The sequence below is a fragment of the Pseudomonas sp. NFPP07 genome (assembly GCF_900115645.1).
GTDB classification, from domain to species: domain Bacteria; phylum Pseudomonadota; class Gammaproteobacteria; order Pseudomonadales; family Pseudomonadaceae; genus Aquipseudomonas; species Aquipseudomonas chlororaphis.
In genome coordinates, this window is record NZ_FOXG01000006.1 from 56242 (window position 1) to 171584 (window position 115343).

A 115343-nucleotide genomic window follows, 5' to 3' on the forward strand; every position below is an offset into this window, starting at 1 on the left:
GGTACTTGTTATTTTTTTGACGGTTCCATCTGCTACAGAAAAAGAGTTCATCTTCTATGTTCCTGGATGCTTTTCTCCCGGTAGGAAACCTGTTCCATGCCCGGGTTGATAGTTATCTGGCTTCGCCTTTGAGATTAATCCCTGCCTTTTGGCTTGACCCCAGCTTAAGCCGGACGGCTTAAGCTCAATATGGTAATGCTCTCCATGGTGTCTAGCATTAAAGGGGCCTGGGTCTCCAGGGTGACTTTCGTATCTGATTCGTGTGTCAGCATTCGGCTCCCATACCATCCTCTGAGTCCCGTGCTGTGTTTGGGATACTTTTGGTTGTACTCCAAGGGCCTTAGTTAGTTCGTTGGGGTCATCTGGAAAATGAGTAAAAGGACTCGGCGGTTTTGGCGCTCCCTCATTTGTGGATGAACCCTTTGTGGTCGCGGGTGATTGCCCCGGTTGAGATCCTGTGGCTCCAGGGCAGTTATTCAACCCCAACGGATCCACCCACCCCGTAGGGTTAGGCACGTACTGGTAGTTGTTCAGCCCTCCGGCCAGCTTGATCGGATCCGGCGTCAAAAACCGTCCAGAGCTTGGATTGTAGTAGCGATGGCGGTTGTAGTGCAGCCCGGTTTCCGTATCGAAGTACTGCCCCTGGAAACGCAGCGGGTTGTCGATTTCGGAAACGTCCAGCGCCGCCAGATTGCCATACGCCCGGTACTTGGCCGACCACATGATTTCGCCGCTGTAGGCGGTTAACTCTTGCGGTGTCCCAAGGTGGTCGAGCTGGTAGTAGAACGGTGTGGCCTGGGCCGGGCCTTCGCCATCGAGCATGGCTAAGGGGCGGAAGGTGCCGGGTTCGTAGATGTAGCTGCGATAGCGGTTTTCACCGCTTTCGGCGATCAGCCGTTCGCCTTGCCATAGGAACTCGGTGGTGCGGCCGTCGACGGTTTTAGCGATACGGCGGCCGAAGGCATCGTACTTGTAAGTGGCGGTGCTGCCACCCGGCAGGCTGACGCCAATTAGCCGGTGCTGGCAGTCGTACTGGTATTCGGTGACCAGCTTCTGGCCCGCGCCGCGGCGTTCGCGGCTGAGGTTGCCGAAGGCGTCGTAGTCGTAGTGGCGGTCGCCCTGCATCAGCAGGCGGTTGCCTTTGACGTTGGCCAGGTTGGCGGCGGGTTGGTCGCCTTGGCCGAGCAGGTTACCGGCGGGGTCATGGGCGAAGCTTTCCGGGGTGGCGCCACGTACGTTGATCAGGCGATCCAGCGGGTCGTAGTGATAACGCAGGTTGCCCTTGCGGCTGTCGTCGATGCCGGCAAGGTTGCCGTTGGCGTCGTAGGCATAGGCACGGCGGTAGAGGTTGTGGTGCTGGCCGTGTTGTTGCTGGCTGACGCTGTGGGCCAGCAGGCGGCCTTGCTCGTCGTACTGATACTGGCTGAGCAGCAGGCCCTGTTGGCGTTGCTGTTCGCGGCCGGCGTTGAACTGGTGGCTGGTCAGGCGCGAACCGTTGAGGTCGATGCTGCTGAGCTGGCCGCCGGGTGCGTGGCGGTAGTCGAGCTTGCTGCCGTCGGGCAGGCGGCAATGGCTGAGCTGGCCGAGCTTGTCGTACTCGTAGCGCAGCGTGCCCCAGCCCTGGTGTTCGGTGATGAGACGGTCTTGCAGGTCGTATTCGTAGGCCAGCGGCCAGTGGCCGTCGTCGACATTCACCAGGCGCCCGAGGGCGTCGTAGCGGTAGTGGATCGCTTCGCCATCGGCCAGGGTTTTCACCAGCAGGCGGCCAGCGGCATCGCGCTGATATTCGGTGACCAGCTCGCTGCCGTTGTCGCCGAATTCGGTTTTCTTCAGCAGGTTGCCGTTGAGGTCATAGGCGTAGGCGGTGCTGCGCCCGTCAAAGCCGGTTTCCTGCTGGATCAGGCCGTTGGGGTAGTAGTCCAGGTGATACTGCTCGCCGCGCTCGTTCTCGATATCGGTGAGCAGCAGGCGCGCGTTGTCGTAGCGATAGCGCAGCTGGCTGCCGTCCGGGTTGATGCGGCGGCTGACCAAGTGCAGGTTGTCGGCGTATTCGTAGCGGGTGACGCGGCCCAGTTCGTCGCGCTCGGCGGTGACTTTGCCGTAGGCGTTGTAGCTGAAGGCGCGGGTCGCGCCGCCGGGCAGGGTGATCTGCACCAGGCGGTTGGCGGCGTCCCATTGGTACTGGGTGATGGCGCCGCTTTCGTCCTGGCGGGTGATTTGCCGGCCCAGGGCGTCGTAGCGGTACTTGCGCTGGCCGCCGTCGGGCAGGCGTTCTTCCAGCAATTGGCCGAGGCCGTTCCAGCCCAGTTGATGGCGGCTGCCGTCGGGATGGGTGATTTCCAGCAGGCGGCCCTGGCGGTCGTAGCGGTAGTGGGTTTCGTTGCCGTCGGGATCGGTCTGGCAGGTGATGTCGCCCTGACGGTTGCGCTGGTATCTCCAGCTGGCTTTGCCCCGGTGAACATCGCTGACAAAACCGCGGAAATATTCGTAGGACGTAGGCTCGTCTTCTGGCGGAATAACCGCGGTCAGCGATCCGGCTTCGTTGTAGCGATATTCGGTGACTGCGCCGAGCGGGTCTTTCTCTGCGATCAGGCGGCCTTTTTCGTCGTAGGCTTTTTGTGTTTCGGCGCCATCCGGGTCGGTCTGGCTGACCAGGCGTGCATTCTCGTCGTGCACGTATATTTGCTCGCTACCGTCGGCGTTGATGACGGTAACGGTGCCTTTGTCGTCCCACACATAACGCGCATCCATCTGCGAGAAATTCGCCCAGTGATGGATACAGCGAGACGATTTACCCGTGTTCTCCCACTCCCAGAAAAAGCTAGCGCCACCGGCCAGTTGGCGCTCCAGGATCACGTGCTGTTCGTTGTAGCGATAGCGTTCGCTTTCGCCCGCGGCATTGATGGCGCTGGTGAGTTGGCCCCGCTGGTTGTACTGATAGGTCACCAGGGTCTGTACGGTGACCCACGGCTCTTGACGCTCACCGCGCTCGTCGTATTCGGCGCGGCGTTGCTGATAGTCCACGGCGACGATAAGGCTGTCTTCATAGCGCAGGAATAAGGAGCGCCCGGCGCCGTTGTCGATGCGCTGGACGCGGTCGACCAGGTCGTAGCTGATATGCAACTGGTTGTCGTAGGCATCGCTGATGGTGGTCAGGCGGCCGCCGCGGAAGTGGAAAAAACGCGTCTGTTGACCGGCCTGGGTCAAGATCAGCTCACCCGGCGCATCGCCCAGATAGATGGCGGCCTTGGCCAGGCTATTGGTAATGGCCGGACGTTGCTCGGTGGGCATCGGGAAGCGGGTCTGACGGTTTTCACTGTCGGTCCACAGCACCTCGTCATCGTCCAGTTGCAAACGATGGGACAGCGAGTGGCTCCAGCCATAACCCAGGCGGCTGTCGACTTCCACTGCGCTGGTGCGATAGAGACGGGTCCATTCAAAGGGCAGCAGGCCATCGAGTTGGCCATCGGTCAGGGTCAACAGTTCTTCGCCGGTCACCATCGAGACGGGGCAGCCATTGGTGCAGGTTCCACCTGCACTGTCGGCGCTCTTACCGTCGTGGTTCCTAGACTGATGGGCCGCGTCGTCATGATGCCCGCTGCTTCCTACCGTGCTGTTCTTCTTGCCATCAAAACGCAGCTGCGCCACGCCTTTTTCCACCCGCGAGGCCACGCCGCGAGCGGCTACGGCGACGTACTTGCCCACATAACCCATGAAGCTCTTGATGATGTTGAACACGGCCTTCACGAAACCGGTGACCGCCTTGACGATGATCTGGCCGTATTTGGCCAGGCGCGCGGCAAGATAAAACAGCCCTGCGCCCTCGGCAGCCACAGTCAATACGATCGCGATAACGATATCGATCAGGATCCCGACAACAGCCGCCGAGGTCATTCTTGCTGCTTGGCCCGCGGCCTGGGTGGGGGGCAATCCCGCTACCCAGATGGAGGCGCAACGCACCATCAGAAAAAGGGCGGCCTCGTCGCTGGCGAGCAACATGGCCTTTTTCATGACGTCCGGCGCTTCCTTGGCCAGCTTGATCAGTTCTTCGGCGCCGGCTCCCAGGTCCTCTGCAAACTTCTTGGGGTTCTGCAGGATATCCAGCGCTTTGGTGATGCCGTCCCAGACGCCTTTGATAGCTTCCCAGCCGCCTTCCAGAATGCCGCTACCAATTGCCATGGCCTGGGCCGATGCGCTCTGATTGGACCATTGGGGTTTGAAGCCTGCCCATTCCTTGCGCAGGAAACCTTCAAGGTCAGCGCTCAGGCCGTCGTAGGACTTGAACAGGGCATCGATTTGATCTTTGGTTACCTGGTCATGCACATGGATTTTATAGAGCTTGCCCTCTTTTCCCTGAAAGCTGCCTTTACCTTGTTCATTCAGGGTTATCGTGGATTTGGTACCGTCCTCGACAGCAATGATGTCGACCTTGATACCGCCGATGGGAATGTCATACACCGACTCGAATTTGCTCTCGATCAGCAGCGGGCCACCCGCCGGGCAACGGGCGACGAATGAGAAGTCATCGTCGTCCATGCTGACCGCTTTGCTGGAATTACCCGCCTTGATAATCCGCTCCATGCCCAGCAAGGAGGGCTTATCAGTCGCTCTGCTAGCCGCATCGAGGGGGGCCAGGTACCACTGTCCGATCTGCTCGCGGTACAGCGTCAGACTGCTCTTGAACGAGTTCAGTTGTTTTTCGATATCGGCAACGCGACCCATCATCCTTGCTCCAGAGTCAGGTGGTTAAGCAGTGCTTCGTTAAGGGCTTTCGGGGTGTCTGGCTGACGAATGAAATGCGCGACCTTGTGGCGCAGCACAGCCTCCGGGAAAGCGTCGTACAGGTCTGGGCGTTCCTCGCTCAGCCATTGCATCAGGTTGTCGATCAGGGTGGTCGGGTCTTTCTTGACCAGTTGATCGAGCAGGGGCTGCGGTACTTCCCACCACGGCCACTCTTTGACCTTCGGCACCGGGCGTATGCCGGTTTCCAGGGTTTGGCCGTTGATCCAGTAACGGTTGAAGACCGGCAGCACTTCACCAGCGTCTTCGCCCAACCCCTCCAAAATCGGATAAATATGCCGCCCATCCCAAAACCTAAAAAACACCTCGGCACCGCCCGGCATCTTCACCTGGGTCAGGCTGCGCAGGTGTTCGAACACCACTGCCGGTTCGCAGTTGGAGACGGCGAGCCAGCCCCAGTCGTCGGCGTCGGTTTCGGCGATCCAGTCGAGGAAGGGGGAGGTCGGTTTGAGTTCCGCGAGGTAGGGCATCACCGGCTGCCAGTCGGCGTAGGGCGTGCCGCTCCAGAGGGCGGTCAGGCCGCTGGCGCCCTGGGTCTGGTAGAAGTCCTTGAGCGGGTTGGCGTCGCTGGCGTTGCTGATCACCAGGTACAGACGCTCGTCGGCTTGCAGGGGCTGGCTAGCGAGCCAGGCCTGGGGTGTCAGGCGATCAGATGGCACAGGCACCGTCCTTGCACTTTTCGCACTCTTCGCAGAAAGGCGCGTTGCGCTTGAGGGTGTTGATTTGCGCCGGGGTCAGCAGGGCGCCGGCCTTGTCGGCGTCGGCTTGCTTCAGCACGCCGGGCATCAGTGGCGCGGCGCCGGAGCCGCTGCCCGGGCCGCCGCCGGAGTTGACCTTGACCTGCGGGCCGCTGATGGTCACGCCGCCGGCGTCGAGCTTGATAAAGCTGCCGCCGCCCTTGAGGGTCAGCTCGCTGCCGGCTTCCATCACGACCTTCACCCCGGCATTGAGGTGGATCTCCTGGCCGGCTTCGATGAACTGCCCGGTGCCGATCTTGATGTGCTGGTTCACGCCCACGGTGAGGTGGTCGCTGGCGCGCGCTTCGACCTTGCGGTCGGCGTGTACGGTGTGGTGTTCCTCTGCCTTGAACTCGCTGTAGCTGTTGGCCTCGACTGTGTCGTGGCGTTCGTTGCCGACGCGGATCTTCTGGTCGTGCTCGACGTTCTCGTCCCAGTCGCGCTGGGCGTGCAGGAAGATCTGTTCCTGGCCCTTCTTGTCTTCGATGCGCAGCTCGTTGTAGCCGCCGCCACCGGGGGAACTGAGGGTCTTGAAGGTGCTGCGGGTCTTGTTCGCCGGCAGGTCGTAAGGGACGACGTTTTCCTTGTGGTACAGGCAGCCGCTGATCAGCGGCTGGTCGGGGTCGCCCTCGAGGAAGGTCACCAGCACTTCCATGCCGATCCGCGGGATGGCGATGCCGCCGTACTGGGCGCCGGCCCAGGCCGAGGACACGCGCAGCCAGCAACTGGTCTTGTCGTCCGACTGGCCTTCGCGGTCCCAGTGGAACTGCACCTTGACCCGGCCGTATTGGTCGCAGTGGATCTCTTCGCCCTTGGGCCCGGTGACCACCGCGCTCTGGCTGCCGAGGATGCGCGGCTTGGGGTGCAGCAGCGGCGGTCGGTTGGGCACGTCCCAGGGTGTGGCCTGGAAGCGGTTGCGGTAACCCTGGTGGAAGTCGTCCTTCAGGGCCGTGGTATCGCTGGTCACCGACTCTTCCAGGACCTGCGGCTGCTTGCCTTCGTGGACGATCTCGGTGAGCAGCCAGAGGTCGTTCCATTGCGCTTTCGGGTGTTCGCTCAGGGCCAGGAAGTGGCCGCTGACCAGCAGCGGCTGATCGCTCTTGCCCTCGGCCAGGCGGTAGTCGCTGCGGTGGCGTTCCAGGGCACGCTTGGCCAGGTGCTTGCCGCGTTCGCGATCGACGAAGCGACCGGGGTAGTCGTAATCCTCGAGGTCCGGCTTGAGCTCGCTCTTGGCGTCGCTCTCCAGGGTCAGGCGCGGTTTCTCGAAGTCGTAGTCGCGGCGCGTGGTGCGGCTGGTGCGGGCCTCCAGGCGCAGGTCGAAACGCTTGATCACCGGGTCGTTGGCGACCATGCCGGAGTCTTGCTGGTAGGCCACTGGCGCCAGTTTCGGGAACACCGTCTGGTCATCGCCGAAGACGATGGTGTGGCTGTCGGCGCTGTGCTGGAAGTGGTAGTGGATACCTTCTTCCTCGCACAGGCGCTGGATGAAATGCAGGTCCGATTCGTCGTACTGCACGCAGTAGTTGCGCTCGGGATAGATCGAACCCAGCTGGAACTGGTAGGCATTGCTTTGGATGCCGTGTTCTTCGAGGACCTGGCCGATGATTTTCGGCACCGTGAGGTTCTGGAAGATGCGTTGGTTGATGCGGTGCGCGAGGTAGGCCAGGTGCGGGCGGAGGGTCACCGAGTAGCGGGTCAGGCGCTTGCCGGAATCGCCCTGGGCGACGCGGTAGATCTGCCCGTGGATGCCGGTGCCATTCTGCGCCAACTGCAGGAAGGCCGGTTTGTGCAGCAGGCTTTCCAGGTCCAGGGCGGCCTGGGCGCTGACCAGCTCGACCTCGAAGGCGAAGGGCTGGCTGATGGCTTCCCGTCCGGTGAAGGACAATACCTGGAGGTCGTTCTCCAGACCTTCGACGGTCAGGCTGAAGTGGGTCTGATTGGCCGGCGCGAACATCCCTTGTTCCTCGTGCAGTACTGCCGCGTGGGTCGACCCCGGGGCCGGGCGCCGACGAACGCAAGAAATCCCTTATGGCGTAAACAACATCGACCAGCAGAGCTGGCCGATGTTGGTGTAACGGTCGGCCGGACTTAGCCCGCGACCGGGGAACGCCAGTCGTCGGAACCGGAAGTACCGGAGACTTCGTGGGTCCAGGTGATTTTGCGGTAGGTGAAGTGCACGTCTTCCAGGTGGGTGAAGTGCGAGTTCGCCGGGTCCTGGCAGTTGTGCATGTAGTCTTTGATGTCGACGATGATCGCGTCTTCCAGGGTGGTGGTGTAGTAGTGCTCCTGGGTGCCGGCAGCGGAGGTGCGGTACCACTGGATTTCGATCTTGGTCAGACGCTCACCGGAGGTCAGGGCAGCCAGCAGCAGTGGCGAAGCCTTGTCGAAAACCTTGGTGATGACTACTGGTTTGTGCACGCGCTGGCCGGTTGGCTGGCCGGACTGCGGGTCACGCGGGATGATCACTTCGTGCTGGAAGCCCTGAACCATGACCTGGTCTTCGTGGCCTTCCTGATAGGTGTTGCCAACGGAGTCAGCGGTGAAGGCACCGGCGGTGATCAGGCCTTGTTTGGTGCCGGTGATGGACATATACGCTGGTGTAGCCATGGATGCTCTCCTTGCTAAAAAATAAAGGTGCCCGGTGGGACGGATCGCCCGGTTGGGTGCCAAGTTGATATCAAGGAGCATGCCAGGAGTTGAAAGTACCTTATGGAACAAGGGCTTCCGGCGTTTTCTGGCATCGCTGACGGTATTTCCAGCTCGAAAGCGCTTGAAAGTGCGCAACTTCTTGCGCAGTGCTGTGCAAGAAGTTGCGCACTTGGCTGCAGGTCCCGGTTTATCGAGCCCTTGGATAACTGTTCACAGAGTTATCCACAGAGGGGTGCGCAAGAAGTTGCGCATAGTGGCCATGGGCCTTGATCTTTAAGGCGTCGCAGATGCCAGCTGCGCTGCCGTGGTCGCCATCTGTGGCTCCCGGTAGCTGGAGGGGCTGAATACCCGGGTCAGCACCAGCATGGCCAGCACGCTCAGGATCAGTACCCACCAGGCGCTGATAAAGCTGCCGGTGAGCTGCCGCAGCCAGCCGGTCATCCACGGCGACACGGCGTTGATCAGGAACCCCACCCCTTGCACGAAGGCCGCCAGCTGCCCGGCTTCCCGGGGATCGCGACGGTGGTCGAGGGTGAGGATCAGGCTCAGGGCGAAACAGGCGCCAAGGCCGAAGCCGATCAGCGCCACCCACAGCTGCGGGGCCTGCAGCGGCCACAACACCAGGCCGCTGAAGCCCAGGGCCTGGGCGCTCAGGCTGATGGCGAGCAATGGCCGGCGGTCGTTCTGGCGCTGCGCCAGGGCGGGCATCAACAGCGCGGCGGTGACCTGGAAGAGGGTCATGAACGCCAGCAGCGAACCGCTCTGGGTCGCGCTCCAGCCCAATTGCAGGTAATAGGCCGGCAGCCAGGCGACCATGCTCATGTAGCCGCAATTGACCAGGCCGAAGTACAGCGCCAGCAACCAGGCCCGACGGTTGCGCCACAGGCCGATGGAGGGGGCGTCGAGGCGCTGCCCCGGCCCGGCGAAAGGCAGCAGCCACCACAGCAGCAGCGCCGCCAGCGCCGGTAACAGCCACACTCCGAGCCCGGCCTGCCAATGGGCGAAATGCGTGGCGACCTGCGGGCTGAGCAGCGCCGCGAGGCCGCCGCCGCCCATCAACGAAGCCGAATAAATGCCCATGGCCAAGGCCACCCGTTGCTGGAACTGGCGCTTGATCAGCGCTGGCACCAGTGCCTGGATCAAGGCCACGCCGGCACCGCCGAGCAGGGCCGTGGCGAGCAGGGCCGTGGCGAGCAGGGCGCCGGCCTGGTCGCAGAGCAACCGCGCCAGGCAGGCGCAGAGGATCATCAACAGGCCGAGGGCGACGCCGCGCCGTTCTCCCAGGCGGGCTTCCAGGCGCACCCCGAGCAAGGCCACCAGGCCCATGCAGACCACCGGCAGGCTGGTGAGCCAGGCGCTGCTCTGGAAGCTCATGCCGGTGGCGCCACGAATCTCCATCAGCAGCGGGCTGATGGAGCTGATGATCGGCCGCAGGTTGAGCCCCAGGGCGATCAGCAGGGCCCAGCCGCCGAGGCGGCGCAGACGCGACTCAGCGAGCGGCATGGCGGGCCTGCCAGTCGCGGTAGATCTCGTGCATCGCCGCCTGCGGCAGGTGCTGCACCGGCAAGCGCCGGGCCGCCAGAGGCTGGGCCAGTTGTTCGTAGATCGCCGCCGTGGACAGGCCGAAGGGCGCGGCGCTGGCGTTGTCCGCGGCGAATACCGCGCGCGCCACACCGCACAGGTACATGGCGCTCAAACACATGGGGCAGGGCTGGCCGCTGGCATAGATCACGCAGCCGTCCAGGCGCGGCCCGAGCCGCTGGCTGGCAACCCGGATGGCCAACAGCTCGGCGTGGGCGGTGGGGTCCTGGGTCAGGTGGATCTGGTTGACCGTCTCGGCCAGCACCTGGCCGTCGCGCACCAGTACCGCGCCGAACGGCCGGCCGCCGGCCGCGACGTTTTGCCGGGCCAGTTCGACGGCGCGTTGCAGGTACTCCTGATCGTCTTTCATGGGGGCTCCGTATCGGGCGCGCGGCGTCGCGCCAGTGTTGGGCTGTGCCGCGCTGATCGAGCGCCGAGTATGCTCAGGCCCTGATGTATTCTGAAATTAAATATAACCATGCCAATCAGTGGCATTCAGAATGGTGCTGCCATGTTCGATCCTGTGCTGCTGCGCAGTTTTGTCGCCGTCGTCGACTGCGCCAACTTCACCCGCGCCGCCGAGCGCCTGCACCTCACCCAGTCCACCGTCAGCCAGCAGGTGCGGCGGCTGGAGGAGAGCCTGGACTGCCAGTTGCTCGACCGCGACCAGCGCCGGGTGGTGGCCACCGCCGAGGGCGAGCGTCTGCTGGGCTACGCGCGACGGATCCTGGCCCTCAACGAAGAAGCCAGCGATGTCTTGCTGCATCAACAGAGCGAGGGCGTGTTGCGCCTCGGGGTGCCGGAAGACTTCGCCGCCGAGCGGCTGATGCCGTTGTTGTCGCGCTTCGGCCAGGACCATCCCGGCGTGCGCCTGGAAGTCACCAGCGGGTTGGGCCCGGAATTGACCCGGCTCTATCGACGCGGCGAGTTCGACCTGTTGCTGGTCAAGCAGATGGGCGCCAGCGACGACTGCCTGGCGTCGTGGCCGGAACCCCTGTGCTGGGTCGACAGCCGCGCCACCCCGGCCTTTGGCCGCGATCCGTTGCCGTTGGTGGCGTTCCCGGTGGGCGGTTTGTATCGCCATGAAATGTTGCACCACCTCGAGGTTGGCGGCTGGCGTTGGCGCATCGGTTATTCCAGCGCCAGCCTGGCCAGCGTCTGCTCGGCGGTGGCGGCGGGCCTGGGCATCAGCCTGCTGCCGGTGCGAGTGGTGGGCGCTAGGCATTGCGTGCTCGATGCCGCCAGCGGCTTGCCGGACATCCAGGGCGTGCGCCTGGCGTTATACGGCAGCAGCGGCTTGAGCCGAGCCGGCAAGGCCCTGGAAAGCCAGCTGCTGGCGCTGTGCGAGAGCCAGGTACTGAACGTCTGAACACCCTGTTCAGGGGCGCTTGGGGTCCGCTTTATCGGGTGCGCCCTGATTCCTTTGATCGACGTTCGGTCGGTCTCTTTTACTTCGCCACGGCTGTCGCTTCGCTGCGGTTTTGCCGCGGCGATGCGATGCCTTTGGCGAATATTTTCAATGCTCGCAAAGCATGGCTTTTTGACTCCTTCCCTGCAGCCCTTGATCCGCGCGGCCTGGCGCGAGATGACGGGTTTAAATATGCGTTTTTGATCTATCCATAACTTTAAAGATTACTTTCGGAGATAAGTGTCTGGCGCCAATCATTCAGCCCTCGACGCTGCTCCGGGGGAGTTCGCAGGTGTGGGTCGGGTTATTCGCAAAAGACTGTAGGGAGTTAATCAATGGGCAATGTCCAGACCGCCGCCAGTGCACATGAGGTGCTGTGGCGTCAGGCACCGAGCGGCGATCTGGTCGATCTCGGCCGGCCGCATCGTTTGCCGTTGGGCCAATTGCGTTTGCAGAAGGCTCCCAAGGCCGGGCTGCGGCGGCGCGAGGCGATTGCGCTCGGGGTGATCGCCCTGCTGTTGCACGGTGCGGTGATCTACTGGATCAACCAGCAGCCGACGCCGGTATTGCCGATCGTGCCGCCGGAAATTCCGCCGATGACCATCGAGTTTTCCCGGCCCGCGCCGCCGGTGGTCGAACCGCCGCCACCGCAGCCGGTACAGCCGATGGTGGAGCCGCCACCGCCGGTGGAGGACGAACTGGCGGTCAAGCCGCCACCGCCCAAACCGGTGCCTAAACCCAAACTGCAGCCCAAACCAAAACCGGTGCCCAAGCCCGCGCCGAAACCGGTCCAGCAACAGCCCGCGCCGCCACAACCGGCCGCGCCTGTCGCCGCTCCGGCACCGCCTGCGCCTCCGGCCCCGGCGCCCGTGACCCCGGCTTCGGCGAATGCCGCGTACTTGAAGAACCCGGCGCCGGAATATCCGTCGCTGGCCCAGCGTCGCGGTTGGGAAGGCACGGTGCTGTTGCGGGTGCATGTACTGGCCAGCGGCAAGCCCGGCGAGATCCAGATTCAGAAAAGCAGCGGTCGCCAGCAGCTCGACGACGCGGCGTTATCGGCCGTCAAACGCTGGAGCTTCGTGCCGGCCAAGCAGGGTGATGTCGCCCAGGACGGCTGGGTCAGCGTACCCATCGATTTCAAGATTCATTGAGCCTGCGCCAGGTGCTGTGCCTGGTCGGTCGCTATCGCGAGCAAGCTCGCTCCTACAAGGTTATACAGAGGGAAAAGAACATGACGTTATTGGCATCTCCACTCGAATCCATCGAAAGCGCGGTGATCTGGCTGCTGGTGGTCTTTTCCGTGGCCACCTGGGGCCTGGCCCTGCTCAAGGGCGCGCAGTTCGCCCGCCTCAAGGCCCAGGATCGCAAGTTTCACAAACAGTTCTGGGCCGCCTCCAGCCTCGACTCGGCGGCCGAGCTCAGCGAAACCCAGCCCGGCGCCGCCGCTCGTGTGGCCCAGGCCGGCTACGCGGCGATCCAGGTCGGCGACACAGCGCACGCGGCGGACCTGAGCCAGGCCATCAATCATCAGGACCGCCTGGAGCGCGCCCTGCGCCAGCAGATCGTCCGTGAGCGGCGTTCCCTGGAAACCGGCCTGGCGGTGGTCGCCAGTATCGGCAGCACCTCGCCCTTCATCGGTCTGTTTGGCACCGTGTGGGGGATCATGGAAGCCCTGAAAGGCATCAGCGCGGCGGGCTCGGCGAGCCTGGAAACCGTGGCCGGGCCGATCGGCGCGGCGCTGGTCGCCACCGGCGTGGGGATCGCCGTCGCGGTGCCGGCGGTGCTGGTTTACAACTATTTCCTGCGGCGCCTGAAGCTGACCGCCGCCGACCTCGACGACTTCGCCCATGACTTCTACAGCCTGGCGCAGAAGAGTTCGTTCCGCGTGCTGATCCACCCGACCGCGCACAAGGCCGCGGCCCAGGGCAGCGCGCAGAAAGTGAAGGAGGCGTCCTGACATGGCCTTCTCGACCCAGGACAGCGATGAGGTACTGAGCGAGATCAACGTCACGCCGCTGGTGGACGTGATGTTGGTACTGCTGGTGGTGTTCATCGTCACCGCGCCACTGTTGACCAATGCGATTCCGATCAACCTGCCCAAGACCGAGGCCGTGGCCCCGGTGGAGCAGAAGGACCCGCTGGTGGTGAGCATCGACGGCGCCGGCAAACTCTTTATCAACAAGGACGAGATCCAGCCGGACCTTTTGGAAACCAATCTTCAGGCGGCCAAGGCCAAGGACCCGGAAGTGCGCGTGCAGCTGCAGGCGGACGACGGCGTCAATTACGGCGAAGTGGCCCGTGCCATGGCCTCCATCGAGCGTGCCGGTATCACCAAGCTTTCGGTGATCACCGCCCGCTGACCCAGTGTTGTAAGCCACGACTTTTCAGGCCGTCTCCTTGGCAGGGTGCGGCCTTTTTTTTGCCTGCGATATGGCTCGGGGCGCTGGCCTGGACCGACGCCATCGCGAGCAAGCTCGCTCCTACAAAGCCGGCGGGCGCCACGAACCTGTAGGAGCGAGCTTGCTCGCGATGCAGACACTGCGGTTTGCCGGCCTGAACGCCAGCGTTCGTACAGGATAGGTACAGGTGGTGTTTGATATTCTTTATGGATCTTAATAAATAGCTTCTTATTCCTTAACGAATATAACTCTCGTCCCTATACTCGATCGGGAACAGACACGCAGGAGAGCTCCCCATGCGCAACGAATCAATTCGCTACCTGATTGTGCCGGGCTGGCAAGGATCGCCAGAAGATCATTGGCAAAGCCACTGGCAGAACAGCCTGCCGAACAGTGCGCGGGTGGAGCAGGCCGACTGGCTGACGCCGCGGCGCGAAGACTGGGTCGCGGCGCTGGCCGAGGCGATTGCCGCCGACAGCACCCCGGTGATCCTGATCGCCCACAGCCTGGGTTGCATCACCGTCGCGCACTGGGCCGCCCATGCGCCGGTCAGCGCCTTGCGCCAGGTGCGTGGTGCGTTGCTGGTGGCGCCGGCGGATGTCGAGCGTCCGGCCTGCGCGCCGGCGCTGCGCAATTTCGCGCCGATCCCCAGCGACCTGTTGCCGTTCCCGAGCCAGATAGTCAGCTCCGACAACGACAGCGCCATCAGTGCGCCGCGCGCCCTGGAGCTGGCCCGCAACTGGGGCGCCGAGGCGGGGATCCTGTCCGGTGCCGGGCATATCAACGTCAAGTCCGGGCACCAGCGCTGGGAGCAGGGTTTCGCGTATCTCTATCGCCTGCAAAACCGCATGGAACAGCATTCCCTGCGCCGCGCCTGATTTTTTCTTTTTGTTAAACGCCCCCGCCTGCCAGCGGATTTGGGCGGGAGTCTGCCATGAGTCTGCATGAGTCTTTCGGCCAGCCGCTGCTGACCTTTCCCGATGCTGAAAAAAGCCCGCTGAGCATCCGCGCCAAGGCGCTGGTGTTCGTCGATCCCCGTTCGCGGCAGTTGCGCCAGGAGCTGGAACAGCTGGCGCCGCGAGCGATCTCGGTGTTGATCCGCGGTGAAACCGGCAGCGGCAAGGAGCTGCTGGCCCGGCATATCCACCGCGCCAGCGACCGCAGCGGCCTGTTCGTGTCGGTCAACTGCGGGGCCATCAGCCCTACCTACGCCGACGCCGAACTGTTCGGCTACGCCGCCGGCACCTTCAGCGGTTCGGCCAGCAGCCGCGCCGGCTGGTTCGGCTCGGCCAACGGCGGCACCCTGTACCTGGACGAGATCGGCGACTTGCCGTTGCCGATCCAGATCAAGCTGCTGTCGGCCCTGGAAAATCATGAGGTGACCCGGGTCGGCGCCCATCAGCCGAGCCCGGTGGACGTGCGCTTGGTGGCGGCCACCAGCATCGACCTGGCCCAGGCGGTGGCGGCGGGCAAGTTCCATGAACGGCTGTATCACTACCTCGGCGAGGGCCATCTGGAACTGCCGGCGCTGCGCGAGCGGGTCGGCGACATCCTGTCGTTGGCCGAATACTTCCTCGGCATCTACAGCCAGCGCCTGGACCTGCCGGTGCCGCTGATCAGCGAAGCCGCCCAGCAGGTGCTGGAGCAGCACAGCTGGCCGGGCAATACCCGCGAGCTGGAGAACGTGATTCACTTTGCCCTGCTGGTCAGCAGTGGCGAGGAGATCCTGCCGGAGCACCTGAACCTGCCGCCGCAGCTGTCGCGGCTGGAGCTGGTGGATCAACAGTTGAAGGGCCTGATCGCGGACGGTTCCGCCGCCGAGTTGCAGGCGCTGAAACACCTGCTCAAGCAACACGGCGTGATCTGAAGCCCCCTCCCATTCCTGATTCGTGCAGCGGGCAGCTTTCTGTAGCCGCTGCCGCAGGCTGCGATCGGCTGCGCAGCGGCCACCCATACGACTGCACAATCCCTTTGAAGGCAGCCTGAAAACCTGGCGAGCGCTGCGCGCTCGATCGCAGCCTGCGGCAGCGGCTACAGGGGCATGCACAGCGCCTCAGATGCGGGCTAGAGCGGTCCGATTGTGTATGAACAAAATGGAATATCAACGTGAATAAAAGATATTGTTAAGGCATAAAAAATCCCGGTATTGTCCGCTCCACGCCAGAGATAGCACTTCGCTGGCACCTTCATTACAAAAGCCGTCGTCACTGACGACTCATAAGGACACTGCATGAAAAAGGTTCTGTTGTTCACCGCACTGGCGGCTGCCCTGACTGCCGGTCTGGCCCAGGCTGGCGAGAAACTGGTGGTGGCGGCCACGCCGGTGCCGCACGCCGAGATCCTCGAGCTGATCAAGCCGACCCTGGCCAAGGAAGGCGTGGACCTGGAAATCAAAGTCTTCACCGACTACGTGCAGCCGAACGTGCAGGTCGATCAGAAGCGTCTGGACGCCAACTACTTCCAGACCCTGCCGTACCTGAAGAGCTTCAACGAAGGCAAAGGCACTAACCTGGTGACCGTGGTTGGCGTGCACGTCGAACCGTTCGGCGGCTACTCGAAGAAAGTCAAAACCCTGGCCGAGCTGAAAGACGGCGCGACCATCGCCATTCCGAATGAAGGCAGCAACAGCGGCCGGGCCCTGATCCTGCTGCAGAAGGCCGGCCTGATCGAACTCAAGGACCCGAAAAATGCCCTGGCGACCCCGAAAGACATCGCCAAGAACCCGCACAACTTCAAGTTCAAGGAACTGGAGTCGGCCCTGCTGCCGCGCGTGCTGGACCAGGTCGACCTGGACATGATCAACACCAACTACGCCCTGGAAGCCGGCCTGAACCCGGCCAAGGACGCGCTGGTGATCGAGGGTGCCGATTCGCCTTACGTGAACTTCCTGGTGTCCCGCCCGGACAACAAGGACAGCGCCGCCATCCAGAAACTGGCCAAGGCCCTGACCAGCCCGCAAGTGAAAGAATTCATCGCGAAGAAATACAGCGGCGCGGTACTGCCTGCCTTCTGATGGACTACGCTTAAGTCGTACAAACCCCTTCAAGGTTTAAACGCCGATGGCTTCTACAGCGTCGGCGTTTTTTATTGCCCGCAAGAACGGCTTCACCTTGCTTCTGTAGGAGCGAAGCTTGCTCGCGATCCAGGCGCCGCGGTGTATCGGCAAGGACGCAACTACGGGCAATCAACGATGAAGCGATTTTGCTCAGGAAGGCTTCATGGCCCGGCACAGGGCCTTCAGCCACTTGACGATGTCCTGCGGGTCGAGAGGTTGCGGGGTATTGAGGTCGGTCATTGTTCTTATCGTCCATGTACATGTCTGGCCCGTTGAAGTCGGGGGCCGCTTGTCCGTTCCTTGGAATCAGAAAGATCCCTTGCGGCGTCAGAAAAGTAGCCGGCTCAGGCGCGCATGGCAAACCCCGCAGGTTAGTTTTTTGAGTGATATCAATATGCTTTAACGGTATTTAAATTATTGTTTTTATAGCTTTAAAGTCGATGCCTGCCGGGTGGTTACCCACCGCCCAATGGACTGCACCACCGCCGCTGTACCCCAGCGGCGTCCAGGATTGCCATGACCCTCGACTACGCTTTTATCCTCAGTACGCTGCCGGCCTTCCTCAAGGCCGTGGGCGTGACCTTGCAGGTCGGCCTGATCGCCATCGCCACCTCCCTGTTGGTGGCCCTGATCAACGCCACCATCCTGGTGTTCCGCACCCCCTACCTGCAGCGCCTGATCGGGTTGTACGTGGAGCTGGCGCGCAACACCCCGCTGCTGATCCAGCTGTTCTTCGTCTACTTCGCCCTGCCGGCGCTGGGGCTGAAGATTTCCGGGTTCGCCGCGGCGATCATCACCATGACCTTTCTCGGCGGCGCCTACCTCACCGAGGTGCTGCGCGCCGGCGTCGAAGCGGTGCCGACGGCCCAGCTGGAGTCGGGGCGCTCCATCGGCCTGTCGCACTGGCAGCTGCTGCGCTACGTGATCCTGCCGCAGGCCGGGATCCTCAGCCTGCCGTCGTTGTTTGCCAACTTCATCTTCCTGCTTAAGGAAACCACCGTGGTCTCGGCGGTGGCGGTGCCGGAGATTCTCTACACCACCAAGAGCTACATCGCCCTCTACTACAAGACCTACGAAATGCTCGCCGTGCTCACGCTGATCTGCGTGCTGCTGTTCTTGCCGCTGTCGCTGTTGCTCAGCCGTCTGGAAAGGAGGCTGCAACATGGCCAGTTCGGGTCTTGAACTGCTCTGGGTGTCTTTGCCGCAACTGGGCAAGGGCGCCGCGCAGACGTTATCGATCTCCCTGCTGAGCATCGCTTTCAGCACCGTCGGCGGCGTGCTCTATGGCGTGCTGCGGACCCTCGAGCGCAAATGGCTGAACGCCGTGCTGCGCATCTACCTGGAGCTGTTCCGGGCGATCCCGGTGCTGGTCTGGCTGTACCTGCTGTTCTTCGGTTTCCCGATCTTCTTCGGCATCAGCATTCCCAGCTTCACCTGCGCGGTGCTGGTGCTGTCGCTGTGGGGCGCCAGCGAAGTCGGCGAGGTGGTGCGCGGCGCCCTGCATTCGCTGCCCCGTGGCCAGCGCGAGGCGGGGCTGTCGATCGGCCTGTCCGACCCGCAGCTGTACGGTTACGTGCTGCTGCCCCAGGCGCTGAAACGCATGACGCCGCCGACCATCAACGTCTACACACGGATCATCAAGACCAGCTCGCTGGCGGTGCTGATCGGCGTGGTGGACGTGATCAAGGTCGGCCAGCAGATCATCGAGCGCACCTACGAATCGGTGCTGATCTACGGCGCCCTGTTCCTGTTTTTCTTCTTTATCTGCTACCCGCTGTCGGCCGCCTCGCGCGTGCTGGAGCGGCGCTGGACGCAAGCATGAGCGCACTGATCGAGTTCCAGGGTTTCAACAAGTTTTTCGGCGAGCAGCAGGTGCTCAAGGACATCGACCTCAAGGTCGCCCAGGGCGAAGTGGTGGTGATTCTCGGCCCCAGCGGCTGCGGTAAGTCCACCTTGCTGCGCTGCCTCAATGGTCTGGAAAAAGCCCACGGCGGCCACCTGAGATTCGCCGGCCAAGAGCTGCTGGACCCGGCCACCGACTGGCGCCAGGTGCGCCAGGACATCGGCATGGTGTTCCAGAGCTACCACCTGTTCCCGCACATGAGCGTGCTCGACAACATCCTGCTCGGCCCGCTCAAGGTGCAGAAACGCGACCGCCGCGAAGCTCGCGCCCAGGCCGAGGCGCTGCTGGAACGGGTGGGCCTCCTGGACAAGCGCGATGCCTTCCCGCGCCAGCTCTCCGGCGGCCAGCAGCAACGCATCGCCATCGTTCGTTCGCTGTGCATGAACCCGCAGGTGATGCTGTTCGACGAGGTCACCGCGGCGCTGGACCCGGAGATGGTCAAGGAGGTGCTGCAAGTGATCCAGGGCCTGGCCCGGGACGGCATGACCCTGTTGATCGTCACCCACGAAATGGCCTTCGCCCGCGCGGTGGCCGACCGCATCGTGTTCATGGATGCCGGGCGCATCCTCGAACAGCACCCTCCCGAGATCTTCTTTACGAACCCGCGGACCGCACGAGCGCAGCAGTTCCTGGAGAAATTCTCCTTCGTTGAAACACTGCCAAAAAAGATCCCTGCAAAGGAACTGGAGCTCTTATGAAAACTGCCAAGTCTTCGCTACTGCTACTCCCGCTGTTCGGCCTCGCCCTGCTGGCCGGCTGCGATAAATCCGCCGAAGCGCCCAAGCCCGCGGCCAGCGCCAGCGCTGCCCCGGCGGCCGGCTACCTGGACAAGATCAAGGCCCGCGACAAGCTGATCGTCGGCGTATTCACCGACAAGCCGCCGTTCGGTTTCGTCGATGAGACCGGCCGCTATGTGGGCTTCGATACCGATATCGGGCGGCAATTCGCCAAGGACCTGCTGGGCGACGAGAATAAGGTGGAGTTCGTCGCGGTGGAGCCGGCCAGCCGCATTCCGTTCCTGCAGAGCGACAAGGTCGACCTGATCCTGGCCAACATGACCGTCACCCCGGAGCGCAAGGAAGCGGTGGAGTTCACCAACCCCAACCTCAAGGTCGCGGTGCAGGCCCTGGTGCCTGATGGCAGCGAAGTGAAGAGCCTGGATGACCTGGCGAGCCGCACCACCATCGTCACCACCGGCACCACCGCCGATATCTGGCTGACCAAGAACCACCCGGACTGGAAGCTGCTGAAGTTCGAGAAGAACTCCGAGTCCCTGCAAGCCCTGGCCAACGGCCGCGGCGATGCCTATGCCCAGGACAACCTGATCCTGTTCAGCTGGTCCAAGCAGAACCCGGGTTACCGCGTACTACCGCAGACCCTAGGGGAGCAGGCGCCAATCGCGCCGGCGGTGAAGAAGGGCAATATCGAACTGCGTGACTGGGTCAACGCCGAACTGGCCAAGCTGGGCGAGGACAAGTACCTGCTCAAGCTTTACGACCAGTACGTGCGCAAGGAACTGAGCGACGACACCAAGCCTGAAAGCGTGATTGTCGAAGGCGGCAAGTGGCAGGGGTGACAGTCTGTGCCTGAGCCCCTGTAGCCGCTGCCGCAGGCTGCGATCGACCCGGGCCGCGTTCGGAGAACGGTCGCAGCGGTTTCAAGGTCGCCGAGGTCCTTCGGACCTATCGCAGCCTGCGGCAGCGGCTACAGGGATTGCATGCGACCATGCCGGCAAGCATTGCACCCCGTAGGAGCAAGGGGGACGCCTGGTTCTTGCCCGCGATATTTTTGAGGCCGCTCAATCCGGCCAATACCACGCCGGTTCATCGAGCATCCCCTGGCCGACGATTTCGGTCTGGCCGAAATTTTTCTCCAGCACGATGCAGTTGCACTCCGGGTGTTGCTGCAACGCCGCGATCAACCGGCTGGCATGGGATACCACCCACACCTGGCACTGCTGCGAGGCGCGAATGATCAGGCGCGCCAAGGCCGGCAGCAGGTCCGGGTGCAGGCTGGTTTCCGGTTCGTTGAGCACCATCAGCGTCGGTGGCCGTGGCGTCAGCAGGGCGGCGACCAGCAGCAGGTAGCGCAGGGTGCCGTCCGACAGCTCCGCCGCCGACAGCGGCCGCAGCAGGCCGTCCTGATAGAACTGCACGCCGAACAACCCGCCCGGCACGGCATCGATCTCCAGCCGCGAACCCGGAAAGGCGTCGCTGATGGTTTCGCGCAGCGCCTGCTGATCGCCCACTTCGATGATGGTCTGCAACGCCGCCGCCAGGTCGCGGCCGTCGTGGTGCAGCACCGGCGTGCGCGTGCCCAGCTGTGGCCGGCGCGCGGGGGCCTGGCTGTCGGTACGGAAGTGATCGTAAAACCGCCAGCCGCGAATCTGCTCGCGCAAATGCAGGACCTCGGGCGATGAACGCAGGTTGCCGACCTGGTCGAACAGGCTGTCGCCGCTGGAGGTGTGCTGCGCCAGGACTTCCCACTGCTGCCCCTGGCGTGCCCGCACCATCGGCCCCTGGCGATCCACCAGCACGCTGGCCGGGCGATACACCGGCCCGCTCCAGATGCTCTCGCGCTTGATCCGCGGGTCGAGGGTGAAGCGCGACGGAATCGGTGTGCTGTGCCCGGGCAGCATGAAATGGCCGCTCGAGTCCGGCAGCCCCAGGCCGATCGAGTAACCGAAGTCCTCGCCGGCAAAGCCCAGTTGCAGGCGCTTGACGGTTTTGCGTGGCCCGCCCTGGATCGCCACCTCGCCACGGCTCATGCGCCGGCTGATCTGTTCCGGCCCGGCCCAGAAGGTCGACTCCAGGCCGCCTTCGCTGGCCAGCGCGTTGACCACCCCGCCCTGGGCGGTTTCCGCCAGCAGGCGCAGGGCCTTGTACAGGTTGGACTTGCCGCTGCCGTTGGGGCCGGTGATCAGGTTCAGCCGCTGCAGCGGAATCACCAGTTTGTTGATCGAGCGGTAATTGGCCACTGCCAGGGTCTTGAGCATGCCGGGGCTCCTTGTGCATGGAGGCGCAGTGTGCCTGATTGGTGCCGATTGTGTAGCCGCCGCGACAGCTCCCCAGGACTTCCTGCGTTCGCTAAAGCAGCGCCCGCGTTGCGCTCGATCGCAGCCTGCGGCAGCGGCTACAGGGTTTGTGATCCCCTTGCGTGCAGCAGTGGAACCCTGTTCTAAGCTCACAGTCGTATCGTCACCTGTACGATGGCGTCGCGCCAAGGAGCCTGCATGGCTGGTCTCGAATCGAAGTGGATAGTGGGTTTGATGCTGGCTGCTCTACTGAGCGGTTGTGGCGCGGAAAAACCGAGCGAAAAGGAGCGGCCGCGGGTGCGCGTGCAGCAGGTGCAGACCCGCGATTTCGCCGCGCAGGTGACCCTGACCGGCGATGTGCAGGCGCGGGTGCAGACCGAGTTGTCGTTCCGCGTCGGCGGCAAGATCATCCAGCGCCTGGTCGACGTCGGCGACCGGGTCACGGCCAGACAGGTCCTGGCCCGGCTCGACCCGAAAGACCTGCAGACCAATGTCGATTCCGCCGCCGCCTCGGTGTTCGCCGAACAGGCACGGGTCAAGCAGACCAGCGCGGCCTTCGTCCGCCAGCAGAAACTCCTGCCCAAGGGCTATACCAGCCAGAGCGAATACGATGCCGCCCAGGCGGCGCTGCGCAGCAGCCAGAGCGCCCTGAGCGCGGCCCAGGCGCAGTTGGCCAACGCCCGCGAGCAACTGAGCTACACCGCGCTGATCGCCGACGCGCCGGGGGTGATCACCGCGCGCCAGGCCGAAGTCGGCCAGGTGGTGCAGGCCACGGTGCCGATCTACAGCCTGGCCCGCGACGGCGAGCGCGACGCCGTGTTCAACGTCTACGAATCGCTGCTGGTGGCCCCGCCGAAGCAAGGCGCGATCACCGTCAGCCTGCTGGACAACCCGAACATCAAGACCACCGGCAAGGTGCGTGAAGTCACCCCGGTGGTGTCGGCGCAGAGCGGCACGGTGCAGGTCAAGGTGGCCCTCGACGGCCTGCCGGCGGGCATGGACCTGGGCTCGGTGGTCAGCGCCAGCGCCCACGCGGCCGGCCAAGCCAGTGTCGAGCTGCCCTGGGCGGCGCTGACCAAGAACCTCAACGAGCCGGCCGTATGGCTGGTGGGCGAGGACGGCAAGGCTACCCTGCACACCGTCACGGTGGGGCGCTACCAGACCGGCAAGGTGATCATCAGCGACGGCCTCAAGGGCGGCGAAAAAGTGGTGATCGCCGGCGGCCAGTTGTTGCACCCGGGGATGCTCGTCGAGATCGTTGCCGAGACCGGCACCCAAGGAGCCCAGCCATGAAGCGCCTGTCCCTGCTGTTGTGCGCCGGCCTGACGCTGGGCGCCTGCTCCAAGGAAGAACCGGCGCCCGAGCCGGTGCGTCCGGTGCTGTCGTTCGAGGTGCGCGCCGAGTCCGAGGAAAGCCTCGGGCGGTTCGCCGGGAGCATCCAGGCCCGCTATGAAACCAACCTCGGTTTCCGGGTGCCGGGGCGCATCGCCAATCGCAACGTCGATGTCGGCGCCGAGGTGGGCAAGGGCGCCTTGCTCGCCACCCTCGACCCCACCGACCAGCAGAACCAGTTGCGTTCGGCCCAGGGCGACCTGGCCCGGATCGAGGCGCAATGGATCAATGCCCAGGCCAACGCCCGGCGCCAGCAGCAATTGTTCGACCGTGGCGTCGGCGCCCAGGCGCAGCTGGATATCGCCCAGACCGACCTGAAGACCACCCGTGCTTCGTTGGACCAGGCCAGGGCCGCGGTCAGCCAGGCCCGCGACCAACTCGCCTACAGCGAGCTGCGCACCGATCACGGCGGCGTGGTCACCGCCTGGAACGCCGAGGCCGGCCAGGTGGTCAGCGCCGGCCAGCAGGTGGTGACCCTGGCCCGTCCGGACATCAAGGAAGCGGTGATCGACCTGCCCGCGACGCTGGTGGACCAGTTGCCGGCCGACGTGGTGTTCAAGGTCGCCTCGCAGCTGGACCCGAGCATCAACACCACCGCCATCGTGCGTGAAATCGAACCCCAGGCGCAGAGCGCCACCCGCACCCGGCGCTCGCGCCTGACCCTCACCGAAACCCCCGAAGCGTTCCGCCTCGGCACGGCCATCAGCGTGACCCTCAGCTCGGCCATCGTCCCGCGCACCGAGGTGCCGCTGTCGGCCTTGCAGGAAGTGGATGGCCAGACCCGGGTCTGGATCGTCGACCCGCAGGCGCAGACCGTGGCGCCGCGCGAGGTCACGGTGCTCAGCCGGGACCATGACTCGGCATTGATCGGCAGCGGGATCAAAATCGGCGAGCGGGTGGTGAGCGCCGGAGTGAACAGCCTCAAACCGGGGCAGAAAGTCAAAATCGACGAGGGCAGCCCACGATGACGCCGGTCACAAAAGGGAGCTTCAATTTATCCGAGTGGGCCATCAGGCATCAGTCGTTCGTCTGGTACCTGATGTTCGTCGCCCTGCTGATGGGCGTGTTCTCCTACATGAATCTGGGGCGCGAGGAAGACCCGTCCTTCACCATCAAGACCATGGTCATCCAGACCCGCTGGCCGGGCGCGACCCAGGAGGAAACCCTCAAGCAGGTCACCGACCGCATCGAGAAAAAACTCGAAGAGCTGGACTCCCTCGACTACGTGAAAAGCTACACCCGCCCCGGCGAGTCGACGGTGTTCGTCTACCTGCGCGACACCACCAGCGGCAAGGACATTCCCGAAATCTGGTACCAGGTGCGCAAGAAGATCAACGACATTCGCGGCGACTTCCCCCAGGGCCTGCAAGGGCCGGGGTTCAACGACGAATTCGGTGACGTGTTCGGCTCGGTCTATGCCTTTACCGCCGACGGCCTGAGCATGCGCCAGCTGCGCGACTACGTGGAGCAGGTGCGCGCCGAGGTCCGCGAGGTGCCGAACCTGGGCAAGGTGGAGATGGTCGGCGAGCAGGACGAAGTCATCTACCTGAACTTCTCCACACGCAAGCTGGCGGCGCTGGGCATCGACCAGCGCCAGGTCCTGCAGAGCCTGCAATCGCAGAATGCGGTGACCCCGGCGGGGGTGATCGAGGCCGGGCCGGAGCGGATTTCCGTGCGCACCTCGGGGCAGTTCGCTTCCGAGAAAGACCTGGCCACGGTCAACCTGCGGCTCAACGAGCGCTTCTATCGCCTGGCGGATATCGCCGAGATCAGCCGCGGCTACGTCGATCCTTCGACGCCGCAGTTCCGTTTCAACGGCCAGCCGGCCATCGGCCTGGCGATCGCCATGAAGAAGGGCGGCAACATCCAGGACTTCGGCAAGGCCCTGCACGCCAAGATGGACCAGCTCACCGCCGAGCTGCCGGTGGGCGTAGGCGTACACACGGTGTCGGACCAGGCCGAGGTGGTGGAAAAAGCCGTCGGCGGCTTTACCAGCGCGCTGTTCGAGGCGGTGGTGATCGTGCTGGTGGTGAGTTTCGTCAGCCTGGGCGTGCGCGCCGGGCTGGTGGTGGCGTGCTCGATCCCGCTGGTGCTGGCGATGGTCTTCGTCTTCATGGAATACAGCGGCATCACCATGCAGCGGATTTCCCTCGGTGCGCTGATCATCGCCCTGGGCCTTCTGGTGGACGACGCGATGATCACCGTGGAGATGATGGTCACGCGCCTGGAGATGGGCGAGAGCAAGGAGCAGGCGGCGACCTTCGCCTACACCTCCACAGCGTTCCCGATGCTCACCGGGACCCTGGTGACGGTCGCCGGCTTCGTGCCCATCGGCCTCAACGCCAGTTCCGCCGGCGAGTACACCTTCACCCTGTTCGCGGTGATCGCCGTGGCCATGCTGGTGTCGTGGATAGTCGCCGTGCTGTTCGCCCCGGTGATCGGCGTGCATATCCTCAGCACCAATGTGAAGCCCCACTCCGAGGAGCCGGGCCGCATCGGCCGCGCCTTCAACGGCGGCCTGCTGTGGGCCATGCGCAACCGCTGGTGGGCCATCGGTATCACCGTCCTGGCGTTCGTGCTGTCGGTGGTCGGCATGCGCTTCGTGCAGAACCAGTTCTTCCCGTCCTCGGACCGGCCGGAGATTCTCGTCGACCTCAACCTGCCGCAGAACGCCTCGATCGCCGAGACCCGCATGGCGGTGGATCGCCTGGAAGCGACCCTCAAGGACGACCCGGACATCGAGCGCTGGAGCACTTACATCGGCGAAGGTGCGATCCGTTTCTACCTGCCGCTGGACCAGCAACTGCAGAACCCCTACTACGCGCAGCTGGTGATCGTCAGCAAGGGCCTGGAGTCGCGCACGGCGTTGACCGAACGCCTGAAAAAACGCCTGCGCGACGACTTCGTCGGCATCGGCAGCTACGTCCAGGCCCTGGAAATGGGCCCGCCGGTGGGGCGGCCGATCCAGTACCGGGTCAGCGGCAAGGACATCGACCAGGTGCGCAAGCACGCCATCGAGCTGGCCACCGAACTGGACAAGAACGCGCACATCGGCGAGATCATCTACGACTGGAACGAGCCGGGCAAAGTGCTGCGCATCGACATCGCCCAGGACAAGGCCCGCCAGTTGGGGCTGTCTTCGGAGGACGTGGCGCAGTTGATGAACAGCATCGTCAGTGGCTCCACCGTGACCCAGGTGCATGACGACATCTACCTGATCAACGTGGTCGGCCGGGCCGACGACAGCGAGCGCGGTTCCCCGGAAACCCTGCAGAACCTGCAGATCGTCAACCCCAACGGCACCTCGATTCCGCTGCTGGCCTTCGCCACCGTGCGTTACGAACTGGAGCAGCCGCTGGTCTGGCGCCGTGACCGCAAGCCGACCATCACCATCAAGGCCTCGGTGCGTGACGAAATCCAGCCGACCGACCTGGTCAGGTTGCTCAAGCCCGACATCGACACGTTCGCCGCCAGCCTGCCGGTCGGTTATTCGGTAGCCACCGGCGGCACGGTGGAGGAGAGCGGCAAGGCCCAGGGGCCGATCGCCAAGGTGGTGCCGTTGATGCTGTTCCTCATGGCGACCTTCCTGATGATCCAGCTGCACAGCGTGCAGAAGCTGTTCCTGGTGGCCAGCGTCGCGCCCCTGGGGCTGATCGGCGTGGTCCTGGCGCTGGTGCCGACGGGCACGCCCATGGGCTTTGTGGCGATCCTCGGGATTCTCGCGCTGATCGGCATCATCATCCGCAACTCGGTGATCCTGGTGACCCAGATCGACGAATTCGAGCGCGCCGGTCATTCATCCTGGGACGCGGTGGTGCAAGCCACCGAGCACCGGCGCCGGCCGATCCTGCTGACCGCCGCGGCGGCCAGCCTGGGCATGATCCCCATCGCCCGGGAAGTGTTCTGGGGGCCGATGGCCTACGCCATGATCGGCGGCATCATCGTCGCCACCCTGCTGACGCTGCTGTTCCTGCCGGCGCTGTACGTGGCCTGGTACAAGATCAAGGAGCCGAAGAAGGAGGCAGCCTGAGGACCGTTATCGCGAGCAATCGAGCGTCGACCGGCTGCTCCTACAGGGGAATGTGTTCAATCTGTAGGAGCGAGCGTGCTCGCGAAAAAGGCTCAATAACGACGCAGGCTCAAACCTTGCGCCACACGCTCGCCAGCCACGGCTGCTGCTCCCGCGGCAGGCCGGCGGGCCGGTAGTAATGCTCCAGCTCGACAAACCCTGCCGCGGTGAGCAATTGCTGCCAGGCCGCCAGGTCGTGGTAGGCGCCATAACGCGCGCCGTTCCAGCCTTCGCGGTTGTCGCCGCGCGGGTTGGAACTGAACAGCACGCCGCCGGGTTTCAGCGTGGCGTGCAGTTGGCGCAGCACCCGCGGCAACTCCTGCGAGGGGATATGAAACAGCACGGCGTTGGCGAAGATGCCGTCGAAGCGCTCGGCGGGCAGGTCGAGCTTGAGAAAGTCCTGCTGCCAGACCTCGCAGCCGCTGTCGTCCCGGGCCATCTGGGCAAAACGCTCGGAGCCGTCGAGGCCGACCGCGATATGACCCAGGCGCGTGAAGGTTTGCAGGTCGCGCCCGGGGCCGCAGCCGAAGTCCAGCAGGGTGAAGGGCGCCGTGCCCTGGATATGTCGAAGCAGCGCGTCGATGTTCTGGCTGACATCGTGGTCGCGGGTGCCTTCGCGGAAATCTTCGGCCACCTGGTTGTAGTGACCCAGGGTGGTGGAGGTGATCTGGTCGAGGTCGTCGGGAGCGAGTTTCATGGCGGGCTGCGTTGGCTGGAGTGATGTGCCGAATATACTCCAAGGGCATTGACCCGGGTTTGGTGTGGGCCTTGAAAGCCAATCGCGAGCAAGCTCGCTCCTACAAGGGGCGACGCGATCAACCTGTAGGAGCGAGCTTGCTCGCGATGACATCCGAATGGATACCGCCGATCTCAACGCTTGTTGAGCACCCGCGCCAGGCGGTCGCCGCCGATCTGGATCGCCGCCACCAGGATCACCAGCAGCACGATCACCGTGAGCATGATCTGGCTGTCGAAACGCTGGTAGCCGTAGCGATAGGCGATGTCCCCCAGGCCACCGGCACCGATGGCCCCGGCCATGGCCGAGGAGTTGATCATGGTCACCAGGGTGATGGTGAAACCGCCAACGATGCCCGGCAGCGCCTCCGGCAACAACACATGCCAGACAATGTGCCAGCGCCGGCAGCCCATGGCCTGGGCGGCTTCGATCAGGCCGTGGTCGACCTCGCGCAGGCTGACCTCGGCGATCCGCGCGAAGAACGGCGTGGCGGCGATGGTCAGTGGCACCACGGCGGCCCAGACGCCGTAGGTGGTGCCGACGATCAGCCGGGTGAAGGGGATCAGCGCCACCATCAGGATCAGGAACGGGATCGAGCGGAACAGGTTGACGAAGGCCCCCAGCACGCTGTTCAGCCTGGGCGCTTCATAGATCCCGCCCTTGCCGCTGGTGACCAGGATCACCGCCAGCGGAATGCCCGCCAGCAGCGCGATCAGCGACGACACACCGACCATCAGGAAGGTATCGATAACGCCCTGGAGCAAGCGATCAAACCACATAACCCAGCACCTCTACCTGTTGTGTCCATTGCTTGTGCAAAAAGTGTTGCGCGCGCAAACGTTGCTCCTCGGCGCCCAGGGACGAGCCGCTGACCGCCAGCAGCAATTGCCCCAGGGCATGCCCCTGGATCCGTTCCACGCCGCCGTGCAGCAGCCGCACGCGCCCGCCCAGGGTGCCGAACAGCGCGGCCAGGTCCGGCTCGTCGCTGCTCCTGCCGGTGAACCGCACGCGCAATACCACCGCCGCGTCGGCAGACTTCGGCTGGGCCTGCAGGCGGTTTTGCAGCTCTTCCGGCAAGCCGTGCTGCAAGGGCGCCAGCAGGGTTTTGCTGACCTCGTGCTGCGGGTTGCCGAACACTTCCCAGACCGGCCCCTGCTCGACGATATGCCCATGCTCCAGCACCACCACCCGGTCGCAGATATCGCGGATCACCGCCATCTCGTGGGTGATCAGGATGATGGTCAGGCCCAGGCGCTGGTTGATCTGTTTGAGCAGGCCGAGGATCGACTGGGTGGTCTCCGGGTCCAGCGCCGAGGTGGCCTCGTCGCACAGCAGGATCGCCGGGTCGTGGACCAGCGCCCGGGCGATGCCCACCCGCTGTTTCTGCCCGCCCGAGAGCTGCGCCGGGTAGGCCTTGTGCTTGTCTTTCAGGCCCACCAGCTCCAGCAGTTCGCGGACCTTGCGCTCGCGCTGTTCCTTGGGCACGCCGGCCACCTTCAGCGGCAGCTCGACGTTCTGCCACACGGTCTTGGCCGACATCAGGTTGAAGTGCTGGAAGATCATGCCGATGCGCCGGCGCAGCTCCACCAGGCGGTCTTCGTCGAAGTCGCCGATGTCCACCTGATCGATCAGCACCCGGCCGCCCGAAGGCTGTTCCAGGCGGTTGATGGTGCGGATCAGCGACGACTTGCCGGCGCCGCTGCGGCCGATGATGCCGAACACCTCGCCGCGCTGGATCGCCAGGTCGATCCCGTGCAGGGCCTGCACCGGGCCTTGCTGACCCTGGTAGGTCTTGGTCAGGCCGATGAAGCGCACGTGGGCCTGGTTCAGTTCTGGATGCAGCTCGGTCTGCTGCGCGTCCTGCCGCTGTTCGGGCGGCTGGTTCGGCGACTTGTGCGCAAGGTAGGCGACGCTCATCTCAACCTTCCCAGCCGGCTTGGTAGAGCTTGCCGTGGGCTTTGTCCAGGGCGGCGCGCACCGCCGGCGAATGCTGGTAGATATCGACGAACTTGATCAGCCGCGGGTCGGTCTTGCTCTTGGGCTGGATCACGAACTGGATCACGTATTCCTTGTGGTCGAGGCCGTCGAACAGCAGTGCCGAACTGGCATCGAAGGTCTTGGCCAGGCGGATATAGGCCGGGTAGCCCTGCACCAGGTCGGCGTCGTCATAGGCGCGTACCAGTTGCACGGCCTCGACCTGGAGGATCTTCAGCTTTTTCGGGTTGGCGACAATGTCGTCCTCGGTGGCCTTGTAGCCGACCCCCGGCTTGAGGCTGATCAGGCCGGCCTTGGCCAGCAGCTGCAAGCCGCGGCCGCTGTTGATCGGGTCGTTGGCGATGGCCACCGTGGCGCCTTCGGGCAGCTCGTCGAAGCTTTTGTATTTTTTCGAGTACAGGCCGACGTTGTTGATGATCCCCGGGGCGAACGGCACCAGGTCGAAACCGGCGGCGGCCTTGGCGTTTTCCAGGAACGGGATGTGCTGGAAGTAGTTCACGTCGATATCGCCGGCGGCCAGGCTGACGTTCGGCGCGATCCAGTCGCTGAACTCCACCAGCTCGACTTTCAGGCCCTGTTTGCCGGCCTCTTCGACGGCGGCCTCCAGGGGGATGGCGAAGGCGGCGGTGGTGCCGACTTTCAGCGGCGCGTCGGCGGCGAATACCGCGCTGGCGAACAATCCGAGGGCGAGGGCCAGTGCTTTGACTGGGTGGCTTAAGAGCTTGGTTGTCATGGTCAGGTTTCCAGTCAGTGCATGGGATGTTCAGGTGACCTGTAGCCGCTGCCGCAGGCTGCGATCGGCCTCGAAGAGGACGTGCTCTTGAGATCGTTGGAAGGCCCTTCGGGCCTTATCGCAGCCTGCGGCAGCGGCTACAGGGTTAGGGTCGATAGGTGGCGCCGCTGTGTTGCTCGGGTAACTGCGCGTCCTGCCGGAACAACTTTTCGCGCAGGGTGCCGTTGTCGTAGGCGGTCTTGTACGAGCCGCGGCGTTGCAGCTCGGGGATCACCAGGTCGATGAAGTCGGCATAACTTTCCGGGGTGACGATGCGGGTCAGGTTGAAGCCGTCCAGGCCAGTTTCGGCGATCCAGGATTCGAGGTCGTCGGCCACCTGCTGCGGCGAGCCGACCACGGTGATGTAGCGCCCGCCCAGGGCGTGCTGGTCGAGCAGCTTGCGTCGGGTCCAGTCGTTGTTCTGCAGGTTCTTGGTGGCCGATTGGATGGCGTTGCTCTTCACGTACTGGATCGGTTCGTCGATCTCGTACTGGGAAAAGTCGATGGCGGTGGACGCCGAGAAATGCGCCACCCCGGCTTCGGCGCTGGCGTAGCTGCGGTATTCGGCGTGCTTCTTCCAGGCCAGCTCCTCGGTTGCGGCGACTATCACGTTGAGCCCCATGAACACCTTGATGTCCTCGGGATTGCGCCCGGCCGCCACGGCGCTGGCGCGGACCTTGTCCACCTGGGCGCGGGTTGTGGGCTTGTTCTGCCCGCTGATGAACACGCATTCGGCGTGGCGCCCGGCGAACAGCAGGCCGCGATCGGAACTGCCGGCCTGGAACAGCACCGGCGTGCGCTGCGGCGAGGGTTCGCACAGGTGATAGCCTTCGACCTGATAGAACTCGCCCTTGTGCTCGACCTTGTGCACCTTCTCCGGCCGGGCGTAGATCCGCTGTTCGCGGTCGTTGATCACCGCGTCGTTTTCCCAGCTGCCTTCCCAGAGCTTGTAGAGCACTTGCAGGTATTCGTCGGCCTGGTCGTAGCGCCGGTCGTGCTCGGCCTGTTCGCTCAGGCCCATGGCCTTGGCGGCGCTGTCGAGGTAGCCGGTGACGATGTTCCAGCCGACCCGGCCACGGCTCAGGTGGTCCAGTGTCGACATGCGTCGGGCGAACAGGTACGGCGGCTCGTAGGTGAGGTTGGCGGTGAGGCCGAAGCCGAGGTTGCGGGTCACCGCGGCCATGGCCGAAACCAGCAGCAGCGGGTCGTTGACCGGCAGCTGGATCGACTCCTTGAGCGTCACGTCCACCGAGTTCTGGTAGACGTCGTAGACCCCGACGATGTCGGCGATGAACAGCCCGTCGAACAGTCCGCGCTCCAGCAGCTGCGCCAGCTCGGTCCAGTATTCGAGGGTCTTGTACTGGGTCGAGGTGTCCCGTGGATGGGTCCACAGGCCGTGGTTGATGTGCCCGATGCAATTCATGTTGAAGGCATTGAGCAGGATCTTTTTTTTGCCTTTCTCCAGAGCGCTCATCAGATCGTCCCCCGCAGTGGCGGGTTCGTCTGGTTGAGGTAGTAGTTGCCCACCGCGTGGTACTTCCAGCGCACCGGGTCGTGCAGGGTGTGCACCCGGGCGTTGCGCCAGTGACGGTCCAGGCCGTGTTCGGCCAGGGTCGCCTGGCTGCCGGCCAGCTCGAACAGGGTGCTGCCGGCGGCCAGGGAGATTTCAGTGCTGATGGCGCGGGCCTCGGCGACCGCGATGGAGGCGGCGGCCACGGTCTCGGCGTTGGGCTCGACCTGGGCGGCGTCGAGGAACTCCCCGGAGCGCTCCAGCAACGCCTCGGTGGCGTGCAGGCGAATGCTCAGGTGGCCGAAGCTCTTGAGGGTCAGTGGGTCTTCGCTGGCCTTGTCGTTGCCGGAATCGATCCACGGCCGGGTCTTGGTGCGCACGAAATGCAGGGCGTCCTCATAGGCGGCGCGGGCGATACCGGTGTCGATGGCGGCGTGGAGAATCTGCGCCAGCGGGCCGACGGTGGTCGGGCGCTCGAAGGCGCTCTGAAAGGGAATCACGTCCTCGGCGGCGACGAACACGTCCTCGAATACCACCGAGCCGCTGCCGGTGGTGCGCTGGCCGAAGCCGCTCCAGTCGTCGATCACGTTCAGGCCCTGGCTGCCCGCCGGAACGAAGGCCAGTTGCTGCACGCCCTGTTCATCCACCACCGAGGTGGGGATGCGCTGGGCATAGAGGGCGCCGGTGGAATAGAACTTGCGGCCGTTGATGCGATAGCCGTCGCGTCCGTCCTGCACGTCCCGGGTCAGGCGAGTGGTGCGGTCGTGGGCGGTCTTGGTGCCCAGCTCGGCCAGGGCATTGCCGAAGCGCTGGCCGGCCAGGACCTCGGCGTACAGGCGTTTTTTCTGCGCCTCGCTGCCGTTCACCCGCAGCACTTCGAGGGCGTAGAAATGGTTCTGCGGGATCTGCCCCAGGGAGCCGTCGGCCTGGGCGATCAGGGCGATGACCTTGGCCAGGGTGACGTTGGACACACCGGCGCCACCGTATTCCCTGGGCACGCTGATGCCCCACAGGCCGGAGCGGGAAAAGGCTTCGAGTTCGGGGTGGGGCAGGCGGCGTTCGCGGTCGCGCAGGGCGCTGTCGCGCTTGAAATCCTCGGCCAGGTCGCTGGCGACGATCAGGGCTTGCTCATCGCTGGTTATGACCGCGACGTGTTGAGAAAGAGTCATGTACTTCTCCAGAGATCTGGTCGCTTAAATCCAGGAATGGCGAGCCGGCAGGGTGCCGTTCAGGTGATAGGTGCCGACGGCGTGGTATTTCCAGCGCACCGGATCGTGCAGGGTGTGGACCCGGGCGTTGCGCCAGTGCCGGTCGAGGTTGAACTCGGCGAGGGTGGCGCGGCTGCCGGCCAACTCGAAGAGTTTCTCGCTGGCCAGCAGGGAGATCTCGGTGGTCAGCACCTTGGCTTCGGCCACGGCGATCGAGGCGCGGGCCGCGGACTCGGCGCTGATCGGCGCGGCGCTGACCTGGTCCAGCACCTGGCCGGCCTTGCGTAGCAGGGCCTCGGCGGCGTGCAGTTCGATTTTCAGCTTGCCGATGTCGGCGATCACATACAGGTCGTCGCTGGCCCGCTCGACGTTGGCGTCGACCCATGGCCGCGAGCGTTCACGCACGAAACTGATGGCGTCGTCGATGGCGGCGCGGGCGATGCCGGCGTCGATGGCCGCTTGGATCAACTGCGAGACCGCGCCCTGGATATTCGGCGACTCGTTGATGCGCCAGTTGTCCACCACCAGGTCGGCATCGACTCGCACGTTGTTGAGCAAAATGGTGCCGCTGGCAGTGGTGCGCTGGCCGAAGCCCGACCAGTCGTCGACGATGCGCAGCCCCGGCGTGCCGCGGCGGACGAAGGCCAATACTTGCTTGCCGTCGTCGTTCAGCGCCTTGACCGCCACCCAGTGGGCGAACAGGGCGCCGGTGGAATAGAACTTCTGGCCATTGAGCAGGTAACCGTCGCCGTCGGCGGTGATTCGTGCCTTGAGTTCCAGGGTGTTTTTGGTCCCGCGCTCCGGGCCGGCGTTTCCGATGCGCCAGCCTTCCAGCACGCTCTGGAACAGCTGCTTCTTCTGCCGTTCGGTGGCGCTGCCGAGGATCAGGTTGAGAATGCCGAACTGGTTCTGCGGGATCTGTCCCAGGGCCGGGTCGGCCGCGGAAATGATCGCGAAGACTTCGGCCAGGGTGACGAAGGAAACCTGCGGGCCGCCGTACTCACGGGGGATGGCAATACTGCCCAGGCCACTGCGGGTGAAATGTTCGATTTCCGCCCACGGCAGCTTGCGCTGCTGGTCGCGCCGGGCCGCCTGCTGGCGGGCGACGGTGGCCAGTTCATGGGCGGCTTGAAGGGCTTCTGCGTCGTTCAGCAGAACCCGTGCGGGCAACAACAGGGGGGCGACATCCAGATCGCTCTGGACATTTGCATCGGCCAGATTGGACATCAGTGCCACTCCTTGGCTGCACGCAATGCCCTGGCGATCTGCACTGGGGTGATTGTGTTCCGGACCATACCTACCTCACATCTTTGGAAGTGCCGCGCCGTGGGCGGCGAAATCGGGTTCAAGAATGTCCGGTGGTCCGGTGCATATACCCTATGCGCGTATAAAAATTAAATAAACTAACTTTTAGGAATATGTATAGAAGGGGTTTACGTATACGGCAGGTAGGAAAAGGCGAAGGGTAATGAGAGATAGATCTGAGGCCTGTAGCCGCTGGCGCAGCCTGCGCGCGGCGGCGTAGCCGTCGTAAACCGGCGTATGCAATGTGTCTGGCGGAATGTGATGGCGGGCTTGCGTTCGCTGCACAGCCCATCCTGGGCTCGGCAGCGAGGGCGCCGCTCAGGCCTGGGGATGGCCCGAGGTGAGGAACTTGCTGAGGAATTGCCGGGTGCGTTCTTCCCTGGGGTTGGCGAACAGCGCCTTGGCTTCGCCCTGTTCGACGATCACCCCCTTGTCGAAGAAGATCACCCGGTTGGCCACGTCGCGGGCGAAGCCCATTTCGTGGGTGACGATGACCATGGTGCGCTTCTCTTCGGCCAGGCCGCGGATGGTCGCCAGCACTTCGCCCACCAGCTCCGGGTCGAGGGCCGAGGTCGGTTCGTCGAACAGGATCACTTCCGGCTCCATCGCCAGCGCCCGGGCAATCGCCACGCGCTGTTGCTGGCCGCCGGAGAGACGCCGCGGATAGGCGTCTTCCTTGCCCGCCAGGCCGACCTTGGCCAGCAGCCCGCGGCCCAGGGCCAGCGCCTGTTCGCGGGGCGTCTTCTTCACCACCAACGGGCCTTCGATGACGTTTTCCAGCGCGGTGCGATGAGGGAACAGGTTGAAGCTCTGGAACACGAAACCCACCTGCTGGCGCAGTTGCCGCACCAGGCCCTGCTGCTGGGTCAGCGGGCGGCTGCCATCGATTTCGATGTTGCCGACCTTGATCCGGCCGCTGGTAGGTTCTTCGAGAAAATTCAGGCAGCGCAAAAAGGTGGTCTTGCCCGAGCCGCTGGGGCCGATGATGGCGACCACCTCGCCTTCCGCCACCGTCAGGTCGATGCCATTGAGGACGGTCTGACCCTTGAACTGCTTCGTCAGTTTTTCAACCACAATCATGGGTTCAGGACTCCTGGTCGTGCCGATTGACCCGCTCTTCCAGTCGGTTCTGCAGGTGCGCCAGCACGCTGGCCAGAACCCAGTAGATCAGCGCGGCGGCAAGATACATGGTGAAGACTTCGAAGGTCCGGGCGGTGATCAGCTGTGCCTGGCGGAACAGTTCCGGGACCTGGATGGTGGCGGCCAGGGCGGTGTCCTTGACCAGCGAGATAAAGCTGTTGCCCAGGGGCGGCAAGGCCGTGCGCATGGCTTGCGGCAGGATCGCCCGGCGCAGGGTCTGGGCCCGGGTCATGCCGATGCTGGCCGCCGCTTCCCACTGCCCGCGCTCGATGGAGCCGATGGCCGCGCGCAGGATCTCGCAGGCGTAGGCCGCCATGTTCAACGAGAAGCCGATCAGCGCCGCCGGCAGTGGGTCAAGCTCGATACCCAGCTGCGGCAGGCCGTAATAGATCACGAACAGTTGCACCAGCAACGGCGTGCCGCGAAAGAACGACACATAGACGCGGGCGATCCAGCTCAGCAGCTTGAAGCGCGACAGGCGCATCAGCGCCAGGGCGAACCCCAGCGCCAATCCGAAGAACATGCCGCCGAGGCTGAGGATGACCGTGAAATACGCGCCCTTGAGCAGGAAGGGCGCGGAGTTCAGCAACAGCTGCGTGGTTTCGGCGATTTGCTGGCTCAACTGCGGGAAAGACAGTTCGAACTGAAAACCTGCTTCCATTATTGAGTGACGTCAGCGTTGAAGTATTTTTCCGAGAGCTTTTTCAGCGTGCCGTCGGCGCGCAGTTCCTCGATTGCCTTGTTCACCGCGGCCAGCAGTTCGGGTTCGCCTTTGCGCAGGGCCACGCCGGCTTCCTGGCGGGAGAAGGGCTCGCCGGAAATAGCCAGGGTGTCGTTGGTTTTCTTGATCAGCTCGAAGGCGGCCAGGCGGTCCACCAGGATCGCGTCGATACGGCCTACGCGCAGGTCCTGGTACTTGGTCGGATCATCGTCGTAGGTCTTGATGATGGCTTGCGGCACGTTGTCCTTGAGCCATTGTTCGTAGTTGGTGCCCAGGCCGACACCGACCTTGTGCCCGGCCAGGTCGGCGGCGGTCTTGAACTTGCCTTCGTTCTTCTTCTGGGTCAGGGCCTGGATGCCGGAAACGGTGTAGGGGGTGGAGAAGTCGTATTTCTTCTTGCGCTCATCGGAGATGGTCACCTGATTGATCACCGCGTCCAGGCGCTTGGACTCCAGGGCGGCGAGGATGCCGTCCCACTTGGTCGGCTGCAGTTTGACCTTCACGCCCAGCTTCTGCGCCAGGGCTTCGGAGAACTCGACTTCGAAGCCGGCCAGCTTGCCGCTTTCGTCGACGTAGCTGAACGGTGGATAAGTGCCTTCCAGGCCAACGTTGATGGTGCCGGCGTCCTTGATCTTCTGCAGTTGCTCACCGGCAACCGCTTGCCCCAGCAACCCGGCACCGAGGGCCAGGCCCAGCGAGCCAACGAGGATATTTCGACGTAGTGCGGAAAAAATCATGACAAGCCCCTGTGTTTTCTTATGCAGATGCGGTTGGGAGATGCAGGTCAATCGGTGAGCGGGAACGAGCGCCTTATCCTGCACTAAATGCAGCGTATGCGTCTCGCGGCAAATTCGCCTGCGGCGCGACTATAAGTGGCTGCTTATAGATGTAAAAATAATATAAATTCACATTGTTATGCTTTTTGTAAATATAAAGATTCTCAATCTTTGTAGCCGCTGCCGCAGGCTGCGATCGTTTTGGGGGCATTCCGACGTAGCAGGCGCAAATCCGGCGAACGTGTCTCTTCCGATACGCCGCATATGCAGGTTTTACGACGGCTGCGCCGCCGAGCGCAGGCTGCGCCAGCGGCTACAGGTCAGTGTTCAGGCAAACGAGCCGGCATAAGCGAACAGCGCCGGCGCGCCGCCGGTGTGCAGGAAGATGATCGGGCCGTCGTCGAAGCGTTGGCGGCCGATGCCGTCGAGCAGGCCGGCCATGGCCTTGCCGGTGTAGACCGGGTCCAGCAGCAGGCCTTCCTGGCTCGCCAGCAGCTTCACCGCGGCCAGGGTTCCGGCATTCGGCTCGCCATAACGCGGGGCGAAATATTCGTCCCACAACTCCACCTTGAAGCTCTCCGGCAGCGCCACCCCGAGCAATTCGGCGGTGCGCTCGGCCAGGCCCTGGACCTTCGGCCGTTGCGCTTCGTCGGTGCGCGACACGGTGACGCCGATCACCGGCAACTGCGGCAACACTTCGCTCAAGGCCAGGGCCAGGCCGCTGTGGGTGCCGGCGCTGCCCGAGGCCAGCACCACGGCGGCGAAGTCGAGCCCGCTGTTGTTGATCTGTTCCGCCAGCTCCAGGCCGGCGCGCACGTAACCCAGCGCGCCGAGGGCGTTGGAGCCGCCAATCGGCACCAGGTACGGCTGCTTGCCGCTGCTGCGCAGGCGCTCGGCCAGGGCCTGCAACTGCTCGTCGGCGTTGTCCAGGTTCTCCACCAGCTCGACCTTGGCGTCGAACAGATCGAGCAGCAGGCGGTTGCCGTTGCCCAGGTAATTGCCGTCGTCGGTGCCGATGGGGTTTTCCAGCAGGGCGACGCAACCCAGGCCGAGCTTGGCGGCCAGGGCCGCGGTCTGGCGCACGTGGTTGGACTGGATGGCGCCCGCGGTGACCAGGGTGTCCGCGCCCTGGGCCAGCGCATCGGCGGCCAGGTATTCGAGTTTGCGCAGCTTGTTGCCGCCCATGGCCAGCGGCGTGGTGTCGTCGCGCTTGACGTAGACATCGCGGCCCAGCCAGGTGGACAGGCGTTCGAGTTTTTCCAGGGCGGTGGCGCCGCCCAGCAGGTCGAGACGGTTAAAACGGTCGAGCTGTCGTTTGATCATGAGGCCGCACAGGTTGTCAGAGGTGTCAGGGACTATAGGCAGCGATATTTACCGGGGCAACCGTCAATCGCTTATGCCAAAAGGTACTTAGGCCAGCACAATTAGTTCTTAATTTGGCCTGGGACGCATACCGTAAAGTGACGTCGTTTACGCGGCCAGACCGTCCGGCCGCCTGAGTGAGGAGTCTTATCGTGAGCGAGCGTTCCAGCCATTGGCAATTGCAGACCATAGTCGGTCAACTGCGTGATGCCCGCGACCAGTGGCGTACCCGCAACGGGCGGGTCAGTGGTGAGCAGGGCGGTCGGGAACTGCCGTCGCGCGCGGCCATGGCCGAGATTCTCGAGGCGCTGTGCGGCGCCTTGTTCCCGATGCGCCTGGGCCCGGTGGACCTGCGCGAGGAAAGCGAGGACTTCTACGTCGGCCACACCCTGGACGCGGCCCTCAATGCACTGCTCGCCCAGACCCGCCTGGAACTGCGTTATGCCGCGCGCCAGAGCGGCGAGGCGGACGAAGACGTCAACGCCAGGGCCATCCGCATCATCCAGGATTTCGCCCTGGCCCTGCCGGGGCTGCGGGTGTTGCTCGATACCGATGTGCTGGCCGCCTACCACGGCGACCCCGCGGCGCGCAGCGTCGACGAAGTGCTGCTGTGCTACCCGGGCATCCTGGCGGTGATCCACCATCGCCTGGCCCACCATCTGTATCGCGCCGGCCTGCCGCTGCTGGCGCGGATCAGCGCGGAAATCGCCCACTCGGCCACCGGCATCGACATTCACCCGGGCGCGCAGATCGGCCGCAGCTTCTTCATCGACCACGGCACCGGTGTAGTGATCGGCGAGACCGCGATCATCGGCGAGCGCGTGCGCATCTACCAGGCGGTGACCCTGGGCGCCAAACGCTTCCCGGCGGACGAGGACGGCCAGTTGCAGAAGGGCCACCCGCGCCACCCGATCGTCGAGGACGACGTGGTGATCTACGCCGGCGCGACCATCCTCGGGCGCATCACCATCGGCAAGGGCTCGACCATCGGCGGCAACGTCTGGCTGACCCGCAGCGTGCCGGCAGGCTGCAACCTGACCCAGGCCAACCTGCAGCATGACGATGGGTCGCAAAAATAAGCCGGGGTGCTTGCATCATGTAGCCGCTGCCACAGGCTGCGATCGCCCCGAGAGGAGCGCCGCACTTGGGGCTTTTGAAGGCCCTGCGGGCCTTGGCGCAGCCTTCGGCAGCGGCTACAGAGATCGCGCTATTTAACGCTGAACGATTCCCTCCGCGACACATCAGACCTTTCTTAAAACCTGCGAAATCAGGCGACCGCCGAGCCCGGCGATTAGTCCTTGCGTGCCTATCCGTGTTTAACTTGAACGCTTGTTCAAGTTAAACCGGCAGCTCGCTGCCCGCTCACAACAGGAGGCTTACCTTTGCTGAGTCCGATCTTTTCAGCCGCGTTTTACCCCCTCGAGGTGCACGTTTCATGAGTGCATCGTCCATTCCCGCCAGCGGCCTGATCCGCATGAATCCGCCGGTGTTCTACTTCGCCGCGAGCTTTATCCTGGCCTTCGGCCTGGTGGTCATTGCCCTGCCGGAACAAGCCGGTGCCTGGCTGCTGGCCGCGCAAAACTGGGCGGCCAATACGGTCGGCTGGTACTACATGCTGGCCATGACCCTGTACCTGATCTTCGTGGTGGTCACCGCCTTGTCCGGCTACGGCAAGATCAAGCTCGGTGCCGACCACGACGAACCGGAATTCAGTTACCTGTCCTGGGCCGGCATGCTGTTCGCCGCCGGGATCAGCATCACGCTGTTTTTCTTCTGTGTGTCGGAACCCCTGACCCACATGCTGCAACCGCCCCAGGGCGAGGCCGGGACCGCGGATGCGGCGCGCCAGGCCATGCAGATTCTCTTCCTGCACTGGGGCCTGCATGGCTGGGGCGTGTTCGCCTTCGTCGGCATGGCCCTGGCGTATTTCGCCTACCGGCATAACCTGCCGCTGGCCCTGCGTTCGGCGCTGTACCCGCTGATCGGCAAGCGCATCAATGGCCCCATCGGCTACGCGGTGGATGGCTTCGGCATCATCGCCACGGTGTTCGGCCTCGGCGCCGACATGGGCTTTGGCGTGCTGCACCTCAACTCCGGCCTGGATTATCTGTTCGGCATCGCCCACACCCAGTGGGTCCAGGTGGGCCTGATCACCCTGATGATGGGCGCGGCGATCATTGTCGCGGTGTCCGGCGTCGACAAGGGCGTGCGGGTGATGTCCGACATCAACATGCTGCTGGCCTGTGCGCTGCTGCTGTTCGTGTTGTTCGCCGGCCCCACCCAGCACCTGCTCAACACCCTGATCCAGAACCTCGGCGATTACCTCGGCGCCTTGCCGACCAAGAGTTTCGACCTCTACGCCTATGACGAACCCAGCGACTGGCTGGGCGGCTGGACCGTCTTCTACTGGGCCTGGTGGATCGCATGGTCGCCGTTCGTGGGCCTGTTCATCGCGCGGATTTCCCGTGGCCGGACCATTCGTGAATTTGTGTTCGGCGTGCTGCTGATTCCCCTGGGCTTCACCCTGGCCTGGATGTCGATCTTCGGTAACAGCGCCATCGACCAGGTGCTCAACCACGGCATGAGCGCGCTGGGCATGTCGGCCATCGAGAACCCCTCGATGACCCTCTACCTGCTGCTGGAAACCTACCCCTGGAGCAAGACCGTCATCGCCGTGACGGTGTTCATCAGCTTCGTGTTCTTCGTCACCTCGGCCGACTCCGGCACCGTGGTGCTCTCGACCCTGTCGGCCCGTGGCGGCAATGCCGATGAAGACGGGCCGAAATGGCTGCGAGTGTTCTGGGGCGCGATGACCGCGCTGGTCACCAGCGCGCTGCTGTTCGCCGGCAGCATCGATTCGCTGAAGTCGGCGGTGGTGCTGACCTCGCTGCCGTTCTCGATGATCCTGCTGCTGATGATGTGGGGGCTGCACAAGGCCTTCTACCTCGAGTCGCAGAAGCAGATCGCCCAGTTGCATTCGCTGGCGCCGGTGTCGTCGTCTTCGCGGCGTGGCAAGGGTGGCTGGCGTCAGCGCCTGAGCCAGGCGGTGCATTTCCCGTCGCGCGACGAGGTGTATCGCTTCCTCGATCAGACGGTGCGCCCGGCCATCGAAGAAGTGACCGCGGTGTTCGTCGAGAAAGGCCTGAACGTGATCACCCAGCCGGACCCGGCCAACGACAACGTCAGCCTGGAAATCGGCCATGGCGACCAGCATCCGTTCGTCTACCAGGTGCAGATGCGCGGCTACTTCACCCCGTCCTTCGCCCGTGGCGGCATGGGGCCCAAGGAGATGCGCAACCGGCGTTACTACCGGGCCGAGGTGCACCTGGCCGAGGGTAGCCAGGACTACGACCTGATGGGCTACACCAAGGAGCAGATCATCAACGACATCCTCGACCAGTACGAACGGCATATGCAGTTCCTGCACCTGGTGCGTTGATCGCGGGCAGCCGCAACAGCGTTATCGCGGGCAAGCCTTGCTCCTGGTGGAAATCGGGAGCGGGGCTTGCCCGCGGTCGTTTCAGCCCTGGTTCAGCACCGTGTACAGCACCAGCGCTGCCACCGGCACGCCGAACACCACACTGCCGACCGCCAGCTCCGTGCTCAGGGGCTGGCCGGCGTGGACCATCCCCACCGCGCCGTTGATCACCGTCAGCGCCAGCCAGAGCACGACGAAACTGTAGGCCAGGGTCTGGCGGCCGAGGCCGATTTTCTCGCCGATAAACAGCATCAGCGCCAGCAGGGCCAGGCCGAAGGAGGTAATGATCGCGGTATGCATGACGAAGTCCTCGCGGGCGGAATTCAGGGGAGGGCCCAGGGTCGATGGCGGTTCAAAGCTCCCGACCTAGAGTGTGGTCCAGGGAGTAGCGTCCTGCTCCGCGAAACAGAATGTAGAACGACAAAAACGCCAACAGGACCGGGTATTCCATGCCCCGGTCGATCCATGGCCAGGTGGGGCCGAGCAGGCCGGCGATGGTCAGCATCTGCATGCCCATCATGGCGGCGAGCAGGCGCGTCCCCAGGCCGAGGGCCAGGAGCAACCCGCCGACGCCTTCCAGGAGCGCCACGAACAGCGCGATCAGCGCTGGCGCCGGCAAATGCAGGACGTTCTGGATCAGGTTGATCGAGGCCGCCATAGGATCGGCCATCGAGCCGTGGGCCTGGCCCAGCAATTTCGGCAGGCCGTGGCTGATCATGATCACGCCATAACAGACCCGCAGCAGGGCATAGGCCAGGGGCTCGCCAATGCGGTACAGAGGGGCGAGGGCCGGGATCAGCAGGGTGTTGCGTGGGGCTGGCGAGTCAGTGGTCGGACGCATGAGTGTCTCCGCGAATAAGCCGGTGGAAAGCACTGATGGCCCGGGGAATGCCCGGGCCATCCATGTCGTTGTTTTAGCGAACGGCGGGCTTGAGCAGGTCTTCCAGGCCGATGCGGCGGAACATCTCGGCGCGCACCCGGTCGGCCATGGCATTGACGATTTCGGCACCGTCCTGGGACGGGTCGATATGCCGGCGCAACGGCCGGGTGCCAAAGGGCAGGCCGACGATCTCGACGATGGCCCTGGCCACCTCGGCGACATCGGCGTCAGCCGGCTCCAGGGCGGCCAGGCCGTTGAGTGCCTGCTCCGGCACGCCGGCATAGGGGCCCTGGTTGTACTCGGCGGCGCGGGCCTGGTCGGCCGGGGCTCCGGAGTGCGCGAAGTGGTTGGTGCCCTGAGTGAAGGCGCCCGGCACGATGATCGAGGTCTCCACGCCCCAGCGCGCCAGCTCCCCGGCATAGGACACCGCCAGGGAGTCCATCGCCGCCTTGGCCGCGAAGTACGGCGCCAGGTAGGGCGGGGTGCCGCCACGGGCGCTGCTGGAGGATACCCACAGCACCAGTCCCCGGCCCTGCTTGCGCAGTTGTGGCAGGGCCGCGCGGTTGACCCGCTGGGTGCTCAGTACGTTGATGTCGTAGAGCTGGGCGAACTGTTCGGCGGTGAAGGCTTCGGCGGGGCCGAAGGCCATGTGCCCGGCGTTGTGGATGATCACGTCCAGCCGGCCGCAGTCGGCGACTATCCGGGCGACACCGGCCTCGACCGAGGCGCTGGAGGCGACGTCCAGTTCGACGCTGCGCAAATCGACCCGGTGCTCGTCGGCGTAGCGCCGCACCTCGGCCACCTGAGGCGCATTGCGGCCCAGGGTTTCACGCATGCTGGCGTAGACGATGTGGCCAGCGTCGGCGAGGGCGCGGGCGGTCAGGGCGCCAAAACCACTGGAGGCGCCGGTAATCAGGATGACGGATTGCATGGCATTGATCTCTTCAGGTGAGGGTGGTTTCAGGCACGCCGGGGCAGGCGTTGTTGTACGGCGTGGGACAGCCAGCCGGCGAAGGTGCCCAGGGCTCCTTCGACCGTGGGTGAGGTGGCTCAGACGAGCCCGCCGTTGGCGCGCAGGATCTGCCCGTTGACCCAGGCCGAATCAGGGCTGACCAGGAAGGACACGACGCGGGAAATATCTTCGGGTTGAGCCAGACGCTCCAGCGGGGCCATCTTGGCGAAGCCCTGGATCTGCTCTTCGCTCTTGCCGTGCAGGAACAGGTCGGTGGCCACTGGGCCCGGTGCCACTGCATTGACGGTGATATTGCGACCGCGCATTTCCTTGGCGAACACCTGGGTCAGGGATTCCACCGCCGCTTTGCTGGCGATGTACACCGCGTAACCCGGCAGGTTCATGCCGACGGTGCTGCTGGAGAAATTGACGATGCGCCCGCCGGCGTTCATGCGAGTCGCGGCTTCACGCAGGGTGTTGAAAGTGCCGCGAGCGTGGATGTTGAAGTTCTGGTCGAACAGTTCGTCCGTGTGTTGCGCCAGCGGCAGGACCTTGAGGATGCCGGCGTTGTTGATCAGCACGTCGACCTTGCCCAGTTGGGTTTCGGTTTCGTCGAACAGGCGGCGCACGTCATCGGCATTGGCCACATCGGCCTTGACTGCTATGGCCCGGTGGCCGGCCTGGCGCAGCTCCACCACCAGGGCCGAGGCTTCGCTGGCGCTGTTGGCGTAGTTGATGGCGACGGCGAAGCCTTCGCTGGCCAGTTGCCGGGCGATCACCGCGCCGATGCCGCGGGAGGCGCCGGTCACGATGGCAACTTTCGAAGTCTGGGTAGTCATGGCGAATTTCCTTCTGGGTAATGAGTGATTGGCTGTGGTGTGGAAGCAGATTCACATGTTTACCCAGGGTGATAAATGCGCCAGAGTTGGCTTGACTGTTCAATAATCGCCAACAATCAATGAGCCCCGGAGCCCGTCGTGGATCAAGTCAAAGCGATGAAGGTGTTCGTGCGAATTTACGAGCGCAGCAGCTTCACCCTGGCCGCCGAGGACCTGAACCTGCCGCGCGCCACCCTGACCCATACCCTCAATCAGTTCGAGGCCTGGCTCGGTACCCGCCTGCTGGAGCGCAGCACCCGCCGCGTGCGCCCGACCCTCGACGGCGAGGCCTATTACCAGCGCTGCGTACAGCTGCTGGCGGAGCTGGAGGAGGCCGAACTGGCGTTTCGCACGGTGGCGCCGAAGGGGCGTTTGCGGGTCGACCTGCATGGCACCCTGGCCAAGTACTTCGTGATTCCGGCCCTGCCCGAATTCATGGCGCGCTATCCGGAAATCGAGCTGTCCATCAGCGAGGCCGATCGTTTTGTCGACCTGATCGCCGAAGGGGTGGACTGCGTGTTGCGCGCCGGCACCCTGGGCGATTCGTCGTTGATCGGCCGGCGCGTGGCCAACTTGCAGCAGATCACCTGCGCCAGCCCGGCCTACCTGCGCAAATACGGCGAGCCATCGAGCCTCGACGAGCTGTCGCGGCACCGTGCGGTGAACTACGTCTCACGCACCACGGCCAAGCTGTTTCCGTTCGAATTCATGGTCGATGGCGAACTGCGGGAAGTCGCTATCGAGGGTGCGCTGTCGGTGTTCGGCGCGGAAATCTATGCCGCCTCGGCCGTGGCCGGGCTGGGCATCATCCAGTGCCCGCGCTATCGCATGGCACAGCAGATTTCCCAGGGGCTGGTGCAGGAAATCCTCACCGACACCCCGCCGCCGCCCATGCCGGTTTCCGTGCTGTACCCACACAACCGCCACATGTCGCCACGGGTGCGGGTGTTCGTCGACTGGCTGGCGGAGGTTTTTGCCAGGGCGCTCTGAAAAGGGCCAGGGTGGCGCCGGTCATCGCCGCTTTCTGTATTGATTATATGAATGTGTATAGTGTGTATTCTTTGCCTTTGGCTGTGTAGGGTGGCTTTTCGGGACGTATCGAAAGGACACGGCAATGCGCAGTCGGGAACTGATCAGGATGATCGAGGAGGACGGGTGGTATCTGATCGCGGTCAAAGGCAGTCATCACCAGTACAAGCATCTGCACAAGCCGGGGCGGGTCACTATCCCTCACCCGGATGCGGATCTGCCCAGGGGCACGATCCACAGCATCTTGAAACAGGCGGGCCTGAAATGAGGCCGGTCTTGAACGAAGAGGTCAACGAGATGAAATTCCCGGTCGTGCTGCACAAGGATGCCGACTCCGGATATGGAGTGATCGTCCCCGATGTGCCGGGCTGTTTTTCCGCCGGTCATACCGCAGCAGAAGCCTTCGAGAATGTGAAAGAGGCCCTGTCGCTGCATTACGAAGGCCTGGTCGCCGATGGTGAACCGCTGCCCCAGGTGCATGAGGTCGACGTGCATATCGACAATCCCGATTACGCCGGTGGCGTGTGGGGCATGATCGAGTTCGACATCACGCCTTACTTCGGCAAGGCGGTGCGCTTCAACGCCACCCTGCCGGAGCAATTGCTGGAACGCATCGACCAGACGGTGAAGCGCGACCAGCGCTACCGCTCGCGTTCGGGCTTTCTCGCCGCGGCGGCATTGCGCGAGTTATCGGCGTAGCCGCAAATTGCCGCCATCGAGCGTCGGCCACTCGCACCCGCGGGGGCCACGGTAGCGAACGTGCCCGCGATAAGCACGAAGAGCCGTGAGGGTCGTTGCTACGCGCTCTCGCGCTCGATCAGCCGGCACTGCAGCAGGTTCAGGCGCTGGACCTCGTCTTCCACCGGCAACACGCCCAGGCTTTCCAGGACCCGGGTTGCCGCCAGGACGCCGATCTCCAGTGCCGGTGGCTTGATGGTGCTCAGGCTGGGCAACAGCATCTCGGCAAAGGGGTAATCGCCGAAGCCCAGCACCGCGCACTCCTCGGGGATTTTCAGCCCCGCCCGTTGCCCGGCCAGGGAGCCGCCGGCGGCCAGGTTGTCGTTGGCGAAGATGATCGCATCCGGGCGTGGGCGGGTTTTCATCAGGACTTCCATGGCCTGCTTGCCGGCCTCGAACGGCGCTCGATCGGCATCCGGGGCGAACACCCAGGGTGCCAGGCCCAGCTCGCTCACGGTGGCGGCGTAACCGTCGCGGCGCTCCAGGGCGCTGAGGTCGCCGGGGGCGCTGTTCTGCACGAAGGCGATGCGCCGATAACCCTTGTCGTACAGATAACGCGTCGCCGTCACCCCGACCTGGTAATGGGAAAAGCCGATCTGCAGCGGTTCCCGCTGTGGCTGGTAGTCCCAGGTCTCGATCACCGGGATATCCGCCTCGGCGATCATCTTTTCAGTGCCCGGGCTATGGAAGTGACTGGTCAGCACCAGGGCGGCCGGCGACCAGCCGAGAAAGGCCCGCACGGCGTTTTCTTCCTGTTGCGCATCGAAGTAGCTCGACGCCAGCAACAGCTGGTAACCGTGGCGGCTGAGGGTGTCGCTGAAGCCCTGGATGGTGTTGGCGAAAATCGGTCCGGAGATGTTCGGGATCACCATGGCGACAATCTTGCCCCGTGTCGAGGCCAGGCCGCCGGCCACCAGGTTCGGCACATAACCCAGTTCGGCCACTGCCCGGGCGATGCGCTCGCGACGTTCCGGCGAGACGCTGTCCGGCTGGTTGAAATAACGCGACACGGTGATCGCCGACACACCGGCCTCGCGGGCGACGGTGTTCAGGGTCACCCGTCCGGCACCGCGGCGCTTGCGGCCTGGGGATTTTTCAGCGGTCAAAAGCGCGATCCTTCAAGTAAACAAAAAAGCATATAAAAGTAATTTTTCAGTATTTGACGATCTATGTGCGGCTTACCGATACTGGCGATGTTAGCGCTAACAAAGCGCCTTGTCTGCTACTCGCTCGAGCGAATGTCCACGACAGATTTTTCAGCGCTGCCGGCGCAGATCGGCAGCGGTTAAGGGCAAATTCCGCGCAGGTGCAGTATGCAGAACATTCATGGGGATCAGCAGAAACTGGTGCGGTCGATCCGCGCCGCCAACGCTTCACGGGCGTATTTGGGCTGGTGGCTGGCGGGGCTCGCCGCGCTGCCGCTGCCGGGCGCTTTCGCCGCTGACAGCGACAGCACGGCGCAGGGCCAGGAGCCGACGCTGAAGTCGGTGACAGTCACCGCCACCCGCCGCGAAGAGTCGCTGCAAAAAGTGCCGGTGGCGGTGTCGGTGGTCGATGGCGAGCAACTGGAGCGCGATAACCGCAACGGTGTCGCCAGCATCGTGCAACAGGTGCCGTCGCTGAACTTCCGCACCGGCGCTTCGAACAAGGACACCTCGCTGTTCATCCGCGGCGTGGGCACCATTTCCACCTCGCCCGGCGTGGAGCCGACCGTGGCCACGGTGATCGATGGCGTGGTCTACGGCCGCCCGGGCCAGGCTACCCTCGACCTGCTGGACCTGGAACGCATCGAAGTTTTGCGCGGTCCGCAAGGCACCTTGTTCGGCAAGAACGCTTCGGCCGGCGTGCTGAATATCGTGACCAGGGCGCCGACCGCCGAGACCCATGGCTACATCGACCAGAGCTACTACAGCGGCAACGAAAGCCGCACCCGGTTCGGCATCGGCGGCAGCCTGATTCCCGACACGCTCAAGGGGTCGATCACCACCCTGTTCGGCAGCTACGACGGCAACGTCGACAACCGGCACAACGGGCATGAGGTCAACGGCTACAACCGCAAGGGCGTGCGCGGCAAGCTGGCTTTCACCCCCAGCGACGACCTCACCTTCACCCTGGCGGCCGACTACATGCAGTCCCATGACGACGCGCCCAATGGCGTTGTCGCCAAGGCCCTGGATCCGGCCTTCGCCAATGCCCTGCGCCCGGTCCGGGCCAGCAGCGACAACCGCGATATCAACACCGATACCCGTACCCACGTCGAAGACATCAACAAAGGTTTGTCCGGCCAGCTGGACTGGAGTCTCGGCGATTACACCCTGACTTCGATCACCGCCTGGCGCGGCTGGAACAACACCCAGTATCAGGACGGCGACCGCCTGGGCGCCGTTACCGCCGCTTTCCCCGGTACCGCCGACAAGGGCGACCTGGACTACAACCAGTACTCTCAGGAGCTGCGCCTGGCCTCGCCCAAGGGGCAATTTCTCGAGTACGTCGGCGGGTTGTTCTACATGCACGGCAAGGATGAAGAAACCTACCGCCGCACCCTGACCACTACCACCGCGATCAACCGTGGCATCGCCGACTACAGCACCACCAGCGACAGCTACTCGGTGTTCGGCGAAACCACCCTGAACTTCACCTCGGACCTGCGCGGGATCGCCGGCCTGCGCTGGACCCACGACGACCTGGAATACGAGCACCGCCGCGTATCCACCTCGGCCACCACCGTCAGCGGCATTCAGCCCGGCACCAGCAGCTCGGGCTCGGTGGATGAGGACGGCTGGTCCGGGCGCCTGGGCCTGCAGTACGACCTGAGCGATGCGGTCACCACCTACCTGACCTATTCACGCGGCTACAAGGGGCCGGCCTACAACGTGTTCTTCAACATGCAGCCGCGGGACACCGAGGCGCTGAAGCCGGAAACCTCCAACACCTGGGAGGCCGGGATCAAGGCCACGGCCTGGAACAAGCGCCTGACCGCCAACCTGGCGATCTTCCACAGCGACTACGACAACTATCAGGCGAACTTCTTCGACACCGTCGCCGGGCAGGTGGTGACCCGCCTGATCAATGCCGGCAGCGTTAGCACCGAAGGCGTCGAGCTGGATTACGCCTTGCAGGCCACCCAGCAACTGAAGATCTCCGGCGCGCTGGCCTATACCCGTGCGCGGATCGACGAATTCGCCTGCCCGGCGGGCGCGGCGGCTTCTTGCAACGTCAACGGCAAGCCGCTGCCATTCAGCCCTGATTGGAAAAGCTATGTGCGGGCCGATTACAGCATCCCGCTGGATAACGGCCTGGATATCGAACTGGGCACCGATTACAGCTGGCAGAGCGAAGTGCAGTACGACATCAGCCAGAACGCCGACACCAGGCAGGGGGCCTACGGCATCTGGAACGCCAGCATCGCCCTGGCCGACTACAACCAGGGCTGGCGCGTGGCGCTGCTGGGCAAGAACCTCGCCGACAAGTCCTATTCGCCGCTGCTGGCCAGTGGCGGCAATTACATCTACCGCGCCGTGCCACGGGATGACGAACGTTATTTCGGGGTACAGGTGCGCAAGGATTTTTGAGCCGTTGCGTGCAACGACCCTCAATGACCGCTTCAAGGAAAAGGCCATGACCCACCCAAGACAACTCAAGCTCGGCGCCTTTCTGATGGCCACCGGTCATCACGTTGCCGCCTGGCGGCATCCGTACGTACCGGCGGATGCCGGACTAGACTTTTCTGCGTACAGGCAGCTGGCCCGGATCGCCGAGGCAGCGAAGTTCGATGCCCTGTTCCTGGCTGACAGCGTGGCCGCCGCAACGGGCCCCGAGGCCCACAGAATGGCGCGTTCGGAGCAGTTTGAGCCCTTGACTTTGCTGGCTGCCCTCAGCGTCGTGACCGAGCATATTGGGCTAATTGCCACTAGTACTACGAGCTATAACGTACCGTACCATGTAGCACGTAAGTACGCTTCGCTGGATCACCTGTCGGGTGGAAGGGCAGGTTGGAATCTGGTGACTTCCGACAATGCGGCCGAAGCGCAGAATTTCGGTCGCGACGAGCATTTGGGCCATGCCGAGCGTTACAGCCGCGCCCGCGAGTTCCATGCAGTGGTCACCGGGCTTTGGGACAGTTGGCAGGACGACGCCTTTGTCCGCGACAAAAGCAGCGGCCAGTACTACGACCCGGCCAAGCTGCATGTGCTGGATCACCAGGGCGAGCACTTCCGGGTCAAGGGCCCGCTGAATGTGGCGCGCCCGCCCCAGGGCTATCCGGTGATCGTCCAGGCCGGTTCCTCCGAAGCCGGACGCGAGTTGGCGGCGCAGACCGCCGAGGTGGTATTCACCGCCCAGACCTCACTGGCCAGCGCCCAGGCGTTTTATGCCGACCTCAAGGGGCGCCTGGCCCGCTACGGACGCGGCGCCGATTCATTGAAAGTCATGCCCGGGGTATTCGTGGTGGTGGGGCAGAGCGAAAGTGAGGCCCGGGAAAAATATGAATCGTTTCAGCAATGGGTCGAACCCGAGGTTGGCGTGGCCCTGCTTGGGCGTATGCTGGGCAACTTCGACCTGTCGCAGTACCCGCTGGACGGCCCGCTGCCCGCGCTGCCATTGACCGAAAGCGGCCAGCAAAGCCGGCAGAAGCTGTTGATGGAACTGGCCGGCAAGGACAACCTGAGCCTGGCCGAGCTGGGCCGGAAAATCGCCGGGGGCCGGGGGCACTACAGCCTGATCGGCACGCCGGCGCAAATCGCCGACGAGCTGCAAGGCTGGTTCGAGGAAGGCGCGGCGGATGGTTTCAACGTGCTGGTGCCGCACCTGCCGGGCGGGCTCCAGGACTTTGCCGGAGCCGTGGTACCGGAACTGCAACGACGCGGGTTGTTCAGAACCGAATATGAGGGCAAGACGTTGCGCGAGAACCTGGGGCTGGCGCGACCGAAGAATCAATTTGCATAGAGAGGCAGGCGACCGCGGTGCGGTCGATCGTGAAACCCGAAGGCTTCAAACCACAGCGCAGTCCCGCCAATGAGAGAGGATTCGATGACTTACCTTGCTGCCGAAAACCGCTACGACTCCATCCCCTACCGCCGCGTCGGACGCAGCGGCCTGGTGCTGCCGGCGCTGTCCCTGGGCCTGTGGCACAACTTCGGCGACAGCACGCCGATCGACACCCAGCGTTCGTTGCTGCGCACCGCCTTCGACCTGGGCATCAACCACTTCGACCTGGCCAACAACTACGGCCCGCCCTATGGCAGCGCCGAGATCAATTTCGGTCGTCTGTTGCGTGAAGACTTCAGGCGGTATCGCGACGAGCTGATCATCTCCAGCAAGGCCGGTTGGGATATGTGGCCCGGTCCGTATGGCCAGGGCGGCGGCTCGCGCAAATACGTGCTGGCCAGCCTCGACCAGAGCCTGCAGCGCCTGGGCCTCGACTATGTGGATATCTTCTATTCCCACCGCTTCGACCCGGACACCCCGTTGGAAGAAACCGCCAGCGCCCTGGCCACCGCGGTGCAGCAGGGCAAGGCGCTGTACATCGGTATCTCGTCTTATTCGGGGGTGAAGACCCGCGAGATCGCAGCCTTGCTCAAGGAGTGGAAAGTGCCGCTGCTGATCCACCAGCCGGCCTATAACCTGCTCAACCGCTGGGTGGAAAAGGACCTTTTGGACACCACCGAAGAACTCGGCGCCGGGGTGATTGCCTTCACGCCGTTGGCCCAGGGCCTGCTGACCGACAAGTACCTCAATGGCATTCCCGAGGATGCGCGGGTCAACCGCCCGGGCGGTGGTTCGTTGCAAGCCTCGCACCTGTCCGCGGCCAACCTCGCCCATGTGCGCGCCCTCAACGAAATCGCCCAGCGTCGTGGCCAGAGCCTGGCGCAACTGGCCCTGGCCTGGACTCTGCGCGATCCGCGGGTGACCTCGGCCCTGATCGGCGCCAGCCGGCCGGAGCAGATCGTCGAGAACGTCGGCGCATTGCAGAACCTGAACTTCAGCGCTGAAGAGCTGGCAGAGATCGATCGTTTTGCCCGCGAAGGCGGGATCAATCTGTGGTTGAAGCCTTCAACCGCGGAATAGAGCCTGCCGTCATGTTGTAAGGCTGCCGCGGCTTCTGTAGGAGCCAGGCTTGCTGGCGATCGCGGTGGTGTGTTGTGTCAGGCATGCCGCCATCGCGAGCAAGCTGCGCTCCTACAGAGCCGGGTTCAAACCTCGAGTGGCAGCCAGGGGTTGATAACGATCAACCCGGTGTCGCTGAAGTCCTTGGCGTTACGGGTGGCGATCGCCGCGTCGTGGACGCGGCATATGGCCGCAATTTGCGCATCCACCAGGCTGATCGGACGCCCCAGGCTTTCCCGGTGCGAAATCAGATGGGCGTAGTAAAGAGCCGCCTGGGTCCCGAAGGGCACGATGCGGTCGATGAAGTCTTCCTCGAACATCGCGAGCGCCGACGCATGGAGCATCTGTTTGCGCTTGCCGTGGGGCAGGCGCGCGATGCCGTGAAGAATCTCGGCCATGGTCATGGCGCTGATGTAGAGGTCTTCGACAGGTTGCGCTTCGATCCACAGCAATACCGATGCGTCCGGTTGGGGACGCATCAGTTCCGACAGCACATTAGTGTCGAGCACGATCATTCGCCCAGATCCACCACGCGTGCCGGCTCGGTACGTTCGGGCAGCTCAAGCTTCACTCCGCCGGCCTCGGCAAAGCGTGCCCGGATACGACTGGCCAGGCCTTGGCTGTCGGCTGTTCTGTTCAGGGCGCGGCGCAAAATCAAGCGGGCTTCTTCTTCCATGGAGTGGCCGTTGTGGGCGGCTTCGATGCGCAGGCGCTCTTTGATGTGGTCGTCCAGGTTTCGGATTGTCAGGCTGGCCATGGGTTCCTCCGAATGAAATCAATGCAATCATTGATAGCATAGCCGCGCGTCATCGAGGGTGGGCAACCACTTATCGTTTGGTGACGCCGCAATCACCCGCCAGTCCTGCGTCATAAGCAAGCTGGCGAGTATCGGTTATCGGAAAAACGGCACATCCCCGAGAATCGTCGCGCGGTGCATCACGCGGCGTTGCGGGCGGTAGTCGTCGACCGCGTAGTGCTGGGTCACGCGGTTGTCCCAGAAGGCCACGTCGTTGATCTGCCAGCGCCAGCGGATGGTGAATTCCGGGCGGGTGGCGTGGGCGAACAGCAGTTTCAGGATGACTTCGCTTTCGCTGTCCGACAGCTCGTTGATCCTGGTCGTGAAGCCTTCGTTGACGAACAGCGACTTGCGCCCGCTGACCGGGTGGGTGCGGATCACCGGGTGCGACAGCGGCGGGTTTTTCCGCTTGGCTTCTTCCCAGCGCGCCAGGTCCTGCGGGGTATTGCCGAAGCGTTCCAGGGGGAAGGACTTGATGAACTCGTGAGTTGCGGTCAGGCCTTGCAGCAGGTTCTTCATCGGCTCCGAGAGCGCCTCATAGGCCGCGATGCCGCTGGCCCACAGGGTATCGCCACCGTAGGCCGGCAACAGCTTGGCGCTGAGCACCGCGCCCAGGGCCGGGGTCGGCAGGAAGGTCACGTCGGTGTGCCAGATGGCGTTGTCGCGCACGTCGGTTTGCGCAGTGTCGAGGATCAGCACTTGCGGCTGTTCCGGCACGTTGGGGTAGATCGGATGGATATGCAGGTCGCCAAAGTTCGCCGCGAAGCGCGCCTGTTGCGGCGGGTCGATCGGCTGGTCGCGGAAGAACAGCACCTGATGCTGGAGTAGCGCCTGCTCGATGATGTCGCGCTGTTCGCCGGCCAGCGGTTGGCTGATATCGACGCCGCTGATCTGGGCGCCCAGGGCGGAGCTTAAAGGGGTGATGGTCAGGCTCATGTCGTTCTCGAATGGAGCGCCGATTTGCCGGCGTGGTCAGTTCTGTCTGTAAGAAGTCTTGCCCGCTACCTCTGTAGCCGCTGCCGAGCTTTGGCGAGGCTGCGATCGAGCGCAAAGCGCTCGCAAAACCTGGCGCCGCGGTATTCCAGATACAACGCGTCAGGCGGGTTGCGCCTGCTGCGCAGGCGATCGCAGCCTCGCCGGGGCTCGGCAGCGGCTACAGGGTTACCGGGGTCTCAATGGGCCTGGCCGTGCCAGGGCACCAGCTTGCGCTGCAGGGCGCGCAGGCCCATTTCCATGGCGAAGGCGATCAGGGCGATGACCAGGATCCCCAGTACCACCACATCGGTGACCAGGAACTGCGCGGCGGATTGCACCATGAACCCCAGGCCGCTGGTGGCGGCGATCAGTTCGGCGGCGACCAGGGTCGACCAGCCCACCCCGAGGCCGATGCGCACGCCAGTGAGAATGTCCGGCAGGGCGCTGGGCAGGATCACATGGCGAATCAGCTGGGCCCGGGTCGCGCCCAGGGACTGCGCGGCGCGCAGCCGGGTCGGGTCGACGGTGCGTACGCCGGTGGCGGTGGCGATGGCGATCGGGGCGAAGATCGCCAGGTAGATCAGCAGCACCTTGGACAGCTCGCCGATGCCGCACCAGATGACGATCAGCGGCAGGTAGGCCAGGGGCGGAATCGGCCGGTAGAACTCGATCAGCGGGTCCAGCACGCCGCGAGCGATGCGATTGTGGCCGATGGCGATGCCCACCGGAATCGCGGTCAGCACGGCAAAACCCAGGGCCAGGCCGATGCGTCCGAGGCTCGCGCCCAGGTGCTGCCACAGGGTGGAATCCATATAGCCGCTGGTCACCAGCAGCCAGCCCTTTTGCAGCACGGCGGAAGGTGGCGGCAGGAACAGCGGTTCGATCAGGCCGCTGGCCGTCACCGCCCACCACAGGGCGAGCAGCACGACCAGGGTCAGCACGCTGATCCAGCGGGTGCTCAGGCTGCGGCGCTGGGGCACCGCGGTGTGCGGGTTAGCGGCTTTGGTCGTGGTGGCTGGGAGGTCGTAGCTGTTCATGCGCGCTCCTGCCGCAAGACGGCACTGCGTTGGGAGAACACCCGGGCCAGCACATGTTCGCGGGTTTCGATAAAGCGTGGATCGGACTTGATTGCCCGGGCCGATTCGCCGGCCGCGTAACGCTGGCCGAAGTCCAGGCTCAAGCGCTCGACGATTTGCCCCGGGTTGGGGGCCAGCAGGATCAGGTCGGTGGCGAGGAACACCGCTTCCTCGATGTCGTGGGTAATCAGGAACACCGGCTTGGCGGTGCGTTGCCAGACCTGCAGCAACAGCTCCTGCATCTGCTCGCGGGTGAAGGCATCGAGGGCGCCGAAGGGCTCGTCCATCAGCAGCAGCCGTGGGTCGGCGGCCAGGGCGCGGGCCAGGCCCACACGCTGGCGTTGTCCGCCGGAGAGCTGCCAGATGCGCCGTTTGTCGAAGCCGGCCAGGTCCACCAGCGCGAGCATTTCCCGGGCGCGGGCTTCGCGCGGGTCGCGGGCAATGCCGGCCAGTTCGAGGCCGAAGCCGGCATTGGCCAGCACGTCCTGCCAGGGCAGCAGGGCATCGTCCTGGAACACCACGCCGCGTTCGGCGCTCGGGCCGGCGACCGGCACGCCGTCCAGGGTGATGCGCCCGGCGCTGGGTTCGACGAAACCGGCGATCAGGTTCAACAGCGAAGTCTTGCCACTGCCGGAAGGGCCGAGGGCGACCAGCAGCTGCTGGGGCCCGAGCGTCAGGGAAATATCCGCCAGCACCGGTTCGGCGGCGCCGGGGTACTGTGCGCTGATGCGCTCCAGTTGTAGCAAAGCCATGACGGCGCGCTCCTTGTTCAAATGCAGCCTTTGTCGAGGTGAGACGCTGTACGAGAAGCGCCGGGCCTGGGCCCGGCGACCTCTGCGGCTGACCTTCAGTGGGTGATGTACTTGGCGCTGACGTATGGCGCGTAATCCGGCAGTACCGCCTCGACTTTGCCCTGTTCCTTGAGGAACACCGCGGTGTCGGTGATGGCCTTGGTGGTCGGCGCGCCAAGGCTGATGACCTGGTCGGCCGCCAGCGGGTAGACGTTGCCCTGCAACAGCAGCGGAATGTCGCTGGCTTTGGCGCCGGAGAGTTTCACCAGCTTGTCGACGTTGCTCTGCTCCGCCAGCCAGGCTTTTGGGTCCTTGCGGTAGTCGGCGTAGGCGTCGAGGGTCACCTTGGCGAAGGCGGTGACGATTTGCGGGTGCTTCTCGGCGAAGTCCTTGCGCACGATCCAGGCGTCGAAGGTCGGCGCGCCGAACCGGGCCAGTTCGCCGGAGGTGATCAGCACCTTGCCGTTTTCCTTGGCCACGCCCAGCGCCGGGTCCCAGACGTAGGTGGCGTCGATGTCGCCGCGTTTCCAGGCAGCGATGATCGCCGGTGGCGCCAGGTTGAGAATCTGTACTTTCGCCGGGTCGATTTTCCAGTGCTTGAGCGCGGCCAGCAGGCTGTAGTGACCGGTGGAAACGAAGGGCACGGCGACTTTCTTGCCGACCAGGTCCTGGGGCGTGTTGATCCCGGATCCGTCGCGGGCCACCAGGGCCTCGGCGGCGCCGATCTGGGTGGCAATGAGGAAGGTTTCCACCGGCACCTTGCGGGTGATCGCGGCGGTCAGCGGGCTGGAACCGAGGTAGCCGATCTGCACGTCACCCGAGGCGATGGCGGCGATGATATCGGCGCCGTTGTCGAACTTGCGCCAGTCGATCCTGGCCTGGGTGGCCTTTTCGTAGGTGCCGTCGGCTTGGGCGACTTTCGCCGGATCGACGGTGGTCTGGTAGGCGACGGTGACATCGGCTGCTTGGGCGAACAAGCTCGCGGTAGCCAGGGATACGGCCGCCAGAAGGCGAAGGGGAAAGTGCATTTTCATCATGAAGCTCCTCGACGGGCGGCCAAGTGTGGACGTGAGAGGAGACTAAATGATCTAAGAATCTAAAAATAAATAACTTTTTAGAATTAGCTTAAAAGAGGAATCTTCTAAAGAGAGCACTTTTTTGAAGGGGAGCGCTTTGCGCTCCATCGCGAGCAAGCTCGCTCCTACAGGACAGTACTGTGTAGGAGCGAGCTTGCTCGCGATACAGGCGGCGCGGTGTGTCAGTTACTGATTGCCAGGATACTCGCCTGGTACGAGCCGACAAACACGTCGAAATCACCGACTTCGTTGCGTTCCAGCTCGGCCTGTTGCAGCAGGGAGCTGCGCGCGGCTTCTTCGAAACGTGCCTGGTCTTCCTTGCTCAGGGGCTCGCTGCGGAAGAACTCGGCGTGGGCCAGGCTCTGGCGCAGGGAGAACTGGCTGAAGCTTTCCTTGTGCTCCTGCATGGCGGCCAGGACCTGGGCCGAAGGCGTCAGGGACGAATCCTTGACCTTGGCCAGCTGGGCGTCCAGTGCCTTGCCGTGGGCGTCGCTGCCGTGGCTGCGGTCGAGCAGGGCGGCCAGCGGCGCGATCTTTTCCAGCAGCTCGCCGGCCCATTCCTTGAGCTCCACCAGTTGTCCCTGGCGCAGCAGGTGCAGGCCCGGACGACGTCCTTCCTTGACCACTTTGAGGAAGTTCGAGGTGGCGTTGCCGCACTCGTTGTTTTCCAGCAGCGGACTCTCGTTGAGCGCGCAATACAGCAGGAAGGCGTCGAGGAAGCGGGCTTCCTGCACGTCGATGCCCATCGGCAGGAACGGGTTGATGTCCAGGCAACGCACTTCGACGTACTGGATGCCGCGGGCCATCAGCGCCTGGATCGGCCGCTCGCCGGTGTAGGTCACGCGTTTCGGGCGGATGTTGGAGTAGTACTCGTTTTCGATCTGCAGGATGTTGGTGTTGAGCTGGACCCACTCGCCGTCCTGGTGGGTGCCGATCTCCACATAAGGCGCGTACGGCGTGGCGACGGCCTTGCGCAGGCTGTCGGTGTAGCTGTTCAGGTCGTTGTAGCAAGGGGTCAGGCCGGCCTGGGCGTTGCTCTGGTAGCCCAGGTCGCTCATGCGCAGGCTGGTGGCATACGGCAGGTACAGGGTCTCGGCGTCCAGTTGTTCCAGCTGGTGCGAGCGCCCGCGCAAGAAGCCCGCGTCCAGCGCCGGCGAGGCGCCGAACAGGTACATCAGCAGCCAGCTGTAGCGGCGGAAGTTACGGATCAGCGCGATGTACGCCGACGACTGATAGTCGCGATCGCTGCCGACGAAACCTTCGGCCTGCTTGAGCAGCGGCCAGAGCTGCTCCGGCAGGGAGAAGTTGTAGTGGATCCCGGCGATGCACTGCATGGTCTTGCCGTAACGCAGGGCCAGGCCCTTGCGGTACACATACTTGAGCTGGCCGATGTTGGAGGTGCCGTAATAGGCGATCGGGATGTCTTCCTCGGCCGGCAACGGGCACGGCATCGATGGACTCCACAGGTACTCGTTGCCGAGCTTGCTGTAGGCGAAACGGTGAATCTTGTCGAGGCTGGCCAGGGTGTCAGCCGGATCGGCCAGGGCCGGAGTGATGAACTCCAGCAGCGACTCGGAATAATCGGTGGTGATCTGTTCGTTGGTCAGCGCGGAACCCAGTTCTTCCGGGTGCGGGGTCTGTGCCAGGCGCGCTTCGCCGGTCACGCGCAGGCATTCGCGCTCGATACCGTGCAGGCACTGCTCGAGCAGAGAGAGGTTAGCGCGCTCGCCGAGCAGAGCCAGGCGGCGGTTGAGAAGTTCGCTCAAGTTGGATTCCTTCACGCGTCAGTCGCCCCAATATGGGGGTGGGCAGGACGGTCTACAAGGGTGAAGTTGAAACTGGCGTTTTCGCCTGGTCGTTGAGCCTTACCGGCCCGCTTTGCAACGCCATTGCTTCATCCTTGAACTGGCTCTTGCACGCGCAAAAAATTCCGGCGCCGTGTGTGCAGCGCCGAAATTAACTCAAATCGAGGTTGAGGGGCTATAGAACAGCGAACGTGCCTTGTGCTTTAGCGACCAGTTTGTCGCCTTGCATCACATCGGCCTCGACCACCAGGGTACGGCGGCCCGGGTGGATCACCCGGGCGTGGCAGACCACGTCGCCCTCGGCGACGGCGCGGATGTAGTTGATCTTGCACTCGATAGTCGCGCTCTGCTGGTCGAAGCCGTGGGAGCTGGAGCAAGCCAGCCCCATGGCAATGTCGACCAGGCTGAAGATCGCCCCGCCGTGCAGCTTCTGGCCACGATTGCGCAACTGTGGCGTCAGCGTCAGGGCGACGTCGGCTGCACCGACTTCCAGACGCTGCAGACGGCAGCCGATCAGTTGGCTGAACGCGCTTTCGGTCAAGCCGGCCGGGATCTCCATCAGCGTTTCTTCAACTGCTTGGCGTTGGCGAACAGCGACGCCATGGCGTTGTTGGTCGGGGCCGCGGCCACGCTTTCCTTGCGCGGGGCGCTGTTGCCCGACGAGCGTGGCGCCGAGCCTGGGCGCGAACCACGAGCGCCGTCGATCTTCTCGCCCGGGGTGTCGCTCATGCGCATCGACAGGCCGACGCGTTTGCGTGGAATGTCGACTTCCATGACCTTGACCTTGACCACGTCGCCGGCCTTCACCGCCTCACGCGGGTCCTTGATGAACTTCTCCGACAGCGCCGAGATGTGCACCAGGCCGTCCTGGTGCACGCCGATGTCGACGAAGGCACCGAAGTTGGTGACGTTGGTCACCACGCCTTCGAGGATCATCCCCAGTTGCAGGTCCTTGAGGTCTTCGACGCCTTCCTGGAACTCGGCGGTCTTGAACTCGGGACGCGGGTCGCGGCCCGGCTTGTCCAGTTCCTGGAGGATGTCGGTGACGGTCGGCAGGCCAAAGGTCTCGTCGGTGAACTTCTTCGGATCCAGGCGCTTGAGGAAGCCGCTGTCGCCGATCAGCGAGCGGATGTCGCGGTCGGTCTCGGCGGCGATGCGCTGCACCAGCGGGTAGGCTTCCGGGTGCACCGCGGACGCGTCCAGCGGGTTGTCGCCGTTCATCACACGGAGGAAGCCGGCGGCCTGTTCGAAGGTCTTTTCACCCAGGCGGGCAACCTTCTTCAGCGCGGCGCGGGTCTTGAACGCACCGTTTTCATCGCGGTGGCTGACGATGTTCTGCGCCAGGGTGGTGTTGAGGCCGGAGATCCGCGCCAGCAGGGCCACGGACGCGGTGTTGACGTCCACGCCGACGGCGTTCACGCAGTCCTCGACCACCGCATCCAGGCCACGGGCCAGCTTCAGCTGCGACACGTCGTGCTGGTACTGGCCGACGCCGATGGATTTCGGATCGATCTTCACCAGCTCGGCCAGCGGGTCCTGCAGGCGGCGGGCGATGGACACCGCGCCACGGATCGACACGTCGAGGTCGGGGAATTCCTTGGCGGCCAGTTCCGACGCCGAATACACCGAAGCGCCCGCTTCGGAGACCATGACCTTGGTCATGCGCATGGCCGGGTATTTCTTGATCAGCTCGGCGGCCAGCTTGTCGGTTTCCCGGCTGGCGGTGCCGTTGCCGATGGCGATCAGGTCCACCGAGTGCTTGGCGCACAGCGCGGCCAGCACGGCGATGGTCTGGTCCCACTTGTTGTGCGGTACGTGGGGGTAAACGGTGGCGTGGTCCAGCAGCTTGCCGGTGGCGTCCACCACCGCCACCTTGCAGCCGGTACGCAGGCCCGGGTCGAGGCCCAGGGTCGCGCGCGGGCCGGCCGGAGCGGCCAGCAGCAGGTCGTGCAGGTTGTGGGCAAAGACGTTGATCGCCTCGGTTTCGGCGTTGTCGCGCAGCTCGCCCAGCAGGTCGGTTTCCAGGTGGGTGTAGAGCTTGACCTTCCAGGTCCAGCGCACCACTTCGCCGAGCCATTTGTCGGCCGGGCGGTTCTGGTTCTGGATGCCGACGTGCTGGCCGATCATGCCTTCGCACGGGTGCATGGTGCCGGGCAGTTCGTCGCCGACTTTCAGCGCGGAGCTGAGGATGCCTTCGTTGCGGCCACGGAAAATCGCCAGGGCGCGGTGCGACGGCATGCTCTTGAGTGGTTCGTCGTGTTCGAAGTAATCGCGGAACTTGGCGCCTTCCTCTTCCTTGCCGGCGATCACGCGGGCACTGAGGGTGGCTTCCTGCTTGAGGTAGTTGCGCAGCTTGTCCAGCAGGCTGGCGTCTTCGGCGAAGCGCTCCATGAGGATGTACTTGGCGCCTTCGAGGGCGGCCTTCACATCGGCCACGCCTTTTTCCGCGTCGACGAAGCGCGCGGCTTCGCTTTCCGGGGTCAGGCTCGGGTCGTTGAACAGGCCGTCCGCCAGTTCGCCGAGGCCGGCTTCCAGGGCGATCTGGCCCTTGGTACGGCGCTTCTGCTTGTACGGCAGGTAGAGGTCTTCGAGGCGGGTCTTGGTGTCGGCGAGCTTGATGTCGCGGGCAAGTTCCGGGGTCAGTTTGCCTTGCTCCTCGATGCTGGCGAGGATGCTGATGCGCCGTTCGTCGAGTTCTCGCAGGTAGCGCAGGCGCTCTTCCAGATGACGCAACTGGGTGTCATCGAGGCTGCCGGTCACTTCCTTACGGTAGCGGGCGATGAAGGGCACGGTGGAGCCTTCATCCAATAGAGCGACGGCCGCTTCGACCTGTTGTGGGCGTACGCCGAGTTCCTCGGCAATGCGGCTGTTGATGCTGTCCATAAAACCACCTGACAAATTGTGAAGCAGGCTCGCCGGCACGGAAAATTGGCCTCGGCGAGTCTGGTTGAGCGGCCTGGCGTGCGCCGCTGCCTGGATCAAAAGGCTGCCTGTTGACCCGTGAAATCGAACAATTACTGCCTGGCCGGGAAAAATAAAAAGTGGCCACGGGCGGTAACGATCAGACGTTGCCTGACACAAAAGGCGGCGCATTATAACCAGCGTTCCAGTCTTCAGGGGTATCGGCCCACTGGCGGCCGACGGCGGGTTTTCTGGCGGTAGAGGAAAAATCTGCTAACAATGCACACGGTGCGTATAACGGCAGCTACGCCATAATGCGCACCGAGATAAAAGGAGCATCTGATGAGCAGCACTGCACAAACTGCCGAAGGCGAAAAAATTCTTATTGTTGACGACGACCCCGGGCTGAGCAGCCTGCTGGAGCGCTTCTTCGTCAGCAAGGGCTACCGTGCCCGCGCGGTTCCCAACACCGAGCAGATGGACCGTCTGCTGGGGCGCGAAGTCTTCAACCTGGTCGTCCTCGACCTGATGCTGCCTGGCGAAGACGGCCTGACCGCATGCCGCCGCCTGCGCAGTGCGAACAACCAGATCCCGATCATCATGCTCACCGCCAAGGGCGACGAGCTGAGCCGCATCAAGGGCCTGGAACTGGGCGCCGACGACTACCTGGCCAAGCCATTCAACCCCGACGAGCTGATGGCGCGGGTCAAGGCCGTGCTGCGTCGCCAGTCGGCTCCGGTGCCGGGCGCGCCGGGCAGCGAGGACGAGAACGTCACCTTCGGCGACTACGAACTGTCCCTGGCCACCCGCGAACTCAAGCGCGGCGCCGAAGTGCACATGCTCACCACCGGTGAGTTCGCGGTGCTCAAGGCCCTGGTGATGAACGCTCGCCAGCCGCTGACCCGCGACAAACTGATGAACCTGGCCCGTGGCCGTGAGTGGGATGCCCTGGAGCGTTCCATCGACGTGCAGATCTCCCGCCTGCGCCGGATGATCGAACCCGATCCGTCCAAGCCGCGTTATATCCAGACGGTCTGGGGCGTGGGTTATGTGTTCGTGCCGGATGGCACCACCACCAAGTGACCGATGATTTGTAGGAGCGAGCGCCCGGGCCGGCAAACGACCCGGGCGCTCGCATTCCGCAACTCTGCGAGCGCGACTCGCTCCTGCAAAGCGTGTAATGGCTGTTTATGAAAACCCCGCTGTGGTTCCCGCAAAGCTTCTTCTCCCGCACCCTCTGGCTGGTGCTGATCGTGGTGCTGTTCTCCAAGGCGCTGACCCTGGTTTATCTGCTGATGAACGAGGACGTGCTGGTGGACCGCCAGTACAGCCACGGCGTGGCCCTGACCCTGCGCGCCTATTGGGCCGCCGACGAATCCAACCGCGACCAGATCGCCGAGGCCGCCGGGCTGATCAAGGTGGTCGGCAGCGGTGTGCCGGCGGGCGAGCAGCATTGGCCCTACAGCGAGATCTATCAGCGGCAGATGCAGGCCGAACTGGGCGCCGACACTGAAGTGCGCCTGCGCATGCATGCGCCGCCTGCGCTCTGGGTGCGCGCGCCGAGCCTGGGTGACGGCTGGCTGAAAGTGCCGCTGTATCCGCATCCGTTGCGGGGGCAGAAGATCTGGAGCGTGCTCGGCTGGTTCCTGGCCATCGGCCTGTTGTCCACGGCGTCGGCGTGGATCTTCGTCAGCCAGCTCAACCAGCCACTCAAGCGCCTGGTCTATGCCGCCCGGCAACTGGGGCAGGGGCGCAGCGTGCGCCTGCCGATCAGCGATACGCCGAGCGAGATGACCGAGGTGTACCGCGCCTTCAACCAGATGGCCGAGGATGTGGAACAGGCCGGGCGCGAACGCGAGCTGATGCTGGCGGGGGTGTCCCACGACCTGCGCACGCCGCTGACCCGCCTGCGCCTGTCGCTGGAGTTGATGGGCAGCCACAACGACCTGACCGACGACATGGTTCGCGACATCGAAGACATGGACGCGATTCTCGACCAGTTCCTGGCCTTTATCCGCGACGGCCGCGACGAATCGGTGGAGGAGGTCGATCTCAGCGACCTGGTGCGTGAAGTGGCGGCGCCCTACAACCAGAACGATGAAAAGGTGCGCCTGCGCCTGGAGCCGATCCCGCCGTTCCCACTGCGTCGGGTGTCGATGAAGCGCCTGTTGAACAACCTGATCGGCAACGCGTTGAACCATGCTGGGACGGAAGTCGAAGTCGCGGCCTATGTGTCGGGCGACACCAGCGCGCCTTATGTGGTGCTGAGTGTGATGGACCGTGGCGCGGGCATCGACCCGTCGGAGCTGGAAGCGATCTTCAACCCCTTCACCCGCGGCGACCGTGCCCGGGGTGGCAAGGGCACCGGCCTGGGCCTGGCCATCGTCAAGCGGATCGCCTCGATGCACGGCGGCAATGTCGAATTGCGCAACCGCGCCGATGGTGGCTTGGAAGCGCGGGTGCGCTTGCCGTTGGGATTGTTGCTGCCCAGGGATGCGGTCTGAAGGCAGCTACAAGCGGCAAGCTACAAGTTATAAGCGGCAAGTGAGGAGTCGCTTTTCTCTTGCAGCTTGCCGCTAAAAGCTTGCCGCTGCCTTTATCCCTTGCCCTTGGTCCGGGTCATGTTCGGGCCACCGTTTTTCTCGATGTGCTCGATGATGATCCCCGCCACGTTCTTGCCCGTGGTGGTCTCGATGCCTTCCAGGCCCGGCGAGGAATTCACTTCCATCACCAGCGGCCCGTGGTTCGAGCGCAGGATATCCACGCCCGCCACGCTCAGGCCCATGACCTTGGCCGCGCGCAGGGCGGTCATGCGTTCTTCCGGGGTGATCTTGATCAGGCTGGCGCTGCCGCCACGGTGCAGGTTGGAGCGGAACTCGCCGGGCTTGGCCTGGCGCTTCATCGCGGCAATCACCTTGTCGCCGACCACAAAGCAGCGGATGTCGGCGCCGCCGGCTTCCTTGATGTACTCCTGGACCATGATGTTCTGCTTCAGGCCCATGAAGGCCTCGATCACCGACTCGGCCGCGGTGGCGGTTTCGCACAGCACCACGCCTATGCCCTGGGTGCCTTCCAGCACCTTGATCACCAGGGGGGCGCCGTTGACCATCTCGATCAGGTCGGGAATGTCGTCCGGCGAGTGGGCGAAGCCGGTCACCGGCAGGCCGATACCGCGCCGGGACAACAGTTGCAACGAGCGCAGCTTGTCCCGCGAGCGGGCGATGGCCACCGACTCGTTGAGCGGGAACACACCCATCATTTCAAACTGGCGCAGCACCGCGCAGCCGTAGAAGGTCACCGAGGCGCCGATCCGTGGAATCACCGCATCGAAACCCTCCAGCGGCTTGCCGCGGTAGTGGATCTGCGGTTTGTGACTGGCAATGTTCATATAGGCGCGCAGGGTGTCGACCACCACCATTTCATGGCCACGCTCGGTGCCGGCTTCGACCAGGCGACGAGTGGAATACAGACGCGGGTTACGCGACAGCACAGCGATCTTCATGCAACACCTGTGGCAGAGGTAGTGGACACCGGGAACACCGGTTTGTCTTGAACGTATTTGATCCCTGGATTGACCACCAACTGGCCATCGATCAGGGCTTTGGAACCGAGCAACAGGCGATAGCGCATGGCCTTGCGGCAGGCGAGGGTGAACTCCACCCGCCAGACCCGATCCCCGAGCGCCAGGGTGGTGCTGATCACGTAGCGCACCTGTGCCTGGCCGTTGGAGCTTTTAATGGTTTTCATCGCCACCAGCGGTGCTTCGCAACGCCGGTGACGCAACTGCACCACGCTGCCCAGGTGCGCGTTGAAGCGCACCCACTGCTCACCGTCGCGCTCGAACGGCTCGATCTCGGTGGCATGCAGGCTGGAGGTGCTGGCGCCGGTATCGATCTTGGCGCGCAGGCCGGCGACTCCCAAATCCGGAAGCGCCACCCACTCGCGCAGACCCACGACGGTCAAATGGTCAAATGTCTTCAAATGTGCTCAACCGCTGAGGAACCCGCTCGTACCGTCAAGCGGCCGAATTCGCGGTATTCACGCAGAATAATGGGTAAAAGGCGACAGATATCTAGGCCCGGATCCACAGCGCCCGGACGGGCTGCTGCAGAGCCTCGCATTCTAAACCGAGCCATCGCAATTCATGGCACGGGAGAAACGGTAGTACAGTTCGAAAATATTTCAGAATGAGGACATGCCATGGCACAAAAAGCCGAAGACGACGACAAGGTCCGTCTGGACAAATGGCTGTGGGCGGCGCGCTTCTACAAGACCCGTGCGCTGGCCAAGGCCGCCATCGAAAGCGGCAAGGTGCATCACCGTGGCGAGCGCTGCAAACCGGGCAAGGAGCCGAGGATCGGCGACGAGTATGAGATACGCACCGGCTTCGACGAGCGCACCGTGGTGGTCCAGGCCCTGTCGATCGTGCGCCGTGGGGCGCCGGAGGCGCAGGCTCTCTATACGGAAACCGCAGCCAGCATCGCCAAGCGGGAAAACGCCGCGGCCCTGCGCAAGGCCGGCGCCCTGGGTGTGAGCACCGACGGCAAGCCGACCAAGAAACAGCGGCGCGACCTGTTCAAATTCCGCAGCAGCGAATAGACCCTTGGCCTTCTGAACCCTGCGGGTTCAATCGCCAGCAAGCTGGCTCCTACACAGCCGGCGCACCGCTCAACCCCTGTAGGAGCGAGCTTGCTCGCGATCCGCGGCAAAGCCGTGACAAGCAGCAAATCCGAAGAGTCAGGCCGCCCGCACCACGCTCAGGCGCGACAGCAACGGCAGCTTGCCCAGCAGATTGAACAGCGGGTTGGTCGCCCGCAGCAGGAAGTCCGAGGCCTTGGCCGCGTACGGGGTGTAGTAGCCCCAGCCGAGTGCCCAGACCGCCAGCAGCACGCCACCGATATAGTCGTCCTGGCCCCAGTGCGCGCCGGCCACCAGGCGCGGCATCATGAACAGCAGGGTCAGGCCCCAGATCACCAGGAATTGGCCGACGCCACGGCTGAATACACTCATGAACAGCGCCCAGATCAGCAGCACCGAGGCGTGGTCACCGGGGAAGCTCTGGCTGGAACGGTCCTTTAGCTCCCAGGTTTTTTCCCAGTGCGGGAAATAGTCGCTCATGTGCACGGCATCCTGGAGCATCATCGACGGGCTGTCGTGCTGCCAGCCCATGGCGTCGGCGAGCCTGGAGAACAACAGGCGGATAATCAGCATCAAGACCAGGATCGACAGGAAGCCGAAAAAGGCCCGGCGCACGTCCACGGCCTTGAACACCCAGTCACCGCGGATCAAAAGGGTCAGCAGGATCAGCCCGACTATCGCGTCGAAAGGCCGCAGGCTGGCCACGGCCCAGATATGCAGCCAGGTGGAGTTGCTCGCAAGGGGAGCATTCAGCAGGCGGAACAGCCATTCGTCGAACATCACACAAAGCATGTGCCCGCTTGGCCATAACCAGAAACCCAGCAGTGCCAGAGGGAGCAAATTGCACAACACCAGCTTGCCGAGGTTCCACCTTGCTTGGAACAAACCCGGATTGTTCATAAAATGCCTCCAATGGCAGAAAATCGCGCACCGTAACAGTGCAAAAAAACGCAATTTTCATATCTTGTAACCATTTTGTCATCACTTCAGATACCCAAACCTATGACTCATTTGCCGGATACCGACTTCACCCAACGCTTCATCTTCGATGACAGCGACGCCCGCGGCGAGCTGGTGGCGTTGGAGCGCAGCTATGCCGAAGTCCTCGCCAAACACGCTTACCCGGAGCCGGTCGCGCAACTGCTCGGCGAGCTGATGGCGGCGGCCGCGCTGCTGGTCGGCACGCTGAAGTTCGATGGCTTGCTGATCCTCCAGGCCCGTTCCGAAGGCCCGGTGCCATTGCTGATGATCGAGTGCTCCAGCGAGCGCGAGATCCGTGGTCTGGCCCGCTACGACGCGGAGCAGATCGCCCCGGATGCGAACCTGGCCGACCTGATGCCCAATGGCGTGCTGGCCCTGACCGTCGACCCGACCCACGGCCAGCGCTATCAGGGCATCGTCGACCTGGATGGCGCCACCCTGTCGGAATGCTTCACCAACTATTTCGTCATGTCCCAGCAAGTCGGCACCCGTTTCTGGCTGCACGCCGACGGTCGTCGCGCCCGTGGCCTGCTGCTGCAGCAACTGCCGGCCGACCGCCTCAAGGATGAAGAAGAGCGCGCCGCCAGCTGGCAGCACATCACCGCGCTGGGCAGCACCCTGACCGCCGACGAACTGCTGAGCCTGGACAACGAAACCGTGCTCCATCGCCTCTACCATGAAGAAGCCGTGCGCCTGTTCGATGTGCAGCCGTTGCGCTTCCGTTGCAGCTGCTCGCGGGAACGCTCGGGCAATGCGCTGGTCAGTCTGGGTCTGGAAGATGCGCAGAAGCTGGTGGTCGAACACGGCGGCAGCATCGAGATCGATTGCCAGTTCTGCAACGAGCGCTACCTGTTCGATGCGGCCGATATCAGCCAATTGTTCGCCGGAGCAGGTGTCGAGTCGCCGTCAGATACTCGTCACTAAAACGGTTCAGCGCAGGTAAATCACCTGGCAAGCGCCGGATTAACGCCGTTCTGACGGGAGGGCCCTACTCTTTTTGGGCTTTTCTGGCATAATCCGGCGCACTTTTTTCGCGGTAGTAGTGCACGACTTTCTACTACAAAACGTTTGGAGCACTCGGCCACTGGCCGACGGGGAACCTCATGACGCAAGCCAATAACGCCGTGTACACCGATCTGAGTGTTGATGATCTGGTCAAAGAAGCCCTGAAGCGCGGTGAAGGCGAGCTTGCCGATACCGGCGCGCTGGTTGTTCGTACCGGTCACCGTACCGGCCGTTCGCCAGTCGATCGTTTCATCGTTGAAGAGCCGAGCACCCAGGACGCTATCGCCTGGGGCCCGATCAACCGCAAGTTCCCGGCCGACAAGTTCGATGCCCTGTGGGCTCGCGTCGAGGCGTTCAACAACGCGCAAGAGCATTTTGTTTCCCATGTGCATGTAGGTGCTTCCGACGAGCACTACCTGGCCGTGAAGATGACCACCCAGACTGCCTGGCAGAACCTGTTCGGTCGTTGCCTGTTCATCAACCCGGCCCAGTACAACCCGGCTGGCCGTGACGAGTGGCAGGTGCTCAACGTTGCCAACTTCGAATGCGTTCCTGAGCGTGACGGCACCAACTCCGACGGTTGTGTGATCCTCAACTTCGCTCAGAAAAAAGTGCTGATCGCCGGCATGCGCTACGCCGGTGAAATGAAGAAAGCCATGTTCTCGGTACAGAACTTCCTGCTGCCGGCCGCCGACGTGCTGCCGATGCACTGCGCCGCCAACATTGGCGAAGAAGGCGATGTAACCCTGTTCTTCGGCTTGTCCGGCACCGGCAAGACCACCCTGTCCGCCGATGAAAGCCGTTACCTGATCGGTGACGACGAGCACGGCTGGGGCGAGGGCGTGGTGTTCAACATCGAAGGCGGTTGCTATGCCAAGTGCATCGACCTGTCCGAGAAGAACGAGCCGGTCATCTGGAAAGCCATCAAGCATGGCGCCGTGCTGGAAAACGTTGTGCTGGACGACGCCAAGAAGGCTGACTACGCCGATGGCAGCCTGACCCAGAACAGCCGCGCCGCCTACCCGCTGGAGCACGTCGAGAAGCGTTCCGAGAAAAACCTCGGTGGCGAGCCGAACGCCGTGATCTTCCTGACCTGCGACCTGACCGGCGTGCTGCCGCCAGTCTCGATCCTCAGCGAAGAACAAGCTGCCTATCACTTCCTGTCCGGCTACACCGCTCTGGTGGGCTCGACCGAAATGGGCTCGGGCGCTGGCATCAAGTCCACATTCTCCACCTGCTTCGGCGCACCGTTCTTCCCGCGTCCGGCAGGCGTTTACGCAGAGCTGCTGATCAAGCGCATCCGCGGCTTCGGCTCCAAGGTCTACCTGGTCAACACCGGCTGGACCGGCGGTGGCTACGGCGTTGGCAAGCGCTTCAACATCCCGACCACCCGTGGCGTGATCGCCGCCATCCAGAGCGGCGCTCTGGTCGGTGCCGAGACCGAGCACCTGGACACCATCAACCTGGACGTGCCGTTGGTCGTTCCAGGCGTCGAAACCGGCCTGCTCAACCCACGCAACACCTGGGCTGACAAAGCCGCCTACGACGAGGCCGCCAAGGCCCTGGCCGGCCTGTTCATCGAGAACTTCAAGAAGTTCGACGTGAGCGACGCCATCAAGGCTGCCGGTCCGAAGCTGTAAGCATCGGGCAAGTGGTTCAAGAAGCCGCCCTTCGGGGCGGCTTTTTTGTGGGCGTCATTCAGTCCTGTTCAAACACTAGGCGGCTTGTCCGCGCGACTCAATAAGCCGTATTCGACGTGACTTGTAAGGTAAATCCTTGTGTCCTGTCGTAGACCGTTTAGGGCCAATCGCAGGGCATGAACGAAAAAGAAAAGTCGCTCGACCAGCTCGGATTTGCCTGACAGCCAAGGTCCCCTCGCACTGGTTAACGTGAGATCCCCCGGTTGAAGGCCGGGGTTTCCCAGGCGACCGAGCAAAGGACTATGGCCCGCAACAAGGATGTGCCCCAGGTATGGCAGCACTACGACGCTGACGGCGGTGGTTATCGCCGCTTGCGCGATATGACCGCGAGCGAGCTGGCCGAGCGTGACAAAGCGCAAAAGCACTATGAGCAGATGCTCGCTCGCCAGCAGGCCTATGAGGACCGGCTGCCGATTACCCGAGTTGAGTCACAACCAGCGCTCATCGGTTGCGTATTCGCCAAGTCGTGCAAGCTGCCGGATGCCGTCATCGATTACATCACCCCGACAGGCTTTATTCCGACCGATGCGGTGGCGAATTACGGCGCGTTGACGCTGCTGGGTGGTCGCGAGGTCGAGGCGGGTGGGCGCGTGCCCCTCAAGCGCATCAGCGGCGTGCTGCCGGCCAATCTCGGTGCCTTGACCCTGGGCGGTGTCTCCGTGGGCTCTGGCACCACCGGCAGTGGCTTGGGGCTGATCTCCTCGGGCGTGGCGGCCGGTGCATTGCTGGGACTGGTGGCCTTGCTCGCTCCATCGAGCCTGGGTGACGGCGCGCTGTACAGCGAAGAGCAACTACGCAACCTCAAGCAAGCCCGCACCCGCTTGCGCCTGCGGGTTGAACAGCAGGCTGATGGCAGCCTCAAGGGCTACGGTTTCAACACCCAGGGGCGCCGCGAGTGGGAAATGATTCCGGTGGCTGAATTCGAGGCTCGTGATGAGCAGCAAGTGGCCGACCTGGGGGATGGCATCACTCTCACCTGGACCCCGTCTGTGGACCCCTCGAACACTACAGGGATACCACCGCTGGAAGCGGCGCCACAGACACCACCGATCTGGATTTTCCCGCCGACAGAAGCGGCGGAGCGGATCATCGTCAGCCCGATTTATCCGCCGAAGTATCGGGATTTTATTCTGGTGTTTCCGCCGGGGTCAGGTGTGCGGCCGCTGTATGTGGTGTTAAGTGTGCGGCGCGGGTCGGGTGTGGTAACTGGGCAGGGGGAGGATGTCCTGGGGGCATGGCTTGCCGGTGCTGCTAGGGATCAAGGTGCTCCTATACCCCAAAGTGTTGCTGACCAGCTCCGAGGCAAAAAATTCAGCAGCTTCGATGTTTTCAGAAAGGCATTTTGGACCGCAGTGGGAAATACCCCTGAGTTAAGCCGCCAATTTGGCAGGATCAATCAGGCCAACATGAAAAATGGTTATTCCCCCTATCCAACTCCTTCGGAGCAAGCCGGTGGCCGTAAAGTGTACGAGTTGCATCACGTTGAGCACTTGGCAAAGGGCGGTGAGCTTTACGATATAGATAACCTTCGAGTAACTACCCCAAAAAGACACATTCAAATTCATGCTGAAGATAGGAGATAGCAGCGATGAAGCTCAAAAGCCGGCTGGAAGACTATACCGAGGATGAGTTCATGACTTTGCTGAATACTCTGTTCAATGGGGAAAGTGACACGGAAGCTGACTACCAGAGCCTCGTCGATCACATCGATAAGATGATTCAGCACCCGCGTGGAAATGGGATTCTCTTCTACCCCGACGAGGGTGTGGACGATAGTCCTGAAGGTGTAATCGGTGTCGTTAAAGCGTGGCGAGCGGCTAATGGTTTGCCCGGTTTCAAATCTGTCTGAAAAGGTTTTGCCATCCCGGCCCCTCAGCAAACTTCAGGAGTTCCCGCAGCCCCCATCTTTCCCAATGGATTAGCAAGCACATCCCGAAAAACCTGTGTATCGTGCCCGCCAAATCTGCCGGGCGCCCTTGTGCGCCGACTTCATACACTTAAAGGGAATTAGGTATGCGATTGTTTCGCGTGACTTCGATTTTTTCGTTGTGGGCATTGGCGTTTTCGGTGACGGCGCAGCAGCTGCCGGTCGAGGTGCTGAGTGCGGTGGTCAAGGACCAGAAGATCGCCGACGCCGAAGTGCTGGTGCAGCGCAATGGCGCACAGAGCGTGGTTGGTCGTACCAATGCTCAAGGCCAGGTGACCCTGACCACCGACTTTGCCGATGACCCCAGCAACCTGCTGATCATCAAGAAACCCGGCTATTCCAACCTGGTGGTCAAGTGCCCGTGCAGCGGCATGACCTATGCCATCAGCCCGGTGATGCAGAACCTCGACGGTCTGCGCGTGGTGCTGACCTGGGGCGCGAACCCCAGCGATCTCGATTCGCACATGATCTTCCCGGGCAACAACATCTACTTCCGCAACCAGCAAGGCGATGACGCCCACCTGGACGTCGACGATGTCGACAGCTACGGCCCGGAAACCATCACCCTGGAAAAGAAACACTACGGCGAAAGCTATGTGTACGCGGTGCATGACTACAGCAACCAGGGCCGCCCGGCGTCCCGCCAGCTCTCTGCCAGCCAGGCCAAGGTGTTCGTGTACATGGGCCAGTCGCTGGTGCGCACCTACTACGTGCCGCAGGACCGCAGCGGTAACCTGTGGACCGTGTTCCGCATGACCGGCAATGGCGACTTCCAGGACATCAACACCCTCAGCGGCGTGACCGTCGATGCGCAGGACGTGCTGAACGAAGTATCGCCGCTGCTCGACGACAAAGTGGAAGTGGCCGCTGTCGCCGTCAGCAGCAGCGCGCAAGCCGATGCGAAAACCCTGAACCGCAAGGGCGAAGAGGCTTACCACGCCGGTAACCTGCAGCAGGCCATCGACTTCTACCGTCAGGCCATCGAGCTGAACAACGGCTACGGTCAGGCCTACAGCAACCTCGGCCTGGCCTATCAGAAAGCCGGCAACACTGCCGAGTCGATCTGGGCCAACCGCAAGGCCATCGCCCTGGCCAGCGGCAACTCGGCGGCCACCGTGCGCGCCAGTTCCTACTACAACATCGCGCGGATCTACGAAGCGGCCGGCCAGTTCGCCGATGCGCTGCGTCACTATCAGTTGGCCAAGCAGCAGAAGGCCAACCCGGTGTACGACAAAGCCATCGAGCGTGTGCAAAACCGTTGATTCACGGGTGTTGATCTGACCCCCATAACGCGCCGTCCCACGGCGCGTTATGCATTTATGGAGGTTGTTATGCGGGTTCTGGTTGTTGCATTGATGTTGTCCCTGTGGACGGCCGTTTCCCAGGCTGCCGGCCCGATGGTGTTCGCCACTATCGACCGCAGCACCTGGCCGGGTTCGCTGGCCACGCAAGCGGGCTTCGATACCGCCTCGCGCGCGGAAATCCTGATGTTCGGCAAGGTCCTGCTGGCCAGCGAGGCGCTGGACGATGCGAGCCTCAAGCAGCGCCTGGGCGTCAAGGCGCTGGACCATCATTCGGTCGAGCAAGTGCGCGATCGCTTCTGGATACGCCTGCTCAGCAGTTACCACAGCGCCAGCCAGGACTGTGAAGGTGCCGCCTTCTGCCCGCCGGTGCGTAACCTGGATGACTTGCGACAACTGGCCCAGGGCTTCACCGGGACGGTCAGCCCGGCCTATGACGCCTGGACCCAGGCAAGCCGGCAGTTTCATGAGCAGTATCTGAACGAACAGCTGCGCCTGGCGGCGTTGTTCCCGAAGATCAGCAGTGAGATCGAGCGTTTCGACAGCGCCGAGCTGATGGGCGACGAATTGACGGATCGGCAGTTTCTACTGACCTTTGACGACGGCCCGACGGCCGCGGGTGGCCACACCGATACGCTGGCCAACGTGCTGCGGGCCAATGACCTGCACGGATTGTTCTTCGTCCTGGGCGAGCCGTTCCAGGCACGTCTGCGCAAGTCGTCGCCGGCGCAAATGCGCGAGTTGTACAGCGGTCAGTGCGTTGCCCTGCATGGCTGGGCGCACAAGTCCCACAGCGCCTGGAGCGAATGGCAGCAGTCCATCACCCGTTCCGCGACCCTGGTGCGTGGCACCTTGCCGGATGACTACCAGCCGCTGTTCCGTCCGCCTTATGGCCAGCGTTCGAGCGACAGCCCGGCGTTCTTCAAGGCTCAGGGCATCAAGGTAATGCTCTGGGGCGTCGACTCCCAGGACTGGAGCAAGAGCATCAGCGCCAGCGCGGCGAGCCAGCGGGTGCAGACGCTGATGCTGCTGTGGCGCCGGGGGATCATTCTGTTCCACGACATTCACAACAAGGCGCCTGCCGCAGTGCCGGCGCTGATCGCCGCGAACAAGAGCAATGGCGTGAAGTGGGTGGATTGCCGCGCGACGCGCTAAGAGCACGATTTCTATCGCGAGCCATCGCGCATCGACCGGTGCCCGATGGCTTGCGATACACCCTGAAAAACTCCGCGTCATCCCCAGCCGAACGCCGTTCTCCGTCCCCCTGTATCATCCCGTATCCTTTTCCTCCCGACCTTTTCTCGACCCGCTGACTGGCCGCGCTAGGCTTCAAGGCACGTCAGCGGTCAAAGGAGTGACAGCTCATGCACAACACCCTCGAACAGGTCTTCGGTTATCCACAGTTCCGTCCCGGCCAGGAGGCGGCGGTCAGCGCCGTGCTGGCCGGGCGCTCGGCGGCGGCGATCTTTCCCACGGGCTCCGGCAAGTCGCTGTGCTACCAGCTGCCGGCCTTGCTGCTGCCGCACCTGACCCTGGTGGTCTCGCCGTTGCTGGCGCTGATGCAGGACCAGCTGGCGTTCCTGCAGCGGCACGGCATCGCCGCGGCGAGCATCGATTCGGCGCAGAGCCGCGACGACGCCAACGAGGTCATGGCGCGGGCGCGCTCCGGTGAGCTGAAGATCCTGATGATCTCGGTGGAGCGCCTGAAGAACGAGCGTTTTCGTAACTTCCTGCAGCAGGTGCGGATCTCCCTGCTGGTGGTGGACGAGGCGCACTGCATCTCCGAATGGGGCCATAACTTTCGCCCCGACTACCTCAAGCTGCCGGACTACCAGCGCCAGTTCAATATTCCCCAGGCACTGCTGCTGACCGCTACCGCCACGCCCAAGGTGATCGCCGACATGCAGGCGAAATTCGCCATCGCCGGGCAGGATGTGGTGACTACCGGTTTCTACCGGCCCAACCTCAACCTGCTGGTGGAACCGGTGCGCGGCCAGGACAAGCGCCGGCGCCTGGTGCAGTGGATGAGCGAGCGTCCCGGGCAGCCGAGCATCGTCTATGTCACCTTGCAGAAAACCGCCGAGCACATCGCCGAGCATCTGAGTCGCAACGGCATTCAGGCCCAGGCTTATCACGCCGGTCTGCCCCATGAGCAGCGCGAAGCCATCCAGCGTCAGTTCATGGCGGGCCAGTCCAATTGCATCGTCGCCACCATCGCTTTCGGCATGGGCATCGACAAGAGCGACATCCGCAATGTGGTGCATTTCGACCTGCCCAAATCCATCGAGAACTACAGCCAGGAAATTGGCCGCGCCGGGCGTGATGGCCAACCTTCGGACTGCCTGGTGCTGGCCAACCGCGACAGCCTCAACGTGCTGGAAAACTTCGTCTACGGCGACACGCCGGAGCTGGAAGGCATTCGTTGTGTGCTGGACGAGTTGCAGGGCGCCGCGCCTGACGGGCAATGGGAATTCCTGCTGGGGCCGCTGGCGGACCAGAGCAACATTCGCCAGCTGCCGCTCAAGACCTTGCTGGTGCAGCTGGAGCTGCGTGGCCTGATCGCGCCGCGTTATGCCTACTTCGCCGAATACCGCTTCAAGTTCCTTGAGGAACCGCAGGCGCTGCTGGCGCGTTTCGAAGGTGAGCGCCGCGACTTCGTGGCGGCGATCATCGAGACCTCCAGCCGTGCCCGAACCTGGGCCACGGTGAATTTCGACGCGCTGTATCAGCAGCATCAGGCCGAGCGTAACCGGGTGGTGAAGGCCCTGGACTACTTCCAGGAAAAGGGCTGGGTCGAGCTGGAAAGCAAGCAGATGACCGAGGTCTACAACCTGCTGGAGACGGGCTGCGATGCCGCGACCCTGAGCCAGCAACTGCACGCCTACTTCAAACAGCACGAAAGCAGCGAGATCGCGCGGATCCACGCGATGCTCGCACTGTTCGCCACCGAGCAGTGCCTTGGGTATCGCCTGGCGCAGTATTTCGGCGACGACCAGGCACCGCGGCGGTGCGGGCATTGCTCGGTATGCCATGGCCAGGTGGCCCGCCTGCCGGAGCCGCCAGCCTTGCCCGCGCTTGTGGATAAAAACTTCGAAGCGCTGTGTGGCGAATTTATCCACAGGCACCACCAATACAGCGGCACGGTTCCAGGGGCGGAACGGCTGACGCGCTTTCTCTGTGGGATCAGCGTGCCGCTGTTCACCAAACTCAAGGCGCGGTCGATCCCGGGTTTCGCGGTGCTCGAGGATTATCCCTACGCCGAAGTGCGCGATTGGGCCGAACATCACCTCCAGGATTGATACCTGCCCGATCCATCTGCTGAATGCCGCTCATCACAGGAATAAATTTCAAAAATGCCCTGGGCCTGATTATGGTGGTTTGCGTCTTTGAGCCACCTACAGGGGAGCCACTATGAGCCAGATCGATATTCAGCGCGCCGCGGTGATCGGTGCCGGGACCATGGGCCGCGGGATCGTGATGTGCCTGGCCAATGCCGGGGTCGCGGTGCAGTGGGTGGACAACAATCCGCAGATGCTCGAACAGGCGCTGACAGCGGTGACCGAGACTTATGCACACAACGTGCGTCAGGGGCGGATCGATCAGGCAGAGGCCGATGCGCGCCGGGCCCGGATAAGCGCGGCGGCGGATTATCCGGCGATCCGCGATGTGGATCTGGTGATCGAGGCGATCTACGAGAACCTCGAGCTGAAGCAGCAAATCTTCCGCGAACTCGATGGCCTGCTCCAGCCGCGGGCGATCCTCGCCAGCAATACCTCGGCGCTGGATATCGACGCCATCGCCGCGGTCACCCGGCGCCCAAGACAGGTGCTGGGTCTGCACTTCTTCAGCCCGGCCCACATCATGAAGCTGCTGGAAATCGTGCGGGGCGCCGCGACTGCGCCGCAGGTGCTCGAGGCTGCGCTGGCGCTGGGCGAGCGCATGGGCAAGGTCAGTGTGGTGTCCGGCAACTGCCCTGGATTCATCGGCAACCGCATGTTGCGCACCTATGTGCTGGAGGCGCGCAAGATGTTGCTGGAAGGGGCTTTCCCTTATCAGGTGGATGCCGCATTGCAGGGTTTCGGTTTTGCCATGGGCCCGTTCCGCATGTACGACGTGGTCGGCATCGACCTGGAATGGCGCGCCCGGCAGCTGGCCGGCAAAGGCCAGGAGGCGCACGAAGTGCAGGTGGATAATCGCCTGTGCGAGGCGGGTCGTTTTGGCCAGAAGAGTGGCAAGGGTTATTACCACTACGAGCCCGGCAGCCGTCAGGCCGAGCACGATGTGCAGGTCGATGCCCTGGTTCAGGAAGTCAGCGAAGGCCTGGGCTACCGTCGTCGCGACATCGGTCCCGAGGAAATCCTCGAGCGCTGCCTGCTGGCGCTGGTCAACGAAGGCGCGAAGATTCTCGAGGAAGGCATTGCTGGCTCGGCCCACGACATCGACCTGGTGTACCTCAACGGTTATGGCTTTCCGGCGGACAAGGGCGGGCCGATGAGCTGGGCGGACCGGCAGGGGCTGGTGTCTATCCAGCAGGGGCTGCTGCGGCTGCAAGCCGAGTCGGGCGCGCACTGGAAGCCGGCGCGGTTGATTGACGAGCTGGTGCAGGCTGGCAAAGGGTTTGCCGATCACCGGGCCATCGGTTGAAATAGGCGTCGCCTGATCGACCCCATCATGGTTGCCTTCCAGACACCTCGCCTTCGAGAACCCGCCAATGACCGACCGTATGCCGCAACGCACCGACTACCGCCACTTCCAGCCCATCATCACGCGCTGGCACGACAACGATGTGTACGGTCATGTGAATAACGTCACCTACTACAGCTTCTTCGACACGGCGGTGAACACCTACCTGATCGAGGAGGGCGGCCTGGATATCCATGACGGCGAGGTGGTGGGCTTCGTGGTGAGTTCGGCCTGCGATTACTTTGCCTCGATCGCTTTCCCCGAGCGCATCGAGATCGGCCTGCGCGTCGGCAAGCTGGGCAGCAGTTCGGTGCAGTACGAGCTGGCGGTGTTCAAGGCGGGGGAAACCGATGCCTGCGCGGCGGGGCGCTTCGTACATGTGTTCGTCGATCGGGCATCGAATCAGCCGGTAGGGATTCCCGCCGGGCTGCGTGCAGCACTGGAACGCTTGCTGGTGTAAGGCACAAAAAAGACCGCAGCCTGCTTCGGGCGGCTCCTTGGGGTTCATCCCGGGGGTGATGAACCCTGTCTGGCAGGAGCTGCCGTCAGGCTGCGGTCTTTGTGTCAGCGGGGTGCGACCGTTTCAGGTCTTAGTCGCGCCAGTGACGTTTGTGCTTGCGATGCCCGTAGGCATGGCCACGACCTGGATGGCCGTCGCGGTAGTAGCGACGGTCGTCGTAGTCGCGATCGCGGTAACGGCGATCGTCACGATCGCTGGAGTTGCCCATGTGGTTACCCAGTGCGCCGCCGACGCCACCGCCCGCGGCTGCGCCGATCAGGCTGCCAGTGGTGCCCCCCACGCTGCGACCGACCACGTTACCGCCGGCTGCGCCCAGCGCGCCACCGATAGCGGCTTCGCCACGGCTGCGTCTGTCGGCACCCACGGCACTGCCGCCCGCGCCGCCCAGTGCGGCACCGATGGTGGAACCGGTGTTGCCACCAATCGACTGACCGACGACCGAGCCTAGAACCCCGCCCAATGCGCCGCCCACACCTGCTTCTGTGGTGCCGCCGGCAGAGGCGACGCCGCTGACCAGGCCAAGGGACAACAAGAGAATCGAGGAGAACTTCATAGAGGAGCCTCAAAGGGATGACGGCGCGATCCTGAGGCTGTGTTGAGGCGCTTACAATCGAAATCCGACGAATAGCACGAGTTGTACACAATCTCGTAACTTATTGTTTTTAGTAGGGAACTTATCCTGTTTTTGCGAGTCTGTAGCTACTTGGAAAAGGCCGCTTCTGGATGGAAGCGGCCTTTTTTGTGCCTGCGATTTCGCCGCTGCTGGAACTTCCTGACTGTAGCCGCTGCCGCAGGCTGCGATCGGCTCCGTAGGAGACGTTGCTCTTGAGGGCCCTGGAAGGCGCTGCGCGCCTTATCGCAGCCTGCGGCAGCGGCTACAGGGCCAGCGATTTCGTCGATCAGGCCGACCGGGCCATGATCAAGCCGCTGTCGCTGGCCGCTTCCAGGCGGATCGCGACGAACTTCGAGGTCGGGGTGTAGCTGCCGTCCCCGATACTTTCCAGCGGCACCAGCGGGTTCACCTCGGGGTAATAGGCCGCGGCCTGCCCAGCCGGAATATCGAAGGCCAGCAGGGTGAAACCCTTGACCCGACGCTCGCGGCCGTCATCCCACAACGAGACGATGTCGGCTTTCTGCCCTGGCTTGAAGCCCAGGCGGATGATGTCGGCTTCGTTGACGAACAGCACGTCGCGCTGGCCCTTCACGCCACGGTAGCGGTCGTCCAGGCCGTAGATAGTGGTGTTGTACTGATCGTGGGAGCGCATCGACTGCATGATCAGGTCCGGCAGCTGCCCGGTGGCGCGGGTGCGTTCGTGCACCAGATCCCTGGGCAGCAGGTTCGGGCGGAAATTGGCGCGGCCCGACGGGGTGTTCCAGCGCCGCGCGCCGGCCGAGTTGCCGAGGTAGAAACCACCAGGGTTTTTCACTCGCTGGTTGAAGTCCTTGAAGCCGGGAATGGTGTCGGCGATCAGGTCGCGGATACGGCTGTAGTCGGCCACCAGCCAGTTCCAGTCCACCGGGTGGCTACCCAGGGTAGCGGCGGCGATGCCGGCGAGGATTGACGGCTCTGAGCGCATCTGTGGCGACAGCGGCTGCAACTGGCCGTTGGAGGCGTGGACCATGCTGAAGGAGTCTTCCACGGTCACCGCTTGTGGGCCTTCGCTCTGCAGGTCGATGTCGGTGCGGCCCAGGCACGGCAGGATCAGTGCTTCCTTGCCGTGGGCCAGGTGGCTGCGATTGAGCTTAGTGCTGATCTGTACGGTCAGGTCGCAGTTGCGCAGGGCCTGGAAGGTCCGCGGGCTGTCCGGGGTAGCCTGAGCGAAGTTGCCGCCCAGGCCGATGAAGACTGTCGAACGGCCTTCGAGCATGGCGTGGATCGCCTCGACCACGTTATGGCCGTTCTCGCGCGGCACCTTGAACTGGAAGCGCCGCTCCAGGGCGTCGAGGAAGGCCACCGGCGGCTGTTCGTTGATGCCCATGGTGCGGTCGCCCTGCACGTTGCTGTGGCCGCGCACCGGGCACAGGCCGGCGCCCGGACGGCCGATATTGCCGCGCAGCAGCATCAGGTTGGCGATCTCCTGGATGGTCGGCACCGAGTGGCGATGCTGGGTGATGCCCATGGCCCAGCACATGATCACGTTCTTGCCCTTGGCGTACATGCGCGCCGCGCGCTCGATCTCCACCAGGGGCAGGCCGGACTGCTCGACGATGTCGTCCCATGGGGTGTCGTCGATGATGCTCAGGTAATCCAGCACGGCGGCGGTGTGTTCGTTGAGGAAGTCGTGATCGAACACCGCCGGCGCACCAGTCTTCTGGGCGTCGCGTTCCCACTGCAGGAGGAACTTGGCCATGCCGCGCACCACCGCCATGTCGCCGCCCAGGGCCGGGCGGAAGTAGGCGGTGTTGGTCGGCTTGTTGCCGTTGGTGAGCATTTCGATCGGGTGCTGCGGATGCTGGAAGCGTTCCAGGCCGCGTTCTTTCAGCGGGTTGATGCACACCACCTGGGCCCCGCGTTTCACCGCTTCGCGCAGCGGCTCGAGCATCCGAGGGTGGTTGGTGCCGGGGTTCTGGCCCCAGACGAAAATCGCATCGGCATGCTCGAAGTCGTCGAAGGTCACGGTGCCTTTGCCGACGCCGACGCTTTGTGCCAGGGCCACGCCGCTGGCTTCGTGGCACATGTTCGAGCAGTCGGGGAAGTTGTTGGTGCCGTAGGCGCGCACGAACAGCTGGTACAGGTACGCCGCTTCGTTGCTGGCGCGGCCCGAGGTGTAGAACTCGGCCATGTCCGGGCTGGGCAGTGCCCGCAGGTGCTTGCCGATCAGGGCGAATGCGGCTTCCCAGCTGATGGGCTTGTAGCGGTCGGTTTCGGCGTCGTAGCTCAGGGGCTCGGTCAGGCGGCCCTGGTATTCGAGCCAGTAGTCGCTCTGCTCCAGCAGCGAGCTGACGCTGTGCTTGGCGAAAAACTTGCCATCCACACGGCGTTTGGTGGCCTCCCAGTTCACCGCCTTGGCGCCGTTCTCGCAGAACTTGACCATGCCGCTTTCCGGCGAGTCGCCCCAGGCGCAGCCCGGGCAGTCGAAACCGCCGTTCTGGTTGGTCTTGAGCATCATGCGCAGGTTTTTCAGGGCGTTGTCACTCGTCAGCCAGGCCTGGGCGACGCTGATGAGCGCGCCCCAGCCGCCGGCCGGGCCCTTGTAGGGCTTGTAGCGCGGGGTGGGTGTCTGGTCGGCTTGGTGATGAGTGGTCACGCTTGTTTCTCCATCGCAGGGCTATAGACCCGTGGCGCACTTTTTTGCGGCAGGTGAATGAGGTTGAGGTTGTGCCGGCGTGCCCATTGCAGGGCCAGGCCGGTGGGTGCGGACAGGCTGACCAGGGTCTGGATGCCGGCACGCAGGACTTTCTGGATCAGTTCCAGGCTGCACCGGCTGGTGACGATGGCCACGCCGCCGGCAGTGGCTATGTTCTGGCGGATCAATGCGCCAATCAGCTTGTCCAGGGCGTTGTGCCGGCCGATATCTTCGCGCCCCAGCAGCAGCTCGCCCTGGGCGTTCATGAACACCGCCGCATGCACCGCGCCGGAGTGCTGGCCCAGGGGCTGGAAGGCGCTGATGCGCTGGCGCAGGCCATCGAGCCACTGGGCGGGCGGCAACGGCGCGCCGGGCAGCACCTTGAGGTCCGGCAGGGCCTGTTCCACGGCTTCCACGCCGCACAGGCCGCAACCGCTGGTACCGGCCAGTTGCCGGCGTTGTTGCTTGAGGTTCCAGAAGGCGCGGCTGGAGATCTGCACCTGGGCGTACTGGGCCGAACCGCTGCCGCTCAGTTGCAGGTCGTAGATGTCCGAGGCGTCGCCGATGATGCCGCTGCCGAGGCTGAAGCCGACGATGAAGTCTTCCAGGTCGCTGGGGGTGACCAGCATCACGGCCTGGCTGATGCCGTTATAGGCGATCGCCAGCGCGACTTCCTCGGCGAGCGCGGTGCTGGCCGATTCCGTGTGGTCGAGGTTGCTGTAGCGGTAGTTCTGACTGGCGGCGGGCGCGGGCGTTTTCGCAGAAGGCGTCGCGCAAGCCGGGCGCTGGGGTTTCATGGGGCATCACCGGCGGAATATCCAGCCCTAAGACTAAGCGCGTCAAAGTGTCGCGTCTAATTGCTAGTACTGATGTGCCGATAGATGGCGTCGATCAAGACTCGCTCGGTGATTTCTGCTGCAGGGCGAAGCATGCCTCGGCCAGGGCCGAGCGCGGTGCGCTGCGGCGCATAATCAGGCCCAGGTGCGCCAGGGTGTTGGCGTCTGCTATGGGCTGCAGGCGCAGGTGCTCGGTGAGGGCTTCCAGGCCGCCGTCCAGCGGCATGATCGCGCAGCACAGGCCGCCATGTACGGCTTGTAGCAATTGATGCACGGCATCGGTCTGCAGTAGCGGTTGTGGGGTGAGGCCGCGGCTGTGGAAGTTATGGTCGATGGACTGGCGAAAATGCATGCCGCTGGTCAGCATGCCCAGCGGCAGTTCGATCACGGCCTCCCAACTCAGGGGCTGCTCGCCGAAGCTGAAGAAGCGTTGGTCGTAGAGCAGGCCCATGCGGGTTTCGCCCAGGGCCAGGGCTTCGAAGCGTTCGCTGTCCAGGCGCTCCAGGTAGGAAACGCCGATATCCAGGCGATTGCTCGCCAACTGTTCGAGGATCTGCTCGGAACTCAGCGCCGACAACTCGAAGCGCACATTCGGGTGCGCCTGGTGCAGGCGCTGCATCAGTGGCAGCGGGTCGAAGCTCGACAGCGGCACCACCCCCAGGCGCAGGGTGCCGACCAGATTGCCGCGACAAGCGGCCGCCTCGGCCTGCAGCCCGTCGTAGGCGGCCAGCACGCTGCGGGCCCAGGCCAGCACCCGTTCCCCCGGAGCGGTGAACCCCTCGAAACGCTGGCCGCGGTTGACCAGCGACAGCTCGAGTTCTTCCTCGAGGTTGCGCAGGCGCATGGACAGGGTCGGCTGGGTGATGTGGCAGCGCGCGGCGGCCTGGCCAAAGTGGCGGGTTTCGTCGAGAGCGATGAGGAATTTCAGCTGCTTGATGTCCATCTTCGCTTCCTGGGCGCGGGGGAGGCGATTCTAGCGTGCTTGCCGTGCACAGAGTCATTGGTCGATTTTGAACCTCGTCTCTCAAGGCTGGTCTAGTCTTTCGCGTCTGGACCTATTAAACCCAAGGAGTGTGCACCATGAGTATTTTTAGCTTTGTGAAAGAAGCGGGCGAAAAGCTTATTGATTTGTTGACGCCGGGTAACGCCAATGCGGGCGAACAGCTGAAGGAGCACATCGCCAAGGTCGGCCTGGGTAACCCCAACGTCCAGGCTACCGTGGAAGGCGACAAGGTCATCGTGACCGGTGAAGTGGCCAGCCAGGAAGAGAAGGAAAAGATTCTGCTGGCCGTGGGCAACATCGAAGGTGTCGGCAGCGTCGACGATCAGATCACCGTCACCGGTCCTGTGGCTGCCGCCGCACGTTTCGTCACCGTGAAAAAAGGCGACACCCTCAGCGCCATTTCCAAGGCCGTGTACGGCGACGCCAACAAGTACAACAAGATCTTCGAGGCCAACAAGCCGCTGCTGTCGCACCCGGATAAGATCTATCCGGGCCAGGTACTGCGCATTCCTGAGTAATGCTCGGTCTGTAGCCGCTGCCGAAGGCTGCGATAAGGTCCGAAGGACCTTTGGCGATCAACATCGCTACGACCTTTTCACGGTCGATTGCAGCCTGGGGCGGCGGCTACAGGATTGCTCTACAGCCCCTCGATCAATGCTCGATAATCCCCCAGCGCGGCAAACTCTGCCGTGTCTTTCGGCCCCTTGCGGCTGTCCGGTTCACTCACCGCCAATAGATGAGCCACGCCGAAATCCCGCGCGCTACGCAGGATCGGCAGGGTATCGTCGATAAACAGGCTGCGTGCCGGATCGAAGCCGATATCCGCTTGCAACGCATCCCAGAACTGCGGGTTCTCCTTGGCGAAGCCGTAATCGTGGGAACTGATCAAACGTTCGAAATAGGGCGCCAGCTCGACTTTTTCCAATTTCAATGACAACGAATCGCGGTGCGCATTGGTGATCAGCACCACGCGTTTGCCAGCCTGCTTGATCGCCGCGAGAAAGGTGTCGGCGTCCGGGCGCAGGGCGATCAGGTGGGCGGTCTCCAGCTTCAGTTCGCGCACCGGCAATTTCAGTTCGGCGCTCCAGAAGTCCAGGCAATACCACTGCAACTGTCCGGCGTTACGCTCGAACAGCGGCTGCAATTCCATTTCCGCCATGGCGCGGCTGACGCCATGCAGCTCGGCATAGCGCTGGGGCAGGTGCTCCATCCAGAAGTGGTTGTCGTAGTGCAGGTCCAGCAAGGTACCGTCCATATCCAGCAGAACGGTATCGATGTCGCGCCAGGGCAGTGAAGGCATGGAAAACGTCTCGAACGGTAGAAAGATATCCGACACAAACAATCGGGAAAGCCGCGTTATAGTAGCGCGTTCACGCCAAGGAGCCTTTTATGCGCCAGAAACCCACCGTACTCGCCCGCGAGATCGTCGCCACCAGCCGTCTGTTTTGCGTCGAAGCGGTGCAGTTGCGCTTTTCCAACGGTGTGGAGCGCACCTACGAGCGCCTGGTGGGCAAGGGCGCGGGCTATGGTGCGGTGATGATCGTGGCGATGCTCGATGCCGATCATGCGGTGCTGGTCGAGGAATATTGCGGCGGCACCGACGCCTACGAGCTGTCGCTGCCCAAGGGCCTGATCGAGCCTGGCGAGGATGTGCTGGCCGCCGCCGAGCGTGAGCTCAAGGAGGAAGCCGGTTTTGGCGCGCGGCAACTGGAACACCTGACCGAGCTGTCGTTGTCCCCCGGCTACATGAGCCAGAAGATCCAGGTGGTGCTGGCCACCGACCTCTACGAGGAACGGCTGGAAGGCGACGAGCCCGAGCCGATGCGCGTGGACAAGATCAACCTGCGCGAGCTGTCGAGCCTGGCGCAGAATCCGCAATTCACCGAGGGCCGCGCCCTGGCCGCGCTGTATCTGGCCCGCGACCTGCTGACCCAGCGCGGCGCCTTCCAAGCATGAGTGAACCATCGATGAATTTTCCCCATCCGTTGCTGGCGCCGGTGATCGACCTGGCCTTGCAGGCGTGCGAGGCGATCCTGCCGTTCTGGCGTGCCAACGTCGCCGTCACCAGCAAGGCCGACGAGTCGCCGGTGACTGCCGCCGACCTGGCGGCCCATCACCTGATCGTACAAGGCCTGACCGCGCTGGACCCGAGCATCCCGGTGCTCTCCGAAGAAGACGCCGACATTCCCCAGGACGTGCGTGCCGGCTGGCAGCGCTGGTGGCTGGTGGACCCGCTGGACGGCACCAAGGAGTTCATCTCCGGCAGCGAAGAGTTCACCGTCAATATCGCCCTGATCGAAGACGGCCGGGTGGTGTTCGGCGTGGTATCGATGCCGACCAGCGGTCGCTGCTATTTCGGCGGCGCCGGCCTTGGGGCCTGGCGCGCGGACAAGGGCCAGGCGCCGGTGGCGATCCACGTGCGTGACAGCCTGACGGCGGGCGAAGCCTTCACCGTGGTCGCCAGTCGTCGGCATACCAGCCCCGAGCAGGAGCGTCTGCTGGCCGGGTTGAGCGCGACCCTGGGCGAGTTGCAGCTGGCGAACATCGGCAGCTCGTTGAAGTTCTGCCTGCTGGCCGAAGGCGCGGCGGATTGTTATCCGCGACTGGCGCCGACCTCGCAGTGGGACACCGCGGCGGCCCAAGGCGTGCTGGAGGGCGCTGGAGGCGAGGTGCTGGATCTGAGTGGCGCGCCGTTCTGCTACCCGGCGCGGGAGTCGCTGCTCAATGGCTTCTTCCTGGCGCTGCCGGCCAAGGCCGCATGGCGTGGGCGCTTGCTGGAGCTGGCGCGCGGCTGATCCTTGTAGCCGCTGGCGTAGCCTGCGATCGGCTGCGCAGCAGTCGTAAACGGCCAGCGCGGTGTGTCAGACAGAATATCGCCAGTCGGCCCACGATCGCAGGCTGCGCCAGCGGCTACAGGCTCAGCGGTGCAGCACGTATTGCCCGGTGAAGCGCACCGCATCTTCATCGCTGCCGGCATTCACCACCCGGGTGTGCAGAATCAGCCGCGCGCGGCCGTAGCGCTCATACATGGTCAGGAACCTGTGCCACACCTCTTCGCTCGGCGCGGCGCAGATGGCCGTGGCGTCGCTGGTCACCGGTAGCGGGTAGTTGATCTGCCCTTCCTGAATCACGATGTGCCCGTCGTCGATCCCCGCTTCTTTCAGCCGCAGATGCAGCCAGCCCCAGCCGGCCAGCACCGCGCCGCAATACAGGCTGCCGCCGAACATGGTGCTCTTGTGATTGACGTTGGCTTCCAGCGGCAGTTGCAGGCGCAGCTCATGCGCGTGCCAGTCGAGCACTTTCAGGCCCATGTCCCGCGTCAGGGGAATGTCGTGATGGAGGATGGATTCCAGGTGACGACTGTCGCGGTTCATGCAGGGCCTCGGTGGTGAAATGGTGCATTAACAAGATTAGTCGGCATCGCTCACTCGCTATCGTCGCCACCAGAGCTGGCGCCGCTGTCGCCGAAGCTCAGGCCGTGTTTGCGCAGTTTGTCATGCAGGGTCTTGCGCGGAATACCCAGGGCTTCGGCGAGGCTGCGCAGCGAGTTGTGGGAGCGGGCCAGCTCGGCGGCGATCAGGCTCTTTTCGAAGTTCTCCACCTGCTCGCTCAGGCCGCCCTCGACCACCGTCGGCGCCGGTTGTGGGCTGCCGTCCGGCGCGCTGTTGTCCAGGGCCAGTTCCAGGCCGAGGGCGAAGCGTTCGGCGGCGTTCTGCAGTTCGCGCACATTGCCCGGCCAGCTGTGGCGCAGCAGCAGGGCGCGCTGCCCCGGTTGCAGTTCGTGGGGCGGCAGGCCGTGGCGGGCGCTGGCCTCGTCGGCGAAATGCTGGAACAGCAGCAAGGCATCTTCGCCACGCTCGCGCAACGGTGGAATACGCAGCGGTGCGACATTCAGGCGGTAATACAGGTCGGCGCGAAAGCGCCCCTGGTCGGCCGCCTGGCGCAGGTCTTCCTTGGTCGCGGCGATGATGCGGATGTCCAGCGGGATCAGTTGATTGCCGCCCAGGCGCTCCACCACCCGCTCCTGCAGCATGCGCAGCAGCTTGACCTGCACGTCCAGGCTCATGCTTTCGATTTCATCGAGGAACAGCGTGCCGCCGTTGGCGAATTCGAACTTGCCGATGCGGCGTTTCTGCGCGCCGGTAAAGGCCCCCGGCTCGTGGCCGAACAGTTCGCTTTCGACCACCGATTCGGCCAGGGCGCCGGCGTTGATCGCCACGAACGGGCCGTTGCGCCGGCTCGACAGATCATGCAGCGCCCGCGCCACCACTTCCTTGCCGGCGCCGGTCTCGCCGAGGATCAGCACGTCGGCCTTGGTCGCCGCCAGGGCGCCGATCTGTTCACGTAAACGCAGGATCGGCGCCGACAGCCCGACCAGCCGCGCGCTGAGCTCCTGGCGATCGCTCAGGGCCAGGCGCAGGCTGCGGTTGTCCAGCACCAGGCGGCGCAGGGCCAGGGCGCGGCGCACGCTGTCGAGCAGGGCATCGCTGGCGAAGGGTTTCTCCAGGAAGTCATAGGCCCCGGCGCGCATCGCCTGCACCGCCAGCGGCACATCGCCGTGGCCGGTGATCAGCAGCACCGGCAGCTCAGGGTCCTGGCCGTGCAGTTCGCCGAGCAGTTCGAGGCCGTCCATGCCGGGCATGCGGATGTCGCTGACCACTACCCCCGGCCAGTCGCGCTCCAGGCGCGCGGCCAGGCCCTGGGCTTCGCCCAGCGGCAGGATCTTCAGCCCGGCCAGGTCCAGGGTCTGGCTCAGGGCCTGGCGCAGGTGCGGATCGTCGTCGATCAACACCACCTGCACGTCACTGGTGATCGGTGTACTCATACGCTGCGGTCCTCGGACGGTTGCAGGCTCACTCCCGGCGCGCCGGCGCGCAGCCGCAGGGTAATCAGGGCGCCGCCTTCGCGGTGGTTGGAGAACGACAGTTCACCGCCAAAGGCGCGCATCAGGGTGTCGCAGATCGCCAGGCCCAGGCCAAGGCCCTGGGTGCGGGTCTTGGTGGTGTAGAAAGGCTCGCCGGCGCGGCCCAGGGCCTCCATGCAGAAGCCCGGGCCGTTGTCGCGAATGTACAGATTGACGCCCGTGGCGGTGGATTCGGCACTCAGCCAGAGTTTGCGCGGCGGGCCTTTTTCGGTCAGCGCGTCCAGGGCATTGGCCAGCAGGTTGCCGAGCACCTGGCGCAGCCGCGTCTCCCCGGCCTCGACCCACAGGGTGGCCGCCGGCAGGTCGCGGATCAGCTCCACTTCCATCGCCCGTCGGCGCTTGGCCAGCAGCGCCAGGGCGTCGTCCAGCGCCGGTTGCAGGGCGACGCTTTCCGGCGCGTGGCGGTCGCGGCGGGCAAAGGCGCGCAGGTGGGCGATGATCGAGGCCATACGCCCGGTCAGCTCGCTGATCAGCTTGAGGTTGCCGCGGGCGTCCTCGGTGCGCTGGTGGTCCAGCAGCACCTCGGCGTTTTCCGCGTAGCTGCGGATCGCCGCCAGCGGCTGGTTGAGCTCATGGCTGATGCTCGCCGACATGGTGCCCAGGGCCGAGAGCTTGCCGGCCTGCACCAGGTCGTCCTGGGCGCGCACCAGTTCCTGCTGGGCGTGTTCGCGCTCCAGCACTTCCTGCCTGAGGCGGCGGTTCAGGCCTTCCAGGTCGCTGGTGCGTTCGGCCACGCGCATTTCCAATTCGCGCCGGGCCTTGGCTTCGAAGGCGATGCGCTCCAGGTAGTGGCGACGACGCTGCATCATCAAGCCGAGCAGCAACATCAAGACCAGCAGCGTGGCGCCGCCCACCGCCACCACGGTGCGCACCGGGCGATCGATCAGGGTACGCGGGGCGAGGATGCTCACGCTCCAGCCGGTTTCGTCGATCTGCCGGGTCTGGGTCAGCCAGGCGTTGGAGTCGAGGTTCAACGGCCGTGGATCGCGGGTTGGGTAGGGCTGGATGGCGACGATGGCCTGGCTTTCGTCTTCAGTCAGCGGGCGGGTCGAGCGGAAACGCCATTCCGCGCGCGAGGTGAGGATCACCACGCCATTGTGGTCGGTGACCACCAGTTGCTCGGGGGTCTTGCCCCAGAGACTTTCGGTGTGGTCCAGGTCGACCTTGACCACCAGCACGCCGATGATTTTCTCGCCGTTGCGCACGGCGGCGGCGAAGAAATAACCGCGCTTGGCCGAGGTGGTGCCCAGGCCGAAGAAACGCCCCAGGCGCCCGGCCATGGCTTCGCTGAAATAGGGGCGGAAGGAGAAATTGCGGCCGACGAAACTGTCGTGCTTGTCCCAGTTGGACGCCGCCAGGGTGTTACCGGAGGTGTCCATCAGGTACATCACTTCGGCCCCGGTCTGGGCACTGATGTTTTTCAGCAGGCGGTTGGCGTTGCCCTGGGTCACACCGTCGTCCGGCGCGCCGAGGACCGCACGCAACGCCGGCAGCTCGCCGAGAATCTGCGGCAGCACCTCATAGCGGTGCAGGGTGCCCAGCAGGTTGGCGACGTAGAGGTCGAGGGTCTGGCGGTTCTGGCCCGCCAGTTCGCTGCGGTAATAACGCTCGGCCAGGTGCTCCAGCGGCCACAGCAGCGGCGCCAGGCACAGGGCCAGCAAAGCCAGGCTACGCCAGCGGGGGCGTCGGGGGAGAGGTGGAGTCATGGGGACGATGCGCCTGTGGGTACAGGCGCATTATGCCTAGGTTCTATACGTAAACTGCCTGCGCGACGATCATGCCGCGTTAAAAACAGGCTCGGAATGCTCATGTAGGCCCCTACACTCCGCTTCCTCACCTGTTTTTGCCTTGCCTGATCGCCGCTCGGCGACTTTCCGTACAGAACCTAGCCCTGCCCGGCAAGACACTCGTGCAATGCGCTGCGCCACTCAGGCTGGCGCACGCCCCACTCGCGCTCCAGGCGGCGGCAATCGAGGCGCGAGTTCAGCGGCCGTGGCGCGGGTGTCGGATAGGCGCTGGAGGGGATCGCCTCCAGGGTCGCGCAGGTTTTGCCTTGGGCCAGCAGGTGCTCGCCAATGGCCTGGGCGAAGCCGAACCAGGAGGTCTCGCCAGCAGCGGTCAGGTGATAGGTCCCCCAGGCTCCTGGCTGGCCGGCCTGCCAGCGCTCGATCAGGGCGGCGGTGCTGGCGGCGATGGTGCCGGCCCAGGTAGGCGCGCCGATCTGGTCGGCGACCACGCGCAAGTGCGGTTTTTCCTGCAGCAGGCGTTGCATGGTCAGCAGGAAGTTCTTGCCGATGTTCGAATACACCCAACTGGTGCGCAGGATCAGGTGTTCACCACCTGCCGCGCCGATGGCCCGTTCGCCGGCGAGTTTGCTCTGGCCGTAGACGCTCAGCGGGTTGGGTTCATCGTCTTCGGTGTAGGGGGCCTGCTTGCTGCCGTCGAAGACGTAATCGGTGGAGTAGTGAATCAGCGGGATACCCAGTTCCCGCGCTTCCTCGGCGAACACGCCGGGGGCACTGGCATTGATCGCAAAGGCCAGGTCCGGCTCGCTCTGGGCCTGATCGACGGCGGTGTGGGCGGCCGCGTTGATGATCAGCTGCGGGCGCAGGCTGCGCACTTGCTGGCGAATGGCGTCCGGGTTTGTCAGGTCGAGCAGGCCGCGCCCGGGCACGATCAATTCATGCTGGTTTCCCAGGCGCTGTTGCAGGGCCTGGGAGACCTGGCCGTGCTGGCCGCTGATCAGGATCTTCAAGCGGCCACTCATGGGAACAGCTCGGCTTCACTGAGCAATTTGCCGGCCTGATCCTTGGCCGAGAGCTGCGCCGGGCCTGTGAGTTGCCAGTCAATGGCCAGGGTCGGATCGTCCCAGCGAATGCAGCGTTCGGACGCCGGGGTGTAGTAGTCGGTGGTCTTGTAGAGAAACTCGGCGTACTCGCTCAGCACCACGAAACCATGGGCGAAGCCTTCCGGTACCCACAGCTGGCGATGGTTGTCCGCGGACAACCGCACCCCGACCCACTTACCGAAGTGCGGCGAGCTGCGACGGATATCCACCGTCACGTCGAGCACTTCGCCGGCGACTACCCGCACCAGTTTTCCCTGGGTGTTTTCGATCTGGTAGTGCAGGCCACGCAGCACGCCCTTTTGCGAGCGCGAATGGTTGTCCTGGACGAACTGGGTGCGCACGCCGGTTGCTTCTTCGAACGCCTTGGCATTGAAGCTCTCGTAGAAAAAACCGCGTTCGTCGCCAAAGACCTTGGGTTCGATGATCAGCACGCCGGGCAGTTCGGTGGCCAGGACCTTCATTGGGTTTCTCCCGCCAGGCTGTAGAGGTATTGGCCGTAGCCGGTCTTGCCGAAGTACTTGGCGTGTTCGAGCAGATGCTCGCGGTCGATCCAGCCCTGGTTGTAGGCGATTTCCTCGAGGCAGGCGACTTTCAGGCCCTGGCGATGCTCGATGGTCTGCACATACTGCGAGGCTTCCAGCAGGCTGTCGTGGGTGCCGGTGTCGAGCCAGGCGAAGCCGCGGCCGAAACGTTCGACGCTGAGGTCGCCGCGTTGCAGGTAGGCATTGTTGACGTCGGTGATTTCCAGTTCACCGCGCGCCGAAGGCTTGACCGCCTTGGCGATCTCGACCACTGAGTTGTCGTAGAAATACAGCCCGGTCACGGCGTAGCTGGACTTGGGGTGCAGAGGCTTTTCCTCGATCGAAAGGGCATTGCCCTGTGCGTCGAAGTCGATCACGCCAAAGCGCTGCGGGTCCTTGACCCAGTAGCCGAAGACCGTCGCCCCGGACGGTTTCGCCGCGGCGTTCTGCAGCTTCTCGGTGAAGTGTTGGCCGTGGAAGATGTTGTCGCCGAGGATCAGGCACACAGGGTCGTCGCCAATGAATTCCTCGCCGATCAGGAACGCCTGCGCCAGGCCGTCCGGCGACGGTTGTTCGGCGTAGCTGAAGCGCACCCCGAACTGGCTGCCGTCGCCCAGCAGGTTGCGGTACTGCGGCAGGTCCTGGGGGGTGGAGATCAGCAGGATGTCCTTGATGCCGGCCAGCATCAGCACCGAGATCGGGTAATAGATCATCGGTTTGTCGTAGACCGGCAGCAGTTGCTTGGACACACCCAGGGTGATCGGGTGCAGGCGGGTGCCCGAGCCACCCGCCAGAACGATACCTTTCATCATGCGATCAGATCCTTGAAGTCAGTGAAACCGAGGCGTTGCCCTTGGTAGCTGCCGTCCTGCACGTGCTGGCACCATTCCTGGTTGTCCAGGTACCACTGCACAGTCTTGCGCAGGCCGCTGGCGAAGGTTTCTTGCGGCACCCAGCCCAGTTCGCGCTCGATCTTGCCGGCGTCGATGGCGTAGCGCAGGTCATGACCGGGGCGGTCCTGGACGTAGGTGATCAGGTCGGCGAATTGTTTCACACCTTCAGGTTTTTGTGGCGCCAGTTCTTCCAGCAGTTGGCAGATGCCGCGCACCACGTCGATGTTTGTCTGTTCGTTGTGGCCGCCGATGTTGTAGGTCTCGCCGACCACGCCTTCGGTCACCACCTTGAGCAGGGCGCGGGCGTGGTCTTCGACGAACAGCCAGTCGCGCACTTGCAGGCCGTTGCCGTACACCGGCAGCGGTTTTCCGGCCAGGGCGTTGAGGATCACCAGCGGGATGAGCTTTTCCGGGAAGTGGAACGGCCCGTAGTTGTTCGAGCAGTTGGTGACCAGTACCGGCAGGCCGTAGGTGCGCTGCCAGGCGCGGACCAGGTGGTCGGACGCGGCCTTGCTGGCGGAGTAGGGCGAGCTGGGGGCGTAGGGCGTGGTTTCGGTGAACAGGTCGTCGACGCCGTGCAGGTCGCCGTACACCTCGTCGGTGGAAATGTGGTGGAAACGGAAGGCGCTTTTTTCCGTCGACGGCAGGGCCTGCCAGTAGGCGCGGGCGGCTTCCAGCAGGCTGTAGGTGCCGACGATGTTGGTCTGGATGAAGTCCGACGGACCGTCGATGGAGCGGTCGACGTGGGACTCGGCGGCCAGGTGCATGATCGCCTGGGGCCGGAAACGCTCGAGCACGGCGCTGACGCTGGCCTGGTCGACGATATCGGCCTGGACGAACTCGTAGCGGGTGTCGGCGGCGATACTCGAAAGCGACTCCAGGTTGCCTGCGTAGGTCAGCTTGTCGAGGTTGAGCACCTCGTGTTCGGTGTTGCGGATCAGGTGGCGAATCAGCGCCGATCCAATAAAGCCGGCACCGCCGGTAACGAGAATGCGCATATGGGTAGGCCTTCTTCCCTAAGACATGGAGTCGCGAATGGAGCATAGCTTGTCGGCAGCCAGCGGCCGCTGCAAGGGCCGCCGATGTCTGGCCCGGGTATTGGCATCCTGTTTAGCTTCCCGGCGGCGGTGCAGCCCTTGTCGTCTGCCCGGGCCAGGGGGTTGCGTAACGCCTGGCGCAGTGGCGATATACGCATCTGACAATAATTCCAGGGGTCGTTCCATGTTGCTCGCCACGTTGATTCACCGCGCCAGTCTGCCCGGTCCGCAAGTCACCCCGCAGCAGGCGCTGGACCTGCTCGAAGTGCACTACGGCCTTGGCGGCACGCTGCAATCGTTGGGCAGCCAGCAGGATCTCAACTACCGGCTCGACAGTCCCCGGGGGCGTTTTGTCCTGAAGATCTGCCGTGGCGACTACGCCGCCCTGGAACTGCAGGCGCAACATGCGGCGCTCAAGCACCTGGGCAGCCACCCCGAACTGCACGTACCCCGGGTGATCCCGGCGAAGAACGGCGCCGACCTGCTGTCCCTGGAGGTCGCTGGCCAGGCGCTGCATGTGCGCCTGCTCGACTACATCGAAGGCCAGCCGCTGACCCACCTCAAGCACCTGGGCCCCGAGCTGGCGGCCGGCTTCGGCCGGTTGTGCGGGCAGATGGACCTGGCCCTGGCGGACTTCCAGCACCCGGGCCTGGAACGCACCCTGCAATGGGACGCGCGCCACGCCCATAGCCTGATCAATCACCTGTTACCGGTGATCGCCGACGAACAGCAACGCAGCCTGATCGCCGAAGTGGCCGAGCAGGCCGAGCGCCGTGTGCAGCGCCTGGCCGAGCAGTTGCCGGTGCAGGCGATCCACCTGGACATCACCGACGACAACGTGGTCTGGCAGCGTGACGCCCAGCGCCACTGGCAGGTACAGGGGGTGATCGATTTCGGCGACCTGATTCGCACCTGGCGCATCACTGACCTGTCGGTGACCTGCGCGGCGCTGCTGCACCATGCCGAGGGCGATCCGTTCTGCATCCTGCCGGCGGTCCGTGCCTATCACGCGGTCAATCCACTGCAGCAGGCCGAGCTGCTGGCGCTGTGGCCGCTGATCGTGGCCCGCGCCGCGGTGCTGGTGCTCAGTGGCGAACAGCAGGTGAGCATCGACCCGGGCAACCAGTACAGCCGCGACAACCTGAGCCACGAATGGGAGATCTTCCGCGTCGCCACCTCGGTGCCGTTCGAGTTGATGGAAGCGGCGATCCTCGCGGCGGTCGGCCAGTCTCTGCCGGCCATCGCCAGCGAAGGTTTCGCCCCCTTGCTGCCGGGCCTGGTGGGGCGCGAGTTCGCCCTGATCGACCTGGGCGTGCTCAGCCCGCATTTCGAGGCCGGCAACTGGGAGCAGCCGGAGATCGATACCCAGCTGTTGCAGCAGGCCGCGGCGGCCCATGGATTGGCGGCCAGTCGTTATGGGCAGTACCGCCTGTCCCGGACCTGCCCGGACAGTGCGGTCGAGCCGGACACTTTCCCATTGCATGTGCAGTTGCAAGTACCGTCGGGCACGGCGGTCGAAGCGCCTTTTGCCGGGGTGCTGCACCGCGCCACCGACGGTGTGTTGCGCCTCGATGGCCCGCAATTGAGTGTGCGGCTGTGGGGCGTCACGCCCTCGGTGCATGCCGGCGCGGCGCTGGTCAAAGGCCAGGTCCTGGGGGCGGTGGATGGCGGGCTCAAGGTCCAGCTGTGCCGTGGCGCGCAGCTCGATCCTCCGCTGTTCTGCACGCCCTCGCGGGCCGCGGCATGGCAGGCGCTGTGCCCGTCGCCGGCGGCGCTGCTGGGCCTGGCCTGCGACGCCGAGCCGGAGCTCGACCCGCAAGCCTTGCTGGCGCGCCGCGATGCCAGTTTCGCCCGTTCGCAGAAGCACTATTACGTCGACCCGCCACGCATCGAGCGCGGCTGGCGCAACCACCTGATCGACATGCAGGGCCGTTCCTACCTGGACATGCTCAACAATGTCGCGGTGCTCGGCCACGGCCATCCACGGATGGCCGCCGAGGCCGCGCGCCAATGGTCGCTGCTCAACACCAACTCGCGTTTCCACTACGCGGCGATTGCCGAGTTCTCCGAGCGCTTGCTGGAGCTGGCGCCGGACTCCATGGACCGGGTGTTCCTGGTCAACAGCGGCAGCGAGGCCAACGACCTGGCGATCCGCCTGGCCTGGGCCTACAGCGGCGGGCGCGACCTGCTCAGCGTGCTGGAGGCCTACCACGGCTGGACGGTGGGCGCGGATGCGGTGTCCACCTCGATCGCCGACAACCCCCAGGCCCTGAGCAGCCGCCCGGACTGGGTGCATCCGGTGACCGCGCCCAATACCTATCGCGGCGAGTTCCGCGGCCAGGACAGCACCGCGGATTATGTGCGCAGCGTCGAACACAACCTGGCCAAACTGGCGGAGCAGAATCGCCAATTGGCCGGTTTCATCTGCGAGCCGGTGTATGGCAACGCTGGCGGCATCGCCCTGCCGCCGGGTTACCTGAAGCAGGTCTATGCGCTGGTCCGTGCCCAGGGCGGCGTGTGCATCGCCGATGAGGTGCAGGTCGGTTACGGGCGCATGGGCAAGTTTTTCTGGGGCTTCGAAGAGCAGGGCGTGGTGCCGGACATCATCACCATGGCCAAAGGCATGGGCAACGGCCAGCCGCTGGGGGCGGTGATCACCCGCCGGGAGATCGCCGAAGCGCTGGAGGCCGAAGGTTATTTCTTCTCCTCGGCCGGCGGCAGCCCGGTGAGTTGCCGGATCGGCATGGCGGTGCTGGACGTGATGCAGGAAGAAAAACTCTGGGAAAACGCCCAGGTGGTCGGTGGCCACTTCAAGCAGCGCCTCGAAGCCCTGATCGAGCGTTATCCGCTGGTGGGCGCGGTGCATGGCTCGGGGTTCTACCTGGGCCTGGAGCTGATCCGCGATCGCCAGACCCTGGAGCCGGCCACGCAGGAGACCGCCCTGCTGTGCGATCGCCTGCGCGAGCTGGGGATCTTCATGCAACCCACCGGCGATGACCTGAACATCCTCAAGATCAAGCCGCCGATGGTCACCACGCGCCAGAGCGTCGACTTCTTTGTCGACATGTTGGCCAAGGTGCTGGAGGAGGGGCTGTAGCCCCCCGAATGCTGCGCATTCGGATCGCGAGCAAGCTCGCTCCTACAGAGAAAGGCATGCCCCTGTAGGAGCGAGCTTGCTCGCGATAGCGTCCGCACTGCCCCCCCTAAACCCCTATAAATATCGATAATAATCGATGTTTATAGGGGTTTATTTTTGGTTAATTTATTTTTACGCTTTTAAAGTCGATTTTTATCGTATATAAACTGCCTCGGCCCAGGCCATGATCAAACCGCCTCGGCCTTGCCCTTTTTCTGTCATCGACCGATGCCACCCTCGGTCCTTTGCTGCTGCCCAGGAGATGATCCATGAGCCGTATCGTTACCGTCGCCGCAACCCAGATGGCCTGTTCCTGGGACCTCGAGGCCAATATCGAGACCGCGGAAAAGCTGGTCCGCGAGGCCGCCGCCAAAGGCGCGCAGATCATCCTGATCCAGGAACTGTTCGAGGCCCCGTACTTCTGCCAGAAGCCGAACCCGGACTACCTGCAACTGGCGACTCCGGTGGAAAGCAATGCGGCCATCGCGCACTTCCAGAAAGTCGCCAAGGAGCTGCAGGTGGTGCTGCCGATCAGCTTCTATGAACTGGCCGGGCGGGCGCGTTTCAACAGCATCGCGATCATCGACGCCGACGGCAGCAACCTCGGGATTTATCGTAAAAGCCACATCCCGGACGGCCCCGGTTATCACGAAAAGTACTACTTCAATCCGGGCGACACCGGCTTCAAGGTGTGGAACACCCGCTACGCGAAAATCGGCGTGGGCATCTGCTGGGACCAGTGGTTCCCCGAGTGCGCCCGCAGCATGGCGCTGCAAGGCGCGGAGATTCTGTTTTACCCGACCGCCATCGGCAGCGAGCCGCACGACAAGAGCATCTCGTCCCGCGACCACTGGCAGCGCGTGCAACAAGGCCACGCCGGTGCCAACCTGATGCCGCTGATCGCCAGCAACCGCATCGGCAACGAAGAGCAGGACGGCTACGACATCACCTTCTACGGCTCGTCGTTCATCGCCAACCAGTTCGGCGAGAAGGTTGAAGAACTGAACGAGACTGAAGAAGGTATTCTTGTCCACAGTTTCGACCTCGACGAGCTGGAACACATTCGCAGCGCCTGGGGTTCGTTCCGCGACCGTCGGCCGAACCTGTACAGCGCGATCAAAACCCTCGACGGTTCCCTGGAGTCCTGAACCCATGACCACTTTGCACAGCACCCCTCGCGCCGACGGCTTCTACATGCCAGCCGAGTGGGCGACGCAGACCCAGACCTGGATGATCTGGCCCGAGCGCCCGGACAACTGGCGCCTGGGCGGCAAGCCGGCGCAGGCCGCGCACGTAGCGGTGGCCAAGGCCATCGCCCGCTTCGAACCGGTGACCGTGGCGGTCTCCGCGGGCCAGTATGAAAACGCCCGGGCGCGCCTGGACGTGCCGAATATCCGCCTGGTGGAGATGTCCAGCGACGACGCCTGGGTCCGCGATACCGGCCCGACCTTCGTCATCAACGACCAGGGCGAAGTCCGTGGCGTGAACTGGGATTTCAACGCCTGGGGCGGTTTCGACGGCGGCCTGTATGCGCCGTGGAACCGTGACTCGCAGGTGGGCGGCAAGATCCTCGAGATCGAGCGCAGCCCGCGTTACCGCACCGAGGGCTTCGTGCTCGAAGGCGGCTCGATTCACGTCGACGGCGAAGGCACGGTGATCACCACCGAGGAATGCCTGCTCAACCGCAATCGCAACCCGCACATGAACCGTGCCGAGATCGAAGCGGTGCTCAGCGCCAACCTGGCTGTGGATAAAGTCATCTGGCTGCCGGATGGCCTGTACAACGACGAAACCGACGGCCATGTGGATAACTTCTGCTGTTACGTGCGCCCGGGCGAAGTATTGCTGGCCTGGACCGACGACCCGCAGGACCCGAACTACCCGCGCTGCCAGGCGGCGCTGAAAGTGCTGCAAGACAGCACCGACGCCAAGGGGCGCCCGTTCACGGTGCACAAGATGCCGATTCCCGGACCGCTGTACGCCACCGAAGAAGAGTGCGCGGGCGTCGACCCGGTGGATGGCACCCAGGAGCGTAATCCGTCGGTGCGCCTGGCCGGTTCCTATGTGAACTTCCTGATCGTCAACGGCGGCATCATCGCCCCGAGTTTCGACGACCCCCTGGATGCCCAGGCCAAGGAAATCCTGCAGAACCTGTTCCCGCAACACGAGGTGGTGATGGTGCCGGGTCGCGAGTTGTTACTGGGGGGCGGAAATATCCATTGCCTTACCCAACAGCAACCGGCGCCGCACAAGGTTTGAGTGTTGTTGTAACAGCCCGTGACGCCTGAATGACGGGCGGTTAGATGGATCCAATCCGGCGTCGCCCGGCAAGCCCGCAGCCCTGATGGACTGCGGGTTTTTTTGGATCCGGAAGCTGGCAATTGTGGAGTCTTGGCATAGCTCTTGTATCTCTCGCGAGGTCAATCCGAGGCCGGTGGAACTGCGATGTTCTGTCATAAACCTTGGATAAGTTAGCCGCTCACAAACCGGGAGAGAGCGCTGGAAATGAATAGGGTCAGCGAGCGGACTTCCGCAATAAATAGCGAGTCGCTTCAGGTTCTGGCGCAATGGTTGAAGTGCAATGGAACGCGACAGGTCCGGGAAACCGACCCGCGCCGGATGATCCTCGATCGTTACCCTGCTGGTTTGTTCAGCGAGGCGGAACTCGAAGCGTTGTGGGATGTGCTGGAAGGATAGGCAAACAACGGATTGGTAAAAGCGCTGCCCGGATGGCAGCGCTTTTTTTTGCGCGAATGTAGCCGCTGCCGAAGGCTGCGATCGGCCGCGCAGCGGACGTCTGCCACCGCGGTCCGTCAGGTCGATGGTGTGCTCAGGTTTTGCGCCGGCTGCGCCGTCGATCGCAGGCTGCGCCAGCGGCTACAGGGAGCGCGCAGGGTGCAAGGTCGAGGTTTTTGTAGCCGCTGCCGAAGGCTGCGATCGGCCGCGCAGCGGACGCGAATCTGCCACCGCGGTCCGTCAGCAGGAAGGGTGTAGCCGGGTTTTGCGCCGGCTGCGCCGTCGATCGCAGGCTGCGCCATCGGCTACAGGGAGCGCGCAGGGCTCAAGGTCGAGGGTTTTTGTAGCCGCTGCCGAAGGCTGCGATCGGCCGCGTAGCGGACGTGGATCTGCCACCGCGGTCCGTCATCTGGAAGGGTATACCCGGGTTTTGCGCCGGCTGTGCCGTCGATTGCAGGCTGCGCCAGCGGCTACAGGGAGTGAGCAGGGCACAAGGTCGAGGGTTTTTGTAGCCGCTGCCGAAGGCTGCGATCGGCCGCGCAGCGGACGCGAATCTGCACCGCGATCCGTCAGCAGGAAGGGTGTAGCCGGGTTTTGCGCCGGCTGCGCCGTCGATCGCAGGCTGCGCCAGCGGCTACAGGGAGCGCGCAGGGCTCAAGGCCGAGGGTTTTTGTAGCCGCTGCCGAAGGCTGTGATCGGCCGCGCAGCGGACGTGGATCTGCCACCGCGGTCCGTCAGGTCGATGGTGTGCTCAGGTTTTGCGCCGGCTGCGCCGTCGATCGTAGGCTGCGCCAGCGGCTACAGGGAGTGAGCAGGGCACAAGGCCGAGGGTTTTTGTAGCCGCTGCCGCAGGCTGCGATCGGCCGCGCAGCGGACGCGAATCTGCCACCGCGGTCCGTCAGCAGGAAGGGTGTACCCGGGGTTTGCGCCGGCTGCGCCGTCGATCGCAGGCTGCGCCAGCGGCTACAGGGAGTGAGCAGGGTGCAAGGTCGAGGTTTTTGTAGCCGCTGCCGAAGGCTGCGATCGGCCGCGCAGCGGACGCAAGGCCGGCCACCGCGCTCAGGCGATGGCGGCCGTATCCATGGCTGCTTTTTAGAAGCTGTAGGTACCGGTTACCACCAGGCTGCGTGGATCGCCGAACTGGATCTGCCCGGCGCTGGTGGCCGAGGAGTAATACGTGCGATCGCTGATGTTGTTCAGCGCGGCCCGCAGGTCCCAGTCCTTCTGCCGGAAGCCGGCCAGGGCGTCCCAGCGGCCGTAGCCCGGAAGCATCACGGTGTTGGCGTTGTCGGCATAACGATCGCCCACCAGGGTCAGGCCGGTCTCGGCGTACCAGCCCATTTCCGGCTTCCAGGTCACGAACAGGCTGCCATTGCGCTTGGCCACGTTGTTCACCCGGTTGCCTTCGTCACCGTTATTGCTCTTGACCACCGTCGCGTCCTGCAACCCGATGCCGCCACGCACGGACCAATTGCCGACGATCTTGCCGGCCGCGGTCAGTTCCACGCCGCGGGAGCGCTGCAGGCCGGTCAGCAGGATCACGTTCGGGTCTTCCACGCTGCGGCTGCGACGGTTGTAGAGCTCCAGCTCATAGACCGCGAGCGTGGTGCTGAAGCGGTCGCCGAGCCAGTCGCTCTTGACCCCGACTTCCTTCTGCCGGGTGCGCTCGGGGCTCAGGTCGTTGCTGTTGCCGTTGGCATTCGGGGTAATGCCGATCAGGCCGCCGCCGACGGGGGAGAAGCTCTTGCTCCAGGAGGCGTAGAAGGAGTGGTTCTCCAGCGGGGTCCAGACCACGCCCAGGCGCGGGCTGGTGCTGTGGCTGTCGCGGTCGTCCTTGATATCCAGCAGTTTGTTGTGGGTCTCGACGTTGAAGTTGTCGTAGCGCAGGCCCGCGAGCACTTGCCACTGATTGTTCAGGCGCAACTGGTCCTGGACATACACGGCGCGGCTTTCCACCTCGCTGTGGTTGTAGCTGGACGCCACCATTTTCCCGGTATGCCGCATGTTTTTATCCGGGTTGAACGGGTCCAGGGACGGCACGGCCTGGCCTCCGGCACTGACCGCCGCTGCGGTATAGAGCTTCGGATCGCGTCGCTGGCTGCCCAGTTCGACACCCGTCAGCACCCGGTGCTCGAGGCCAAAGGTATCGAAGGTGCCTTCGACTTCGAGGTTGTTGTAAAGGTTGCGGGTGTTCAGGTCCTGCTGCCAGCGCTGGCGGTTCACCCGTTTGGTGCGGCTGTCGTAGCCGGTCTGGTAGGTGTTGTCGAAATCGCTGTTGAGCTTGAACAGGCTCAGGGTATGGCGCAGTTGCCAGTTGTCGTTCAGCTCGTAGCTGAGCTTGGAGCGCAGCGACTGGGACTTGTCGTCGATGTAGTCGCGCTGGTCGCCGTAGGTGGTGTCGCGACTCACGTCCGCCGGGCGCCCGTCGATCCCCGGGATGCCGCGGTCCGGCGTGCGGTTGTAGCGGCTGTATTCGTACTGCACCAGCCAGTTCAGGTCCGGCGTCAGTTGCCAGCTCATGGACGGCGCGAACAGCTGGCGACTGCCGCTGACGCCATCGCGGAAGCTGTTGTTGTCCTGGTTGCCCATGTTCAGGCGCAGGCTGATGTTCTCGCTGGGGTCGGCGCTGAGGTCGGCATACAGGCTGCGCAGGTCTTCGCTGCCGCCTTTGACTTCGACGCTGGAGTGGCGGCCGAACTGCGGCAGCTTGCTCACCCGGTTGACGATCCCGCCCTGGCTACCACGGCCATAAAGCACCGCCGCCGGGCCCTTGAGCACCTCGATGCGCTCGATGTTGTGCAGGTCGCGCACGTACTGGCTGTCGTCACGGACGCCGTCGAGGTAGAAGTCGTTGCTGGCGTCGAAGCCGCGAATGCGCAGGCTGTCGAAGCGGGTGTCGGCGCCGCTGCTGACGTTGGGAATGCCGCTCAAGGCCGTGCCCAGATCGTTGATGCCGTAGTCCAGCACGTTGCTGGTCTTCACCGAGTCGATGGCTTGCGGCACGTAGCGCACCGGCGTGGCGGTGCGGGTCGCGGTGCTGACTTCCTTGACCCGTGGGTCGTCGGCATCGACTTCCGCGCTGATGGCGGTAGCCGGCAGGGTGGTCGGGGCGGCGCAGGTGAAACCGGCCGTCAGCGAGGCGCAAAAGCCAAGGGTCAGGGGAGTCAGGCGGAAGGGGGCAGGCATGGAAAAACGCATCCAGATGGGGAAAGAAACTATCGGCGCGAATGGTAATGCTTGCTATTTACTTTCGTTAATTATTCTTGAAAAGTTCCCCGGACGGATTGTTTCAATTTGTGTCTTGATTGAAATGCAGTGGATACACGGCCGATTCGACCGATTCCCGAAACAGACTAAAAGCCATTCCAGCGTTTTTCGCCGTGGGCCACAGGCATAGTCTGCCGCCATCGAATTTATCGGCCTTTGTCCCGGAGCCTTGCATGTCGGCAGCGACCCTTCATTACATCTACGATCCTTTGTGCGGTTGGTGCTACGGCGCCAAACCGCTGGTGCAGGCGGCCCAGGCCGTGCTGCCGGTGGTGGCCCATGGCGGCGGCATGATGACCGGGCGCAACTGCCAGCAGGTTTCGCCGCAACTGCGCGACTACGTCATGCCCCATGACCGGCGCATTGCCGAATACACCGGGCAGCCGTTCGGCGAGGCTTACTTCGAAGGTCTGCTGCGCGACTATTCGGCGCTGTTCGATTCGGCCCCGCCGATTGCCGCGGTACTGGCGGCGCAGGCGCTCGCCGGGCGCGGCCTGGAGTTGCTCGGGCGCTTGCAGACGGCCCACTACGTCGAAGGGCGCCGCATCGCCGATGTCGATGTTCTGTTGGAACTCGCCGAAGGCCTGGGCTTTGAGCGCGGCGAGTTCGAGGAAGCCTTCGAGTACGCCGCGGCGAACAGCCTGAACGAGCACATCAAGGCCAGCCGTGCCTTGTTGGCCCGGGTCGGTGGCCAGGGTTTTCCGACCCTGATGCTGGAGCAGGACGGTCAGTTCAGGCTGCTCGATATCAGCCCCTGGCTGGGCAAGCCGCAGGCGTTCGCCACCTGGTTGAGCGAAGCCTGCGGTTCGCCCGAGGTCGAGCTTTCACCTAGCCTGCAAGCCTGTGGCCTGAACGGTTGCGCTCTTTGAACCCCCACTTAATTTGCGGAGTCGCCCATGGATAACCTGGCACTGATCAAAAGCACCTACGAAGGCGCCAACTCCCAGGAGAACGCGAAAAACACCGCCGCCGCCCTGGCTCCTGATGCGCGCTGGACCGAAGCGGCAGGTTTTCCCTATGCCGGCACCTACGTCGGTTTCGATGCCGTGCTGGAGAATGTCTTCAAGCGCCTGGCCACCGAGTGGGAAGGGTTTGCCTTCACCGTCGAGAACTATGTGGCCCAGGGCGACAAGGTGTTCGCCTACGGCAACTACAGCGGCGTCTATAAAGCCACGGGCAAACCGCTGAATGCCCGCGTGGCCCATTTATGGACGTTGAAGGATGGCAAGGTCACGCACTTCGAACAGTTCGTCGACAGCCATATCGTGCAACTGGCCATCAAGGATCGTTAAGTTCTTAGACGATTTTTGCCTATTTTCAGACGATTCTTGAAATTGACACACTGTTCGGGGCGCGGATAGGATTCGCGCCAACGCCTGTGGCCAACGGCCATGACCTTCCAATAATAAAAGGCCCACCGCGATTCTTCGTGGGTGGGTCTTTTTGTTCTGGCCTGAAAAAAGAGCGCTTAAGCGCCGTTTCCAAGGAGCACCACAGCGCGTCATCAACCCGTAATAAGGAAAATAAAATGTTGAACAAGCGGATCGGTCTGATCGCACTGGGGATTCTGAGCAGTACTCAAGTTATGGCTAACGACCAGGCTGAGTCCAAGGGGTTTGTCGAAGACAGCAGCCTGAAAATCCTGCTGCGCAACGCCTACATCAATCGTGACAAGAAAAACGGTAACGACGACCAGCGCGAGTGGGGTCAAGCGGCCATCGGTACCTTCTCGTCGGGCTTCACTCAAGGCACCGTGGGCGTGGGCGTCGATGCCTTCGGCCTGTACGGCCTGCGCCTGGATAAAGGCAGCCACAGCGGCGGCCAGGGCATCGACTTCTTCAAGCCAAGCGAAGGCGGCAACAAGAGCCCGGCAGGCGACCTGGCCAAGGCCGGCGCCGCGGTCAAATTCCGCCTGTCCAACACCGTCCTGACCTACGGTGACCAGATGCCGGCCCTGCCGGTGCTGAGCTACGACAATGGTCGTCTGCTGCCGGAAAGCTACACCGGTACCCTGATCACCTCCAAAGAGATCAAGGGCCTGGAGCTGAACGCCGGTCGTTTCACCGCCGAATCGCGTAAAAGCGCCGAAGGCCGTGACAGCGGTGGCCTGAAGTCGATCAACGTATTGGGCGGCAGCTACCAGTTCACCGAACAGTTCAAGGGCTCGCTGTACGCTTCCGACGTCGAAGACGTGCTGAAGAAGCAGTACGTGAACCTGAACTACGTGTTCCCGCTGGCCACCGACCAGTCCCTGACTTTCGACTTCAACGGCTACCGTACCAAGCTGGACAAGTCCTACGCAGAAGACGTCAACGCGGGCGGCCAGGACAACAAGATCTGGAGCCTGGCAGCCACTTACGCCACCGGCCCGCACTCGTTCACCCTGGCGCACCAGCGCAGCACCGGCGACAGCAACCTGGGCTACGCCTACGGCGGCTATCAGCGTGGTCAGAACCGCGTGGGCGATGGCGGCAACACCATCTACCTGGCCAACTCCTACTGGTCCGACTTCAACGCTGAAGACGAACGCAGCTGGCAGCTGGGCTACGGTCTGGACTTCGGCGCCTTCGGCGTACCGGGCCTGACCTACAACCTGGCCTATGTACGTGGTGACAACATCACCTCCACCAACAGCGATGGCCAGACCACCACTGGCGGCACCGAGCGCGAAATCTTCAACCAGTTCAAGTACGTGGTCCAGAGCGGCCCGGCCAAGGACCTGAGCGTCAAGGTGCGTAGCTCGATCCTGCGCGTATCGCAGAAATCCAGTGGCTACAACGACAGCGGTAACGAACTGCGTGTGTTCGTCGACTACCCGATCAACGTGTTCTGATAAACACCTGATCGCGGCCTGATACTGGGCCGGCCATAGAAAAAGCCCCGACTGGTTCGGGGCTTTTTTGTAGGTGTTGCCCCGTCCAGCACCGCGGCTCCCTGTAGCCGCTGCCGCCGGGCTGCGATCGGGCGCGAAGCGCCCGAGCTCCAAAGGGCTGCGTAACTCCCGTAGCCCTTATCACCACACGCCGCTGTTACTCCAGCACCTTCACTACATCATCGATCAGTGCCTTGCTCATCGCCTGCAAGTAATACGACGCCCAGGCATGTCGGTCGGTACTGCGCTCCATGGCCGCGTCTTCGGCCAACTTCTTGGCGATATGCAGCAGGTCCGAGGCGTGGGACAGGGCTTCGCGGATCGGGATACCGCTGCTGACGTGGAACAGAGGTTCGCCTGCGTGGAAAGGGCAGGGGGTGAGGCCGGGGGTTTTTAGGTCCTGTGGATTGTTTGCGTACATGGTCTGGCTCCTTGACTTGGGAAGCTGCCACGAACCTTCTCACGGGTTGGGGTGGCAGCCGTACGCAGGGTGAGAAACCGGCAATCAAGGCAACCGGTAGACCCGAAGGTCTCCTACGCACGGCCGCCATAAAGCACTATCGCGGGCACAAAAAAGCGCCTGCAACAGTATGGGGGCGCCTTGCGCCTTGATTGGTTCGGGTTCTCACGCCCGGTCGTTGAATTGGCAACGACGGAGGGGAGGTTAGCGTGGGGCCTTGTGCACTGCAATGGTGGAAGACTTCGACTGATAGATAAAAAGCAGAATCTATGTAAGAAATCATATCGATGGACCGATCTTTAAGTCTTCATCGACGTTAATGTTGATGGTTCGCGTCTACAGCATTGCTACCTTTCTATACCGACATATCTGCCATCGCCTACTGAGAAGTAGTACAAACGTGCTATCGCTCTTGTTTTCCGGACTTCTTTATCTGAACGGTGTTTGTTGTCAGAAGTAGGGCTGGCAGATTTCGCTTTCTCAATGTATTAGTAGCGTGTCGAGGGCAATGGATCGGGCGCTTGATGTCTTAGGTTTAGAGATCAGTAGCAGAAAGGCGGTACCCTTTCATAAAATCAGAAATGGAATGTGAATTATGAGTGCGATAGCAGTGCTTGATCGAGCCCGAACAGCGATTGAGTTAGGGGAGAGTCATTTTCGGGAATTTAAAAGCGCCTTGGAGGGGCCGCCAGGAGACAAAAAGAAACGATCAGTAAAGGATATTGCGACAAATATTTCACAAACTTTAGTCGCTTTTGCAAATGCCGATGGAGGTGAGTTACTGGTTGGTGTGGAAGATAACGGGGAAATATCCGGGCTTCCTGACTTTACCGACAGAGAATATGAGGTTCTTGAAACCGCGCCGACGAATCGTATCCATTCTGATACACCACTTCCAGGAGTTAGAAAGTATAGACTGACTATTGAAGGCAAAAGTATTCTCTATTTTTCTGTTCCTAAAAGTGTTCAGTGTGTTCATATAACAACAGATGGCAGGTGCTTGCAGCGCAGAGATTTAGAATCTGTGCCTGTCGCGGTTGAAACAATTCAGTTTGATAGGCGTGAGGTTAAATCTAGAGAGTATGATAGAAGCTTTATAGATGGTGTCTCTGCTGATGACTTGAACATCGAGTTGGTAAAGACGGTAGCAGACCAAGTGCTTAAGGGGATGTCTGCTGAAAAATGCCTTCAATATTTAGAGCTTGGTGAGTATGGTCTTTCACAGCTTAGGTTACGGCGTGCAGCCCTCTTGTTATTCGCTAAGGAGCCCCATAAGTGGCATCCTAGGTTACAGATAAGGATTTTAAAAGTTGACGGCAATGATGTTAAGACAGGTGAGGAATATAATGTTATTTCTGATCAGGTAATACAAGGGAATATTTTAACTCTAATAGATAGTGCATGGGAGGCAATGCGTCCATTTTTAATTCAGACAAAAATTGATAGTCATGCAAGGTTTGAACAGCGCTCAATATACCCCGAGTTGGCTTGCAGGGAGGCACTCCTAAACTCAATTGCACATAGAGACTATTCCGACGAAGGAAGAGGTATTGAGGTATATATATTTGATGACCATCTAGAGGTTCGGAATCCTGGCGCTCTCCTTAGCTCTATGCGCTTGGAGGATATAGTTAGTCAGAAAGGGGTCCACCAATCTCGAAATAGCTATGTGGCACGGGTTCTTCGCGAACTGGGCTATATGCGAGAGCTTGGGGAGGGGATGAGGCGGATTTATGATCTAATGAATAAAAATGAGTTGGCTCCTCCTGCACTAATTAGCCGGCCAGATGGGTTCAGTATTACGTTGACTAATAGGGCGATGTACTCGCATCTAGATCTGCTTTGGCTTAGTCAGTTTGATCATTTAGCGTTAGATCGTGAGATGAAGTCGGTAATTCTTCTTGGGCAAGAAGGACGTATTTTTTCTGCATTGCAAATTTGGGAGGCTGTTGGGATTGTTGATACCGAGGATTATAGAAAGCTAGTGGAGTCTCTGTTTAAAATTGGTGTTCTACAAAACGAAATTGAGAGAGATACTGCTCGACGAATTGCCCAAAAGAAGAAAATACCATTTCGAAGTTTTCCACGTTATAAAATATCTATACCAGGGAAGGTTTCAGAAGGGAGTCAAAGTGAAGACTCCTCTTTGTCAGATGAAAAATCAAAGGCTGCGCTGGAGTCTAGTAATTTTCAATCTGAGATGTTGGTGTCAAAAGGGCATGCTGAAGTGGAGGAGGGGCGGGCTGAGATAAAAGAAGTCAGTGGTGGGAAGTTATTCATTGCCAATTTGCCATTGAAAGCGATTGATAATGATCTTTATGACTTATTTTCAGTGTTTGGGACAATTGTAGAACTCAAGGTTCCTCGTAGATACAATAAGACGAAGGGCTACGGGTTTATTGAATTTGAGTTGCCTTCTTCCGCAAAAGCTGCGTTGGATCAGCATGGGGAATTAGTTTATTTGGATCGTAAGCTGGTTATTCGGCCATCGACTGCAAAGTCTTTGTAGCTCCTGATTTGTTTAGGCCTTGGGGGGGATCATCCCTCCCTTTTTTACGGGGTCTGCTCTTATGGCCTACGCTGATTGGCGATAGTCATAGTTCATTCTACTGCTACTTGTATCCTTGCAGATAAGCCAGCAGATTATCGATCTTCTCCTGATCGCTCAGCCCCCAGAAAATCATCCGCGTACCGGGCACCACGGCCTTTGGATCTTCCAGATAAGCCACCAGCTTGTCGCGGGTCCAGACGATGCCGGAGGACTTCATCGCGTCGGAGTAGTGATAGTCCGCCACGCTCCCCGCAGCGCGCCCGAAAATGCCATTGAGCTGCGGCCCGAAAGAGCTGCGCACCGAAGGCCCGATATTGTGGCAGCCGCCGCAGATGCGCTTGAACAGCTTGCCACCGGCTTCGGCATCGCCCACTGCTTCTGCCTGGGCGTGGAGCGACGGCAGGCTGAGCATCAGGGCCAAGGTCAGGGCAAAGGTGTTTTTCATGTACGGCTCCGGATCGGGTGTGGCGGGTGGCAAAAGCGGGGGGCTATTTGAGCATGGCGGGCGGCCTTTCGGGAAAAGGGGGGTTACGAGTCCGAGGAAAGATTGGTTGCTGAAGCCATTTCGCCCGGTGTTTTGAGAAATGCCTTAAATCCTTCTGAATACCCCGGTCGTTAGCATTCAGGCTCATTCCGCTTGCAGGAAATAGCCATGACTTTTGTGATCAGGGAGGGAGACCCGACCACGACGGGAGGTCGGGTTCTCGTAGGGTCGACGACTACGGTTGTGGAGAACCGTAAGGCCGCGAGAATCAGCGATCCGGTGTGGTGTCCTCAATGCAACAGCATGGGGTTTATCGCCGAAGGCAATCCGACTTTTATCGTCGAGGGTGTTGCAGTAGCGACCCATGGCCATGCTGTGCAATGCGGATGCCCTCCTGGCAGCAATCGGCTGATCGCCACTCAAAGTACGGTAATAGCTGCGGAGGAAGGTAGCGTGACCATCGCTCCTGAGTTTGCAGCAAAGGCGCAGGCGGCCACGCATGCCTGGGCACAGGCAATCAGCGATGGTTCTTACAAAAGCGAATTCACTCGGGATATTCCAAGTCAAGGACTGACCGGGTTGACCAGTGCTGAGCCGTTGTCAGCTGCGCCGACAACGCTTCAGGGTGTCGAGCCTGGGTTTCATATTGTGCAAAGCGTTATCCCTCGCTCAGAGCTTGAAGCGCTCCTGTTCGAACAGCCAAGTGCCGCTGTGCTTAACAAGTTCCGCACCTTGAACCCTCAGCTGTCGAGCTACGCAAAACCGGGGCAACTGATTGTCTTGAGCGACCCAAAGAACCATCAGTGCACCCGAGAAGAAGCATTGCTGATGGAAGCTGCCAATAAGGTGAACAGCGTGCTTGGATCGATGAGTGATGATGAGGCGACCTTTATGGTCCGTCATCGAGCGGAAATCGAATCATTCTTGACCGAAGGTTCGGGGGCGATCGGCATCGGCGAAGTCATGTTCTCCAAGCATCTGGAAAACGTGAAAAGCACCTTGGGGCAACTGGAGCAGTTGCACCAGCGTACGTTCCAGCAACACGGCAGGTTGCAGACCCCGGAGTTTTTTGCAGAACGAAAGCGTTTGATGTCTCAGCTGGATAACAGCCTGGGCCCGCTTGTGCGTAAAGGCGTAGGTATACCTGAGCACCCAAAACTGAAAAATGCCCTGGGGATATCCAGTCGTAGTCTGGTCCATCACTGGAGCAAAGCCGGAGTGCCTGGAAATATTCCGGGTTATGCGACCCACATTAATGGCGTAGCCAAGGCCAGCAAATACATCAAACTCGGGGGCTGGGTTGGTATTGGGCTTGGGGCGTCTGCTTCGGCACTGAAAGTACGAGAGGCCTGTCGAGTTGGCAGGGAGCAGGACTGTCGCAAGGTTCGGTTTACAGAGAGTGGAAAATTCTCCGGGAGGCTCGCAGGTGGCGCTGTTGGTGCTCCAATAGGAGGTGCTGCATGCGTTGCTCTCAGCACTACTGGTATCGGTGGCCTGTTGTGTGGCGTGGTCATGGTAGGTTTGGGTTCTGTTGCCGGTGGTGCTGTTGGCGAGAGTCTTGGAGAGGGAGCAGGGGAGAAAGTGTATGAGTGGAGTGAATAGGGATGTTTGAGGCTGAAGATGTTTTTTTCATCTTGGTGATTGCGAGTTTTGCATTGGCGTTTTTATTCATTGGAACGCAACTGTACTTCGCCTATTTCCGGATGAACGAAATACTCAGCGGCTTGAGCAATTCACGTGGTATCCAGTTGCGACGCTCTGTCATGGGTAAAGATCCCTTTACTCGCTTCTTCATGCTGATCAGTGTCGGCGGCATGCTGACCTTCTACAAGCGTTCGCTGAAAGGCGGTGATCTGGATACCGAGGACTACAAAAATTTCCCAGGCCCGCTGCGTCGAATGATAACGCTCTCGTACGTGGCTGCACTTTTTGGGGGAACGCTGCTGTTTGTTCTTTGGGGGATTGGTAAACACATGGGGTGGCTCAAATAGCTTGGCTGCATGCGCCACTATTGATGATCAGGCAGCAGCCCGCTGCTTTATCATGAAGGGTGTGGTGAGGATTCAAATCAAGACAGAGCGTGGCCCTGAAACAACGAAGCCCTCGCATCGCCGCGAGGGCTTTTTTCTGAGTCGAAAACAGCCCCTGACCCGCCCGTCCTATATGTGGCCCGGCGGCGCACGTCCGACGGGGCGCACTATACTTTTCAGAAGATTTGCCCCGGGGATAGAGGCAATGTTCCAGCAGGCTTGGGAGGAGGGTTAGGCATCGGTGTGGCGCTGCGGTTGGGCGACGTTGCGTTTGCATGGCCACAGAACAACCGGCACAGGAAGACGAGAAAATGGCGATAGCAATCATCCTGGTTCTAGTCGTTGTCGCTTCGGTGCTGTTTCACTTGCTTGCTCCCTGGCACATGACGCCGGCTGCCTCCAACTGGGGGTCGATAGACACCACGCTGCTGATCACCCTGGTCATCACCGGAATCTTTTTCATCGCCATCACGCTGTTCATGGCCATCGCCGTGATTCGCTTCCGGCATCGCGAAGGTGCCCGGGCGCACTACCAGCCGGAAAGCCGGAAGCTGGAAGGGTGGCTGGTCATCCTCACTTCATTGGGCATCATCGGCATGCTCGCGCCCGGCCTGGTGGTCTACAACGATTTCGTCCAGGTGCCGCAAGAGGCTACTCAGCTCGAAGTGATTGCCCAGCAGTGGCAGTGGGCCTTTCGCTTTCCCGGACGGGACGGAAAACTCGGCAAGGCGGATGTCAAATGGATCGATCCCGGCAATCCCTTCGGTCTTGATCGCAATGACCCTGCGGGGCAGGACGATGTGCTGATCATGAACAATGAAGTGCGCCTGCCCATCGATCGGCCGGTAAAAGTCCTGCTGCGGGCAAAGGATGTACTGCACGATTTCTATGTTCCGCAGATGCGCGCGAAGATGGATATGGTGCCGGGCATGGTGTCCCACTTCTGGTTCACCCCGACCCGGCTCGGCAAGTTTGAAGTGCTGTGCGCCGAGTACTGTGGCGTGGGGCATTTCAACATGCGCGGCCATCTGGTCGTCGAGGAGCAGGGCACTTTCGACCAATGGCTCGCCAGCCAGCCGACCTTTGCCCAGACCCTGACCAGCGTCGCCACGCCGAGCCGGGACAACCTGCTGGAAAAAGGCCGCCAGCTGGTGGAAAGCCATGGCTGCCGCGCCTGCCATAGCCAGGACGGCAGCACCAGCCTGGGCCCGGGCTGGAAGGACCTGTACGGCCGCTCGGAGCAGCTGGCCGATGGCACCCGCGTCCAGGTCGACGAAGCCTACCTCAAGGAGTCGATTCTCGAGCCGCAGGCCAGGCTGGTCCAGGGCTATCCGCCGGTCATGGTGGCCTATACTTTCAGTCAGGATGAACTGGCCGCCGTGGTGGCTTTCATCAAGTCGCTGAGTGCCGCGGGGCAGAACGAGCAAGGCCCTGCAGACGCACAGGATGAGCTGGCGGCGCAGGGACAGCGGATGGCCGAATCGCTGGGTTGCCTGGCCTGCCACAGTGTCGATGGCAGCCAGGGTATCGGCCCGGGCTGGCAGGGTTTGTACGGCAAGACGCAAACCCTGGCCGATGGTTCCCAGATCAAGGTCGATGAGGGCTACCTGAAGGACTCCGTGCGCCACCCTGGCGCCGCGATCGTCAAGGGTTACGCCGCGGTGATGCCGACCTTCACCCCCAATGACAAGGAACTGGACGCCCTGATCGCCTTCATCAAGTCGAAAGCTGCTGTCGACGCGGATGCCGGCAAGGTGGAATCGGGCAAGTCGCCGTAACTCGCCGGAAATGCTCCGAAACTTACCGGAGGATGACCTGATGGCTTATGTCGAGCATGCAGAAACAGAAGTCCTGCACGAACCGAAGAGCTTCTTCACGCGCTATATCTGGAGCCAGGACCACAAGGTCATCGCCATCCAGTATTCCTTGACGGCGATCTCCGTGGGGCTCGTCGCCCTAGTGCTGTCCGGCCTGATGCGCATACAGATCGGCTTTCCCGGCAGCCTCGAGTTCATGGACGCCAGCACCTATTACCAGGCGATGACCCTGCACGGCATGATCATGGTCATCTACCTGCTGACGGCCCTGTTCCTGGGCGGCTTCGGCAATTATCTGATTCCGCTGATGATTGGCGCCCGGGACATGGTCTTCCCCTACGTCAACATGCTGAGCTTCTGGTTCTACCTGCTCTCGGTCCTGGTGCTGCTTTCCAGCTTCTTCGTCCCGGGCGGGCCCACCGGGGCGGGCTGGACACTCTATCCGCCGCAATCGATCACCCAGGGCACCCCGGGGACCGAATGGGGCATCGTGTTGATGCTGGTGTCGCTGGCGATCTTCATCGTTGCCGCCACCATGGGCGGGCTGAACTACGTGACCACGGTGCTGCAGGCCCGTACGCGCGGCATGACGCTGTTTCGCATGCCGCTGTCCGTCTGGGGCATCTTCATGGCCTCGATCCTGGCCCTGCTGGCCTTTCCGGCCTTGTTCGTCAGCGCGGTGATGATGCTGTTCGACAGGCTGCTGGGCACAAGCTTCTTCATGCCGGCGGTGATCTCCATGGGGCAGCAGCTCGCGCATCAGGGCGGCAGCCCGATCCTGTTCCAGCATCTGTTCTGGTTCTTCGGCCATCCGGAGGTCTACATCGTCGCCCTGCCGGCGTTCGGCCTGGTCTCCGACCTGATCAGCACCCATGCGCGCAAGAACATCTTCGGTTACCGCATGATGGTCTGGGCCATCATTGCCATCGGCGTGTTGAGCTTCGTGGTCTGGGCGCACCATATGTACGTCAGCGGGATGAACCCGTACTTCGGCTTCTTTTTCGCCGCCACCACCTTGATCATCGCCGTGCCGACCGCGCTGAAAGTCTACAACTGGGTGCTGACCCTGTGGCATGGCGACATCCACCTGACGGTGCCGATGCTGTTCGCCCTGGCCTTTATCGTCACCTTCCTGGTCGGTGGCCTCACCGGGTTGTTTCTCGGCAACGTGATTGTGGATATCCCGCTGTCGGACACCTACTTCGTGGTGGCCCACTTCCATATGGTCATGGGGGTGGCGCCGATCCTGGTGATATTTGGCGCCATCTATCACTGGTTTCCGAAGATCACCGGGCGCCTGATGAACGACACCCTGGGCAAGCTGCATTTCTGGATAACTTTCCTCGGTACTTACTGCATCTACTTCCCCATGCATTACCTGGGGCTGCTGGGCATGCCTCGGCGCTATTACGCCTGGCAGAACTACGACTTCATCCCGCAATCGGCGCAGCAACTGAATGCGTTCATCACCGTTGTCGCGCTGACGGTCGGGGTATGCCAGCTGTTGTTCCTCTTCAACCTGGCCTGGAGTGCCTTCAAAGGCAAGCCGGCGGGCCCGAACCCATGGGGGGCGGCCAGCCTGGAATGGCAGACGCCGGACACCCCGCCCGTCCATGGCAACTGGGGGCCGGAGCTGCCGGTGGTGCACCGTTGGGCCTATGACTACAGCGTGCCCGGGATAGAGCAGGACTTCGTGCCACAGACGGTTTCTGCCCAGGAGCTGGAGCAGATGAGGCAGCACAGCGCAGAAGCCAGGATCGCAGGCGAAAGACCATGAACGGGCCGCTATTGAAAAACACCGAAAGCGCCGGCGCCGGCGGCCGTTGGAGCCAGCCCCCCGAGCACTCTCGGGGA

Annotated in this window: 102 protein-coding genes (2 of these 102 only partly in view); 51 read left to right on the top strand and 51 right to left on the bottom strand. The window is 63.0% G+C overall.

Going from position 1 to position 115343, the window contains the following annotated elements:
* From BM019_RS30540 to BM019_RS16210, 7 genes are all read right to left on the bottom strand, one after another.
* Positions 1–51: the start of a hypothetical protein gene (locus tag BM019_RS30540; protein WP_139214908.1), read on the bottom strand. Its footprint begins 261 nt before the window's first position; the window shows 51 of its 312 coding nt (coding positions 1–51); it begins with the start codon at positions 49–51; its stop codon lies beyond the left edge, outside the window.
* 3 nt (positions 52–54) lie between these two features.
* A complete protein-coding gene (locus tag BM019_RS16185) occupies positions 55–4722 on the bottom strand; it encodes an RHS repeat-associated core domain-containing protein (RefSeq protein ID WP_092418901.1) in 4668 nt (1555 codons plus the stop codon).
* Positions 4722–5459: a DUF4123 domain-containing protein gene (locus BM019_RS16190; protein WP_092418902.1), complete on the bottom strand. Its 738-nt coding sequence runs from the start codon at positions 5457–5459 to the stop codon at positions 4722–4724. The genes BM019_RS16185 and BM019_RS16190 overlap by 1 nt, the downstream gene beginning before the upstream one ends.
* On the bottom strand, positions 5449–7491 hold the full coding sequence (gene tssI / locus BM019_RS16195) for a type VI secretion system Vgr family protein (protein WP_092418903.1): 2043 nt from the start codon (positions 7489–7491) through the stop codon (positions 5449–5451). The genes BM019_RS16190 and tssI overlap by 11 nt, the downstream gene beginning before the upstream one ends.
* A gap of 134 nt (positions 7492–7625) precedes the next feature.
* The gene (locus BM019_RS16200) at positions 7626–8144 is read right to left on the bottom strand and encodes an Hcp family type VI secretion system effector (protein ID WP_009041653.1); all 519 of its coding nucleotides are present in this window, start codon (positions 8142–8144) and stop codon (positions 7626–7628) included.
* A gap of 315 nt (positions 8145–8459) precedes the next feature.
* Positions 8460–9689 carry a CynX/NimT family MFS transporter gene (locus BM019_RS16205; protein WP_092418904.1) on the bottom strand — a complete coding sequence of 410 codons (1230 nt, stop codon included), beginning with the start codon at positions 9687–9689 and terminating at the stop codon, positions 8460–8462.
* Positions 9676–10137 (bottom strand): nucleoside deaminase, encoded by a 462-nt coding sequence (locus BM019_RS16210; protein ID WP_092418905.1) that lies wholly within the window; start codon positions 10135–10137, stop codon positions 9676–9678. Before BM019_RS16210 ends, BM019_RS16205 begins: the two co-directional genes overlap by 14 nt.
* Positions 10138–10278: 141 nt before the next feature.
* Between BM019_RS16210 and BM019_RS16215 the strand changes: the two genes are divergently transcribed.
* The 11 genes from BM019_RS16215 to BM019_RS16265 all read left to right on the top strand — a co-directional run bounded on the left by BM019_RS16215 (position 10279) and on the right by BM019_RS16265 (position 20108).
* Positions 10279–11136: a LysR family transcriptional regulator gene (locus BM019_RS16215; protein ID WP_092418906.1), complete on the top strand. Its 858-nt coding sequence runs from the start codon at positions 10279–10281 to the stop codon at positions 11134–11136.
* Positions 11137–11510: 374 nt separating this feature from the next.
* Entirely contained in the window at positions 11511–12326 is an 816-nt protein-coding gene (locus BM019_RS16220; RefSeq protein WP_092418907.1) for an energy transducer TonB, read from the top strand.
* A gap of 80 nt (positions 12327–12406) precedes the next feature.
* Positions 12407–13132 (top strand): MotA/TolQ/ExbB proton channel family protein, encoded by a 726-nt coding sequence (locus BM019_RS16225; protein ID WP_037034110.1) that lies wholly within the window; start codon positions 12407–12409, stop codon positions 13130–13132.
* 1 nt (position 13133) lies between these two features.
* Positions 13134–13535: an ExbD/TolR family protein gene (locus tag BM019_RS16230; protein WP_009041659.1), complete on the top strand. Its 402-nt coding sequence runs from the start codon at positions 13134–13136 to the stop codon at positions 13533–13535.
* Positions 13536–13870: 335 nt separating this feature from the next.
* Entirely contained in the window at positions 13871–14452 is a 582-nt protein-coding gene (locus BM019_RS16235) for an alpha/beta hydrolase (protein WP_085533335.1), read from the top strand.
* A gap of 56 nt (positions 14453–14508) precedes the next feature.
* Complete coding sequence (locus BM019_RS16240) at positions 14509–15441, top strand: sigma 54-interacting transcriptional regulator (RefSeq protein WP_009041661.1); 933 nt, start codon at positions 14509–14511, stop codon at positions 15439–15441.
* Between the two features lie 363 nt (positions 15442–15804).
* Entirely contained in the window at positions 15805–16587 is a 783-nt protein-coding gene (locus BM019_RS16245; RefSeq protein ID WP_092418908.1) for a MetQ/NlpA family ABC transporter substrate-binding protein, read from the top strand.
* Positions 16588–17145: 558 nt separating this feature from the next.
* Complete coding sequence (locus BM019_RS16250; RefSeq protein WP_007925334.1) at positions 17146–17811, top strand: amino acid ABC transporter permease; 666 nt, start codon at positions 17146–17148, stop codon at positions 17809–17811.
* Positions 17792–18451 (top strand): amino acid ABC transporter permease, encoded by a 660-nt coding sequence (locus BM019_RS16255; RefSeq protein WP_062824021.1) that lies wholly within the window; start codon positions 17792–17794, stop codon positions 18449–18451. The genes BM019_RS16250 and BM019_RS16255 overlap by 20 nt, the downstream gene beginning before the upstream one ends.
* A complete protein-coding gene (locus tag BM019_RS16260) occupies positions 18448–19230 on the top strand; it encodes an amino acid ABC transporter ATP-binding protein (protein ID WP_053259239.1) in 783 nt (260 codons plus the stop codon). The genes BM019_RS16255 and BM019_RS16260 overlap by 4 nt, the downstream gene beginning before the upstream one ends.
* Positions 19227–20108 carry a transporter substrate-binding domain-containing protein gene (locus BM019_RS16265; protein ID WP_007925329.1) on the top strand — a complete coding sequence of 294 codons (882 nt, stop codon included), beginning with the start codon at positions 19227–19229 and terminating at the stop codon, positions 20106–20108. Before BM019_RS16260 ends, BM019_RS16265 begins: the two co-directional genes overlap by 4 nt.
* A 222-nt stretch (positions 20109–20330) precedes the next feature.
* Here BM019_RS16265 and BM019_RS16270 read toward each other — a convergent pair whose 3' ends face one another.
* Positions 20331–21527, bottom strand: coding sequence for an AAA family ATPase (locus BM019_RS16270; RefSeq protein ID WP_092418909.1), 1197 nt, complete (start codon positions 21525–21527; stop codon positions 20331–20333).
* 237 nt (positions 21528–21764) lie between these two features.
* On the opposite strand from BM019_RS16270, the gene BM019_RS16275 reads away from it, so the two are divergent.
* Genes BM019_RS16275 through BM019_RS16285 form a run of 3 tightly spaced genes read left to right on the top strand, consistent with a single transcriptional unit; the run spans position 21765 to position 26988 of the window.
* Complete coding sequence (locus BM019_RS16275; protein WP_085533342.1) at positions 21765–22859, top strand: efflux RND transporter periplasmic adaptor subunit; 1095 nt, start codon at positions 21765–21767, stop codon at positions 22857–22859.
* Positions 22856–23926 (top strand): efflux RND transporter periplasmic adaptor subunit, encoded by a 1071-nt coding sequence (locus BM019_RS16280; protein ID WP_092418910.1) that lies wholly within the window; start codon positions 22856–22858, stop codon positions 23924–23926. Before BM019_RS16275 ends, BM019_RS16280 begins: the two co-directional genes overlap by 4 nt.
* Positions 23923–26988, top strand: coding sequence for an efflux RND transporter permease subunit (locus BM019_RS16285; RefSeq protein WP_092418911.1), 3066 nt, complete (start codon positions 23923–23925; stop codon positions 26986–26988). Before BM019_RS16280 ends, BM019_RS16285 begins: the two co-directional genes overlap by 4 nt.
* A gap of 109 nt (positions 26989–27097) precedes the next feature.
* On the opposite strand, the gene BM019_RS16290 is transcribed toward BM019_RS16285, so the two are convergent.
* The 11 genes from BM019_RS16290 to BM019_RS16340 all read right to left on the bottom strand — a co-directional run bounded on the left by BM019_RS16290 (position 27098) and on the right by BM019_RS16340 (position 38513).
* Entirely contained in the window at positions 27098–27724 is a 627-nt protein-coding gene (locus tag BM019_RS16290) for a class I SAM-dependent methyltransferase (RefSeq protein ID WP_007925320.1), read from the bottom strand.
* Positions 27725–27897: 173 nt separating this feature from the next.
* Entirely contained in the window at positions 27898–28542 is a 645-nt protein-coding gene (locus tag BM019_RS16295; RefSeq protein WP_092418912.1) for a methionine ABC transporter permease, read from the bottom strand.
* Positions 28532–29680, bottom strand: coding sequence for a methionine ABC transporter ATP-binding protein (locus BM019_RS16300; protein WP_009041669.1), 1149 nt, complete (start codon positions 29678–29680; stop codon positions 28532–28534). Before BM019_RS16300 ends, BM019_RS16295 begins: the two co-directional genes overlap by 11 nt.
* 1 nt (position 29681) lies before the next feature.
* Positions 29682–30491, bottom strand: a complete 810-nt coding sequence (locus tag BM019_RS16305) for a MetQ/NlpA family ABC transporter substrate-binding protein (protein WP_092418913.1) — start codon at positions 30489–30491, stop codon at positions 29682–29684.
* A 145-nt stretch (positions 30492–30636) separates the two neighbouring features.
* Entirely contained in the window at positions 30637–32004 is a 1368-nt protein-coding gene (locus tag BM019_RS16310) for an LLM class flavin-dependent oxidoreductase (protein WP_092418914.1), read from the bottom strand.
* Positions 32004–33209, bottom strand: a complete 1206-nt coding sequence (locus tag BM019_RS16315; RefSeq protein ID WP_092418915.1) for an SfnB family sulfur acquisition oxidoreductase — start codon at positions 33207–33209, stop codon at positions 32004–32006. Before BM019_RS16315 ends, BM019_RS16310 begins: the two co-directional genes overlap by 1 nt.
* Before the next feature lie 24 nt (positions 33210–33233).
* Positions 33234–34475, bottom strand: coding sequence for an SfnB family sulfur acquisition oxidoreductase (locus tag BM019_RS16320; RefSeq protein WP_009041673.1), 1242 nt, complete (start codon positions 34473–34475; stop codon positions 33234–33236).
* Between the two features lie 396 nt (positions 34476–34871).
* The gene (tcyN, locus tag BM019_RS16325; protein WP_063427777.1) at positions 34872–35633 is read right to left on the bottom strand and encodes an L-cystine ABC transporter ATP-binding protein TcyN; all 762 of its coding nucleotides are present in this window, start codon (positions 35631–35633) and stop codon (positions 34872–34874) included.
* A gap of 4 nt (positions 35634–35637) precedes the next feature.
* Positions 35638–36303 (bottom strand): cystine ABC transporter permease, encoded by a 666-nt coding sequence (gene tcyL / locus BM019_RS16330; protein WP_037005081.1) that lies wholly within the window; start codon positions 36301–36303, stop codon positions 35638–35640.
* A gap of 50 nt (positions 36304–36353) precedes the next feature.
* Positions 36354–37151: a cystine ABC transporter substrate-binding protein gene (tcyJ, locus tag BM019_RS16335; protein WP_062824011.1), complete on the bottom strand. Its 798-nt coding sequence runs from the start codon at positions 37149–37151 to the stop codon at positions 36354–36356.
* Positions 37152–37517: 366 nt separating this feature from the next.
* Positions 37518–38513, bottom strand: coding sequence for a D-cysteine desulfhydrase (locus BM019_RS16340; RefSeq protein ID WP_092418916.1), 996 nt, complete (start codon positions 38511–38513; stop codon positions 37518–37520).
* Positions 38514–38704: 191 nt separating this feature from the next.
* On the opposite strand from BM019_RS16340, the gene epsC reads away from it, so the two are divergent.
* Together epsC and betT are read left to right on the top strand one after the other, a co-directional pair.
* On the top strand, positions 38705–39631 hold the full coding sequence (epsC, locus tag BM019_RS16345; RefSeq protein ID WP_009041677.1) for a serine O-acetyltransferase EpsC: 927 nt from the start codon (positions 38705–38707) through the stop codon (positions 39629–39631).
* A gap of 395 nt (positions 39632–40026) precedes the next feature.
* A complete protein-coding gene (gene betT / locus BM019_RS16350; RefSeq protein ID WP_123362193.1) occupies positions 40027–41991 on the top strand; it encodes a choline transporter BetT in 1965 nt (654 codons plus the stop codon).
* Positions 41992–42072: 81 nt separating this feature from the next.
* Here betT and BM019_RS16355 read toward each other — a convergent pair whose 3' ends face one another.
* From BM019_RS16355 to BM019_RS16370, 4 genes are all read right to left on the bottom strand, one after another.
* Positions 42073–42330, bottom strand: coding sequence for a hypothetical protein (locus BM019_RS16355; RefSeq protein WP_092418917.1), 258 nt, complete (start codon positions 42328–42330; stop codon positions 42073–42075).
* A 52-nt stretch (positions 42331–42382) separates the two neighbouring features.
* On the bottom strand, positions 42383–42871 hold the full coding sequence (locus BM019_RS16360; RefSeq protein WP_009041680.1) for a DoxX family protein: 489 nt from the start codon (positions 42869–42871) through the stop codon (positions 42383–42385).
* A gap of 73 nt (positions 42872–42944) precedes the next feature.
* Positions 42945–43841, bottom strand: a complete 897-nt coding sequence (locus BM019_RS16365) for an SDR family oxidoreductase (RefSeq protein WP_085533362.1) — start codon at positions 43839–43841, stop codon at positions 42945–42947.
* 119 nt (positions 43842–43960) lie between these two features.
* Positions 43961–44701, bottom strand: coding sequence for an SDR family oxidoreductase (locus BM019_RS16370; protein WP_092418918.1), 741 nt, complete (start codon positions 44699–44701; stop codon positions 43961–43963).
* A 138-nt stretch (positions 44702–44839) separates the two neighbouring features.
* Here BM019_RS16370 and BM019_RS16375 point away from each other — a divergent pair, with 138 nt between their 5' ends.
* The 3 genes from BM019_RS16375 to BM019_RS16385 all read left to right on the top strand — a co-directional run bounded on the left by BM019_RS16375 (position 44840) and on the right by BM019_RS16385 (position 46468).
* Positions 44840–45730, top strand: a complete 891-nt coding sequence (locus BM019_RS16375; RefSeq protein WP_053259258.1) for a LysR family transcriptional regulator — start codon at positions 44840–44842, stop codon at positions 45728–45730.
* 124 nt (positions 45731–45854) lie between these two features.
* Positions 45855–46037: a type II toxin-antitoxin system HicA family toxin gene (locus tag BM019_RS16380; protein ID WP_009041685.1), complete on the top strand. Its 183-nt coding sequence runs from the start codon at positions 45855–45857 to the stop codon at positions 46035–46037.
* A 29-nt stretch (positions 46038–46066) separates the two neighbouring features.
* The gene (locus BM019_RS16385; protein WP_009041686.1) at positions 46067–46468 is read left to right on the top strand and encodes a type II toxin-antitoxin system HicB family antitoxin; all 402 of its coding nucleotides are present in this window, start codon (positions 46067–46069) and stop codon (positions 46466–46468) included.
* Between the two features lie 98 nt (positions 46469–46566).
* Here BM019_RS16385 and BM019_RS16390 read toward each other — a convergent pair whose 3' ends face one another.
* Positions 46567–47613, bottom strand: a complete 1047-nt coding sequence (locus BM019_RS16390) for a LacI family DNA-binding transcriptional regulator (protein ID WP_092418919.1) — start codon at positions 47611–47613, stop codon at positions 46567–46569.
* 207 nt (positions 47614–47820) lie between these two features.
* Here BM019_RS16390 and BM019_RS16395 point away from each other — a divergent pair, with 207 nt between their 5' ends.
* The 3 genes from BM019_RS16395 to mgrA all read left to right on the top strand — a co-directional run bounded on the left by BM019_RS16395 (position 47821) and on the right by mgrA (position 52573).
* Positions 47821–50079 (top strand): TonB-dependent receptor, encoded by a 2259-nt coding sequence (locus BM019_RS16395; RefSeq protein ID WP_092418920.1) that lies wholly within the window; start codon positions 47821–47823, stop codon positions 50077–50079.
* A 46-nt stretch (positions 50080–50125) separates the two neighbouring features.
* Entirely contained in the window at positions 50126–51451 is a 1326-nt protein-coding gene (locus BM019_RS16400) for an LLM class flavin-dependent oxidoreductase (RefSeq protein WP_092418921.1), read from the top strand.
* A gap of 84 nt (positions 51452–51535) precedes the next feature.
* Positions 51536–52573 carry an L-glyceraldehyde 3-phosphate reductase gene (mgrA, locus tag BM019_RS16405; RefSeq protein WP_092418922.1) on the top strand — a complete coding sequence of 346 codons (1038 nt, stop codon included), beginning with the start codon at positions 51536–51538 and terminating at the stop codon, positions 52571–52573.
* 125 nt (positions 52574–52698) lie between these two features.
* On the opposite strand, the gene BM019_RS16410 is transcribed toward mgrA, so the two are convergent.
* The 9 genes from BM019_RS16410 to BM019_RS16450 all read right to left on the bottom strand — a co-directional run bounded on the left by BM019_RS16410 (position 52699) and on the right by BM019_RS16450 (position 62014).
* Positions 52699–53127, bottom strand: coding sequence for a type II toxin-antitoxin system VapC family toxin (locus BM019_RS16410; RefSeq protein WP_062824000.1), 429 nt, complete (start codon positions 53125–53127; stop codon positions 52699–52701).
* Positions 53124–53369, bottom strand: a complete 246-nt coding sequence (locus tag BM019_RS16415) for a FitA-like ribbon-helix-helix domain-containing protein (protein WP_009041692.1) — start codon at positions 53367–53369, stop codon at positions 53124–53126. The genes BM019_RS16410 and BM019_RS16415 overlap by 4 nt, the downstream gene beginning before the upstream one ends.
* A gap of 135 nt (positions 53370–53504) precedes the next feature.
* A complete protein-coding gene (gene tauD / locus BM019_RS16420) occupies positions 53505–54344 on the bottom strand; it encodes a taurine dioxygenase (RefSeq protein ID WP_092418923.1) in 840 nt (279 codons plus the stop codon).
* A 236-nt stretch (positions 54345–54580) separates the two neighbouring features.
* Entirely contained in the window at positions 54581–55420 is an 840-nt protein-coding gene (gene tauC / locus BM019_RS16425) for a taurine ABC transporter permease TauC (protein ID WP_009041694.1), read from the bottom strand.
* A complete protein-coding gene (tauB, locus tag BM019_RS16430; protein ID WP_092418924.1) occupies positions 55417–56211 on the bottom strand; it encodes a taurine ABC transporter ATP-binding subunit in 795 nt (264 codons plus the stop codon). Before tauB ends, tauC begins: the two co-directional genes overlap by 4 nt.
* Positions 56212–56306: 95 nt before the next feature.
* A complete protein-coding gene (tauA, locus tag BM019_RS16435) occupies positions 56307–57284 on the bottom strand; it encodes a taurine ABC transporter substrate-binding protein (RefSeq protein WP_007925265.1) in 978 nt (325 codons plus the stop codon).
* Between the two features lie 224 nt (positions 57285–57508).
* Positions 57509–59092 (bottom strand): glutamate--cysteine ligase, encoded by a 1584-nt coding sequence (gene gshA / locus BM019_RS16440; RefSeq protein ID WP_092418925.1) that lies wholly within the window; start codon positions 59090–59092, stop codon positions 57509–57511.
* Positions 59093–59306: 214 nt separating this feature from the next.
* Positions 59307–59690, bottom strand: a complete 384-nt coding sequence (locus BM019_RS16445; protein WP_009041698.1) for a PaaI family thioesterase — start codon at positions 59688–59690, stop codon at positions 59307–59309.
* A complete protein-coding gene (locus BM019_RS16450; RefSeq protein WP_062823995.1) occupies positions 59690–62014 on the bottom strand; it encodes a Tex family protein in 2325 nt (774 codons plus the stop codon). Before BM019_RS16450 ends, BM019_RS16445 begins: the two co-directional genes overlap by 1 nt.
* 360 nt (positions 62015–62374) lie before the next feature.
* Here BM019_RS16450 and ompR point away from each other — a divergent pair, with 360 nt between their 5' ends.
* Together ompR and BM019_RS16460 are read left to right on the top strand one after the other, a co-directional pair.
* Positions 62375–63115, top strand: coding sequence for an osmolarity response regulator transcription factor OmpR (ompR, locus tag BM019_RS16455; protein ID WP_007925257.1), 741 nt, complete (start codon positions 62375–62377; stop codon positions 63113–63115).
* A gap of 107 nt (positions 63116–63222) precedes the next feature.
* Positions 63223–64536 carry an ATP-binding protein gene (locus tag BM019_RS16460; protein WP_009041700.1) on the top strand — a complete coding sequence of 438 codons (1314 nt, stop codon included), beginning with the start codon at positions 63223–63225 and terminating at the stop codon, positions 64534–64536.
* A gap of 92 nt (positions 64537–64628) precedes the next feature.
* Here the strand turns inward: BM019_RS16460 and rimK are convergent, their stop codons facing one another.
* Both rimK and BM019_RS16470 read right to left on the bottom strand, forming a co-directional pair.
* Positions 64629–65534, bottom strand: coding sequence for a 30S ribosomal protein S6--L-glutamate ligase (rimK, locus tag BM019_RS16465; protein WP_007931744.1), 906 nt, complete (start codon positions 65532–65534; stop codon positions 64629–64631).
* On the bottom strand, positions 65531–66013 hold the full coding sequence (locus BM019_RS16470) for a retropepsin-like aspartic endopeptidase RimB (protein ID WP_007931742.1): 483 nt from the start codon (positions 66011–66013) through the stop codon (positions 65531–65533). Before BM019_RS16470 ends, rimK begins: the two co-directional genes overlap by 4 nt.
* A 219-nt stretch (positions 66014–66232) precedes the next feature.
* Between BM019_RS16470 and BM019_RS16475 the strand changes: the two genes are divergently transcribed.
* Positions 66233–66631 carry an RNA-binding S4 domain-containing protein gene (locus BM019_RS16475; protein ID WP_009041701.1) on the top strand — a complete coding sequence of 133 codons (399 nt, stop codon included), beginning with the start codon at positions 66233–66235 and terminating at the stop codon, positions 66629–66631.
* 138 nt (positions 66632–66769) lie between these two features.
* Here the strand turns inward: BM019_RS16475 and BM019_RS16480 are convergent, their stop codons facing one another.
* Positions 66770–67570, bottom strand: a complete 801-nt coding sequence (locus BM019_RS16480; RefSeq protein ID WP_087089598.1) for a phosphatase PAP2 family protein — start codon at positions 67568–67570, stop codon at positions 66770–66772.
* Between the two features lie 102 nt (positions 67571–67672).
* On the opposite strand from BM019_RS16480, the gene hslO reads away from it, so the two are divergent.
* From hslO to BM019_RS16525, 9 genes are all read left to right on the top strand, one after another.
* On the top strand, positions 67673–68575 hold the full coding sequence (gene hslO, locus BM019_RS16485) for an Hsp33 family molecular chaperone HslO (protein WP_092418926.1): 903 nt from the start codon (positions 67673–67675) through the stop codon (positions 68573–68575).
* Between the two features lie 179 nt (positions 68576–68754).
* Entirely contained in the window at positions 68755–70296 is a 1542-nt protein-coding gene (locus BM019_RS16490) for a phosphoenolpyruvate carboxykinase (RefSeq protein WP_092418927.1), read from the top strand.
* Positions 70297–70598: 302 nt separating this feature from the next.
* The gene (locus tag BM019_RS16495) at positions 70599–71939 is read left to right on the top strand and encodes an S-type pyocin domain-containing protein (RefSeq protein ID WP_092419159.1); all 1341 of its coding nucleotides are present in this window, start codon (positions 70599–70601) and stop codon (positions 71937–71939) included.
* Positions 71940–71944: 5 nt separating this feature from the next.
* A complete protein-coding gene (locus BM019_RS16500; protein WP_085533390.1) occupies positions 71945–72205 on the top strand; it encodes a bacteriocin immunity protein in 261 nt (86 codons plus the stop codon).
* Positions 72206–72369: 164 nt separating this feature from the next.
* Entirely contained in the window at positions 72370–73545 is a 1176-nt protein-coding gene (locus tag BM019_RS16505) for a tetratricopeptide repeat protein (protein ID WP_092418928.1), read from the top strand.
* A 69-nt stretch (positions 73546–73614) separates the two neighbouring features.
* Positions 73615–74739, top strand: a complete 1125-nt coding sequence (locus BM019_RS16510; protein WP_092418929.1) for a polysaccharide deacetylase family protein — start codon at positions 73615–73617, stop codon at positions 74737–74739.
* Between the two features lie 209 nt (positions 74740–74948).
* Entirely contained in the window at positions 74949–76883 is a 1935-nt protein-coding gene (locus tag BM019_RS16515) for a RecQ family ATP-dependent DNA helicase (RefSeq protein WP_092418930.1), read from the top strand.
* Between the two features lie 112 nt (positions 76884–76995).
* The gene (locus BM019_RS16520; protein WP_092418931.1) at positions 76996–78228 is read left to right on the top strand and encodes a 3-hydroxyacyl-CoA dehydrogenase; all 1233 of its coding nucleotides are present in this window, start codon (positions 76996–76998) and stop codon (positions 78226–78228) included.
* Positions 78229–78295: 67 nt separating this feature from the next.
* A complete protein-coding gene (locus BM019_RS16525; protein WP_092418932.1) occupies positions 78296–78727 on the top strand; it encodes an acyl-CoA thioesterase in 432 nt (143 codons plus the stop codon).
* A 130-nt stretch (positions 78728–78857) separates the two neighbouring features.
* On the opposite strand, the gene BM019_RS16530 is transcribed toward BM019_RS16525, so the two are convergent.
* The 4 genes from BM019_RS16530 to BM019_RS16545 form a co-directional block, all read right to left on the bottom strand.
* Positions 78858–79340 (bottom strand): glycine zipper domain-containing protein, encoded by a 483-nt coding sequence (locus tag BM019_RS16530; protein ID WP_007931726.1) that lies wholly within the window; start codon positions 79338–79340, stop codon positions 78858–78860.
* Between the two features lie 346 nt (positions 79341–79686).
* Positions 79687–82035, bottom strand: a complete 2349-nt coding sequence (locus BM019_RS16535; protein ID WP_092418933.1) for an FdhF/YdeP family oxidoreductase — start codon at positions 82033–82035, stop codon at positions 79687–79689.
* Positions 82032–82871, bottom strand: coding sequence for a formate dehydrogenase accessory sulfurtransferase FdhD (gene fdhD, locus BM019_RS16540; protein WP_092418934.1), 840 nt, complete (start codon positions 82869–82871; stop codon positions 82032–82034). The genes BM019_RS16535 and fdhD overlap by 4 nt, the downstream gene beginning before the upstream one ends.
* Positions 82872–82965: 94 nt before the next feature.
* A complete protein-coding gene (locus BM019_RS16545) occupies positions 82966–83853 on the bottom strand; it encodes a LysR family transcriptional regulator (RefSeq protein WP_062823986.1) in 888 nt (295 codons plus the stop codon).
* 137 nt (positions 83854–83990) lie between these two features.
* Here BM019_RS16545 and lysM point away from each other — a divergent pair, with 137 nt between their 5' ends.
* Complete coding sequence (lysM, locus tag BM019_RS16550) at positions 83991–84431, top strand: peptidoglycan-binding protein LysM (protein ID WP_009041716.1); 441 nt, start codon at positions 83991–83993, stop codon at positions 84429–84431.
* Between the two features lie 119 nt (positions 84432–84550).
* Here the strand turns inward: lysM and yrfG are convergent, their stop codons facing one another.
* Positions 84551–85213, bottom strand: a complete 663-nt coding sequence (gene yrfG / locus BM019_RS16555; protein WP_007931717.1) for a GMP/IMP nucleotidase — start codon at positions 85211–85213, stop codon at positions 84551–84553.
* 89 nt (positions 85214–85302) lie between these two features.
* Here yrfG and nudE point away from each other — a divergent pair, with 89 nt between their 5' ends.
* Together nudE and cysQ are read left to right on the top strand one after the other, a co-directional pair.
* Positions 85303–85869: an ADP compounds hydrolase NudE gene (gene nudE / locus BM019_RS16560; protein WP_007931715.1), complete on the top strand. Its 567-nt coding sequence runs from the start codon at positions 85303–85305 to the stop codon at positions 85867–85869.
* 11 nt (positions 85870–85880) lie between these two features.
* Positions 85881–86708 (top strand): 3'(2'),5'-bisphosphate nucleotidase CysQ, encoded by an 828-nt coding sequence (gene cysQ / locus BM019_RS16565; protein WP_092418935.1) that lies wholly within the window; start codon positions 85881–85883, stop codon positions 86706–86708.
* 123 nt (positions 86709–86831) lie between these two features.
* Here cysQ and BM019_RS16570 read toward each other — a convergent pair whose 3' ends face one another.
* The 7 genes from BM019_RS16570 to rfbB all read right to left on the bottom strand — a co-directional run bounded on the left by BM019_RS16570 (position 86832) and on the right by rfbB (position 94097).
* Positions 86832–87287: a YiiD C-terminal domain-containing protein gene (locus tag BM019_RS16570; protein WP_062823983.1), complete on the bottom strand. Its 456-nt coding sequence runs from the start codon at positions 87285–87287 to the stop codon at positions 86832–86834.
* A 50-nt stretch (positions 87288–87337) separates the two neighbouring features.
* Complete coding sequence (locus tag BM019_RS16575; protein WP_062823982.1) at positions 87338–88738, bottom strand: sigma-54-dependent transcriptional regulator; 1401 nt, start codon at positions 88736–88738, stop codon at positions 87338–87340.
* Positions 88735–90543: a sensor histidine kinase gene (locus tag BM019_RS16580; RefSeq protein WP_009041721.1), complete on the bottom strand. Its 1809-nt coding sequence runs from the start codon at positions 90541–90543 to the stop codon at positions 88735–88737. The genes BM019_RS16575 and BM019_RS16580 overlap by 4 nt, the downstream gene beginning before the upstream one ends.
* A 179-nt stretch (positions 90544–90722) precedes the next feature.
* Entirely contained in the window at positions 90723–91604 is an 882-nt protein-coding gene (gene rfbD, locus BM019_RS16585; RefSeq protein WP_092418936.1) for a dTDP-4-dehydrorhamnose reductase, read from the bottom strand.
* Positions 91601–92146, bottom strand: a complete 546-nt coding sequence (rfbC, locus tag BM019_RS16590; protein ID WP_009041723.1) for a dTDP-4-dehydrorhamnose 3,5-epimerase — start codon at positions 92144–92146, stop codon at positions 91601–91603. Before rfbC ends, rfbD begins: the two co-directional genes overlap by 4 nt.
* Positions 92143–93018 (bottom strand): glucose-1-phosphate thymidylyltransferase RfbA, encoded by an 876-nt coding sequence (gene rfbA / locus BM019_RS16595; protein ID WP_092418937.1) that lies wholly within the window; start codon positions 93016–93018, stop codon positions 92143–92145. The genes rfbC and rfbA overlap by 4 nt, the downstream gene beginning before the upstream one ends.
* The gene (gene rfbB / locus BM019_RS16600; protein WP_092418938.1) at positions 93015–94097 is read right to left on the bottom strand and encodes a dTDP-glucose 4,6-dehydratase; all 1083 of its coding nucleotides are present in this window, start codon (positions 94095–94097) and stop codon (positions 93015–93017) included. Before rfbB ends, rfbA begins: the two co-directional genes overlap by 4 nt.
* Before the next feature lie 223 nt (positions 94098–94320).
* Between rfbB and BM019_RS16605 the strand changes: the two genes are divergently transcribed.
* From BM019_RS16605 to BM019_RS16620, 4 genes are all read left to right on the top strand, one after another.
* Positions 94321–97233 carry an aminotransferase gene (locus BM019_RS16605; RefSeq protein WP_092418939.1) on the top strand — a complete coding sequence of 971 codons (2913 nt, stop codon included), beginning with the start codon at positions 94321–94323 and terminating at the stop codon, positions 97231–97233.
* Positions 97234–97541: 308 nt separating this feature from the next.
* On the top strand, positions 97542–98420 hold the full coding sequence (gene aguB / locus BM019_RS16610; RefSeq protein WP_009041727.1) for an N-carbamoylputrescine amidase: 879 nt from the start codon (positions 97542–97544) through the stop codon (positions 98418–98420).
* A 4-nt stretch (positions 98421–98424) separates the two neighbouring features.
* Positions 98425–99531 (top strand): agmatine deiminase, encoded by a 1107-nt coding sequence (gene aguA, locus BM019_RS16615; protein WP_009041728.1) that lies wholly within the window; start codon positions 98425–98427, stop codon positions 99529–99531.
* 246 nt (positions 99532–99777) lie between these two features.
* On the top strand, positions 99778–99969 hold the full coding sequence (locus BM019_RS16620; protein WP_009041729.1) for a hypothetical protein: 192 nt from the start codon (positions 99778–99780) through the stop codon (positions 99967–99969).
* Between the two features lie 1131 nt (positions 99970–101100).
* On the opposite strand, the gene BM019_RS16625 is transcribed toward BM019_RS16620, so the two are convergent.
* On the bottom strand, positions 101101–103194 hold the full coding sequence (locus tag BM019_RS16625; RefSeq protein WP_092418940.1) for a TonB-dependent receptor: 2094 nt from the start codon (positions 103192–103194) through the stop codon (positions 101101–101103).
* Between BM019_RS16625 and BM019_RS30560 the strand changes: the two genes are divergently transcribed.
* The 4 genes from BM019_RS30560 to BM019_RS16640 all read left to right on the top strand — a co-directional run bounded on the left by BM019_RS30560 (position 103193) and on the right by BM019_RS16640 (position 106108).
* Positions 103193–103405 carry a hypothetical protein gene (locus BM019_RS30560; protein WP_124298076.1) on the top strand — a complete coding sequence of 71 codons (213 nt, stop codon included), beginning with the start codon at positions 103193–103195 and terminating at the stop codon, positions 103403–103405. The genes BM019_RS16625 and BM019_RS30560 overlap by 2 nt on opposite strands.
* 43 nt (positions 103406–103448) lie before the next feature.
* The gene (locus BM019_RS16630; protein ID WP_092418941.1) at positions 103449–104144 is read left to right on the top strand and encodes a DsbA family protein; all 696 of its coding nucleotides are present in this window, start codon (positions 103449–103451) and stop codon (positions 104142–104144) included.
* A gap of 27 nt (positions 104145–104171) precedes the next feature.
* The gene (locus BM019_RS16635; RefSeq protein ID WP_092418942.1) at positions 104172–104567 is read left to right on the top strand and encodes a nuclear transport factor 2 family protein; all 396 of its coding nucleotides are present in this window, start codon (positions 104172–104174) and stop codon (positions 104565–104567) included.
* Positions 104568–104803: 236 nt separating this feature from the next.
* Positions 104804–106108 (top strand): OprD family porin, encoded by a 1305-nt coding sequence (locus BM019_RS16640; protein WP_053277025.1) that lies wholly within the window; start codon positions 104804–104806, stop codon positions 106106–106108.
* 196 nt (positions 106109–106304) lie between these two features.
* Here BM019_RS16640 and BM019_RS16645 read toward each other — a convergent pair whose 3' ends face one another.
* On the bottom strand, positions 106305–106568 hold the full coding sequence (locus BM019_RS16645; RefSeq protein ID WP_092418943.1) for a DUF3077 domain-containing protein: 264 nt from the start codon (positions 106566–106568) through the stop codon (positions 106305–106307).
* Positions 106569–107202: 634 nt separating this feature from the next.
* Here BM019_RS16645 and BM019_RS16650 point away from each other — a divergent pair.
* Entirely contained in the window at positions 107203–109116 is a 1914-nt protein-coding gene (locus BM019_RS16650) for an ATP-binding protein (RefSeq protein WP_092418944.1), read from the top strand.
* A 103-nt stretch (positions 109117–109219) separates the two neighbouring features.
* Here BM019_RS16650 and BM019_RS16655 read toward each other — a convergent pair whose 3' ends face one another.
* Entirely contained in the window at positions 109220–109603 is a 384-nt protein-coding gene (locus BM019_RS16655; protein WP_092418945.1) for a c-type cytochrome, read from the bottom strand.
* A 207-nt stretch (positions 109604–109810) separates the two neighbouring features.
* Here BM019_RS16655 and BM019_RS16660 point away from each other — a divergent pair, with 207 nt between their 5' ends.
* The 5 genes from BM019_RS16660 to BM019_RS16680 form a co-directional block, all read left to right on the top strand.
* Positions 109811–111244, top strand: a complete 1434-nt coding sequence (locus BM019_RS16660) for a PAAR domain-containing protein (RefSeq protein WP_092418946.1) — start codon at positions 109811–109813, stop codon at positions 111242–111244.
* A gap of 2 nt (positions 111245–111246) precedes the next feature.
* Positions 111247–111633, top strand: a complete 387-nt coding sequence (locus tag BM019_RS16665) for a hypothetical protein (RefSeq protein WP_092418947.1) — start codon at positions 111247–111249, stop codon at positions 111631–111633.
* A gap of 350 nt (positions 111634–111983) precedes the next feature.
* Positions 111984–113450 (top strand): c-type cytochrome, encoded by a 1467-nt coding sequence (locus BM019_RS16670; RefSeq protein WP_092418948.1) that lies wholly within the window; start codon positions 111984–111986, stop codon positions 113448–113450.
* A 40-nt stretch (positions 113451–113490) separates the two neighbouring features.
* Positions 113491–115266, top strand: coding sequence for a cytochrome c oxidase subunit I (gene ctaD / locus BM019_RS16675; protein ID WP_092418949.1), 1776 nt, complete (start codon positions 113491–113493; stop codon positions 115264–115266).
* A protein-coding gene (locus BM019_RS16680; RefSeq protein WP_092418950.1) for a cytochrome c oxidase subunit 3 crosses the window boundary here: on the top strand, positions 115263–115343 show its beginning. 612 nt of this gene lie beyond the right edge of the window; only the first 81 of its 693 coding nucleotides appear in the window; it begins with the start codon at positions 115263–115265; the stop codon falls past the right edge of the window. Before ctaD ends, BM019_RS16680 begins: the two co-directional genes overlap by 4 nt.

Bases quoted from the DNA above. Each gene is read 5' to 3' on its own strand.
- BM019_RS16185 (WP_092418901.1), bottom strand. From the start codon at position 4,722: ATGGGTCGCGTTGCCGATATCGAAAAACAACTGAACTCGTTCAAGAGC.
- tssI (WP_092418903.1), bottom strand. From the start codon at position 7,491: ATGTTCGCGCCGGCCAATCAGACCCACTTCAGCCTGACCGTCGAAGGT.
- BM019_RS16200 (WP_009041653.1), bottom strand. From the start codon at position 8,144: ATGGCTACACCAGCGTATATGTCCATCACCGGCACCAAACAAGGCCTG.
- BM019_RS16205 (WP_092418904.1), bottom strand. From the start codon at position 9,689: ATGCCGCTCGCTGAGTCGCGTCTGCGCCGCCTCGGCGGCTGGGCCCTG.
- BM019_RS16210 (WP_092418905.1), bottom strand. From the start codon at position 10,137: ATGAAAGACGATCAGGAGTACCTGCAACGCGCCGTCGAACTGGCCCGG.
- BM019_RS16215 (WP_092418906.1), top strand. From the start codon at position 10,279: ATGTTCGATCCTGTGCTGCTGCGCAGTTTTGTCGCCGTCGTCGACTGC.
- BM019_RS16220 (WP_092418907.1), top strand. From the start codon at position 11,511: ATGGGCAATGTCCAGACCGCCGCCAGTGCACATGAGGTGCTGTGGCGT.
- BM019_RS16225 (WP_037034110.1), top strand. From the start codon at position 12,407: ATGACGTTATTGGCATCTCCACTCGAATCCATCGAAAGCGCGGTGATC.
- BM019_RS16230 (WP_009041659.1), top strand. From the start codon at position 13,134: ATGGCCTTCTCGACCCAGGACAGCGATGAGGTACTGAGCGAGATCAAC.
- BM019_RS16235 (WP_085533335.1), top strand. From the start codon at position 13,871: ATGCGCAACGAATCAATTCGCTACCTGATTGTGCCGGGCTGGCAAGGA.
- BM019_RS16240 (WP_009041661.1), top strand. From the start codon at position 14,509: ATGAGTCTGCATGAGTCTTTCGGCCAGCCGCTGCTGACCTTTCCCGAT.
- BM019_RS16245 (WP_092418908.1), top strand. From the start codon at position 15,805: ATGAAAAAGGTTCTGTTGTTCACCGCACTGGCGGCTGCCCTGACTGCC.
- BM019_RS16250 (WP_007925334.1), top strand. From the start codon at position 17,146: ATGACCCTCGACTACGCTTTTATCCTCAGTACGCTGCCGGCCTTCCTC.
- BM019_RS16255 (WP_062824021.1), top strand. From the start codon at position 17,792: ATGGCCAGTTCGGGTCTTGAACTGCTCTGGGTGTCTTTGCCGCAACTG.
- BM019_RS16260 (WP_053259239.1), top strand. From the start codon at position 18,448: ATGAGCGCACTGATCGAGTTCCAGGGTTTCAACAAGTTTTTCGGCGAG.
- BM019_RS16265 (WP_007925329.1), top strand. From the start codon at position 19,227: ATGAAAACTGCCAAGTCTTCGCTACTGCTACTCCCGCTGTTCGGCCTC.
- BM019_RS16270 (WP_092418909.1), bottom strand. From the start codon at position 21,527: ATGCTCAAGACCCTGGCAGTGGCCAATTACCGCTCGATCAACAAACTG.
- BM019_RS16275 (WP_085533342.1), top strand. From the start codon at position 21,765: ATGGCTGGTCTCGAATCGAAGTGGATAGTGGGTTTGATGCTGGCTGCT.
- BM019_RS16280 (WP_092418910.1), top strand. From the start codon at position 22,856: ATGAAGCGCCTGTCCCTGCTGTTGTGCGCCGGCCTGACGCTGGGCGCC.
- BM019_RS16285 (WP_092418911.1), top strand. From the start codon at position 23,923: ATGACGCCGGTCACAAAAGGGAGCTTCAATTTATCCGAGTGGGCCATC.
- BM019_RS16290 (WP_007925320.1), bottom strand. From the start codon at position 27,724: ATGAAACTCGCTCCCGACGACCTCGACCAGATCACCTCCACCACCCTG.
- BM019_RS16295 (WP_092418912.1), bottom strand. From the start codon at position 28,542: ATGTGGTTTGATCGCTTGCTCCAGGGCGTTATCGATACCTTCCTGATG.
- BM019_RS16300 (WP_009041669.1), bottom strand. From the start codon at position 29,680: ATGAGCGTCGCCTACCTTGCGCACAAGTCGCCGAACCAGCCGCCCGAA.
- BM019_RS16305 (WP_092418913.1), bottom strand. From the start codon at position 30,491: ATGACAACCAAGCTCTTAAGCCACCCAGTCAAAGCACTGGCCCTCGCC.
- BM019_RS16310 (WP_092418914.1), bottom strand. From the start codon at position 32,004: ATGAGCGCTCTGGAGAAAGGCAAAAAAAAGATCCTGCTCAATGCCTTC.
- BM019_RS16315 (WP_092418915.1), bottom strand. From the start codon at position 33,209: ATGACTCTTTCTCAACACGTCGCGGTCATAACCAGCGATGAGCAAGCC.
- BM019_RS16320 (WP_009041673.1), bottom strand. From the start codon at position 34,475: ATGTCCAATCTGGCCGATGCAAATGTCCAGAGCGATCTGGATGTCGCC.
- tcyN (WP_063427777.1), bottom strand. From the start codon at position 35,633: ATGATTGTGGTTGAAAAACTGACGAAGCAGTTCAAGGGTCAGACCGTC.
- tcyJ (WP_062824011.1), bottom strand. From the start codon at position 37,151: ATGATTTTTTCCGCACTACGTCGAAATATCCTCGTTGGCTCGCTGGGC.
- BM019_RS16340 (WP_092418916.1), bottom strand. From the start codon at position 38,513: ATGATCAAACGACAGCTCGACCGTTTTAACCGTCTCGACCTGCTGGGC.
- betT (WP_123362193.1), top strand. From the start codon at position 40,027: ATGAATCCGCCGGTGTTCTACTTCGCCGCGAGCTTTATCCTGGCCTTC.
- BM019_RS16355 (WP_092418917.1), bottom strand. From the start codon at position 42,330: ATGCATACCGCGATCATTACCTCCTTCGGCCTGGCCCTGCTGGCGCTG.
- BM019_RS16360 (WP_009041680.1), bottom strand. From the start codon at position 42,871: ATGCGTCCGACCACTGACTCGCCAGCCCCACGCAACACCCTGCTGATC.
- BM019_RS16365 (WP_085533362.1), bottom strand. From the start codon at position 43,841: ATGCAATCCGTCATCCTGATTACCGGCGCCTCCAGTGGTTTTGGCGCC.
- BM019_RS16370 (WP_092418918.1), bottom strand. From the start codon at position 44,701: ATGACTACCCAGACTTCGAAAGTTGCCATCGTGACCGGCGCCTCCCGC.
- BM019_RS16380 (WP_009041685.1), top strand. From the start codon at position 45,855: ATGCGCAGTCGGGAACTGATCAGGATGATCGAGGAGGACGGGTGGTAT.
- BM019_RS16385 (WP_009041686.1), top strand. From the start codon at position 46,067: ATGAAATTCCCGGTCGTGCTGCACAAGGATGCCGACTCCGGATATGGA.
- BM019_RS16395 (WP_092418920.1), top strand. From the start codon at position 47,821: ATGCAGAACATTCATGGGGATCAGCAGAAACTGGTGCGGTCGATCCGC.
- BM019_RS16400 (WP_092418921.1), top strand. From the start codon at position 50,126: ATGACCCACCCAAGACAACTCAAGCTCGGCGCCTTTCTGATGGCCACC.
- mgrA (WP_092418922.1), top strand. From the start codon at position 51,536: ATGACTTACCTTGCTGCCGAAAACCGCTACGACTCCATCCCCTACCGC.
- BM019_RS16410 (WP_062824000.1), bottom strand. From the start codon at position 53,127: ATGATCGTGCTCGACACTAATGTGCTGTCGGAACTGATGCGTCCCCAA.
- BM019_RS16415 (WP_009041692.1), bottom strand. From the start codon at position 53,369: ATGGCCAGCCTGACAATCCGAAACCTGGACGACCACATCAAAGAGCGC.
- tauD (WP_092418923.1), bottom strand. From the start codon at position 54,344: ATGAGCCTGACCATCACCCCTTTAAGCTCCGCCCTGGGCGCCCAGATC.
- tauC (WP_009041694.1), bottom strand. From the start codon at position 55,420: ATGAACAGCTACGACCTCCCAGCCACCACGACCAAAGCCGCTAACCCG.
- tauB (WP_092418924.1), bottom strand. From the start codon at position 56,211: ATGGCTTTGCTACAACTGGAGCGCATCAGCGCACAGTACCCCGGCGCC.
- tauA (WP_007925265.1), bottom strand. From the start codon at position 57,284: ATGAAAATGCACTTTCCCCTTCGCCTTCTGGCGGCCGTATCCCTGGCT.
- BM019_RS16445 (WP_009041698.1), bottom strand. From the start codon at position 59,690: ATGGAGATCCCGGCCGGCTTGACCGAAAGCGCGTTCAGCCAACTGATC.
- BM019_RS16450 (WP_062823995.1), bottom strand. From the start codon at position 62,014: ATGGACAGCATCAACAGCCGCATTGCCGAGGAACTCGGCGTACGCCCA.
- ompR (WP_007925257.1), top strand. From the start codon at position 62,375: ATGAGCAGCACTGCACAAACTGCCGAAGGCGAAAAAATTCTTATTGTT.
- BM019_RS16460 (WP_009041700.1), top strand. From the start codon at position 63,223: ATGAAAACCCCGCTGTGGTTCCCGCAAAGCTTCTTCTCCCGCACCCTC.
- rimK (WP_007931744.1), bottom strand. From the start codon at position 65,534: ATGAAGATCGCTGTGCTGTCGCGTAACCCGCGTCTGTATTCCACTCGT.
- BM019_RS16475 (WP_009041701.1), top strand. From the start codon at position 66,233: ATGGCACAAAAAGCCGAAGACGACGACAAGGTCCGTCTGGACAAATGG.
- BM019_RS16480 (WP_087089598.1), bottom strand. From the start codon at position 67,570: ATGAACAATCCGGGTTTGTTCCAAGCAAGGTGGAACCTCGGCAAGCTG.
- hslO (WP_092418926.1), top strand. From the start codon at position 67,673: ATGACTCATTTGCCGGATACCGACTTCACCCAACGCTTCATCTTCGAT.
- BM019_RS16490 (WP_092418927.1), top strand. From the start codon at position 68,755: ATGACGCAAGCCAATAACGCCGTGTACACCGATCTGAGTGTTGATGAT.
- BM019_RS16495 (WP_092419159.1), top strand. From the start codon at position 70,599: ATGGCCCGCAACAAGGATGTGCCCCAGGTATGGCAGCACTACGACGCT.
- BM019_RS16500 (WP_085533390.1), top strand. From the start codon at position 71,945: ATGAAGCTCAAAAGCCGGCTGGAAGACTATACCGAGGATGAGTTCATG.
- BM019_RS16505 (WP_092418928.1), top strand. From the start codon at position 72,370: ATGCGATTGTTTCGCGTGACTTCGATTTTTTCGTTGTGGGCATTGGCG.
- BM019_RS16510 (WP_092418929.1), top strand. From the start codon at position 73,615: ATGCGGGTTCTGGTTGTTGCATTGATGTTGTCCCTGTGGACGGCCGTT.
- BM019_RS16515 (WP_092418930.1), top strand. From the start codon at position 74,949: ATGCACAACACCCTCGAACAGGTCTTCGGTTATCCACAGTTCCGTCCC.
- BM019_RS16520 (WP_092418931.1), top strand. From the start codon at position 76,996: ATGAGCCAGATCGATATTCAGCGCGCCGCGGTGATCGGTGCCGGGACC.
- BM019_RS16525 (WP_092418932.1), top strand. From the start codon at position 78,296: ATGACCGACCGTATGCCGCAACGCACCGACTACCGCCACTTCCAGCCC.
- BM019_RS16530 (WP_007931726.1), bottom strand. From the start codon at position 79,340: ATGAAGTTCTCCTCGATTCTCTTGTTGTCCCTTGGCCTGGTCAGCGGC.
- fdhD (WP_092418934.1), bottom strand. From the start codon at position 82,871: ATGAAACCCCAGCGCCCGGCTTGCGCGACGCCTTCTGCGAAAACGCCC.
- BM019_RS16545 (WP_062823986.1), bottom strand. From the start codon at position 83,853: ATGGACATCAAGCAGCTGAAATTCCTCATCGCTCTCGACGAAACCCGC.
- lysM (WP_009041716.1), top strand. From the start codon at position 83,991: ATGAGTATTTTTAGCTTTGTGAAAGAAGCGGGCGAAAAGCTTATTGAT.
- yrfG (WP_007931717.1), bottom strand. From the start codon at position 85,213: ATGCCTTCACTGCCCTGGCGCGACATCGATACCGTTCTGCTGGATATG.
- nudE (WP_007931715.1), top strand. From the start codon at position 85,303: ATGCGCCAGAAACCCACCGTACTCGCCCGCGAGATCGTCGCCACCAGC.
- cysQ (WP_092418935.1), top strand. From the start codon at position 85,881: ATGAATTTTCCCCATCCGTTGCTGGCGCCGGTGATCGACCTGGCCTTG.
- BM019_RS16570 (WP_062823983.1), bottom strand. From the start codon at position 87,287: ATGAACCGCGACAGTCGTCACCTGGAATCCATCCTCCATCACGACATT.
- BM019_RS16575 (WP_062823982.1), bottom strand. From the start codon at position 88,738: ATGAGTACACCGATCACCAGTGACGTGCAGGTGGTGTTGATCGACGAC.
- BM019_RS16580 (WP_009041721.1), bottom strand. From the start codon at position 90,543: ATGACTCCACCTCTCCCCCGACGCCCCCGCTGGCGTAGCCTGGCTTTG.
- rfbD (WP_092418936.1), bottom strand. From the start codon at position 91,604: ATGAGTGGCCGCTTGAAGATCCTGATCAGCGGCCAGCACGGCCAGGTC.
- rfbC (WP_009041723.1), bottom strand. From the start codon at position 92,146: ATGAAGGTCCTGGCCACCGAACTGCCCGGCGTGCTGATCATCGAACCC.
- rfbA (WP_092418937.1), bottom strand. From the start codon at position 93,018: ATGATGAAAGGTATCGTTCTGGCGGGTGGCTCGGGCACCCGCCTGCAC.
- rfbB (WP_092418938.1), bottom strand. From the start codon at position 94,097: ATGCGCATTCTCGTTACCGGCGGTGCCGGCTTTATTGGATCGGCGCTG.
- BM019_RS16605 (WP_092418939.1), top strand. From the start codon at position 94,321: ATGTTGCTCGCCACGTTGATTCACCGCGCCAGTCTGCCCGGTCCGCAA.
- aguB (WP_009041727.1), top strand. From the start codon at position 97,542: ATGAGCCGTATCGTTACCGTCGCCGCAACCCAGATGGCCTGTTCCTGG.
- aguA (WP_009041728.1), top strand. From the start codon at position 98,425: ATGACCACTTTGCACAGCACCCCTCGCGCCGACGGCTTCTACATGCCA.
- BM019_RS16620 (WP_009041729.1), top strand. From the start codon at position 99,778: ATGAATAGGGTCAGCGAGCGGACTTCCGCAATAAATAGCGAGTCGCTT.
- BM019_RS30560 (WP_124298076.1), top strand. From the start codon at position 103,193: ATGGAAAAACGCATCCAGATGGGGAAAGAAACTATCGGCGCGAATGGT.
- BM019_RS16625 (WP_092418940.1), bottom strand. From the start codon at position 103,194: ATGCCTGCCCCCTTCCGCCTGACTCCCCTGACCCTTGGCTTTTGCGCC.
- BM019_RS16630 (WP_092418941.1), top strand. From the start codon at position 103,449: ATGTCGGCAGCGACCCTTCATTACATCTACGATCCTTTGTGCGGTTGG.
- BM019_RS16635 (WP_092418942.1), top strand. From the start codon at position 104,172: ATGGATAACCTGGCACTGATCAAAAGCACCTACGAAGGCGCCAACTCC.
- BM019_RS16640 (WP_053277025.1), top strand. From the start codon at position 104,804: ATGTTGAACAAGCGGATCGGTCTGATCGCACTGGGGATTCTGAGCAGT.
- BM019_RS16645 (WP_092418943.1), bottom strand. From the start codon at position 106,568: ATGTACGCAAACAATCCACAGGACCTAAAAACCCCCGGCCTCACCCCC.
- BM019_RS16650 (WP_092418944.1), top strand. From the start codon at position 107,203: ATGAGTGCGATAGCAGTGCTTGATCGAGCCCGAACAGCGATTGAGTTA.
- BM019_RS16655 (WP_092418945.1), bottom strand. From the start codon at position 109,603: ATGAAAAACACCTTTGCCCTGACCTTGGCCCTGATGCTCAGCCTGCCG.
- BM019_RS16660 (WP_092418946.1), top strand. From the start codon at position 109,811: ATGACTTTTGTGATCAGGGAGGGAGACCCGACCACGACGGGAGGTCGG.
- BM019_RS16665 (WP_092418947.1), top strand. From the start codon at position 111,247: ATGTTTGAGGCTGAAGATGTTTTTTTCATCTTGGTGATTGCGAGTTTT.
- BM019_RS16670 (WP_092418948.1), top strand. From the start codon at position 111,984: ATGGCGATAGCAATCATCCTGGTTCTAGTCGTTGTCGCTTCGGTGCTG.
- ctaD (WP_092418949.1), top strand. From the start codon at position 113,491: ATGGCTTATGTCGAGCATGCAGAAACAGAAGTCCTGCACGAACCGAAG.